Origin of the sequence: Nocardiopsis sp. EMB25 (genome assembly GCF_026797795.1) — a bacterium.
GTDB lineage: Bacteria > Actinomycetota > Actinomycetes > Streptosporangiales > Streptosporangiaceae > Nocardiopsis > Nocardiopsis lucentensis.
Map to the genome: position 1 here is coordinate 3,855,552 of NZ_JAMTDN010000001.1, position 115,343 is coordinate 3,970,894.

Consider the following 115,343-nt stretch of genomic DNA (forward strand, 5'->3'; position numbering starts at 1 on the left):
GAACTGGAGGTCGTGGACGTGGTGGACCACGCTGACCACCCTGGTGCGGCGGCGCAGGACGAGGCGGGAGAGGAAGGGGATGCCGTTCATGCAGTCGAAGGCGAGGTGGTACTCGCGCCGCCACAGGGCCAGCCAGGCCATGACGCGCGGGTAGACGGTGAAACGGCCGCCCATCCGGCGGATGACGATGCCGTCGCGGGTCTCCACGCGCGCCTGGTGGGGTTCGCGGCTGGTGAGGAAGGTGACGATGGCGCCGCGTTCGGCCAGGTGGCGGCTGATCCGCCAGGCGTACTCCTCCGCGCCGCCCGCGGTGGACTGCCACGGGTCGCGCCAGTTGACCATCACCAGCCGCACGCCGTCCAGACGCGGACCGAGGTCGGCCTCCGTGGGAGCCTCCGTCGGGGCGGGGTCGGCCGGGGTGCGGGCGCGGCCCCCCGCGGTGACGTCGGCCTCCTGGTCGGGGGTGGGGAGGATCGGCTTGGGCACGCCGGGTCCGACCCTGTGGTGGACCTTCTCGATGACCACACGCTCTCCTTCCGCGCGGTGTCCGGCTGGAACCCGCATCGATCACGTTCCGTGTCGAATCGAGCCCAAGGAGCGATCACGGGAGGCAAGCGCGGAGCGCACGCCGAGCAAGCCCGTCGACCGGACGTCTGGTGGGGCGGCCGGGCGCGTCCCGGCCGTGGAGGGTGGAGGGCGGGACACCCCGCGTTGAACGGGGCGCCCCGGTCCTCTCCGACGGCGACGGTCTAGCGGTCGCCGTAGTTGTAGAGGGTTTCGTTCACCGGTTCCGCGGTCGCGGTCGACTCGGTGGTGAGGTTGGTGGCCACCGCGGTGACCCCTCCCGCCAGAGCCGCGCCGATCACGCAGGCGGCGATTACCTTGATCACTTGGGGATCTCCTTCCGCGCGTCCGGCCTCGCTCTGAAACCGAAACGCTGGAGAACGAGACTAGAACCTGATCTAGCTACAGACCAGACGATTGCCCCAACTGTAACTAACCCCCCGGTAACTTCCAACCCCGTTCCGCTAGCTTTATCCGCCTTTACGTGCTGATCGTCCACGCGAAAAAGGGACATGTCGGGTCCTTCGACCACGGCGGACACCCCGGGAGCACGCAACAAGAACTCGTTATCAATCGGCGCGGAGGCCACCACGTACCGCACGCCGAGACCTCCGAGGAGCCCGGTCAACTCCTCCGGGTCGCCGATCCCCGGCAGCCCCGTGGCCGGGTCCATGTCCAAGGCCCGACCGACCTCACGCGCACGGGTGTCCTCTCCCGTGACCACGACCGTCCCGCCGTCCGGGGTCCCGATCCGCAGGTCGTCGTTCCACAGGGTGCGCCGGTCGAAGAGCTTGGTCGCCGGGTCGAGCACGACCACCGGCTCCCCCGACCAGTCCAGCCCCCGGTAGGCGCTCCAGGGCAGGACGAGGACCGCCCCCGGCCGGTCGTCGGCGGCCACCGCGTCCCGGGCCTCGATCCACGCCCGGGGGTAGTCCACGGGGACCAGCCGGCCCCCCGCTCCCCACACCAGACCCGGCAGGACCACGAGTGGCAGGAACGCCGCGAACACCGCCGCCCCCAGCCGCCACGCGGCCCGCGCCCCGGACCGGGGACGCGCGAGCCAGCCCACGGCGGCCCCCAGGCCCAGGGCCTGGACCAGCGCGAGCGGGGCGACGTAGAGCTGACCGTCCCGCAGCGGCCCGAAGCCCGGCCAGAACCCGATCAGCCAGGACAGCGCCGCCCGCCCCGCTTCGGTGGCCCCGAGCAGCGCGATCCCGAAACCCACTCCGGCCGCCACCGACAACCCGAACCCGAACTCCGGTCGCTCCCGGCGCAGCCACCACACCCACCCCGCGAGCGCCACCAGGCACAGCACCAGCCGCAGGGTCGCCGTCACCGGTTCCCCGTAGCCCGCCGGAACGGCCCCGGAGTTCCACACACCACCCAGGAGGAACAGGGAGCCCAGCACACCGAACGGGGTGTCCGGGCGCGCGGCGAAGGCCGCCACCCCCGCCGGGTCGGTCCTCGTGCCGCCGGCCAGGGACGGCAACAGCCACGGCAGCGACACCAGGAGCAGGGCCGAGAGCAAAAGGAGCGGACCGGTCACCGCCGCGCGCCCACGCGGGAACAGCGCCACGGGGCCGGCGGTGAGCGCGGTCAGCACCACGGAGGAGAACCCGCCCACCGCGGCGGGCACGAGGGCGCGGACGAGCCCCGCGAACCCCGCGGCCGTCCCTGTCGACCCCAGACGGACCACGGCGCCCACCACCCACGGCAGTCCCGCGTAACCCAGGAGCATCGCCCACTGGCCGAGCAGCAATCGCTCAGCGACGAACGGGTTCCACACGTAGGCGATCCCGGCGGCCACCGCGGCCACGCGCCCGGCTCCGCTCCCCGGACGCGGCAGCAGCCGGGCCGCGCCCGCGCCGCCCACGGTGAACACGCACAGCAGCGCCGCCGCCTGTACCAGGTCCCCGGGGACGAGCGCGGACAGCGCCGCCACCACGGCGTCGCTGGGGATCGCGCGGGGGAAGCCGTCGGCTCCGCGCAGAACCGTCGCCAGGGACGGCTCCGGAACGAACACCATGTCGTACCGGAGCACATAGCCGCGTCCCAGGGCCGGCCCCAGGGCCAGGACACCGGCGAGGAGGCCCACCGCCCACGGCAGCGCCCGGTCGAGTCGGCGCACCGGCCTCACCCGTCCCCCAGGAGGGCGGAGGCGGAGTACCCGCCCTCCACGTAGTCGCGGTGGGCGCGGACCACGACCTCGTACGGGCCGCTCACGGTCGCCTCCCAACGGGGCTCCGACCCCGTCGGCCCCTGGGGGTGCCATCCCTCGCCGCTGCCCGGTCCCCTGTCGTCGACCGGCCCGCACTCCGCCCCTTCAGGCGGGCGCGGGGCGGTCGGCCCCGGGGTCGGCGTGGGCGTCGGCGGTGGGGGTGGCTCAGGGGACGGCGGGTTCGGGGGAGGTTCGGGGGAGGGCGGGGGCGGCGGAGGCGGGGGCGGAGCGGGGGACGGCCCGGCCGGCGACGGGTCCTCGTCCGGTGACCTCCGGGGTTCGTCGTCCCCGTGGCCGGGGGACGGCCCCCCGTCACGCGTGTCCGCGGGTGCCCGGGAGTCGTCGCTCGGCGAGCACGCCAGCGCGCGCAGCCACACCTCGTAGTGCGTGGCCCCCTCGACCGCGTCCCACAGCACCGTCGCGCCGCCGTCGACCACGCGCACACCGGTGGGGGCGGGGGGCGGGTCGGGGTCCCAGACCAAGCTCAGCGGCGCGGAACGCTCCCCCTCGTCCCGGCCCTTGTACTGGCGCACGACGAACTCGTACCGGGCCCCGCTCAGCAGTGCCCCGACCAGCACCGACCGACGGTCGCCGTCCGCCTCCACATCGGTGGGCAGCACCACCGCCTCGTCGGGGTCCGGTCCCAGCCTGCGCTGGACCACCCGGTAGTCGGTCGCGCCGGGAACCGCGTCCCAGCTCAGGACCAGGCCGTCCGCCGATTCCTCGGCGTCGGGTTCGGGGGCGGCGCGCGGACCGGTGGCCACGGTCGGCAGGGGGCGCGGGAAGTCCCGGCCCACCCCGAGCGGTTCGGCGAGCGCGTCGGCGAAGGCCGCGGCGATCCGCAGTTCGCCGCGGGCGTTGGGGTGCGTCTCGTCCCAGTTGTCGCGGGAGGGCACGTAGTCGGCGGCGACCCGGGCCACGACCACGGGAGAGGTCTGCGAGGTCAACTGCTCGGCGAGGTCGACCACGCCCATGTTGAACCGGCGGATCTCCTCGTTGATCCGCGCGTCGTCCCCGGTGCCCTCGACCGGGGGAAGCTCCCCGATGACGAACCGCACCTCCGCGAGCGCCACGCGGACGGTCGAGACGGTCTCGCCGACCCCCGCCAGGGCGTGGTCGGCCCCTCCCCCGGCCAGGATGTCCTCCAGCCCGGCCAGGAGCAGCAGGTACTGGGGTTCGTGTTCGGCCGCCACCAGGGCGACGTCGTCGGCGAGGTCGCGGGCGGTGGTCCCCCAGCGGGCGGCGTGGTCGGTGTCGAAGTCGGCGTCGGCGTAGGCGTGGTCGAACTCGCCCTCCGCGAGGCCGTACACGTCGTCGTAGGGTCCGACGAAGTCAGCGTCGACACCGGACTCGCCCAGGTGGCGCCACAGACGGTAGCGCCACGTGTAGTCGCCGCTGCTGCCCTGGGTCAGGGAGCCGCCCACCACCATGAGCCGGAGCCGGCCGTCCGGCGGCCCGGGGACGTCCACGGCCCCCTCCCGACCGCCCTGGACGGCACTGGTTCCGCCGGAGCCGGTCTGGACGAGCAGGAGGGTGACCGCCATCGCGGAGAGCATGATGCCGAGCAGCCCGAGGGGGCCGGGTTCGAACCGCGTGGGTCCGGTGCGCCGCCGCGCGGAGAGAAAACGGTCGAATCGATACAAGACCGCCGCGGCGCGGTCGGCCAGGGCCCGCCACCGGTCCGCGGCGCCGCTCCGGGCCGGCTCGGGGCCCGCGCCGCCCTCCGCGGCGGCGTCGGCGTCGCCCCCGGTCTCGGAAACGTCCTTCTCGGGCTCGTCTGGGTCCTGCACCGTGCCCCATTCCTCGGTGTGACGTCGCGCGGGCGGACCCGGAACCGGTTCTCACCCGTCACGGACGGTTCCCCCGTTCACGGCCGATCACACGAGGGCAGGGGGCTCACCAACAGGGTAGTACGACGGGCCCGAGCGGTACCGCGTGGCCGAGCCACCGTGACGAGCAGACTAGAACTTGTTATACATTGCAGACCGGTCCGCACCGCCGTCCCGACCGAAGGGATCCACCGTGATCGGACTCCTGGTCGCGCTGACCTCCGCCATGGTCTACACCGTCGGCCTCACCGTCGAACAGCGCGCCCTGCACGGGTCGGAGTCGATCTCCGTCCACCGACCGCTCCACCTGGCGCGGATCCTGCTGGGCAACCCGCGCTGGGTGCTCGGCTGCGCGTTCGCCGCCCTGGGCAGCGTCGGCCTCATCGTCTCCCTGGGCCTGGCCCCGGTGTCGGTCGCCCAGCCCGCCTTCGCGGCGGGCGTGGCGGCCACGCTCCTCGTCGCGACCCTGGTCATGGGCGAACGCGTCACCTGCGGCGAGTACGTGGCGCTCGGCCTCATGCCGGTGGCCCTCGGCCTGCTCACCCTGTCCACCACCGACGGCGGCGAGACGGGGACCTCCGCGAACACCCCCGTCCTGGTCACCGTCAGCCTGGTGACGGTGGTCGCCTGTGTGGCGGTGATGGGCGCCGCCGGGCGCGGGGGCCGGTACGTGTCGGCCGCCGCGATGGGCGCGGCGGCGGGACTGGCCCAGGGCAGCGCCGGGCTCCAGGGCAAGGGGCTCGGCGGACTGCTGGCGGAGCACGGGGTGGCCGCGGCCGTCCTGCCCGCGCTGACCTCGCCCTACCCGTATCTGTACGCGCTGGGCTGGGCGGTGGGGATCGTGCTGTTCCAGACGTCGTTGCAGCGCTCGCGCGCCTCGATCACCGCCCCGGTGTCGAACGTGGTGGGCAACGTGTTCATGGTGGTGGCCGGAACCATCCTGTTCGGCGAGAGCCTGCCCGAGGACCCGGTCCTGTTCGCCCTGCGCGTCGGCGGGTTCGCGCTGACCCTGGTCGTGGTGGTCCTGGTACGCGGGAACGTGGCCAGCGCCGAGGCCGACACCAGCCGCCGCCGGGCCGCCGCGGTGGACGGCGCCCGCTGAGGGGCGGTGGCGGGCGACGGACGGGCCGAAGCGCAGCGAAGGCCCAGGGAAAACACCGTTCGGGCGCCGGCAGGGTTCTGCAAGACGAGGCAAGCCGCGAGCGAGGAACGAGCGACAGGCGAAGACGAGGATGAAGAATCCCTGCCTCGAGGGCGCACGAACCCCGGCCGAAGCGCAGCGGAGGCCCAGGGAAAACACCGCCGGGCCGCGCCCCCGCGCGGCCCGGAACCCGTGATCAGGCCGTGACGGCCACGGCCTCGCGCAGACCGGGGGCGGCGACGTCGGCCCACGCGCGCACCACGCCGCCGGGCCGGTCGGTCTCGTCCGTGGACAGGACCAGGCCGGGCTCGGCCACCCAGGCGCCCAGGTCGGCGAGGAGGATGCGCAGGTCCTCCTCGATCCCACGGCTGTTGCGCAGGTCCTCCACGACCGCCAGCGGCACCGCGACGGTGTGGCCCAGCCCCAGTTCGGGCAGGCGGTCCAGGAAGACCTTGAGCAGGCCGGTGTAGGTGCCGTGCACCTGCGGGGAGGCGACGAGCAGCACGTCGCTCTCACGCACCCGCTCCAGGGCGGCGTCGACCGAGGACGCGGACTCGGTGAGCAGGTCGGGCCCGATCTCCGCCAGGTCGACGACGGCGGGCTGGGCGTCGACCCCCACGCGGGCGGCGATCTCGGCGGCCGCGTCCAGGGCGGCGGCGCGGACGGAGGAACGGGTCTGCGGGGCGGCGACGAGCACGGTGAAGCGGGTCATGCGGAACTCCTGGGTTCGGTCAGAGCCAGCCGGGATCGACCGGAGGAAGCGTCAGAGGCGGTGTTCGTTGGGTGACACCGGAGGAGACGTCGTTCCCCTACCGACACCAGGCGCGGACGCCGTCGTCCGGGACTCGGTGTGCGGGCCTGGCAGGGGTGCTCGTCGGGCCGGGAAGCGGCCCAGAACCCAGTGACTGGGAGAGCTGAGTGTCCGGTGTCTGCGAGGGCACGGAGGGCACGGGGTACACCCGTGGCGCGGGGCGCGCGGGCCCCGCAAGGCGCTAGCTACGACAGAGCGCGCTCGCCTGCTGTCGGAGATCGACGTGCAGGCGCTGGACAAGCAGCTCACCGGCGGACATGCCCCCATGATGCGGCTCGCCGACCGCTATCGTCAATGCGTGTCGTCCCCCCGGTCACGGCCGGACCATCCCGGGAACCGGCGTCCACGTCGTGGACAAATCGTCCCACGGGTCAGGATTTCCCAGCTCCGCAGGGGGTCCCGCACCCTGGGAACAAAGGTCGGACCCCGCGCCCGGACCCGCCGGAACCCCGGTGTAATTTGCGACACACAGGCCGCACCCCGCCCTTCCCGAGACCCAGAGAGAGCCCGAACATGGTGCACACTCCCGTCACGCTCACCCACGCCCGGGTCGTCACACCCAACGGTGTCCACGACGGCTGGCTGCGGGTCGAGGACGGCCGCGTCGCCGAACTCGGCGCCGGCGCGCCGCCTCCCGGCCGGACCCACGACGTCGGCGGGGGCTGGGTGGTCCCGGGCCTGGTCGACACGCACATCCACGGCGGAGCCGGGCACGCCTTCCCCGACGCCGATCCGGAGGGCGCGCGCGAGATCGTCGCGTTCAACCGGGCGCGCGGCGTGACGTCGTTGGTGGGCGGGCTGGTCGCGGCCTCTCCGGAGGACACCGTCCGGCAGGTGTCGGCGCTGGCCGAGCTGTGCGAGGAGGGGGAACTGGCGGGGATCTACCTGGAGGGGCCGTTCATCGCGCGTTCCAGGTGCGGGGCGCACGACCCCGAGCTGCTGCGCGACCCGGACACCGCCGAGTTCGACCGCTGGCTCCGGGCCGGACGGGGCCATGTCCGCATGATCACGGTCGCCCCCGAACTGCCGGGCGCGCTGGATCTGATCCGCGCCGCCGCGTCCTCCGGCGTGGTGGCCGCGGTGGGACACACCGAGGCCTCCTACGAGCAGACCCTCGCCGCCTTCGACGCGGGCGCCACCGTCGCCACCCACCTGTACAACGCGATGCGTCCGCTGAACCACCGCGACCCGGGGCCGATCGCCGCGGCCCTGCGCGACGAGCGGGTGACGGTCGAACTCATCACGGACAACGTGCACGTCCATCCGGGCGCCGCGCGGCTGGTGTTCGCCTCGGCCGGCGCCGAGCGGGTGTCGCTGGTGACGGACGCGATGTCGGCGACCGGTCTGGGCGACGGTGAGTACACCCTGGGCGAGCTGCGCGTCCGGGTCAGCGGGGGCGAGGCCCGGCTGGTGGAGACCGGCGCGATCGCCTCCAGCACGATCGTGCTCCCCCAGGCGGTGCGCAACACGGTGTCCGACATCGGGGTGGACGTGCCCGAGGCGGTGCGGTCGGCCTCCTCGGTTCCCGCCGCGGCGCTGGGACTGGAGGGCACGGGCCGGATCTCCGTCGGCGCCCGCGCCGACCTCGTGGTCCTGTCCGAGGACCTCTCCGTCGAGCGAGTCATGCACCGGGGCGGGTGGACGGCCGACGGCGTGTCGTAGGTGCGGTACGTACTAGTAACTTTACTCTGAGCGACAATGGGTCAGGGCATCGAGGAGCAACGCTCGACACGAAAGGATCCGCTATGGCCCAGTCGAGACGGGCACACGACCAAGAAGCGTCCCACGTGCCCGCCGAGGAACGCGAACACCTGGAGAAACTCGCCGCGGAGCTGTCGCGCTACGACGTCACCACCGACGTGGCCGACGACCCCTCACCCAGGCTGAGGGTCGGCAATCCCGCGTCGGCCCACGCGGTGGAGGACGTGGTCTGCGAGCGCCGGGAGCACGGACACGCGTTCCTGGCGTCGTTCGGGGTGTACCTGGGCAGCAGCGGGAGCCTGGGCGTCACGGCGCACAAGGTCGCCTGGCTGGTGGGGGCCACCGAGGCCTGAGCCACCGGACGGACGGGGGGCGGTACCGGCCGGTACCGCCCCCCGTCCGTGTCCCCATGAGCCGTTCCGAGCCGGGAACGCTTCGGCGGGCGCCGAAACGTCCCCACCCTAGGATCGCGGCATGACCCCACCACTCCACGTCCGCGACCACGCGGGGATACGCGCGATCCTGGACGATCCGCGCTTCGCCGTGCCGCCGCCCCCCGAGGGCGGGAGCCCCCTGGACTGGCTGCGGCGGACCACCGTCCGGTTCTGCGAGGGAACCGACCACGACCGCCGCCGCGCGGTCGCCGAGGATCTGCTCCGCGGACTCGACCCCTCCCTCCTACGCGAGCGGGCCGCCGTCAGGACCCGCGAGGTATCCGCCGAGGCGGCGCCGTTCGTCCCCGTCGAGGTCCTCGCCCTCCACCTGGGCGTCTCCCCGGGCGCCCTCGCCCGGGTCGTCCCGGCCACGCGCGCGGTGGCCGCCGCCTACCAGCCCGGCGCCCCCGCCGAACACCTGGCTCCGGCCGACGAGGGCGTGCGGACCCTGGTCGGTCTGCTGCCCGACGGCGGACCCGAGGAGGCCGCGCAGCGCATCGCCCTCCTGACACAGTCCTGCGACAGCACCGCCGGGCTGATCCGCGGCGCCCTCGCCGTGGTCGACGAGTTCGGCCTCTCCATTCCCGGTGACCTGGGGGCTGAGGACCTCGTGGCCGAGGCCCTGCGCCTGACGTCCCCGGTCCGGGAGACGCGCCGCCGAGCCCTGGACGGTGCCGTCCTCGCCGGTCGCCCCGTGCCGCCCGGCACCGACCTCGTGCTCGACTTCGCCGCCGCCAACCGAGACCCGCGCGTCTTCCCCGACCCCGACCGCCCCGTTCCGGGACGTCCGGTGTCCGGACACCTCACCTTCGGGCACGGACGTCGGCCCTGCCCCGGCTCCGCCCACGCCCTGGCGCTGGCCCGCGGCGTGCTCGACGTCCTCCTGGCGGAGGGGGCCCGGTGAACGCCCACGAGGAGTTCCGCGACCTGCACCGCGTCGGCGCGCCCCTGGTGCTGCCCAACGCCTGGGACCACGCCTCGGCCGCCGCGTTGGTCGGCGCCGGGTTCCGCGCGGTCGGGACGACCAGCCTCGGCGTCGCGTCGGCGGCCGGGAAAGCCGACGCGGCGGGCACCGCCCGCGCGGAGACGGTCGCGCTCGCCCGCGGCCTGGCCCGACTGGACGCCCTGGTCAGCGTGGACATCGAGGGCGGGTTCGGCGACGATCCCGAACAGGTCGCCGGGCTCGCGCGCGAACTGGCGGAGACGGGTGTCGTCGGGATCAACATCGAGGACGGCCTACCGGACGGAACCCTCACCGACCCGGAACACCAGTCCGCGGTGATCCGCGCGGTGAAGCGGGCGGCGCCCGAACTGTTCGTCAACGCCCGGACGGACACCCACTGGCTGCCGGGGCCCGTGGGGGAGACGGCCGACCGGGTGGCCGCGTACCAGGAGGCCGGGGCGGACGGGGTGTTCGTCCCCGGCCTGCGCGACCCGGAGCGGATCTGCGCCCTCGTCGACGCGTTGGAGGCGCCGCTCAACATCCTGTACTCCCCCGACGGCCCCTCCCTGCTCGAACTCACCGAACTGGGCGTGCGCCGCGTCAGCTGCGGGTCGCTGCTGTTCCGGGCGGCCCTCCAGGCGACGGTCGCGGCGGCGACCGCCGTCCGGGAGGATCTGCCGCCCCCCGACGAGCTGCCCACCTACGCCGAGGCCGACGCCCTCGCCCGCGCCTACACGGGTTCCTGAGCGCCCCGGCGGGCCCGCGGTGCGGCACGATGGTGGTCGTGAGAGGGACGGCCTGTCGGGCGCGCGCCTGGACGGCGCGCACGGTGACCGTGGATCGGTCGCCGTGAACGGACATCCCGGAACGCCCGCGGGACGTCCCACCCGAGGAAGAAGCCCCGCGAGGACCGCATTCGCGGCAGGCGCCCACGCCAACGCCCCCACGCAGGAGTCTCCATGGCATCCCCCGGCCCCGCCGCTCCGTCGAAGAAACCGGTTCCCCGCGACAGCGGGCCGGTGCTCATCCGCCAGGTACGCCAGACGGCACTGCCCGTCGCCGCGGCGGTCGCCGTGGGGATCGGCTCCGCCGCCGCGACGACCGGTGTGCTGGCACACCAGGACCGGCCCCGGGAGATATCCGGGACGTCGGCCGCCATCAGCTACCGCAAGCCCGGGTCGACCGCGCGGGACTGGGTGACCTACGCCGACCACGTCATCCTGGCCCGGGTCGTGAGCGAGAGGACGGTCCCGCCCCCGCACGAGGATCCCGAACCCGGTGTGGGCGTCGGCCGGAACGTGACCCTGGACGTGCGGCGGGTGCTGTGGTCGGCCGACGACCCGCCCCGCCCGGTGCCCGAGATCTTCGAGTACTCCACCTGGGGATACACCCTCACCGGAGGTCTGGAGAACCACAGGCCCTCGGGGGTCGGGGACCAGCCGCGGCTGGAGGCCGGACACCAGTACGTCATGGCGATCGACTGGGAGGATGAGCGGTGTTCTCCCGGGGACGAGCGCCAGCCGGGAATGTGGATGGGGTTGGACAACAACTCCGCGGTCCCCGCGGACGACGGTGTCGTGGGCAACGGCGAGCTCGGTGGCCGGGTGACGGACGCGCGGGAGCGCGGCCGTTCCCCCCGGTTCGCGGACGAGGGACCCAACCCGACGGTCCAGGGGCGGATGATGGGCGAGGACGTGGACGCCCTGGCCCGGGAGTTGGCGGCCACCGCACCCGACCCCGCACCGGGCGACCACGACCTGGACCCGGCCCCCTGCGACTGACGGCTGGCCGACCCGCGCTGGACGGAGACGTCCGGGTCCCTGTGCACGGGAAGCCGCCTCGGGGCCTCTGCCGTCACCGGCCGCACCGATGAGGACACAGGTCCAAGCGTCATCGGCCTCCAGTGAAACCCCTGCTCACCCTCCGACCCCGCGCTCTAATAGAAGTTCCATTAGACTAGGGTCATGACTACTACGACAGACCCCACCCCCGGCGAGGGCCCGACCGTCACCAAGTCCGTGTCGCTGCACGAGGGGACCGTGGGCGCGGTCCTCCACAGAGTCAAGAACCCACGTGGCTTCTCCGCCTACGTGGAGAAAGCCGTACAGCGGCAGATCGAACAGGACATGCTCGGTGAACTGGTGGCCGCGCACGAGGCCGAACACGGGCCGTTGGATCCCGCACGGGTCACAGAAGCAGAAGAGGAGCTGATGGCCGCGCTCCACGGGGACCGCACGGGAGATTCCGAGTGAGCGGGACACTGGTCCTGGACTCCCAGGCCCTGTCTCTGTTCCTCCGGGGGGATGCCCGTACGGCCGAACGCGTCAAGGCCGCCCACAACAAGGGGGTCCGTGTGGTGGTCTCCGCCATCACCACCGTGGAGGCGGAGCCGACCGGCGTCCACCCCGCCCGCATGGACTGGGTGCTGTCCCGCCTGATCGTCTTGGACGTGACCCGGGACATCGCCCGGTCAGCCCAGAGGGTGCTGAGAGACGCGGGAATCACGGGTGGCCACATCCACGCCTTGGACGCCGTGGTCGTGGCGACCGCGTTGTCCGTAACCGGCCCTGTCGCCGTGGCGACCTCCGACCCCGACGACATCACGAAGCTGGCAGGCGGCCGCGTGGGAGTGATCCACGTCTGACCACCCCCGGAAACACGACGAGACGACCCCGCGAGCAAGCGCAGCTTGCGAACAGGGTCGCCTCGAAGACGAGTGGAGGTGGCGGGAATTGAACCCGCGTCCTTCAGTACCGAGCCAGGGCTTCTCCGGGTGCAGTCTGTGCTGCCGTTCTACTCGGCCCCAGCGCTTACACAGACACATCGCTGACGAGCCCAGCCACGAAGATGTCCCATCCGGGCCCCGTGGCCTGATCCGGACGGTAAGTCATCTAGCTGATGCCGGTACCTGGGCCGATGACGAGCTCAGACCGACAGAGTCACTATCGCTTAGGCAGCGAGAGCGAACTCGGAGTGCTTCTTATTGGCACTTGAATTTAAGCGAATGCAGGATTTACGAGGTCACAAACGCAACCCTCGACCCGCTTCCCCTGGAACGACTACCAAAGTCGAAACCGATCACCCCCTGTGGAATTGTCAAAGCCCCCCGTCGCCGGGCGGCCGACACGCGAGCGACGCGCGCTCGACGTGCATCACTCTACCGATACAACGCCGTGGGCACCAAGTGGATTCCCGGGAGCCGCCCCGGACAGGGAGAAACCCCCGCGGGCGCGGACGCAAGACGGGTCTACGCTGCCCGCGGGGGCGGTCGGCAGGGTCGGGCCGACCTTGGGAACCGACAGAGCCTCCCCCGAGATGAGGTCCTGTCTCCACTGGGCCGCTACCCCCTGTCGCGGCCCCAGTCATAGGGGAAGACGCGAACGACCCTCCGGGGGGTTGCCCGGAGGGTCGTTCGGATGCGAAGCCGCTCAGAAGCCCGGCTGGCCCGTGGTGTCCCCGGCCGTTCCCGAGGCGGTCCCGGTCGGATCGGTCGCGCCGTCGCCGGTCGTACCGGGGATGCCGGTCCCCTCACCCGTGGCACCGGTTCCGTCACCGGTCACACCCGTACCGCCCGCGCCCTCCGTCGGGGTCGGGGTCACCGGCTCGGGCGCACCGTTGGCCAGGTAGTCGAGGAAGGACACCGTCGAGTTCATCGCGTGGTGTGTCAGCAGCGTCACCTGCGGGTCCACCTCGGCCAGCACCGCGAAGGCCACGTCACCCTGGTAGCCGACGAACCAGTGCAGCGCCGTCCCGTCCTGCTCAGTGCGGGTGGCCTGCCCGTAGACCTCCTCGCCATACAGGTTCAGGCTCGGCATCCGGGTGGCGACCGCCTGGCGCATCCCCTCCCGGACCACCTCCAGGTCGGCCTCGTCCAGCTCCGAGGGCGCCACCGCCGCGGGGCCCTCCTCGCGGACCAGGCTCGGCGCGTGCCACGTCCCGTCGGCGACGGCCGCGGCGGCGAGTGCCATGGACAGCGGGCTCACCCGCACCCCCTGCTCGCCGTTCATCGCCTGGGCGACGTCGGCCGCGCCGTCACCGATGCTCACCTCGCCGGGGTTGCCGGGCAGCGGCAGCTGCCAGTCGGCGCCCAGGCCCAGCCGGCCGGCGGTCGCGGTGAGCGCCTCCGCCCCGACCTGGTCGCCGAGCTCCGCGAATCCGACGGTGCAGTGCCCCGCCAGGTTGGTGGCCAGGGTCGGGGTCACCGGTGCGACGCTCCCGGAGGGATTGGTGAAGGTCTGCCCGCCGACCTCGGCCTGGAAGCCGCACGGCATCTGCTCGCCCGGAGCGACCGCGCCCGACTCCAACGCCGCCAGCGACGAGACGATGGTGAACACACCGCCCGGGACGTAGGAGCCGGTGAGGGCGCCGTCGTCGGTGGTCCCGCCGTTCGCGCTCGCCGCGGCCAGGACGTCACCGCTGGCGACGTCGACGGCGACCAGGTAGCCGTTCCCGGGCATACCGGACAGAGCGGCCTCGGCGGAGCGCTGCACGGCCGCGTCCAGCGTGGTCCCGATACCGCCGCTGCGGTCACCCTCCCAGGACTCCAGGACGTCGGTGACCTCGCCGTCGGCGTCCAGGGAGACCACCTGGGTGGTGGCCGAACCCGCCAACTCGTTCTGGAAGATGTTCTGCAGGCCGTTCAGCCCGACGGTGTCACCGGCCTGGTAGGGCCCCGCGACGCGTGACGAGACCCGGTGCTCCGCCGTCCCGGCGACCTCGCCCAGCACGGCGGGGGCCACGGACGGCGTCAGGTTGATCTCGACCGCTTCGGCCCCCGCGCCGGGGATCGACCCCACCCGGCCGAGCAGTGCCTGGTCCACGTTGGCGTCGCGCATCAGCACGAGCGGCTGGAACTGCTCGGGCGGAGCGGAGCGCACGCGGTCGAGCAGCGGCTCCGACTCCTCGTCGAGGAGCTCGGCGAGTTCGGTGACGCCCGCCTCGACGTCGTCCATCCGCCCCGGGTACACCCCGAAGGCGGTCACGCTCTCACCGGCGACCAGGGGTTGACCCTCGCGGTCGAGGATCTGACCGCGCGCCTGGATCTCGTAGCTGACCGCGAGCCGCTCCCCGTCCTCCAGTTCGGGGTGGACCACGCTGGGCGACCAGGTGATCCGCCACCCGTCCGGGCCCCACTCCAGCGGCATCCGGCCGGTGTAGTTCCAGGTCGGGTCGCCGATGCCGAGGTCGGCGGTCACGTCGAACTCGGCGGTCGCGGAGTCGCCGTCGCGGTCGATCTGCCCCAGTCCGAACCGCAGGTTCGCCAGGTCCAGCTGATCGTGGACGTCGGCCAGGGCGCTCGCCACCTCACCGGTGTCTCCGGTGGTGAACGCGGCGGCCTGCTCGTGGTCCCCGTTCTGCCAGGCCAGCAGGAAGGAGCGAACGGCCACCTCAGGACTGGGGTTGGGCGTGCACGCGGCCAAGGTGAGGGCCATGGCCACGCCGCTTCCGGCGGCCGCGAATCGGCCGAGGAGACGGGGGGACACCGTGTGTGTTCCTTTCGGGCGCCTCATCGACGGCGGCGAAGCGCGCGTTCCATGTCCCGCTTGGCTTCGCGCTCGGCGATGGCGTGGCGCTTGTCGTACTGACGCTTACCGCGCGCCAGGGCGATCTCGATCTTGGCCCGGCCGTCGCTGAAGTACAGGGACAGCGGCACCAGGGTGTATCCGGGCTCCCGGGTCTTCCCGATGAGCCGGGAGATCTGCGCGCGGTGCAGGAGTAGCTTACGGGATCGGCGGGCGGCGTGGTTGGTCCAGGTCCCCTGGGAGTACTCCGGGATGTGGACGTTCTCCAGCCACACCTCCCCGTCGTGGATGTGGGCGAAGCCGTCGACGAGCGACGCCCGCCCCTCCCGGAGCGACTTGACCTCGGTCCCGGTCAGGACCAGGCCCGCCTCGTAGGTCTCGTCGATGTGGTAGTCGTGCCGGGCACGCCGATTCTGCGCGATGGGTTTGCGACCGGTCTCCCGTGCCACAGTGGTTTCCCTTCCATACGGTCGGGGGCACACGGCCCCCTGCTCCCCCGCGTGCCCCCTTCCGACGACCGTCGGATCAGATCTTCAGGTAGCGGCGCAGGGTGAGGAACGAGGTGATGGTGCACAGCAGCACACCGAGGATGATCGACACGCCGATGACGGCGAGCAGCGCGCTCGTGTCCACGGCCACGTCGAACTGGAACCACTCCTCGATCCGGCTGAGCAGCGTGAACCGGGTGGCCACGATGAACCCGGAGGCGATCAGACCACCGATGAAACCGGCGATCGCGCCCTCCAGGAGGAACGGGAGCTGGATGTAGAAGTTCGACGCGCCGACCAGGCGCATGATGCCGGTCTCCCGGCGGCGGCTGTAGGCCGACAGGCGGATGGTGTTGCCGATCAGCAGCGCGGCCGCGGCCAGCTGCACGCCCGCGACCACCAGGGCCGCCCACTTGAGGCCGTCGAGCAGGCCGAAGAAGTCCTCGAGCACGCTCTGGTCGTTGGAGACGCTGTCCACGCCCGGAGCCCCGGAGACCGCGTCACGCACCGTGTTGTAGTGCGACGGGTCGGTGAGCTGCACCCGGAAGTTGTCCGGGATGTCGCCCTCCTGCGCCGCGTTGGCGAGCGCCTCGTTCGTGGAGCCGATGCGCTTCTGGAAGTCCTCCCACGCCTCGGCGGCGGACATGTACTCGACGTCATCGACCTGGGACATGCCCTCGAGCTTGCTCTGGAGTTCGGCGCGCTGCTCCTCCGTGGCGGCGCCGTTCTCCTTGCACGCCTCGGCCGGGGAGATGTCGTTGCACATGTAGACGGTCAGCGTGATCCGACTGTCCCAGAAGTTGCGCATCTCCGACACCTGCTGGTTGACCAGCAGACCGCCACCGAACAGGGCGAGGGAGATGGCCACCGTGGTGATGACGGCGACCGTCATCGTCAGGTTTCGGCGCAGGCCGATCCAGGTCTCGGAGAGAACGAATTGTGCTCGCATGATCTGTTACAGGTCCATCCTTGGAAGCTTCGCCGCGCCGGTGTCCTCGCAGCGGTGGTCGGCGACCCGGCGCCGCGGGCGCGCCAGAGGTCAGTACGCCTGGCCGTAGACGCCGCGTGTCTGGTCACGCACCACGAGGCCCTCTTCCAGCTCGATCACGCGCTTGCGCATCGAGTCGACGATGGCGGCGTCGTGCGTCGCCATCACGACGGTGGTGCCCGTGCGGTTGATTCGGTCGAGCACCTTCATGATGCCGATCGAGGTCGCGGGGTCGATGTTTCCGGTGGGCTCGTCGGCCAGCAGGATCTGCGGGCGGTTGACGAACGCGCGCGCGATCGCGACACGCTGCTGCTCACCACCGGAGAGCTCACCGGGCATGCGTCCGGCCTTGCCCTCCAGGCCGACGAGTTCGACGACCTCGGGCACGACCTTGCGGATGAACCGCCGGGGCTTACCGATGACCTCCAGCGCGAAGGCGACGTTCTCGAAGACGTTCTTGTTCGGCAGCAGGCGGAAGTCCTGGAAGACGCAGCCGATACGCCGGCGCAGGTGCGGCACCTTCCAGTTGGACAGGCGCGCGAGGTCCTTGCCGGCGACGTGGACGCGCCCCTTGTCGGGCTTCTCCTCCTTCAGCACCAGCCGGAGGAAGGTCGACTTACCCGAGCCCGAGGGGCCGACGAGGAAGACGAACTCGCCCTTGTCTACGTCAATGGAAACGCCGTCGAGCGCGGGGCGCTTCTGGGTCGGATAGACCTTGGTGACGTTGTCGAAGTGGATCACAGGCGCATCACAAGGGTCTCGAAGGTATGGGCACCCGCACCGAAGCACGGCTTCCCGCGGGATCGTACCGGCCGCATGGCCAACCGACAGTGTATGGGGGCACGCCACCCGGATTGTCCCGATCGTGGCACACCATCCAGATCATGGCACCGTCGTGCGATGGCCACGAGCATATCGGAGGCGTCAACCGATGATAACGTTCATATATAGCCTTTTCGGTAAAAGTGCGGAGTCGCCCTCATCACCATTGGGACACGGATCACTCCGGCACCACGGGCACCCGTACCGCACCGCCGTCCCGGTGGTACCCGCGTTCCAGGACGACCGAACCCCGCGCGTGCCCCCGCCCGGAGGCGGGGACACTTCGAGGGTCAGCCCTGGCCGTCGTTCCGTTCCCGGCTGCGCATCCAGCGGATCTCCGCGTCGATGAAGTCGTCGATGTCGCCGTCCAGGACACCCGACGTGTTGCCGGTCTCCGCGCCGGTCCGCACGTCCTTCACGCTCTGGTAGGGGTGCAGGACGTAGTTGCGCATCTGGGTGCCCCAGCTGCTCGTCGACTCACCGCGGATCTCGTCCAGGGCGGCCTGCTCCTCCTCCCTCTTGCGCGCCAGCAGCTTCGCCTGGAGCATCGACATCGCGGTCGCCTTGTTCTGCAACTGCGAACGCTCGTTCTGGCAGGACACGACGATGCCGGTCGGCATGTGGGTGATCCGCACCGCGGAGTCGGTGGTGTTGACTCCCTGACCGCCCGGGCCACTGGAGCGGTACACGTCCACACGCAGCTCGGACTCGTCGATGTCGATGTGGTCGCTCTGCTCCACCACCGGGACGACGTCCACGCCGGCGAACGAGGTCTGCCGACGGTTCTGGTTGTCGAAGGGCGAGATGCGCACGAGGCGGTGCGTGCCGTGCTCACCGCGCAGGGTGCCGTAGGCGAACGGCGCCCGGACCGCGAAGGACGTGGACTTGATACCCGCCTCCTCCGCGTAGGAGGTCTCGAAGATCTCCGTGGAGTAGCCGTGCCGCTCGGCCCACCGCAGGTACATGCGCTGGAGCATCTGCGCCCAGTCGGCGGCGTCCACGCCACCGGCCTGGGAGTTGATCGTCACCAGGGCCTCGTGCTCGTCGTGCGGGCCGTTGAGGAGGGTGCGCACCTCCAGCTCGCCGATCTCCTTGCGCAGCTGTTCCAGCTCCGTGTCGGCCTCGACCCGGGTGTCGGCGTCCTCCTCCGCGGCGGCGAGCTCGTAGAGCACGCCGAGGTCGTCGAGGCGCTGCCCGATCGAACCGAGCTTGTTGACCGTGGACTCCAGACCGGAGAGCCGCCGCGTCACCTTCTGCGCGTTCTCCTGGTCGGCCCACAGTTCGGGGTCGGCGGACTGTTCACGCAGCTCGGCGATCTCGGTCCGCATCGCGTCGACGTCCACCACGGCGGTGACACTCGCGAGGGTCGCCGCGAGCTCCTTGATTTTCTCTGCTGGGTCCAGTTCTGCCACGCCCCCAGTCTAGGGCGTATACGGCGAGCGCTGCCCCTGGGCGTATACGGCGGGCACCGCCCCCAGGACGTACGCGGCGGACACCGCCCGTGGCGGGGAGAGACCGCCGGTGTCAGCCGCCGACCGGCCCCGGGCGGAGCAGGAGCAGGGCGATGTCATCGCTGTGGGGATCGGTGGCCCGGCCGTGCCGGATGAGGACGTCGGCGAGGGTGTCCATCGGCTGGTGCCCGGCTCGCGCGAGGTGTTCGGCGAGGTCGGTGATGGCGTCGCCGAGATCGGCGCCCGGGGCCTCGACGAGGCCGTCGGTGTACAGGGCGAGCACGGCGCCGGGCAGGATGGGGATCTCGGTGGCCTCGTAGTCGGCGGCCGGGTCGACGCCGAGCAGGAGCCCGTGCGGCGGATCGAGGACTTCGGCGCGGCCGTCGGGGTGGCGCAGCAGCGGGGGAAGGTGCCCCGCGGAGGCCAGGTGGGCGCGGTGGCGCGCAAGGTCGATGTGGACGTAGAGGCAGCTGGTGAACAGGCCCGGGTCGAGGTCGGTGAGCAGGCGGTTGATCCGGGTGAGGACCTCCCCGGGAGGCGCTCCCGCGGTGGCGTGGACGGCGGTGCGGACCTGCCCCATGAGCGCGGCGGCCCGTACGTTGTGGCCTTGGACGTCGCCGATCGCGGCGGCGACGGTGGTGTCGTCGAGGCGGATGACGTCGTAGAAGTCACCGCCGATGTCCATGCCGTGGGTGGCGGCCAGGTAGCGCGCGGCCGCCTCCAGCCCGGGCACGTCGGGGAGGGCGGCCGGGAGCAGCCCGGTCTGCAGGCCGTGGGCGAGCTGGTGTTTGGCGTCGTACAGACGGGCGCGATCCAGGGCTTGGGCGATCAGCCCGGCGAAGGAGGTCAGGGCGGCGCGGTCGTCCGGCGTGAAGGGGCGGGGCTCGTCATAGGAGACCACGCAGCAGCCGACCGGGCGCCCGGAGACGATCAGCGGCAGGAAGGCCCAGGACGCCCTTCCGGTCAACCGCGGGATGTCGGGGTTGAGCCGCGCCATCTCACCGGGGGAGGCGAAGAAGAGGGGCATCCCCCTGATCAGGGCGCGCACGGCGGGGGATGTCTCGTCCCGGAAGGGGGGAAGGTCGAGGCGGTCGATGACCTCGGGCCGGTAACCGCGGTGGCCGACGACACGGAGCCGGTCGCCCTCGGCCACGGCCACGACGAAACCCTGGGCGCCGAAGGCGGACATGACCTGGTCGGCGGCCAACTCGACCACGTCCCGCACGCTGACGGCCTCGGTGAGCGTGGCGGCCAGGTGCATCAGGTCGTACAGCGACCCCGCCCTCGCCGACGCGGCGTGGCCCTCCCCGTGCTCCGATCCCAGGATGGCCCCCGGGACGGTGCCGTCAGCGGGGGTGATGAGGACGCTGATACCGGAGGCGTCCGGGTAGAGCCGGAAGTCCAACCGCCGGTCCGGTGGGCACAGGGCGGTGAAGGACGTGGGGCGGCGGCTGATCACCGCGGCCCGGTAGCGGTCCTCCACGGCCGGGTCGTCCAGCCACGGCAGCGCCTCCCAGGGCAGTGCTCCGAGCAGGTTCGGGACGCTGCTCCCGACCAGGTCGGCCGCGGTGGCGTCGATGAAGGTGATCCGACCTTCCAGGTCCAGCGCGCAACAGCCCTCCGGGAGGCGGCCGGCGAAGTCCACCGCGGCCAGCGCCTCGACCAGCGCGGGCCTGCGCGGACGCGGCGGGGACCACAGGTGCGGCTCGCCTCCGGCCAGTACGGGGTGCCCGTCCTCGGCGGCGTTCTGGAGGACCGCGCCCATGCGGTCGCAGGTGCTCTCGACCGTCTCACGCTCGTACGCGCTCAGCTGCGGCTGGTGCGAGCCGGGCCACAGAAGGACCACGCTGCCCCACACCGTGGTGCTGGTCGTGATCGGCGCGGCGGCCAGCGCGAGGTGATAGGGCAGGACGAACGCGAGCCGCGGGTAGCGGAAGGACAGCTCGGCGTGGCTGCCGACCCACACCAGGCGCCGCTCGCGCACGGCCTCGGCCGCGGGGATCGGATCCACCAGCGACACGCGCGCCCACGGCGCGGCGACCTGGCGGGACCCCCCGGACAGCGCGACCAACCGCAGTATCCGATCGCCCGGCGCCCACAGGTACACCGAACCCACCGAGGCACCGGTCTCCCGCACGACCCGGGACAGGGCGCGGTCCAGCAGCTTAGGTCCGGATTCCGTGCCAGGATCGGAGCCGTCGGTCTCCCGCACGCTCTCACCCTCTCCCGTGCGCCCCGTAGGAGAATCCCCCTCCGCGCCCCACCCGCCTCGGTCGGAGTCGAACGGCACCGCCCGCCCGCGTTCCGGACGGCGATGCCGCCGGTGACGGGCTGGCCGATCCGGTGGTGGTGTCGCACCGGATCCGCGGAAGCGCCCATATGAACACGATACGCCCAGGTGACCGACGGGGCGCGTGGTCGACACCACGCACCCCGTCCTCGTGTTCCGTTGCCCGGAGCGGTCACCCCGCCGGAGCGGGGCGAGGGCCCGAGGCGGGATCTCCTAGTCCACCAGGGAACGGATGGAGCGCAGGGCCACCGACAGCGTCGGCAGGTCGAAGCGCTCGCTCTCCTGGATCTCGGAGAGGGTGATCCCCGACCGCTCCACGCTGTCACGGTTCTGTTCGGACCAGGCGTCGAGCAGTTCGGCCGTCGAGTCCGTGTCGGCCGCCTCCAGCACGCGCCCGGTGAGGTCGGCGTGCGCGGAGTACAGGTCGTCGCGGAGCGCGGAACGCGCCATCGTCGCCCACCGGTCGTCGCGCGGCAGGTCGATGATCCGCTCACGCCACCAGCTGATGTTGAGCCGGTCGGCGAGCTCGAAGTACAGCTCGGCGACCTTCTCCACCGGGCGGCCGGTGCGGTGCGCGATCTCCACCAGGTCGAGGGTGGAGTAGGCGGGCACCATCACGGCGACCCGCTCGGCCAGTTCGGCGGGCACGCCCATCGACACGTACCGGTCGCGGCGCTCGACGTAGGCCTCCCGGTCGCGCCCCTTGACCAGGTCGACCAGGCGCGGCAGGACCTCGCCCACCCCGTCGGCGAAGTAGCCGATCTCGCTTCGGATGTCGAAGGGGAAGCTGCGGTGGCGCAGCAGCCACCGGGCGGAGCGCTCGGCGAGCTTGCGGGTCTCCAGCAGCAGTGCCAGCTGGCTGTCCACCGAGATCACGTGGTCCAGTTCCTCGACCTCGCCCCAGTACTTGCGCAGCTGGAGCACCTCCTGGACGACCAGGTAGGCGCGGGCGATGTCGGCGGCGCTGGAGCCGAGCTCCTCGTTGAGCCGGAAGGCGGAGGTCACCCCGGAGCGGTTGACCATCTGGTTGACCACCTGGTTGACGATGATCTCCCGGCGCAGCGGGTGCGAGGCCACGCTCGGGGCGAAGCGCTCCGAGCGCAGCGGCGTCGGGAAGTAGTCGGTCAGGGTGTCGGCCAGGTAGGGGTCGTCGGCCAGGTCCGACCGGCCGATCTGCTCCTTGAGGTCGATCTTGGTGTAGGACAGCAGGGTCGCGAACTCGGGGCTGGTCAGCCCCTTGCCCGCAGTGCGCCGCTCGGCGATGACCTTGTCGGAGGGCAGGTCCTCCAGCTTGCGCTTGAGGAGCTTGGTGCGCTCCATGTGGCGCATGTAGCGGCCGTGGACGTGCAGCATCTGCGTGTCCTGCTTGCGCGCGGCGGCGAGCACGGTGTTCTGCGCGTAGTTGTTGTCCAGGACCAGCGAGGCGACCTCGTCGGTCATGTCGATGAACAGCTGGTCGCGGTCGGCCTTGGACAGTTCGCCCGCCCGCACCTCGCGGTCGAGCATGATCTTGATGTTCACCTCGTGGTCGGAGGTGTCCACGCCCGCCGAGTTGTCGATGGAGTCGGTGTTGATCCGACCGCCCTCGCGGGCGTACTCGATCCGGGCCGGCTGGGTCAGGCCGAGGTTGCCGCCCTCGCCGACCACCTTCACGCGCAGCTGGTCGGCGTTGACGCGTACCTGGTCGTTGGCCTTGTCGCCCGCGTCGGCGTGCGCCTCGGTGCTCGCCTTGACGTAGGTGCCGATGCCGCCGTTCCACAGCAGGTCGACGGGGGCGGTGAGCACGTACCGGATCAGCTCGTCCGGGGTGACCGCCTCGACCTCCGGGTCGATGCCCAGGACCGCCTTGACCTGCGGCGTGAGCGGTACCGACTTGGCCGAGCGCGGGAACACGCCACCGCCCTCGGAGATGAGGTCGGAGTCGTACTCGGCCCAGGTGCTGCGCGGCAGCTCGAACATGCGCCTGCGCTCGGCCCAGGAGGCGGCCGGGTCGGGGTCGGGGTCCAGGAAGACGTGGCGGTGGTCGAAGGCGGCGACCAGCCTGATCTGCTTGGACAGCAGCATCCCGTTGCCGAACACGTCACCGGACATGTCGCCGATGCCGACGACGGTGAACGGCTCCTCCTGGACGTTCACGCCCATCTCGCGGAAGTGGTAGGCCACCGACTCCCACGCGCCGCGGGCGGTGATGCCCATCGCCTTGTGGTCGTAGCCGACCGAACCGCCGGAGGCGAAGGCGTCGCCGAGCCAGAAGTCCCGTCCCAGGGAGATCTCGTTGGCGATGTCGGAGAAGGTCGCGGTGCCCTTGTCGGCGGCGACCACCAGGTAGGAGTCGTCGCCGTCGTGCAGGACGGTGCGCTCGGGGTGGACCACCTCGCCGTCGACCAGGTTGTCGGTGACGTCGAGCAGGCCGCTGATGAACTGCTTGTAGCAGGAGACGACCTCGGCCATCACCTGGTCGCGGGTGCCGTCCTTGGGCAGGCGCTTGCAGACGAATCCGCCCTTGGCGCCGCTGGGGACGATCACCGAGTTCTTCACCATCTGGGCCTTGACCAGGCCGAGGATCTCGGTGCGGAAGTCCTCGAAGCGGTCCGACCACCGCAGGCCGCCGCGGGCGACCGAGCCGAAGCGCAGGTGCACGCCCTCGACCCGCGGCGAGTACACGTACATCTCGAACCGGGGCCGCGGGTGCGGCAGGTCCGGGATCTCCTGCGGGTTGAGCTTGAGCACCAGGTACGGGTGGCCCTGGTAGTGGTTGGTGCGCAGGGTGGCGTTGATCGCCGCCGTGAACGACCGCAGGATCCGGTCGTGGTCCAGGCTGGCGACCGCCTCCAGTTCGCCCTCGATCTTGCGGAGCAGGGCGTCGGAGCGCTCGTCGCGCCCGGCGTCGGACTGGTCGGGGTCGAAGCGGGCCTCGAACAGCTCCACCAGCAGGTTGGCGATGGAGACGTTGGCGGCGAGCACGTCGGCGATGAAGTCCGGCGTGAACGTGGCGCCCGTCTGGCGCAGGTACTTGGCGTAGGCCCGCAGCACCATGAGCTGGCGCCAGTCGAGCCCGGCCCGCGCCACGAGGGCGTTGAACCGGTCGGACTCGCCGAGGTCGCGCCAGGAGGCGTCGAAGGCGTCCTCGAACAGCTCCTTGAGCCGTGAGGAGGCCAGGTCCGTCGAGGGAATGGGGCCGAGGCCGAAGTCGTAGATCCACACCCGGCCGACGTCCTTGACCGTGATGTCGTAGGGCCACTCGTCGACGACCTCGACGCCCAGGTTCTCCAGGACCGGCAGGACGCGGCTCAGCGAGATGGGCTCACCGATCCGGTAGAGGCGGAACCGCCAGTCGTCGGCGTCCGGGTCGGGCCGGTAGAGCTCGACGCTGAACTCGCCCGCCCGCTGGTCGGGGTCGGTCCGGCCGAACAGCTCCTCCAGCTCGCCGACGTCGGTGGCCGCGACCTCCGGCGCGTTGTCGACGCGGTAGGCCTCGTTCATGCCGCTCGCGTAGCGGTCCTTGAGCTCCGTGGCCAGGGTGGGGCCGAACCGCGCGGTGAGGGCGGTGTCGAAGTCGGTCTCCCAGGAGCGGGCGGCCTGGCGGACGCGCTCCTCCAGGGCGACCTGGTCGATGTCGGCGAGGGTCTGCCCGTGCTGGGCCCTCGCCACCAGGTACAGGCGGGCGAGCGGGGCCGCCCCGACCATGACGTTGTGGTCCATCGTCGCGCCCTCGAACGCCTCGGCGAGGGCGCTTTGGATGTCCAGGCGCACGCGGGTGCTGTACTCGTCGCGCGGCATGTACACGAAGCAGGACATGTACCGGCCGCCGTAGGGGTCGCGGCGCATGAACAGCTTGGTGCCGCGCCGGTCGCGCAGGCGCAGGACACCGCGGACGATGTTGTACAGCTCGTTGACGGGGATCTGGAGGAGTTCCTCGCGCGGGAAGGTCTCCAGCAGCTCGATGAGGTCCCTGCCGTCGTAGCTGTCGGCCTCGAACCCGGCCAGCGCGAGCACCTCGGCCTGCTTGCGGCGCATGATCGGGATCTGCGTGATGCTCGCGGTGTTGGCCTGCGGCGTGAACAGGCCGAGGAAGCGCCGCTCACCGACGATGTTGCCCTGGGCGTCGAACTTCTTGACGCCGATGTAGTCGAGGTACTTGGGCCGGTAGACGGTGGCGCGGGAGTTGGCCTTGGTCAGGACCAGGACGTAGGGCTCGCGGGCCTTGGCGCGGATCTCCGGGGGCAGGGCGGCGAAGCTGGTCGAGGCCGGGGAGTCCATGCGCAGGATGCCGAGCCCGGATCCGGGTTCGGGGCGCAGGGCGTCGTCGCCGTTCTCGTCGGTGACCAGCGCGTACTCGCGGTAGCCCATGAAGGTGAAGTGGCGGCCGGCCGCCCAGCGCAGGAAGTCGACGCTCTCGCCGATCTCGCGGGGGTCCACGCCACCGGCGGCGAGGCGGTCGGGGTAGGCCGCGAGCTCGTCGGCGATCCGGATCGCCCGGTCGCTCATCTTGGCGGAGTCCTCGTTCACGTACCGGACGTCGTTGAGGACGCTCTCGACGCGGTCGGTGATCTCCTTGATGCGCTCGGGGTCGGTCTGCCGGTCGATCTCGATGTGCATCCACGACTCGTCCGTGGGCAGCAGGCCCTCGCCGCCGATCTCCGGGTCGACCTCGCGCAGGACGCCCTCCAGGTCGCGGCCGACGGTCATCTGGGGGTGGATGATCAGGCGGGCGCCGGCACCGAGCTCGTTGAGCGCCATGGTGACGGAGGAGACGAGGAAGGGGGCGTTGTCGGTGACGATCTCCAGGACACTGGTCTGCTGCTCCCAGCCGTCGTGTTCGACGGTGGGGGTGAACACGCGGACCTTGGCGCGGCCGGGCACCCGTTCGAGGCCGAACTCACGGTGCGAGGCGGCGATGCCGCAGATCTGCTCGGGGGAGCGGCCGACGAGCTCCTCGGGGTCCGTGTGGCGGTAGTAGAGGGGGAGGAAGCGGCGGACGGCCTCATCAGGGCTCAACCGGGGCCCTGGGGACCACCGGGAGGCCGCGTCGGTGAGCAGCTTCTGGAGGAAGACGTCGGATTGCCCGGACATATGGCTCTCTCACTCCTTTGTGAGCAACGTCGTGGAGCAGCGGAGGAACACCCGGTCATATGACCTGTGAACTTCCGTGCCGTGTTGTGAGGATCTGTGAACCCCTCTGGCCGCGAGGGACGCACGTGGACGGTGATTGGGTGTGTACCTGTGCGCACAGGCGAAGGTCGGCGAGGTCTCGGGACGCCGTTGTCCCGTCCCCACCCGCAGACCAGGCTACTGGTTTTCGCCACTGAGAACAGGACCAACACCGTTACGCGGTGATTACGTACTGTTAGAACCGGATTGCGGGGGTCCGTCACCCCGCGAACGCCCCCGTTCGGCGGCCTCCTGTGAGGGCGTGTGAGAGGCGTCAGGAGGTGGTCGCCTGGTGGACCGCGGTCATCACCGCGCGCGGGTCGGTCAGGTCCTCCAGGACCGCCGTCGCCCCGGCGTCGCGCAGCTGGCCCTCGGTGGCGGACCCGGTGAGGACGGCGACGGGGGTGGCACCGCCGATCACCGCCGCGCGCACGTCGGGCACGGAGCTGGTGACCAGGACCGTTTCGCTCTCGGCGTAGGTGTGGCCGCCCTCGCCCGCCGCGTGCAGCCGGATCGACTGGATGAGGCTGGACTTGGGGTAGTTGACCGATCCGAACCCGCCCACGGCCAGGTCCAGGTAGGAGTCCAGGCCGAACGCCGCGAGCTTGGCCGTGGCGGTCGCGCGGGTGCTGCCGCTGACCACGGTCTGGACGGTGTCGGGCATCCCCGCCACCGCCGCCAGCGAGGCCGTCGCGCCGGGCATGACGCGGCCCTTGGCGGGGAGTTCGTCCGCGCGCCGGACGAAGGCCGCCTCCAGGGCGGTCAGAAAGCGTTCGAGGGTGGCGTTGTCGGGCTCGACGTCGGTGTCGTTGCGGGCGCAGAACTCGAAGAACATCTCCGAGTCCGTGCGCCCCTCGGCGGAGGTCAGGTAGACGAGGGGGTCACCGGTGACCTCCTCGAAGGCCTCCGCGTGGGCGGCCCTCATCACGCGGCCCGCGTCGAGGAGGGTGAGGTCGACGTTCCATAGCACCAGGCGGCTGATGGCGGACTCCTCGGGGATCGGGGGCGGGGGACGCACCCATCTTGCCGTATGGGCGGATCGGGGCGGTAACGGGCCCGAGACCGAGCCGTGGCCCCGCCGTGTCCGTGTCCGGGTCGGTCACGTCCGCGCCCGGGGTCGGCGCGCGCTGTTATCTTGTCGAGCGCGAATCCGGCGATCCACCCCTTTCCGGGCATGGCCGCCGGGTCACGAACGCGGTGAGGAACGGGGACAAGGCGCGCATCGCGCCCGGCGGCATCGTGATCACCGGCTCCGGCACGGGCAGGGGACCACGCCCACGTCATCGGGCCGAGACCGCGGGGAGGGAGGAGAAGTGACCCGCGAGGCCCAATCACCTCGCGGGGGTTCAGCCTCCGATGTGCTTCTTCCAGGGGCCGTCGGCGACGAGCCAGTGCGGGACGATCCGGATCGGGAAGGGCAGCTCGGTCTCGAAGACGTCCTCTCCGTAGACCTGGGTGATGTCCCGGTACTGGCCGTTCTCCAGGCGCATCTCACTGATGCCGACCTTGTCCGGGTGCGGGTTGACGATCCAGTAGGACTCGATCCCGAAGGCGGCGTACTCGGCGCGCTTGGTGTTGCTGTCGCGGAGCACGCTCTCGGGGGAGAGGATCTCCACGGCCAGCAGCGGCGGTTTGGTCAGATAAGGGCGTTCGGCGGCGTCGGCCCGGATGACCGCCAGGTCCGGGATTCGGTGATGGGTCCGGTCCGCGTTGAAGTTGATACCCGGACCGGTGAGCACGGTGAACTCGTCGGGTGCTTCCGCGATGAGATGGTAGGTCAGGCGGGAGTCCACGGACGTGTGGTCGAAGACGGGGGCCGGAGACACGTCAAGCCTCCCGTCGACCAACTCGTAGCGCCGCCCGTCGTCCGGCATGCGCGCCAGATCGTCGACGGTCAGGGGCCGGTCGGGTGCTTCCGTGTCCCGGATACTCATGACAGACATACTGCCTCCTCGACTCCATGAGAGCCAGTATCCAGAGCGATCCCCTGGTTACCGACGGGTTTCCCGAAGAACCCGCGTTGGAGAGGTCACCAGTCGGGCGAAGGACACCCACTCGGCGGCCTCGACAGGGAGAAAGCCCAGTTCGGGGTGCTTGGAGTCGCGGATGGCCGCACCGGTGGGCAGGTCGGCGACCTCCACGCAGTTCTCTCCGCCAGTGGAGTAGGAGGACTTACGGAACTCCAGCAACATGGTCAGGCTCGCTTGTCGTGCTCGGCGGCGATGGAACTGATGAGGTCGATCGACCCCTGCGGATCCAGCGCCAGGTTCTGGACGGCGTCGAAGATCAGCGCGTGCTGATCAAAGTAGTCTTCGTCCTCAACGTACAGCGCCTCAACCACAGTGGGGATCGAGACGATCCCCGGCTCAGGCCGGGGGAAGTCGAACAGAGTGAACGCTCCATCGATCGCAGGATGAGCACCAACCTCATCTGGAAGCACCAGAACCGTCACCTTGTAGTGAGCAGCCATGCCGACGAGGAAGCGAAGCTGCTCCGCCATGACAACGTGAGAACCCACAACCTTACGCAGAGCAGGCTCATCAACCACGGCAGTCAGATATGGGCCTCTGGGCTTATCCAGCACAGCGCGACGCGCCATGCGTGACTCCACTTTGCGCTCGATCTGCTCTTGAGGCACCACCTGACTAGCTTTCACCACAGCCGCCGCGTAGGCAGGGGTCTGGAGCAGACCAGGAACCACAACTGCCTCGTAGGACCTGATTCGAACAGCCTCAGCTTCCAGGTCAGGCAACGAACCGGGAAAGAGGTCAGCGTATTCATGCCAATCGCTGCGCCCGCGAGCCGTCTCGGCCAGACTGAGAAGGTGCTCCCGCTCCTCCCCCACGACCTCGTAGATCTCCAGCAGAGTTTCGATCTCTTCCCGCTTCGGGAACTTCCACTCGTTGCGCTCGATGCGGGTGAGTCTTGCGCCCGAGGTCCAACCCATGCGCTTGGCGACCTCCGCGGACGTCAATGCGGACTTCTCGCGCAGTCGCCTCAGGGCTGCGGACAGCCGACGACGACGCACACCCGGCGCCCCACTCGCAGTCACACGGACCCCCACTCTCCACTCGGATCTGCTCCCTGATCGTAGACCCCACGCCATGAGAAAAATCCTTGCGGACAAGAATTAAGCCTTGAGATCCTTGCGCGCAAGGATCATCCTGGACTCAGTCGCACACCCCTACCGGGTGGCACCTCCTCTGAGTTAGGAGCTGACTCCATGGCGTCAACGAACGTGCCCAGCGTCGAGCTGTACACCGAAGTGGTCCAGGTGATCCGGGGAGGTGAGCCCGACGACGACGGCATCTCCCTCGCGGGCCGCATCTCTCCCCTCACGCCCACCTACAACACCCACACCTGCGCGTGTTCCTGCATGCCCCTCCCCCACAGCCTGTGGGAGTACCTGGAGCGGCTGAACCCCTACGCCGACGACAGTGACGTCTGGCTGCGGGTCCTCTGCGAGGGCGACGACGGCACGGACCTCCCCGAGGGCGCCACGCTCATCGGCTCCCGGCGGGTGAGCTACCACGTCAGGTGAACAGGCATCCGTGCCGTTGGGCGACGCCACCCTCGTACCGTGGCGCCGCCCATCAGCACGGCCGCCATCAGGCGACAGGTCGAACCGACACGCGGCGGGTGGTCGCTCTCCTTCGGACGTTCTGTCCCCATGCGGTTGTACGGTGCCACCGGTCGCGAAACGTGATCGGAGATCCCCGGAGGAGGGTGCATGTCGCAGCTGTTGAGGGTCCACTGCTTCTGCGTGTCGCGGGACGGGTTCGGCTCCGGTGAGGGGCAGAGCCCGGAACGGCCCTTCGGGCACGCCGACCCCACCGCCCTGTTCTCCTGGGCGGGCGCCACCGCCAGCTGGCCGAACCGCACCGACCTCGGCGGTTCGCGCGGGCTGGACGACTACATGACCCGCGAGTTCGCCCGCGACATCGGCGCGGAGATCATGGGGCGCAACAAGTTCGGCCCCCAGCGCGGCCCCTGGAAGGACCACGAGTGGAAGGGGTGGTGGGGCGACGAACCGCCGTTCCACACGCCGGTCTTCGTGCTCACCCACCACGTACGCCCCTCCTTCGCCCTGTCCGACACCATCTTCCACTTCCTCGACGCGACACCGGCCGAGGCGCTGGAGCGCGCGAAGGAGGCGGCCGGGGGCAAGGACGTGCGGCTGGGCGGCGGGACCACCACCATCCGCGAGTTCCTCGAGGCCGACCTGGTCGACACGTTGCACGTGGCCGTCGCACCCGTCGACTTCGGCGGGGGTGAACGGCTGTGGGAGAGCCCCGAGGAGCTGGACGACCGCTTCCACCACGAGGCGGTGCCGAGCCCCAGCGGGGTCACCCACCACCTGTTCTGGCGGCGCTGACCCCTGGCCCGCGCCGAACCGTCATGCCGGGCGGCACAGAGTTTTCGTTTTTTTCGAATATGGTAACCTTGTGTCATGGCAACGACACTGCGTGAACGAACGATCCTTCCGCCTGACGACAGATCGGCACTGACCGCGCTCGCCCGTGGCCTGACCGACGAACAGTGTCCGCAGGCACGCCTGGTCGGCCCGGAGGGTTCTGAGATAGAACTCCCCGAGGAGCTCTACGCCGTCCTGCGCGACGTCGTGGCCGCGCTCTCCCAAGGGATGGCGATCTCCATCGCTCCCCACAACACCATGCTGACCACGCAGGAGGCGGCCGACCTCCTCTGTATCTCCCGCCCCACTCTGGTCAGACTTCTGGGCGACGGCGAGATTCCCTTCAGCATGCGCGGGCGGCACCGCCGTGTCCTCCTCCGCGACATCCTCGACTACCAGGAACGCACCAGGCGGGAGCGCGAGCAGGTTCTGGACCAGATGGCCGCCGAAGCCGAGGACATGGGCCTGTACGAGGCGACCGAAACCCCAGAGAACACCAGGTGAGAGCAGACACCAGTGGCCTTCCCCGCCTTCCTCGACACGTGTGCGCTCTATCCCGCCTACCTGTGCGACACGCTCCTACGCCTCGCCGTCGCGGGCGCCTACCGGCCACTGTGGTCAGCCGATGTCCTTGACGAGCTCAGGCGCAACGTGATCCGACGCGGTATCGGTGCCGACAGGGCGGAGCGCAGGATCTCACAGATGGACCGCGCCTTCCCCGACGCCCGTGTTCGCGGCTACGAGGCGCTGATCGACGGCATGGAGAACGACCCGAAGGACCGGCATGTCCTCGCGGCGGCCGTGCGCGCCAACGCCGAGGTCATCGTCACCTTCAACACCAAGGACTTCCCGATTGCGGCGCTCAAGCCCTACGACGTCCTCGCCGTGCACCCGGACGACTTCCTTCTCGACCAACTCGACCTGTACCCGGGCCTGACTCTCGGGGTTCTGGAGAAACAGGCCGCCTCCTACCGCAGGGAACCGACCACCGTACCCGGTGTACTCGCGCTTCTGGAACGGACCGGCGTCCCGCGGTTCGGCGCCGAGGTCCGGCGGCACCTGCGCTGACGCCACCTGCCTTGCCCTGACGTCGGCGTCAAGGTCTACCGTCATTGGCATGCGCATCGGTGAACTCGCGGAACGGGCCGGGGTCAGCACCCGGACCCTGCGGTACTACGAATCCCTCGGGCTGCTGCCCGAGCATCGTGCGGCCAACGGGTACCGCGTGTACGGCGACGACGACCTGCGGCTGGTGGAGCAGATCCGCCTGCTCCAGGACTTCGGGTTCGGGTTGGAGGAGACCCGGCCCTTCGTCGAGTGCCTCCGGTCGGGCCACCCGACCGGGGACTCCTGCCCCGCCTCGATCAACGTCTACCGCGACAAGCTCGCGGAGCTCGACGCGCTGATCGACCGACTGCGAACGGTGCGCGACCAGGTGGGCGCGCAGCTGGCCGAAGCCGAGGCACGACTGCCCGAGGCGCCCGAGCCGCTGTGCCAGATGGAGGGACCCCGACCATGACGACGACACGCGTGACCGAGACCGCCGAGGAGACCTTCGCCGAGGACGTGCTGCGGTCGGATCTGCCGGTGCTGGCGGTGTTCACCGCGAAGCACTGCGCTCCGTGCCGCCAGCTGGCCCCCGTCCTGGAGTCACTCGCCGGGGACCTGCCCGACCGGCTCAGGGTCGTCCGGATCGACGTGAACGCCAACCCCGGCCTGACCCGCGACCAGGAGGTGATGGGCACACCGACCATGCTCCTCTTCCGCGGGGGCGAGCCGGTGCGCAAGATGGTCGGCGCGCTCCCCAAGCGCCGGATCCTCCAGGAGATCGAGCGGCTGTCCTGAACGGCCCGACCGTGCGGCGCTACGCGCCGTCCTCCTCGACGAGGTAGCGCAGCTCCTGGACGGCGAACCACATCAGCTCGTGGTCCTCGGCCGCGTCGGAGGCCGGGTCGGCCGCCGCCTTGGCCACGTCCTCCACCGCGCCCGCGTCGTCCACGTGCGCCGACGCCAGCTTCTTGTAGGGCACGGAACCGGTGACCCGTACGCGGATCACCCCGGGACCCGCCGCGCCCACACGCTCGACCACGTGGTCGGGCATGGTCGCGGCCAGCACCACCCGGCGGCGGGGCGCGTCGGGGTCGGCCGCCAACAGGGTCAGCGACTCGTCGGCGGCCGCGTACATGGCGTCGTACTCGGCCTCCTCCGCGTCGACCCCGGAGTCGGGGTCGGCCGCGAAGGCGGTCAGCGGGTCACCGTCCACCCGCCCCTCCTCGAGGACCTTGGCGAGGGCGGGGACGGTGCTGGGCAGGAAGACGTACATCGGCTCTCCGGGATGGTGTGCGGTCCCCTTGAGTCTGCCAAGGAACCGGTGGTGGACGCGCCACCGCCCCGCCGGCCGGGGTGGCCGGTCAGGCCGCGCGGGAGTCCCGCGCGTCCGGGGTGTTCGAGGGATCGGAGCCGTTCGGGGGGCCGTGCGTGGTGTCGGGTGCCAGGAGGCGGTCCAGTTCGCTCCGGGTCGTGGCCGCGTCGGTGTGCAGGATCCCGGTCATGCCGAGCTCCTCGGCGGTGTCGATGTTGTGCGGCAGGTCGTCGATGAACACGCAGTCCTGCGGCCGCAGGCCGAGCCGTTCGCAGGTGTGCAGGTAGATCCGGGGTTCGGGCTTGCGCATCCCCACCTCGCCGGAGATGACGATCTCGTCGAAGGTGGAGTCGAAGTGCTCGCGGGGGTAGCCGTTGCCCCAGGAGTTGGACAGCAGCGCGGTGCCCACGCCGGTGCGGCGGACGGCGCGCAGCGTCTCGTACATCTCGTGCACCGGCTCGAACCGGGCGAACATCCGGTGGATGAGGCCCTCGGCGACCACCGGGCCGCCGTCGGTGAGCTTGAGCAACTCGGCCAGGTCACGCTCGAAGCGGGCGGTGTCGATCTCACCGCGCTCCAGCGCGTGGACCGGGTTGTTCCCGTCCAGACTGCCGTCGAAATAGGGGCGCATGACCCTCTGGTAGTGGGCGTGGTCGATGCGCTCGTCGTGGAGCCAGGCACCGATCGAGTCGAGCAGCGGCGTGGTGAGCACTCCGCCCCAGTCCGAGATGACGCCTCGGCGGGTGCCGTTCATCCGATCCCCTCCATCCGTGTCGCGGATCCGACCCGGCCGGTCCTCGGAGGGGGCCCGAGTGTCCGGGCGGGGATGCGTTCTTCCCGTTCCGGACACGTTTCAACCACTTCCGGCGATCAAGAAGGGGGCGGACGGGTCAGAAGGTGAGCCCGGTCCCCGCCTCCACACCGGCCCCGGGGATGTCCACGGGGAGCTTCCCGGAGGGCTCCACCTCGCCCGCGATGACCCGTGCGGCGGCGGTCCTGGACACGTCCACCGACGAGTAGACCGCCAGGTAGGCATCGACCTCGGGGAAGACCTCCAGGTCGTAGGGGCCGCCCTGCGCGACCACGACCACGGGTGTCCCCTGGGCGAGCGCGAACTCGACCGGCGTGCGCTGGGCCGCCGACCTCCTGGCGCCGTCGGTGCCCACGACGACCACGTCGGCGCCGGAGTCGACCACCTCCAGTCCGGCGTCGGCGAGCGTGACCGCGATACGGTCGGCTCCCTCCCCGCGCACGCTCACGCGCGTGCCCTCCGCCAGGGGCAGCAGGTCGTCCTCGTTCCGGACCAGGGTCACCGACGCGTCGGCCACCCGCTGGGCGGCCTCTGCGTGTGCGGGGTCGGTCACGGCCGCCGCGGCGGCGTCGGGGTCGACGGGCTCGGGCGGGGCCTCGGTCAGGATGCCGCGCTTCTCCTTGAGGGTGAGCACGCGCAGGACGGAGGCGTCGATCCGCTCCTCGGTCAGCCGCCCCCCGTCGACGGCCGCGCGCAGGGCGGCGACCGCCGCCGCGGGGTCGGGCGGCATGAGCAGCTGGTCGACCCCGGCCTCGACGGCACGGACGGCGACCTCGCCGTCGGAGTGGGTCTGGCGCACGCCCTCCATGTTGAGCGCGTCGGTGGTGACCACCCCGTCGAAGCCCAGTTCGTCGCGCAGGACACCGTCGATGAGCGCGGGAGAGAGCGTGGCGGGTTCGGGGTCGCGCGAACCGTCCAGCCCCGGCATGAGGACGTGGGCGGTCATGACGGCGTCCACCCCGGCCGCCACGGCGGCGCGGAACGGGGGCAGGTGCTCGGCCTCCCACGTCTGGCGCGGCAGGTCGATGACCGGGAGCCCGGTGTGGCTGTCCACGTCGGTGTCGCCGTGGCCGGGGAAGTGCTTGACGACCGGGACGACCCCCGCCCCGGCGTAGGCGTCGGCCTCGGCGACGACCATCTCGGCGACCAGGTCGGGGTCGGAGCCGAAGGAGCGGACGCCGATGACCGGGTTGTCGGGATTGGTGTTGACGTCGGCGACCGGCGCGTAGTCGAGGTTGATCCCGAGCGCGGTGAGCTCGGCGGCGGTGGTGCTGGCGAGCAGCTCGGCCATCGCGGGGTCCCCGGTGGCGCCGACGGCCATGGCGTCCGGGAAGCGGGTGCCCACGGGCAGCCGGGCGACCATGCCCTGTTCCTGGTCGACGCCGACGAACAGGGGGACGCCGGCGCCCTGGCCCGCCGCCAGGCCCTGGAGTCCGGCGGACATCTCGGCGATCTGCGGGGCGTCGGTCAGGTTGGCGTCGAAGTAGATGAGTCCGCCGGGTCGGTACGCCTCGATCTGGGCGGCGTTCTCCGCGGCGGTGGTGCCCTGCGCGGTCAGGACGAGGAGCTGCCCGATCTTGGTGTCGAGGTCCATCTCCTCCAGCACGCGCGGGGCGAGGACCGGCTCGAAGGGCTCCGAGCCCTGGTTGGGCCGCGGTTCGTCGGTCTGGGGCGAGGACCCCACCTCCCCCGTGGTGCAGGCGGACGCGATCAGTGCCAGGCCCACGCAGACCGGGGCCAGGGCGCGTGGAACGGACAGTCTCATGGCGGGTCCCGTCTCCGGCGAAAGGGTGCGGCTCGCCGGAGACTACCGCCTCGGCGTGCCCGGGTGGATCCGCCCCCGCCGGACGGGGCCGAATCCACCCGGGCACGTTCGGGGTTCACCCCCAGGTGAAGAGCGGCTGTCCGTGGTCCACCGCTCCGTCCGCCGGCTCGGTGAGCGCGTCGGCGGCGGCGTCCAGGGCGACCACGGGCACGACCGGGGACTTGCCCAGCGCCGCGACCCCGCTCGGGGACCACCGCACCACCGGGGTGCCCGCGGCCACCTCGTCGCCCTGCTCGACGAGGAGGGAGAACCCCTCCCCCGCCAGGTCGACGGTGTCGATGCCCAGGTGCACCAGGACCCCCCGGGTCTGGTCCGGGGCCATCACGACGAACGCGTGGGGGTGGAGCTTGGCCACCGTTCCGGCGATGGGCGAGCGCGCCTCCTGGAGGTCACCCGCGCCGCCCTGCTCCGAGTCGGGGTGGACGGCCAGACCCGGGCCGACCATGCTCTGGGAGAAGACCGGGTCGGGAACCGTGTCGAGGGGGCGCGCCGTGCCCGGTACGGGGGCCAGGACGCGGAGTGCGTGGTCCGACATGTGGGGGGAAACCTTCCTCGTGGGGGGGTGGTCAGTCGAGCAGGTCCTGGATGTCGTCGGTGAGGGTGTCGGCCTCCGGGCCGACGACCACCTGGACGATGGTGCCCGAGCTCATGACCCCGTGGGCGCCCGCGGCCTTCAGCGCGGCCTCGTTCACCAGTCCGGGGTCCTTGACCTCGGTGCGCAGGCGGGTGATGCACGCCTCGATGTCCTCGATGTTGGCCGCGCCGCCGAGCCCGGCCACGATCGCGGTCGCCTTGTCCGCCATGGGTCCTCCGTTACGTGTACAGACGGGGAGCTCCCCCGTGGGTTGAGGTGAGCTTAGAGGTCTCCGGTCCCGCCGCACCAGGGTTTCCGGACGACTGGTCTGGACCGGGGGCGCGATTCGGGGTCAGGAGGTCTGGGTGACCTTGTTCAGGCCGCGCGGGACGTCGGGGTTGTAGCCCAGGCGGCGGGCGAGGCGCTCGGTGAGCAGCTGCGCCGGGACGATGAGGTTCATCGGGGCGACCCACTCGGGCACGTTCGGGACGGGCACGGACAGGTCGCTGGCCGCGGCGAGGGCGTCACCGCCGCCGAAGCCGAAGACCGGGGCTCCGGCGGAGCGGACGCGGTCGGCCAGGGCCACCGTGCCCTGAAGCGTGGGGCCGGAGGGGGCGGCGACCAGCAGCGCGGGGGTGCGCGGGTCGACGACCGCGATGGGGCCGTGCTGGAGGTCGGCGTAGGACAGGCCCATGGCGTGCAGGTAGCAGGCCTCCTTGAGCTTGAGCGCGGCCTCCAGGGCGGTGGAGAAGGCCATGCCGCGGCCGGAGATGACGGCGCCCTGGACGGCGACCATGCGCTCGACGATCTCCTCCAGCGCGTCGGTGGGCGCGGCGAGGGTCTCCTCGATGCCCTCGGAGACGCGCTCCAGGTCGCCAGCGTCCAGGTCGGCCCCCAGACCGAGGGCGAGGACGGCGAGGGCGGCCAGCTGGGTGTTGTAGGTCTTCGTGGCGGGTACGGCGACCTCGCTCCCCGCCCGGGTGACCAGGGCGACGTCGGACTCGGCCGCGAGCGGGGAGTCGGCCCCGTTGGTGACGCCGACGGTCCGGGCGCCGCAGTCGGCGGCCCAGCGCATGGTCTCGACGATCTCCTCGGTCTTGCCGGACTGGGAGATGGCGACGGCGAGGACGTCGGAGAGGTCGATCTTGGCGCCGTAGGCGGTGGCGATGGAGGGCGAGCCCAGGGTGGCCAGGCGGCCGGTGTGGGCCTGGAGCAGGTAGCTGCCGTAGACCGCGGCGTTGTCGGAGGAACCGCGCGCGATGAAGAGCACGTGCTTGGTGGAGCGCCCCAGGGCCTCGATCTCCGGGCGCAGCGGGAGCAGCTCCGCGAACGTGCGGCGGAGGGCCTCGGGCTGTTCGGCGATCTCGGAGCGCATGACGCTCGTCGTGGTGGTCATGGAGAACCTTCCCTGGGGTGCGGGCCGCCGTGCGCGGAATGTATTGACACGCGGTCGGAGCTGTGGTCTAGTCCGGACTATACCAGTCTTACCCCGATTCTCCCGGGGACGGGTCGGTCACACCGGCCAGGGTGCCCGGGTGCGTCTCGCGCTAGGGTCGTACGCCGACCTCACCCGCCGAACGAGAAGGCCGTCCGCCCATGTCGATCGACCCCAGCAACCCGCTTCCCAAGTACAGCCAACTCCGTGACCTGCTCCTGGACTGGATCACGGAGTCCGGACTGGGTGTGGACGACATGATCCCGTCCGAGCGCGAACTGAGCACCGCCTACCAGCTCTCGCGCATGACCGTGCGCCAGACCATCGACCTGCTCGTGTCCGAGGGCCGTCTGTACCGGGTCCCCGGCAAGGGCACCTTCATCGCCCGACCCAAGATCGAGATGTCCCTCGTCCTGGCCTCCTTCAGCGAGGACATGCGCGCCCGCGGGTACGAGCCCGGAGCCCGGGAGCTGATCCGCCAGGTCATCCCGGCCAGCGGCCACACCGCGCGCATGCTCGACATCGCGCCCGGCACCCTGGTCCACCACATCGAGCGGATGCGCACCGCCGACGACGAGCCCATGGCGGTCGAGCGCTCCAACATCCCGGCGGCGATGGTGCCGGGGCTGGAGGACTTCGACCTGGCCGAGCGCTCCCTGTACGAGGTGCTGGAGAACGAGTACGACATCCTCCTGGACTCCGGTGAGCAGACGATCGAGGCGGGAATCTGCGACTCCGCGGACTCCCGGCTGCTCGGTCTGCCCGCCGGCAGCCCGGTGCTGGTCATGCAGCGCCGGAGCTTCGCGAAGGGACAGTGCGTGGAGTTGGCGCTGTCCACCTACCGCGCCGACCGCTACCAGCTGCACTCGCGGCTGGACCCCCGTCGGCACGGCGACTGAGCAGGGGGTGTGCGGTGGGCACCGCCCGTCGTGACGGGTGGGTGTCGGCCGCACTCCCTCAACATCGCGCCCGGAGGGCGCAGTCCGAGAAAGGCCCCCCATGAGTCCGGACCAATCCCCCGCCACGACCGAACGGTCGACGCCGCAACGGTCGTCCAGTTCCCTGGCGGTGCTGCAACGCCTGGGCCGCAGCATGATGATGCCCATCGCGGTCCTGCCCGCCGCCGCCCTCCTCCTGCGCCTCGGGCAACCCGACCTCCTGGGTGCCGACGGTGTCGCCAGCTGGCCCGGAATGAGCTGGATGGAGACCGTCGCCGGCGTGATCGGCCAGGCGGGCAACGCCCTGTTCGAGGCGATGCCGCTGCTCTTCGCGGTCGGTGTGGCGATCGGGTTCGCCAAGCGCGCGGACGGCTCGACCGCGCTGGCCGCCCTGGTCGGCTACCTGGTGTTCGACCGCGTCACCAAACTGCTCTTCTTCGAGCAGGGCGGAGAGATCGGTGAACGGGTCACACTGGTGGTGGACTCCGCGTCCATCGTCAACTGGGGGGTGAAGAACCCCAGCGACGTCCTCGGCGGCATCGTCATCGGTATCGTCACGGCGGTGCTCTGGCAGCGCTACCACCGGATCAAGCTGCCCACATGGCTGGGCTTCTTCGGCGGCCGCCGCTTCGTGCCGATCCTCATGGCGGCGGTCGCCACCCTGATCGCCGTGGTCTTCGGACTCGTCTGGCCCACGGTCGGCGGCTGGATCAACGACCTGGGCGCGTGGATCATCGGCGCCGGGTCGGTCGGTGCGGGCATCTACGGCGTGATCAACCGCCTTCTGCTGCCCCTGGGCCTGCACCACATCGTCAACTCGGTCGTGTGGTTCGTGTTCGGCGAGTACACCGATCCGGAGACCGGCACCGTGTACCTGGGCGAGATCAACCGCTACCTGGCGGGTGACCCGAGCGCGGGCGGCTTCCTGTCGGGCTTCTTCCCCGTCCTGATGTTCGGTCTGCCCGGTGCGGCGCTGGCGATCTGGCGCTGCGCCCACCCGTCCCAGCGCGCGAACATCGGCAGCCTCATGATCGCCGCCGCGCTGACCGCGTTCGTCACGGGTATCACCGAGCCGATCGAGTACGCGTTCATCTTCGCCGCCCCGGTGCTGTTCGCGGTGCACATCGTGCTGACCGGCGTCGCGATGGCCGTGCTCAACGCCATCGACGCCCACCTGGGCTTCGGCTTCTCGGCGGGGGCGATCGACCTGCTCATCAACGCGACGAAGTCGAACACGACGGGGCTCGTGTGGATCCTGGCGATGGGCGTCGCCTACTTCTTCCTCTACTACTTCGTGTTCATGTTCCTCATCAAAAAGATGAACCTGCCCACGCCGGGCCGCGAGCCCGCCGAGGACGACGGGACGGCCGCGGCCGCCTCCGGGACCGGCGGGAGCTCCGGGACCGGCGGAGGCGATACGGCGAAGGACGGGGACCGCACCGGCTGAGCCGTGCGCGGCGGAGAACGGCGGTGAGGAATTCGGCGGAGCCGGGTCGCCTCACCGCCGTCCGCTCCGAATGAGGGGGGAAGACGAAGCCCTCTCGAAAGGCGGAGCGATGAACGCACGGACTCCGAAGGCGGGGCGGTGGCGCCGTCCCCTGGTGCTGTGGCCGGTGGCCGGTCTCGTCCTGGTCCTGGTGGCGGCCGGCCTGTGGGCCTTCCAGCCCTGGCGGCTGTTCACCACGCGCACGGTCGAGGAGCCGCCGCCGGCCGCGGCCTCGGCCCCGAGCGCCCCCGACGGCGAGGGCCGGGCAAACGGCGAGGACGGCGAGGACCGGGACGGCGGCGAGGCGGGCGGGGAGACCGAGCCGGTGGTCCTGGCCGGAGGCGAGTTCATCACCCAGGAGCACGACACCTCCGGCACGGTCACCGTCCTGGAGCTGCCCGACGGGTCACGGCACGTCCGCCTGGAGGACCTCGCCACGAGCGACGGCCCCGACCTCCATGTCTGGATCACCGATCAGGAGGCGGGCGGCGACTGGTCCAAGTACCGCGACGGCCGCTACGTCGCCCTCGGCGAGCTGAAGGGAACCCACGGGTCGGCCAACTACGAGATCCCGGCCGACGCCGACATCTCCGGTATGACGAGCGTGGTCATCTGGTGCGACCGGTTCTCGGTCGCCTTCGGCTCGGCTCCGGTCGACCTCTAGGGCATCGGACGGCCAGAACACCGGAACGCGTGTGGGCGCGGCTCCGAGGGGGCGCGCCCACACGCGTTCAGCGGCTACCGGCCGCGCCTACATGGCGGCCGGAGCCCCGTGGCACTTCTTGAACTTCTTGCCCGAGCCGCAGGGGCAGGGAGAGTTGCGAGCGGTACCGGCGTACTCGTCGGTGGACTCGCTGTGCTGCTCGACGGAGCCGTCCTCGCTCGGAGCCGAGTACTGGAGCTGGTCGGGCCGGCCCCCGTCGAAACCGGGAACCACGACGTCCTCCGCCGGCTCGGCCTCCTCGCTGGGGGCCTCGGCCTCGGCGGCCTCCTCCTCGTCGACGACGGTCGCGACGGCGCTCGCTCCGGAGGCCCCGCCGACGGTCGCGGCGGTCTTGGCCGCGGCGGAGGCGGTGAGGGTCGGCTCCTCCTTCTTGCGGACCTGGACCTCCAGGTTGAACATGTAGCCGACGGACTCCTCCTTGATGGCCTCCAGCATCTGCTGGAACATGTCGAAGCCCTCGCGCTGGAACTCGATCAGCGGGTTGCGCTGAGCCATCGCGCGCAGGCCGATGCCCTCCTGGAGGTAGTCCATCTCGTAGAGGTGCTCACGCCACTTGCGGTCCATCACCTGGAGGATGACCCGGCGCTCGACCTCGCGCATGGCCTCCTCGCCCAGCTCGGCCTCACGGGCGTCGTAGGCCTCCTTGGCGTCCTCCACGATCCGGTCGGCGATGAGCTCGCCGGTCAGGGTCGAGGCGTCGCCGTGGTCGTCGAGGAACTCGTCGACGGTGAAGCTGACCGGGTAGATCTGCCGGAAGGCCCGCCAGAGGCGGTCGAGGTCCCAGTCGCTGGCGTCGCCGTCGGAGGTCTCGGCGATGACGTAGCCGCGGAGCACGTCCTCCAGCATCTCGACGACCTGGTCGCGCAGGTCCTGGCCCTCCAGCACCTTGCGGCGCTCGGCGTAGATGACCTTGCGCTGCCGGTTGAGGACCTCGTCGTACTTGAGGACGTTCTTGCGGATCTCGAAGTTCTGGGTCTCGACCTGTCCCTGGGCGGAGGCGATCGCCTTGCTGACCATGCCCGACTCGATCGGCTGGTCGTCCGGGATGTTCAGCTGGTTCATGAGGACCTCCAGGCGGCTGCTGTTGAACAGCCGCAGGAGGTCGTCCTGGAGGGAGAGGTAGAAGCGGGAGATGCCCGGGTCGCCCTGACGGCCCGAACGTCCGCGCAGCTGGTTGTCGATGCGCCGGGACTCGTGCCGCTCGGTGCCGAGCACGTACAGCCCGCCCACGTCGACGACCTTCTCGTGCTCCTCCTCGTACTCCTTCTTGGCCTTCTCCAGCGCCTCCGGCCAGGCCTCCTCGTACTCCTCCGGGGTCTCCAGCGGGCTCAGGCCGCGGTTCTGGAGCTCCTCGTCGGCGAGGAAGTCGGGGTTCCCCCCGAGCATGATGTCGGTACCGCGACCGGCCATGTTGGTGGCGACCGTGACGGAGCCGAGCTTGCCCGCGCGGGCGATGATCGCGGCCTCACGGGCGTGGTTCTTGGCGTTGAGGACCTCGTGCGGCACGCCCTCGCGCTTGAGCATGCGGGACAGCAGCTCGGACTTCTCGACGCTGGTGGTACCGACGAGCACGGGCTGACCGGCCTCGTGGCGCTCGGCGATGTCCTCGGCGACCGCCTGGAACTTGGCGTCCTCGTGCTTGTAGACGACGTCCTTGACGTCCTCGCGGATCATCGGCTTGTTGGTGGGGATCGGCACCACGCCGACGTCGTAGGTCTGGCTGAACTCCGCCGCCTCGGTCTGGGCGGTACCGGTCATGCCGGACAGCTTCTCGTAGAGGCGGAAGTAGTTCTGGAGGGTGACCTTGGCCAGGGTCTGGTTCTCGTCCTTGATCTTGACGCGTTCCTTGGCCTCGATGGCCTGGTGCATACCCTCGTTGTAGCGGCGGCCCGCCAGGACACGGCCGGTGAACTCGTCGACGATGAGGACCTCACCGTCCTTGACGATGTACTCCTTGTCCTTGCGGTAGAGCTCCTTGGCCTTGAGGGAGTTGTTGAGGAAGCTGATGAGGGGCGTGTTGACGGCCTCGTAGAGGTTGTCGATGCCCAGCCAGTCCTCGACCTTGGCCACACCGGACTCGGTGATGCCGACCGTGCGCTTCTTCTCGTCGACCTCGTAGTCCTCGTCGCGCTTCAGACGGGGAGCGATCTTGGCGAACTCGCCGTACCAGCGGGAGTTCTGCTCGGAGGGTCCGCTGATGATCAGCGGGGTGCGCGCCTCGTCGATGAGGATGGAGTCGACCTCGTCGACGATGGCGAAGAAGTGCTCGCGCTGGACCGTGTCGTCCAGGGACAGCGCCATGTTGTCGCGCAGGTAGTCGAAACCGAACTCGTTGTTCGTTCCGTAGGTGATGTCGGCCTGATAGGCCTTGCGCCGGTCGGAGGGGCGCATCTGCGGGCTGACCACACCGACTTCCAGGCCCAGGAAGTGGTAGATACGGCCCATGGTCTGGGCGTCGCGGCGGGCGAGGTAGTCGTTGGTCGTGATGACGTGGACGCCCTTGCCCGCGAGGGCGTTGAGGTAGACCGCGAGGGTGCTGGTGAGGGTCTTGCCCTCACCGGTCTTCATCTCGGCGATGTTGCCGAGGTGCAGTGCCGCGCCGCCCATGATCTGGACGTCGTAGGGCCGCTGGCCGAGGGTGCGCTTGGCGGCCTCGCGGACGGTGGCGAAGGCCTCCGGCAGGAGGTCGTCCAGCGACTCGCCGTCCTCGTACCGCTCCTTGTACTCCTTGGTGAGGTCCCGCAGCTCCTCGTCCGACAGGTCGACGTAGTCCTCCTCGAGGGAGTTGACCTGGTCCTTGAGCTTGGTGAGCCGGCGCAGGGTCTTTCCCTCACCCGCGCGCAGGAGCTTACTGAGTATCCCTGGCACTTCCTATGCGCTCCTCGCAGATCGCGGTTGGCTCCACACGTGTGGAGAGTCAGACCTGGGCCCGCGGACCGCTGCCGCGCGACCGCGGTGGACGCCGGGGGTCCCTGGGCCCTCGGGGCTCCATCCTAGAGGACCACGGCCGCGAGGCCCGCACCCTCGGAACGGCTACACTCCGGCCGCACCCGAACACCGGCCGAAACCGGCCCGGCACGTCCCTTTTCCTTCCCTCCTACGAACGTGTGTAACGGGTTCGGATGTTCCCCGGCTTTTCGTGGTGTTTGCGCGGCTCCTGGTACCGCAGTGGGTAATGGATTCATATGAGGCCGCGCTGGTGACCCCGCTCCCGTGGTGCCATTGAGCGCGGCGCGCCGGAGGTGGATGGCGATGCGAGAGAGCCAGAGGAAGAGGAAGAGGGAGACGGAGACGGTCGAGGGCGCCCCGGCCCCACGCACTCCGTTCGAGTTGATCGAACGCGCGCTGTGGCAGCCGGGTTCGAGATCCCCCGGCCCCTCCTTGGATTCCGACCCGGGCTCGCGGTGGGAGCGCCACCGGCCGAAGGACGAGGAGGGGTTCGGGCACATCCGGGGGTTCCAGAGGCAGGGGGGCAACCTCGCGCCGACCCCTCGCCACCGGGGAAGCGCGCCCTCGTGGATCGCGGTCGGCCTGGCGTTCGTCGGCTTCGCCCTGGGCGGACTCGCCGTGGTGCTCGGCGGGACGATATGGCTCCTGATCGTGGGCGGACTCCTGATGGTGGCCGCCGCGGTGGTGGCCGCCGCGTGCGACATGCTGGCCGACGTGGTGCTCGACCCGCCGAGATTCGAGTCGGAGGAACCGCACACCACCCCGCTGCACCAGATCAAGCGCGAGCAGACGCGCCGAGGCGGCTGATCCGTCCCGGCGCCGGGCCGTGCCGATCGCGCGCACGGCCCGGCGCGTGTCCGGGGAGCGCCCGGAACGCGGTGACGGAGGTGGGGGAAACACCGAGGACCCGCCCCGAGCCTCGGGGCGGGTCCTCTCATGGGGTCCGTGGGTCGGGCGCCTCTGTCGAAGACGGAACGACCCCTGGAGGGCGGGGCCGCCCGCGTACGGGCGGAACGGGGCGGCCTCCCGTCGCTCAGTCCACGAGCCGGAGGACCCCGTAGTTGAAACCTCTGCGACGGTAGACGACGCTCGGCGCGTCCTTCACCTCGTCGTGGAAGAGGTAGAAGTCGTGTCCGACGAGTTCCATTTCCATCAGCGCCTGGTCGATGCTCATCGGCTTGGCCCGGTGGAACTTCTCCCGCACGATGACGGGAACGTCCCCCTGGGTGTCGAGTTCGACGAACTCGTCGGTGAACCGCTCGTTGACCTTGGCTCCGTCGATCTCCTCCTCACCGCTGCGCTGGGCGGGGGGCGCCTGTTCCGCGGTGGTGGTCTCGGTGACCAGGTCTCCGGCGAGATCCGCCGTGGCGGCGGCGACGGAGACCGGGGTGTGGTTGCCGCGGTGGACCTTGCGGCGGTCGGCGGCCTTGCGGAGACGGGCCTCGATCTTGTCGATCGCGAGGTCGAGAGCCCCGTGCCGGTCGGAGGCCGCGGCCTCGCTGCGGATGACCGGGCCGTTGGAGTGGATGGTCAGTTCAACCCGCTCGCGAACGTCCGCGAGCTTGGGGTTGCGCTCCGAGGACACCTCCACATCGACGCTCATGCCCTTCCGCTCCCACTTGGAGAGCCGTTCGAGCTTGTCCTCGACGTGCTGTCGGAACCTCTCGCTCACACTGGTGCGTCGACCCTTGACGATGATGTCCATAGGACCCCCTTCATCGCGTGGCCGCCGTGAAGGCGACGGCCAGGCTGGTTCTGCTCCCTTCCGCCTTGGGGGACGGAAGAGTGTCGCGCTAGCCCCCTTCCGCTGGTGGCCCCGTCCCATCGGGGCCACGGCTCGGTTGGAAGTGCGTATACCCACCAGAAGCACGGTCATCACGCGCACCAGGGCGCGAATGCCCGGGACCCCTGAGGAGGAGGAACGAACAACCACCGGATTCGTGACGAATCGGCCGCCGCCGAGGGGATCGACGGGCCGGAGAGGAGAGGGGCGAGCGCGTGGGACACGTCCTCGGGGCACGGGGACCGGACCCCGGGACGACGTGCTCCCGCGGGGTTCACCACCGAGGGCGAACCCCGCGCAAGGGCATGCCACCCGTCCGGCCGACCTGGTCTTCGTCCCCACATCCGCCTGCTGAGAGTGTCGCCGCTCTTATCCGCGACTACTGCTCTTCTCCCTGTCATGAGGGACATCGGGACCCTCCGCGGGGCAGGGCTTACCTCTAAGGCGCACCGTGATCGGTCGACGAAAAGTCGCCTTACGTGGGCCGTTTCGCCTGCGCCTGGCATCGGCTTGCCGGAACCGCTTCCCGGTCTCCCCGGGAGCTCGGTCATTCCGGCGCAACCACGGACCCGGACGGGTGCCATACCTGGACCGTAACCTGTCCGGACGCGTCTGTCAGGTAGCCGGGGCCTCCCCGGGCCCTCCGCGACCCCGCCAAACCCCTGCACAGGCGGGCTTTTCACCCGTTCACGAGAGCTTCGTAAAACCTTCACCGCAGGCCAGCCGACCATCGGCCCCGGCCGACCGACACCCCGGCCGGGCGGCACCGGCCCAACCGTCGGGTGTCCTGCCCGCCGTGGGTCGCCCCGCGGACACCGCGCTCATCCGCGTCGCCCCCGGACGTCAAGCGGCCCAGACCGGAGACGTCCACGCGGCCGCCGCGACACCCGTCCCCGCACCACCGGTCCAGCGACTGCTCATCGGGGCTGGCCGGAAACGCTGACGAACGCGTCAGGGAACCCGTTCGGCCAGGACCACGGCTCCCACCACCGGCACACCCGCGCACCGCAGCGCACGCGCGGCCTCGGCAACCGTCGCCCCCGTGGTCAGCACGTCGTCCACCACCACCGCCCGGTGCCCCGCCAGCGCACCGGTCCCCACGTCACCCAGGCCGACGGAGCCGGTGACCGCGGTGAAGACGCCCACCCTGTTGACCAGGCGCTCGGCACGTCCCAGGCCGACCTGGGGACGGGCCCGGCGGCGGTACCGCAGGAGCGGAGCCACGCGTCCCACGTGGCCGGAGCGGTCCAGGCACGCGTCCGCCAGGCGGGCGACCGGGCCGCCCCGGTGCCACGGCGGCCCCCGCCCGGGGATCGGAACCAGCAGGGTGTCCGGGCCGGCCCACCCCGTCGCCGCGTAGACGGCCGCCAGTCGACCGCCGAGCGGCCCGGTCAGGGCGTCGGCCCCGCCCTCCTTGTAGGCGAGCAGGACCCGCCGGTCGTACCCGGCGTAGGGGCCCGCGGCCCAGACCGGAGGGCACCCGGGCCTGGGCGCGCATCGCCGGGGGCGCCGGTCGAGCAGGGCCAGGCAGTCGCCGCACAGCGGCCCGGACGCCACCGCGCAGGCGACACAGGGCTGGGGCAGCAGCAGGTCCAGCAACGCGGCGAACAGTCGTGCCCACGCGTGCCGGAGCCAGCCGACGAAGTCGTCCATACCTCAAGGATCCGCGGGCCGAGGCGGGCCCGCCAGACCGAATCCGCACCTGTGGACAACCGGCGGCGAACCACGTCAGCCGGGGTAGACCGGCGAGGCGCCCTCCACCACGTTCTCCCAGTTCACCCGGTCGTTGGAGAGCCACACGTTGCCGTCCTCGCCACCCGCGATCAACGGCTGCCCCGGGGCGCCCGACACGGTCGTCATCCCCGCGACGGGAGCGCCCGCGCTGGCCGGAGGCGTACCGCCGTCCAGGGAGACCAGGAAGGCCTGGCTGGTGCCGCCCTCCCGGCTGCCCAGGGCGACCAACTGGTCACCGGAGCGCCACGCGATGTCCGTGACGTCGGCGAGGTCCCCGGCCAGCATGATGAAGTCACCGACGGACACGCGTCCGTCCTCGTCCACCACGACGCGGCCGACCTCCAGCGCGCGCTCGCCGTCGACCTCGGTCACCACCGCGGCGCGGGTCCCGTCACGGGAGATGCGGAACTCCACCACCGAGCGGTCGTCCAGTTCGGAGACGTCGACCCCCACGACCTCGTCGCCGTCGCGCAGCATCCACAGCGCCGTCGCGCCGGGTTCGGGCGGCGCCTGGGCGGTCAGGCCGTCGGCGGGGGGATCCGACCCGGGGTCCTCCGGCCCGTTTGGGGACTCGTCGGCGCCCTCGCCCGTGCCGCCGTCCTCGGCCCCGTCCTCGGCGGCGGGCTCCTCCACCTCCTCGACCACCCACAGGTTCCTGTCCACGTCCCAGGACACCCCGGTGAAGACCCCGTCCGACAGGACCTCCTGGACCCCGGCGTCCGCGCTGGTGAAACTCGTGACGACCTCGCCGCCGCCCACGGTGATCCCCGCGACCGTGCTCTCCTGCATCGACACCGCGAAACGCTCCAGTGGAACCTCACCCGCTCCGAGGGGGCCGGGGACCCGCTCGGCGTCGCTGGGCGCGTCCGGAGCCAGCTCGGAGGCCGACCACAGCTGCCCCTCCTGCGTGTAGTAGGCGCGCATCCCGCTCGTGGCGGCGCCGGGGCTCACCCTGGCCCAGTAGTCGCTGCCCGGGCGCGGCCGCTCGGCCCGCTCGCCGTCGGCCCCCGGAAAGGCGACCTCGGAGCCGTTCACCACCAGGGTGAACTCCTCGACCCCCGGAACCTGGCGCAGCGTCCACGCGATCTGGGCGCCCAGGAGGAACTCGAACTCGTCCGTCTCCGGCACACCGTTGACGCGGATCTCGGCGTGTTCCTCGTCCACCTCGGTGGTCGCGCCCTGAAGCAGGGCCGAGTTCACGGCGGGCGCCAGCCAGTCGGTGGGGCCGCCGACGAGCCTGCGCAGCAAGCGATCGGCCATCTCGTCGGTGGGACGTACCGGGAGGTAGACCGGGTCCGGCACCAGGGCGGTGCCCTCCCGGTTGTAGTAGTACAGGTTGAACGAGCGGTGGGTGCGCTCCACGTCGAGCTGGCTGAGGATCAGCTCGTCGGGCAGTTCGCTCACGCGCCACTCGCCGTCGGGGTCGCCGTTCTCCCGAACGAGGGTGAAGACGAAGTCCTCGAGCCGACTCGAATCGCTGGGGACGTACTTGCCGGTCTCGTCGATGGTGGCCACCAGGGTGGTACTCATCCGCACGTTGGTGGTGAGCCCGTCGGAGCTGGCCTCGGGGACGAGGGCCACCGACTCGGCTCCCCCCACCACCTGGACACTGCCGCTGGGAGACCACGTCCGGGCGGTCTCCTCGACCATGTAGCTGCGGGCGGCCCCGTGGTCCTCCTCGAAGCTGCCCATGTCCCTGAGGAACCCCCGGACCAGGGCCTCCGGGCTCATGCCCGGCTGGGGTCCGGCGGGCAGGAGGCGCACGTACGCCCCGCCTCCGCCAGAGGGGCCGCCACCGTCGCCCGGGATGACGGGGCCGGTCATGGGAACCGTCGCGCAGGCGGTCATCGCCGCGCACGTGAGGGTCGCGGCCAGCGCGGCCCGCACCCCCCGGGAGATCCGGTCCGGTCCGATCACCGCGCGTCCTCCTCGCCCCGTTCGGTGTCCTCTTCCGGTTGGTCGGTCCGGTCCGCGCGCTCCGACCGCTCGGCCGCGCCCCCGGCGTCCCTGTCTCCGTAGGAGGAGAAGTTACGCCCCAGCGCGATCTCCGGGGGCACCAGGGGGAGCGGGGATCCGCGCAGCTCGGTGCCGGACTTGCGCGGCAGCGACAGGCGGAACTGCGAGCCCTGGCCCGGCATGCCCCACGCCTGGAGCCAGCCGCCGTGCAGCTGGGCGTCCTCCTTGGCGATGGCCAGGCCGAGACCGGTCCCGCCCGTGGTGCGCACCCGCGCCGGGTCGGCCCGCCAGAAGCGGTCGAAGCACAGGTGCTCCTCCCCCTCCTTGAGCCCGACTCCGTAGTCGCGGACGGCCACGGCCACCGAGTCGCGGTCTCCCGCCGCGGCCACCACGACGTCGCGCCCCTCGCTGTGCTCGATCGCGTTGACGACGAGGTTGCGCAGGATGCGGTTGATCCGGCGGGTGTCGAACTCGGCCACGCAGGGTTCGGCGGGAAGACGCAGGACGACCTTGATCCCCCGCCGCTCGGCGATCTGCTCGGCGTCGCCGACGGCCTTCATGACGGCGTCGCGGATGTCCACCGACTCGATACCGAGGGTCGCCGCCCCGGCGTCGTGCCGGCTGATCTCCAGCAGGTCGGCCAGGAGCTCCTCGAACCGCTCCACCTGGCTCTGGAGCAACTCCACGGACCTGCGCTGGGTGGGTTCGAACTCCTCGCGGTCGTCGAACAGGAGATCGCCCGCCATCTTGATGGTGGTCAGCGGGGTGCGCAGCTCGTGGGAGACGTCGGAGACGAACTGGCGCTGGAGCTTGGACAGCTCCTCCAGCTCCTGGATCTTCTCCTGGAGGTTGCCCGCCATGTCGTTGAAGGACACGGCCAGCCGCGCGAGGTCGTCCTCTCCCTGCACGGTCATGCGCTCGGTGAGGTCCCCCGTGGCCAGCCGCTCGGCCGAGCGCGCGGCGGAGCGGACCGGGCTCACCACCTGACGGGTGACGACGAAGGCGATCAGCCCCAGGAGGACCACCAGCAGCACACCCACCAGGGCGACGGTGCGCTGGACCAGGTCGAGGATCTCCTGCTCGTGCTGGAGCGGGAACACGTAGTAGAGCTCGTAGGCGTAGGTCAGCTGGGCCCCGACCACGAGCGCGGGCTCGGTGACGCCGTCATGGGTGATGCTCGTGTACGTGTGGTACTGCTGGTCGGGAGTCTCGGACTGGCGGACCTCGTTGATCAGCCGTTGCGGGACGGCCTCCTCCAGCCCCTCCGGGAACGTGTCGTCGTCGCCGGTGGCGTAGCCGTTGTCACCGCCCACCGACGGCAGGATCAGCACGCCGTAGAGGCCGGTGTCGCCCCTGCGGTTGGTCAGCTCGCTGGTGATGTTGGTCAGGAGCCGGTCGCGGTCGGCGACGGCGACCTCGTTCTCCCGCAGCTCCTCGATCGCGTAGGTGAGCCCCGCCCGGTGGTCGTTGACCGAGGTGTCGATCTTGGCTTCCAGGAGGCCGCCGCGCACCTGGCTGACCAGGACGTAGCCCAGCCCGATCATCACGACCAGGGACAGCACCAGGGTCGTGGAGATGACGCGCAGGTGCAGGGAGCGGCGCCAGTTGGTCTGCACACCGCGTACCAGCGCCCTCGCCGCCCGTTGGGCGAAGGCGTAGGCCCGTGTCAGACCGGTACTCGTGTCGCGCGCCTTGTCTGCGGGTGCCCCTGGGGCCGGGGCCGCCCGGTCCTCGCCGGGGTCGGCCTCCCGGTCCTCCTCGGGTGCGGCTGACGTCATGGGTGATGGGTCCGGATCAGGCGGTACCGGCCTTGTAGCCGACACCGCGGACGGTCACGACGACCTCGGGGTGCTCGGGGTCCTTCTCGATCTTGGCGCGCAGGCGCTGCACGTGAACGTTGACCAGGCGGGTGTCGGCCGCGTGGCGGTAGCCCCAGACCTGCTCCAGCAGCACCTCGCGGGTGAACACCTGGCGCGGCTTGCGGGCGAGTGCGACCAACAGGTCGAACTCCAGCGGCGTGAGGCTGATCTGCTCACCGTCGCGGCGCACGGCGTGCCCGGCGACGTCGATGGTGATGTCCCCGATCTGGAGGACCTCGGGGGCGGGCTCCTCGGTCCGGCGCAGGCGCACGCGGACGCGGGCCACGAGCTCCTTGGGCTTGAAGGGCTTGACGATGTAGTCGTCGGCGCCCGACTCCAGGCCGAGGACGACGTCGATGGTGTCGCTCTTGGCCGTGAGCATGACGATCGGGACGTTGGACTCGGAGCGGATCTGGCGGCACACGTCGATACCGTCGGCCCCGGGCAGCATCAGGTCCAGGAGCACCAGGTCGGGCTTGGTCTCGCGGAAGGCCTCCAGGGCCTTGTCCCCGTCATGGACGAACGACGGCTCGAACCCCTCACCCCGCAGCACGATGCCGAGCATCTCGGCGAGGGCGAGGTCGTCGTCGACAACCAGTACACGTCCCTTCATAGGTGCGTCCGGCGCCGGGCTCGGAACCTCCTCGCGGGCGGTCCTCGCGGCGCCTACTCCTCTCTCCTGGAACACTCGAGCGGCGGATGTGGGCGGTGCCCGTGTTCCCCGTGTACGGGGAAGGACGTCCCCCTACGTGGGGAACCGCGGTCGTCCCCCCAACCTTGCCACCTTCGGGCAACGTTGGGAGAGTGGTCGACGTTTTTCGACCCCTCGGGGCCAGTTTCGGTCACCGGCGGCGGCGACCCGGCTGAGCTGCGCCGGGAACGCTGACCTCTGAACCGGCTGGTAACAGAAAGCATACAAAAGGAATGAAGTGCCTAGGTTGGGCTCCGAACTGCCACGGGGCCGCCTAAGTGCGGTGCGACCGGCCGGTAGGTTGGGAAGAAGAGCACGGATCGCACAGGATTCGGCTCACGCAGCGTAACCGAACTTCACGGAGGGCGTGGCCAGATGAGCCAGGAGGACGAGCACCGCGACTCTCCGGGGACCGCCCCGGAGGGACCGGAACGCGAGCGGCCCTCCGGTTCCGGAGCGCCCGCGGGATCCGGAACGCCCGACGGGGGCGGCGGCTGGTCGGCCCCCGGCCAGGGCCCGGCGCCGGGCGTCCCGGGCGGCGTGTCCGGTGGCGCGGAGTCCCCCGGCGTCGCCGGACCCACCGCTCCCCCCGGGCGGGACACCGAACCCGTCCGGCCCGCCCAGTACGGCTGGCCGGACGCCCAGCCCGGTCCGGCGGCGGGCTACGGCCCTCCCGCCGCGGCACCGGGTTACGCGCCGCCGGGGACGCCGCCCGGCTACGGCCCGCAGGGAACACCACCCGGTTACGGTCCTCAAGGAGCGCCCCCCGGCTACGGCCCGCAGGGCCACGGGTATCCCGGCCGTCCGACCGCGCCCAAGCCCGGCGTCGTGCCGTTGCGCCCGATGACCGTCGGCGACCTGTTCAACGGCGCGTTCGCCCTGATCCGGAACAACCCGAAGACCACCGCCGGGTTGGCGATGATCGTCGTCGCGGTCACCAGCGTCATCAGCGCCGTCGGCTTCGGCGGGACGATGCGCGACTACGGCGTCTTCTTCGACCAGGCGCTCAACGACCCGGCCTCCCTCGACCCCGCGGAACCCATCCCGGTGTCCACGTGGTCGATCATCACCACCTACGGCGGGGCCCTCCTCTCCCAGGCCGGGTACATCCTGGTCACCGGCCTGCTCACCGCCGTCGTGGGTCTCGCGGTCCTGGGCCGCAGGCTCACCCCGGGTGAGGCGTGGGCGGCCATCCGCGACCGCCTCTGGACCATCGTGGGTCTGGCCCTGATCCAGTTGCTCATCTACTTCGGCCTGACCCTCGCCACGGCCCTCGTGGGCATCGTCGGCGTGGGCGTCGGAGCCGCCCTACTCGTGTCCGGGGCCGTCGAGGCCGGGATCGCCGTGATCGTCCTGGCGCTGGTCGCCGTGGCCGCGTGCGTCTGCGTGTTCCTGTGGATCGTGGTCCGCATCCACTTCGCCATGCCGGTCGTCGTGCTGGAGCGGGTCGGCGTGTTCGCCTCCCTGGCCCGGTCCTGGCGCCTGACCCGGGGCAGCTGGTGGCGCGTCTTCGGGATCATCCTCCTGACGATGCTCCTCGTCGGCCTGATCGGCGGCCTTCTCACCACCCCGTTCACCATGGGCTCCCTGGCGCTCGTGTTCCTCTTCCCGGTCGAGGCGTGGATGCCGGTCGCCTCGGGCGCGCTCATCTACGTCGGCGAGGTCCTGATCAACGCGTTCACCACCCCGTTCGTCGTGGGCGTGGCCACCCTGCTCTACATCGACCTGCGGATGCGGCGCGAGGGCCTGGACCTGCGTCTGCACGAGGCCGCACGCGCGGGACACCAGGTCGGCCCTGAGGTCTACCTGCCGGAGTGGCGCGGGTGAGTGCCGTGGTCCCGGCGGAGGTGACCCGGGAGGAGGGGCGTCGGCGCGCGGTCGAGGAGCTGTCCGACCCGCTGTACGGAGAGCGGGCGCCCACGCTCCTCGACCGGATCCAGGAGTGGATCCTCGACCTCCTGGGCGGGGCGGCCGCGGCGGGCTCGGGCGTCATCGGCGGCTGGGTCGTGCTCGGCCCCCTGCTGATCCTTCTCGCCGGTCTGCTCGTGTGGCTGATCATCTACCTGCGGCCGTCGGCGAGCCGCCGGCGCGGCGCCGCCGTCCACGAGGAGGCTCCGCTGTCCGTCGCCGATCACCGGGCCGCCGCCGAGCGGCACGAGGCCGCCGGTGAGTTCGCCGCCGCGGTGACCGAGCGGATGCGCGCCATCAGCGTCGCGCTGGAGGACCGGGCCGTGATCACGCCCCGCGTCGGACGGACCGCCACCGAGTTGGCCGCGGAGGCCTCGGCGGTCCTGTCTGGCGAGTCGGACGGCCTGGCCGAGGGGGCGCGGATCTTCAACGACGTGGCCTACGGCGACCGCCCCGCCACCGCCGACGCCGCCCGGGTCCTGCGCGAGCTGGACGCGCGACTGGAGTCGGCCCGTCCCGCCCAGGCCGGGGAGGAGGCCCGGTGACCGCCCCCGCCCGGACCGCGCCCCCCACGCCCCCGGCCCCCCGCCCGGAGTCCGCCGAACCGGGCGGCGGCGGGATCGCCCGGCTGTGGCGCTCGGTCCGCACACCGCTCATCCTCCTCACCACGTTCGTCGTCGTCGCGGTCCTGCTCTCGCTCGGCGCCGAGCGGTTCCCCGAGGGGTACCTGGAACCGGGGAGCGTCTCCCCCGACGGGACGCGGGCCCTGGTACGTCTTCTGGGGGAGGACGGCGAGGTCCGGATCGCGCGTTCCTCGGCCGACGCGGCGGACGCCGTGTCCGGTGCCGGTGACGACGTCGTCCTACTGGTCTCGCTGGACCACCGGCTGCTGCCCGAGGAGCTGGACCGGCTCGCGGGCCTGGACGTGGACACCGTGTTGGTCCAGCCGTCGCTGTCCGCACTGTCGGAGTTCGCTCCGGGGGTGGACGTCACGGGCCGGATCGACGACGGTGCGGCGCTGGCCCCGGCATGCGACCTGCCCGGCGCCGTCGCGGCGGGCGAGGCCGGTGTCGGCGGCGAGCTGTACACCGCCCCCCGGAGCACCGAGGCCGTGGGCTGCTACCCGTCGGCGGCGGGCGACGCGCTGCTCCAGGTGACCGAGGACGGGACGACGACCACGGTGCTGGGCACGGGCCTGCCCCTGACCAACGGGGCGCTCGCCGGTCACGGGAACGCGGCTCTGGCGCTCAACCTGTTGGCCGCGGACGAGGTCGTGTGGCTGCGACCGGACACCCCCCGGGTGGGCGGCGACTCCAGCCTGTGGGAACTGCTCCCGTCGGGGGTGCGGTGGTCGGTGGTGCCGCTGGTCGTGGCGCTGGGGCTGCTCGCCGTGTGGCGCGGACGCCGGATGGGCGCGCTCGTGCCCGAAGCGCTGCCGGTCGTCGTGCGTGCCGCGGAGACCACCGAGGGCCGCGCCGGGCTGTACCAGTCCCGCCGTGCACGGGGTCGCGCGGCCGACGCGCTGCGTCGGGGGTTCCGGGAGCGGGCGGTGCCCAAGCTCGGGCTCGACCCGGACGCCTCCCCGGAGGCCGTCGTGGCGGCCGTGGCCGCACGGACCGGCGACGACCCCGCACGACTGCGCGCCGTGGTCTACGGCGATCGGCCCGACCCGTTCACCGCCGATGACCCGTCGTTGGTCCGGCTCGCCGACGAACTGGACGAACGCACCCGGAAGCTGCGGTGACCCGGGCAGAACGGGCCCCGCGACAGACCATCGAGGAATCGAGAGAGGTAGACGGCGTGAGCGCCTTCACATCCGAGGCACTGCCCTCCGCCGACGAGGCGAGAGCGGCCCTGACCGCCCTGCGCCGGGAGGTCGGCAAGGCGGTCGTGGGCCAGGACGAGACGGTGACCGCTCTGGTCGTGGCCCTGCTGTGCCGGGGCCACGTCCTGATGGAGGGTGTGCCGGGCGTGGCCAAGACACTGCTGGTGCGCACCGTGTCGGCCGCCCTGTCCCTGGACCACAAGCGGGTGCAGTTCACCCCGGACCTGATGCCGGGGGACGTGACGGGTTCGCTCGTCTACGACCAGCACACGGCCAAGTTCGAGTTCATGAGGGGCCCGGTCTTCACCAACCTGCTGCTGGCCGACGAGATCAACCGGACCCCGCCCAAGACGCAGGCGTCGCTGCTGGAGGCGATGGAGGAACGGCAGGTGACGGTCGAGGGCGACCCGGTGGCGCTGCCGGAGCCGTTCATGGTCGCCGCGACGCAGAACCCGGTGGAGTACGAGGGCACCTACCCGCTGCCCGAGGCCCAGCTGGACCGGTTCCTGTTGAAGGTGACGATCCCGCTGCCAGAGCGCGCGGCCGAGGTCGAGATGCTGGGCCGCCACGCGGCCGGTTTCGATCCGGGCGACCTGACCGCCGCCGGGGTGACTCCGGTCGCCGGGGCCGCCGAGCTGCGCGCCGCCCGGTTGGCGGTGGAACGGGTCCGGGTGGCGCCCGAGGTTCTGGGTTACATCGTGGACCTGTGCCGGGCGACCCGCCAGTCGCCCTCGCTCCAGCTCGGGGCGTCCCCGCGCGGGGCGACGGCGCTGCTGCGGACCAGCCGCGCGTGGGCATGGCTGACGGGACGCGACTACGTGACCCCGGACGACGTGAAGGCGCTGGCCAAGGGCACTCTGCGACACCGGATCTCGCTGCGCCCGGAAGCCGAGCTGGAGGGCGCGACGACCGACGGGATCCTGGACGGTGTGCTCGCCTCCGTCCCGGTGCCGCGCTGATGGCGGTCACCGGACGGGCGGTCGTCCTCGCGGCCCTCACGGTGGCCGCGGTGGCGATCTCGGGGGTCATGGGCGCCTGGGTGACCGCGATCGCGCTGGGCGTGCTGATCGCGCTCCTCGTGGCGGACGTGGCCCTGGCGGCGAGCCCGAAGGCGATGCGCCTGTCCCGGGAGGGGGACACGACTCTGCGGTTGGGTGACTCGGCGACGGTGTACCTGACGCTGACCAACCCGACCCGGCGCGGATTGCGCGGGAGGGTGCGCGACGCCTGGCCGCCGAGCGCGAACGCGGGTCCGCGGACCATGCCGGTGCGGGTGGACGCGGGTGAGCGACGACGTCTGACGACCACGCTGACCCCGACCCGACGCGGCGACGCCCGCGCGGCCGGGGTGACCGTGCGCAGCATCGGTCCGATGGGACTGGCGGGCCGCCAGCGGACGCTGTCGGCGGAGTGGACGGTGCGGACGCTGCCGCCGTTCCACAGCCGCCGCCACCTGCCGGGGAAGCTGTCGCGACTGAGGGAGCTGGAGGGCCAGCACACCGCGATGGTGCGCGGCCAGGGAAGCGAGTTCGACTCCCTGCGCGACTACGTCCCCGGCGACGACGTGCGGTCGATCGACTGGCGGGCGACCGCGCGGGGCGACGGGGTGGTGGTGCGCACGTGGCGGCCCGAACGGGACCGGCGCATCCTCATCGTGCTCGACACCGGGCGGACGTCCGCGGGAAGGGTCGGTGACACCCCGCGCCTGGACCACTCGATGGACGCGGCGCTGTTGCTGGCGGCGCTGGCGGGCAAGGCCGGCGACCGGGTGGACTTCCTGGCCTACGACCGGAGGGTCCGCGCACAGGTGCGGTCGTCGGGCAAGGGCAGCCAGGTGGGGCGGATCGTGGAGGCCATGGCGCCGCTGGAGGCGGAGCTGCTGGAGTCGGACCCGGCGGGGATGGTGTCGACCGTCCTGGGGACGCAGGGAAGGACGCGGCGGCTGGTGGTGCTGCTGACGGACCTGAACGCGGCGGCCCTGGAGGAGGGACTGCTGCCGAAGCTGGGCGCGTTGACGTCGCGCCACCTGGTGATGGTCGCGGCGGTCACGGATCCGGCCGTGGGCGCGATGGCGGCCGAACGCGGCAGCGCGGACGCGCTGTACCGGGCGGCCGCGGCGGAGCGGACGCTGGGCGAGCGGCGGCGGGTCACGGCGGAGCTGCGCCGGATGGGCGTGGAGGTGGTCGACGCCGACCCGGAGCACATCGCCCCGGCGCTCGCGGACGCCTACATCAACCTCAAGGCCCAGGGGCGGTTGTGACACCTACCGGAGGCCCAGGATGAGACGGCGGGCGTGGTCCCGTTCGTCCAGTTCATCCGGCTCCAGGCGCCCGGCGGAGTCGCCCGGTCGAAGCTGGCGGTCGACCGCACGCATCTGGTCGACGAGAACCGATCATCGCCATACAAGCATGGCAATACCAAAGGTCGTACGACGTTGGTGGGTCGAAGAGCCCTGAGGTGAATCGAGTCGGCTCCCGCCCCGGGTGACGTCGCGGGCACTATGGGGGGCATGGCTCCTCCCCCCGACGCGCACGAGAACTCCGCCCACGGGACCGTGTCCGGCCAACTGGTGCAGGCCAAGGACATCCATGGCGACGTGACGATCAACGTCTCGTCCGTTCCGGCGGCTCCGGCGTCGGACGTGTCCCTGGACCCGCCGCGCCTGGCGACCGCCGTACGCGGTCGTGACGACCTGTTGACCGTACTCGGCGACGCGATGCGGGCGGGTGCCGCCGTCCCCCACGTCCTCACGGGTCCCGGGGGTTTCGGGAAGACCACCGTGGCCGCCGCGCTCGCCGAGCGGGCGCGTTCCGACGGGTGGACGGTCTTCTGGATCCGGCCCGGCAGCGTCACGGCCAGCATGCTGGAGGCCGCCGTCGAGGTGGGCGGTTCCCGCGAGGAGGCCGAGCGTCTCCGAGGCACCCGGCACCAGGCGGCACGGTGGGTGTGGCGCCACCTGGATGAGGCGCCCCGGCCGTGGCTGTTGGTCATCGACAACGCGGACCGGCCGGAGGAGCTGGATCCCGACAACCGCGTCGGTGACCAGTTGGGGTGGATGCGCGCCAGTCCGGGCGGCTTCGTCCTCGTGACGAGCCGGATCGACGATCCCGCGCTGTGGGCCCCGGCCGAGGTGCACCGCGTGGGTGAGCTGGACGCCCGCTCCGCCACCAGGGCGCTCGCCGACCACGCGGGACTTCCCAGCCTTCCCGGAGCCGACGTGTTGGCCGAACGCCTGGGCGGCGTGCCGCTTGCTCTTCACCTCGCCGGACGCATCCTGGCCACGCACCGGGTGCTGTTCCCCGACTCGAACGCCCTGTTGGATCGCCTGGCCTCGGGCATCGAGTCCCTTGACGATCTCGCCGCGCCCTTCGTGGTGGGGACCGACGCGGACAGGAAACTGCTGTCCGGTGTCTGGGAACTGTCACTGCGACTGGTCGCGGAAAGGGACGCGTACGCGGCCCCGCTGCTGCGTCTGCTCGCTGTCCTGGGGCCCGAAGGAAAGGACATCCCACTTCGCCGACTCCCCATCTCCGAACTGCGGGAGGGGCCGTTCGACGGCATGGACGAGGCCGCGACGGCCCGGGCGGTCAACGCCCTCGTCGTCCACGGGCTGGTCAGCGTCACCACGCACCAGAACGAAACGTCACTCCGTCTTCATCCGCTTGTCTCCGAGACAGTACGCACGGCGCTGACCGAGGACGATGTCCCGCTGTTGGACGAGGCGGAACACCTGTTGGAGTGGCAGCGCGATCGTGACCTGGACATGGAGTCCGCGGCTCTGTTCATGATCACGATGTCGCGCATCCGGCTCCATTCGCAGGACAAACGCAGCATCGGGAACAGCGCTTTGAAGCTCATCGGGGCCATCGAACAGGTCCATCTTCAGGCGCTCCGCACACTGGTGTCGGTCGCCAGAACCCTCCTCCGGCTCGGGAGCACGTCAGAGGCGGAGGAGGTACTGATCGGGTGTGTCGACGCGGGCACGAAGTCGTTCGGTGCGCACGATGCGACGGTGATGTCCGCCAGGCACTTCCTGGCGGAGTCCCGGCTGTACCAGGACCGGTTGGATGACGCGGAGGAGGCCTTCCGCGCCGTGCACGCGGACCGCGCGCGGGTGTTCGGCGGCGAGCATCCGGACACTCTGGACAGCCTCTACCAGCTCGGCCTGACAGCGCTCAGAAGGGAACGCTGGGACGAGGCCACGGAGATCCTGGGTTCCGTGCGGGAGAAGCGGGCCCGGACCTCTGATGAGGAGGACCCACTGGCCCTCCTCGCCGCGCAGAACATGGCGTACGTGACCATGCGTCGGGGGGACCCCGCCGCGGCGGAGCCCGAGTTCCGGCACGTCCACACGACCCGGAAGCGTGACCTGGGCCCCGACCACCACATGACCGCTGACGCCGCCTACTACGTGGCGCTGGCACGCCTGGAGATGGGTGACGCCGAGAACGCACTCACCTGGTTCACCGAGGTCCTGCGCGTCTGGAACGCACAACTGAGTCAGGATCACCCACAGGTGGCCATGGTCGAGCGATCCATCGCCGAGGCGGAGAGGGCCGTCGCCCGCCGACCCGAGGCCCCGTGATGCCTGGGTTCGCTTCCGCGAACCGCGCACACCAGGGCCACCCACTCCGCAGTCGCGATGCCGACATCACGACCTTCCGGGTGCTCGGAGTCCCTGACCCGGACACCGATCCGCGTAAGTGCGACCTCCACACAACAGGTCACGGCGGCGCTGTAGGAACTCTTGAACCAACGGGGGGTCTGTTCGTCCATGCGGCCGATGCTGCCAGAGCGAACCCCCGAGCGCCGGGTTTTCCGCCGAGTCAGGCCACCGGCACGGCCTGCGGGGCGTTCTCCAGATCCCCGGTCTCGCCCTTGTCGTGCGCCCACTTCCCCAGCGTGTACACGTAGGCCAGGAAGAGCGCCTCGGCGAGCACGCCGATGCCGACCCGCAGCCACACGGTCTCCACCCACCCGGTCACGAAGCCCTCGATGAGCCCGGAGACGAACAGCACCGCCACGAGTCCCAGCACCACCGCGACGGCCGCCCGCCCCTCCTCGCCCAGCGCCCGCAGCCGAGTCCGGTGGCCCGGCGCGATGATCGTCCACCCGAGCTTGAGGCCCACGCCGCCCGCCACGAACACCGCCGTCAGCTCCAGCAGCCCGTGCGGCAGGATCAGCCCGAAGAACACGTCCGCCCGGTCGTTGGCGATCATCATCGCCGCGACCTGGCCCACCCCCACCGCGTTGACCACCAGCACGTACAGGGTCCACAACCCCAGGAACACCCCGCCGATGACCGCCTGCGCCGCGACCCACGCGTTGTTCGTCCACACCCGCGCGGCGAACGACCCGGACGGGTTCTCCACGTAGTAGTTGGCGAAGTCGTGCTCGACGTACCTCGCCATGTCCTCCGGCGAACCGATCGCGTACAGCGCCTCCGGCGTGTTCACCAGCCACGCGGCCATCACCGTGGACACCAGCACCGTTCCCGCGGTCACCGCGATCCACCACCACCGCAGCCGGTACAGCACGGCGGGGAACACGCGGGTGAAGAACCCGGCCACGTCCCGCCAGGCGGAGGCGTGCGAGCCGGTCACCGCCGAGCGCGCGCGGGCCACCAGTGCCGACAGCCGTCCCACCAGCACCGGGTCCTGCCCGGAGGAGCGCACCACCGACAGGTGCGTGGAGACCTTCTGGTAGAGGTCGACCAGCTCGTCGATCTCCTCGCCGGACAGCTGTCGGCGCCTGCCCACCAGGCGTTCCAGGCGCTCCCACTCCTTGGCGTGCGCCGCCGCGAACACGTCGATATCCACGTGTGAGACCCTACTCGGTCGTTCCGTCCGTTCCGTTCCCCGGCCGCCGGAGCCCACCGGCGCGGGTGACGGTAGTGTCGGAGGACAAGGTTCGCACTTCGAGGGAGCGTGTGAGGTGTCCCATCCCGGCGGCGAGGCCCGCGAGGACGTGTCCGTCACGACTCCGCTGGTCACGGGCGACGCGGTGGTGCTCGACCTGCGCCCGGCGGGCTTCGCGACCCGCGCCGCGGCACTCGCGCTGGACATCGTCCTCCAGCTCTTCCTCCTGGCCGTCCTGGCCGTGGCCGCGACCTGGATCAGCACGGGCGTCGACCCCGCCGCCACGACGGCGTTCTTCACCGCCGCGCTCGTCCTCATCATCGTCGGCTACCCGGCGGCCTTCGAGACCGTCTCCCGCGGCCGCTCCCTCGGCAAGCTGGCGATGGGGCTGCGCGTGGTCGGCACCGACGGCTCCCCCGTCCGGTTCCGCCAGGCCCTGGCCCGCGCGCTGACCGGGTTCCTGGAGATCTGGCTGACGACCGGCGTCATCGCCCTGTTCACGTCGATGGTCAACCGCGACGGCCGACGCGTGGGCGACTTCCTCGCGGGGACGATGGTCGTCGAGGAGCGCACCGGGCGCCGCCACCAGGAGTTCATCCCGATGCCCCCGCACCTGGCCGCCTGGGCCGCGAACGCCGAGTTGTCCCGGCTCTCGCCGGAGACCGCGGCCTCCGCCCGCCAGTACGTCCTGCGCTACGGGGAGTTGGCCGAGCACACCCGACACGAGATGGGTGTCCGCCTGGCCGACGCGGTGTCCGCGCAGATCAGCCCACCTCCGCCGCCGGGAACCGCCCCGCCGCACTTCCTGGCCGCGGTGCTCGCCGAACGCCGCCGCAGACACGAGGAGGCCGCGTGGCGTGACGGAGCCACCGGCCCCCGCGCGACCGGCTGACCCGGTCAGGGGCGCCAGGAGCGCAGATAGGCGTCCTGGTCCGGGGTGAGCGTGTCGATACCGACCCCCAGCTCCGCCAGTTCGAGCCTGGCCACCTCGGTGTCGGTCTCCTCCGGCACCTCCGCCACGCCGGGTTCCAGGTCCGCGTGGTTGCGCGCCAGCCACTCCGTGGTCAGCGCCTGCACGGCGAAGGACATGTCCATGACGGCGGCCGGGTGCCCCTCCGCCGCCCCCAGGTTGACCAGTCGGCCCTCGGCGAGCAGCAGCACGCGGCGGCCGTCACCGAACACGTACTCGTCCGCCTGCTCACGCACCCCGTGGTTCACCTCGACCGCCATCCGGTCCAACGCCACCAGATCGATCTCCAGGTCGAAGTGGCCCGAGTTGGCCAGGATCGCCCCGTCGCGCATCCGCTCCAGGTGCTCGGCCCGGACGACGTCCCGGTTGCCGGTCACGGTGACGAACACGTCCCCGAGCGGTGCCGCCTCGTCCATCGTGGTGACCGTGTACCCCTGCATGACCGCGTCCAGGGCCTTGACCGGGTCGACCTCGGTGACCACCACGCGGGCGCCCATGCCCCGAGCGCGTTCGGCGAGGCCGCGACCGCAGTAGCCGAACCCGGCCACGACGACGGTCCGGCCGGCGAGCATCGCGTTCGTGGCCCGCAGGATGCCGTCTATCGTCGACTGTCCCGTGCCGTACCGGTTGTCGAACATGCGCTTGGTGGCGGTGTCGTTGACCGCGACCATCGGCAGCCGCAGCTCGCCCGCCGCGCTCATCCGACGCAGCCGGATCACCCCGGTCGTGGTCTGCTCGCAGCCGCCCAGCACCCCCTCCATGAGGTCGGGGCGGACCGCGTGCACCGTGTTCACGAGGTCGCAGCCGTCGTCGAGAAGCAGGTGGGGCCTCGCCTCCAGGACCGTGACGAGGTTACGGTCGTAGGCCTCCTGGTCCATCCCCGCCCATGCGTGGACCGCCACGCCGTACTCGGTGACCAGGGCGGCGGCGGTGTCGTCCTGGGTGGACAGGGGGTTGGAGGCGGCCAGCCAGACCTCGGCGCCGCCCGCGCGCAGCACGCGCAGCAGGTTCGCCGTCTCCGCGGTCACGTGCAGGCACGCGGCGACGCGCAGACCGTCGAGGGGCCGGTCCCGGGTGAACCGCTCGCGCACGCTGCGCAGCACGGGCATCGAGCGTTCCGCCCAGTCCACCCTGCGCACCCCGGCGGCGGCGAGGCCGAGGTCCGCCACCTCGTGCGAGGGGATAGTGCTCACTGCGTCACTCTCTCGTGGGCCGGGGCCGGGGAGCACCGCCCCCGGCCCGGCGCGCACCACTAGTACCGGTAGTGCTCGGGCTTGTAGGGGCCCTCGACGTCCACACCGATGTAGGCGGCCTGCTCCTTGGTGAGCGTGGTCAGCTTGACGCCCAGAGCGTCCAGGTGCAGACGCGCGACCTTCTCGTCGAGGATCTTCGGCAGCGTGTACACGTTGGTCGGGTACTCGTCCTGCTTGGTGAACAGCTCGATCTGCGCGATGACCTGGTTGGTGAAGCTGTTGGACATCACGAAGCTCGGGTGCCCGGTGGCGTTGCCCAGGTTGAGCAGACGCCCCTCGGAGAGCACGAGGACGGACGTACCGTCGCTGAAGGTCCACTCGTGGACCTGTGGCTTGATCTCCTTCTTCGAGACCCCGGGGACCTTGGCCAGCCCGGCCATGTCGATCTCGTTGTCGAAGTGCCCGACGTTGCCGATGATCGCCTGGTGCTTCATGCGGGTGATCTGGTCGGCCATGATCACGTTGAAGTTGCCGGTGGTGGTGATGAAGATGTCACCGGTCTCCAGGACGTCGTCCAGGGTGCTGACCTGGAAACCGTCCATGGCGGCCTGGAGGGCGTTGATCGGGTCGATCTCGGTCACGATGACGCGGGCGCCCTGGCCGCGCAGGGCCTCGGCGGACCCCTTGCCGACATCGCCGTAGCCGCACACGACGGCCACCTTGCCGCCGATGAGGACGTCGGTGGCGCGCATGATGCCGTCGGGCAGCGAGTGGCGAATGCCGTACTTGTTGTCGAACTTGCTCTTGGTGACCGAGTCGTTGACGTTGATCGCGGGGAAGGCGAGGCTGCCGTCGCGCTGCATCTCGTAGAGACGGTGCACGCCGGTCGTGGTCTCCTCGGTGACGCCCTTGATGCCCGCGGAGATCTTCGTCCACTTCTGCGAGTCCTTGGCCAGGCTCTCCCGCAGGAGGCGCAGGACGACGCCGAACTCCTCGCTGTCGGCGGTGTCCGGGTCGGGAACGGCGCCGGCGCGCTCGTAGTCGACGCCCTTGTGGACGAGCATGGTGGCGTCACCGCCGTCGTCGAGGATCATGTTGGGACCCTCGGCGCCCGGCCAGGTCAGCGCCTGCTCGGTGCACCACCAGTACTCCTCCAGCGTCTCGCCCTTCCAGGCGAACACCGGGACGCCCCTGGGGTCGTCGACGGTGCCGTCGGGGCCCACGACCACGGCGGCCGCCGCGTGGTCCTGGGTGGAGAAGATGTTGCAGCTGACCCAGCGCACCTCGGCGCCCAGGGCGACCAGGGTCTCGATGAGCACGGCGGTCTGCACGGTCATGTGCAGGGAGCCCATGATCCGGGCGCCCCGCAGGGGCTTGCTGTCGCCGTACTCCGCGCGAGTGGCCATGAGGCCGGGCATCTCGTGCTCGGCGAGCCGGATCTCGTCACGGCCGAACTCGGCCAGGGAAAGATCGGCGACCTTGAAGTCGAAAGCCATGCGTTCCTCACTCGTGATCGTGGTGGCGCCCCTGATTCTAGGCACCCTCACGCGCGCATGGAGTAATTATGACAATCGTTTGTCAGATTCGCTTCGACTCGCGTGGAAAGTGGGTTAGGCTCGCGTCCATGGCCGCCCTCGACGACGCCTCGCCCGTATCCGACCGGCTCTCCACCCCGGGCGGGCCCGTGCCGATCTCGACCGCCGCCGACCAGGTGGGCACGACCGCGCGCATGCTGCGCTACCGCGAGGGCCTGGGGCTGCTTCCCCGCACACAGGAGCGGCCCACCGGGCGTGGCCATCGCCACCGCCGGTTCACCGAGGAGGACCTGCGCACGATCGCGGTCGGCCTGGAGATGGAGCGCGAGTTCGACATCCCGCCCGCAGCCCTGGCGTTCGCGCTGCGCGTGTTGGCCGAACCCGAGGTCCTGGCGCGGGTACGACAGCACGGGGAGCGGCTCGGCAGGCTCACCGCCGCCCCGGCACGGGCGATGGACTTCGAGAAGGAGAAGGCGATGCGGCTGCTCCACCACCGCCGCCCCTGAACCGACGACGCTCACGGCCACCGTGGGTTGACACGTGTGCGCGGCCGGTCACGGCCACACGACCGGCCTCCCGACAGGTTTTGGGACCGAGTCCGCGGGCTACGGATCCACACGTGGATACCCTTAGCAGCGGCGTGGCCCTGAACCGCCTCCCCGGCCATGTGCGCGACGAGCTCACCGACGTGGATCGCCTCCGGTCGATCTGGGCCCGGCACCGCCAAGGCCAGCCCCGGGACGCGCGTGCGGCCGCGCGTCGCGCCCTGATCCGACGCCGCGTTCTGGACCTGGGCGGAGCACCGGCCCTGGAGGACCTGGTGGTGTCCACCTCCGAGGAGGGGATGTCCGGACAGGCGGTCTCCGTCGACTACGTACGGGAGCTGGCCCGACGCGCCGCCGACCTGCCGACCGACTGCGCCTCCCGCTCCCCCGCCCGCCCCCTCAAGGACGAGGAGGCCCGCCGACTGGCCGACGCCGCCGCCCTGCCCGCCCATCCCGTGGTCCGAGCCGCGTACACCTTCGCCGAGTGTGTCGCGGTCCTGCGCGGACTCGACTGCGCGCAGGACGGATCCGACAGCGGCGCCGGGGCCGCGGCGCCGACCACCGCGGGAACCGGCGAGGACCCGCCGTGGGCTCTGCCGTGGATCCTCGCGTCCCTGGTACTCCAGCGTTCCGACTACCCGCCCCTGCCGCCGGGCCCGGGCGCCTCCCCGCCGCCGTCCGACGGCCGGGAGCCCGGCGATCGGCTCGCCGCGCTGGTCCACTACTTCGCGCGCCTGGTCACCGGGACCCTGCGCGACGAGCTGTGCTGGGCGCCCGCGAGCGTTCCGCCCCCGCGGGTGCACATCCCCCCGCTGGCGTCGGTGACGTGTCGGCGGATCCAGGAGTACGTGCGATCGCGTCGGGCGTCACTGGGCCTCATTCTCCAGGCCCTGGACCCGGAGGCCCGGACGGTGGTGCGCTCGGGCGGGTTCGACGACACCCGGGAGGAGTCCTCGGACACGGCCCCCGTACCCGCCTCCCGGACGGTCCTCACACCCGGTGCCGCGCACTGGTGGACGGCTCTGGACCTGGTGGTCGGCGAAGCGTCGCTGACGCTGTTCGTGGTCGTGCAGGAGGTCGGCCGCCCCCACACCGGCGTCCTGGCCGTGACCGCCGACGCGCGGCTCACCACTCCGGACGGGGTACGCGACGCGCTGGACATCTCCGGGGCGGACAGCGTCACCGTGATGCCGACCGACTGCGTCGACGATCGCTGGCCGCAGGTCCGCGACCTGGTGGATGAGGCGGTTTCCCGGGCGATGAACGCGCTCACCCAGGTCTGACCGCGACCGGAGACGTCCGTTGAGGGTGGTCGGGGCGTGCGGGGAGGACGAGAATCCCCGGCCGCGTGGGCGCCCGAAGACGGTCCGGGGCGAAACGGCGGGACCACGACGAACACCGCCTACTGACTGACCGCCAGCAGTACCAGGACGAGGATCAGGATCACGATGGTGATGAGCACGGCCGGGATCACCCAGCTCTGCTGAAGCACCGAGTCCTGTTCCACCGGGCGCGGCATCGGCTGGCGCGCGCCGGGGCGGGCGTAGGTCTGGTTCGGGTTGCCGCCCGCCGCCATCGGAGCGCCCCCGGGCGGCATCGGCCGCTGCTGGTGCGGCGGGTAGGCCCCGGGCATCCCCGGCCGAGGGTTCGTGGAACCGGGGTGGACCCCGAAGGGCGGCGGGGTGTTGCTCATGGGCTGGCCCATGGGGCGCGGGTTCGATGTACCCGGGTTCTGGCCCATGCGCGGGTCGGACACGTGCGGCGGGTAGCCCCCGAAGCCCTGCTGGGGCCCCGAGGGCGGCGGCGCCTGGTGACCCATCGGCGGGACCTGCCCGCCGGTGAACGCACCCCCGGCCTGGGCGACCTGTTCGCCCCGCTGGAGCGCGTCGTCGGTGGAGTGGGCGCCCTCGTCCCCTTCATGGCCCAGCAGGCGCATGAGCAGGGTCTGCGCGCTGGGGCGCCGGTCGGGGTTCTTGTCCAGGCAGGACTCGACGATCGGCCGCAGCGCCTCGTCCATCCCGTCCAGTTCGGGCGGCGCACTGACCACACGGTGCACGACCGCCGGAACGGTGTCCGCGCCGAACGGGGCGTGTCCGGTGGAGGCGAAGGCGATCACGCAGCCCCAGGCGAAGATGTCGCACTTGTCGGTGACCCCGCGCCCCTCGATCTGCTCGGGCGCCATGTAGGAGGGCGTCCCCACGATCGAGTTGGTCATGGTGGCCGTGCCGTCGTCCATGCGCGCGATGCCGAAGTCGATCACCCGCGGGCCGTCCTGTCCCAGCAGCACGTTGCCCGGCTTGAAGTCGCGGTGGACGATGCCCGCCCGGTGGATGGCCACCAGGGCGGTGGCCGTGGAGACGGCGAGCCTCTGAAGCTTGGAGCCCCGCAGCGGTGCGCCCTTGGCCACGGTGTCCTGGAGGTCCTTGCCCTGCACGAACTCGCTGACCACGTAGGGCGGGTCCTCGTCGAGCTGGGCGTCGAGGATCGCGGCCGTGCAGAACGACGCGACCTTCTGCGCGGCCCGGACCTCCTTGGCGAACCTCCTGCGCAGCTCGCCGTCTCCCGACCACTGGTCGTTGAGGACCTTGACCGCGACCTGGTCGCCTTCGGTGTCCTCAGCGAGGTAGACCACGCCCTGCCCGCCCTTGCCCAGGCGACCGGTCACTCGGTACGCGCCGAACGCTGCGGGGTCGCTCGGCTGTAGCGGTTCGGGACCGGGCATCAGTGTCCTCCAGGGCTTTCGTGCGGGGCGCGCACCAACAGGGTACGGGGCGAACGGCGGGACCGCGCCTCGGACGATCACGCCCGAACTGCGCCTCTCACCTCACGCCGTAGCCGTTTGGACTACCGAAGTGGCCAGAACGTTCCATCCGACCTCAATCGATTTTTCGCGCCTCGTCGACGAGCAGCACCGGGATGCCGTCCCGGATCGGGTAGGCCAGACCGCTCTCGTCGCAGACCAGTTCGTCGGTCTCGGGGTCGTGGCGGAGCGGGGCCTGGCTCTGCGGGCAGGCCAGGATGTCCAGCAGCCACCCGTCGATCTTCGTGCTCATGTTCTCGTTCCTCGTGTGCTCGTGGGTGTGCCTGTGGCGCCTCGGCGCCGTGGGCACGTCCGCGCCGTGCGGACTGCCTGTGCCCGGCGCGGACTCTCCCCACCAGAATGCCTGGTCAGGCTCGGACGATGCTCAGGACCTCGTCGCGCAGCTTCGCCACGGTTTCCTCGTCGGACGCCTCCACGTTGAGCCGCAGGAGCGGTTCGGTGTTGGAGGCGCGCAGGTTGAACCATGATCCGTCCGGCAGGTGGACGGTCAGGCCGTCGAGTTCGTCGACGGTGACGCCGTCCCTGACGTCGAAGGCCGCGCGGACCGCCGCCATCCGGGAGGGCGCGTCGGCCACCGTGGAGTTGACCTCCCCGGACGCCGCGTAGCGCGAGTACTCCTCGGTGATCCGGGAGAGCGGACGGTCGTCCGAGCCCAGGACCCGCAGGACGTGCATCGCCGCGAGCATACCCGTGTCGGCCCGCCAGAAGTCCCGGAAGTAGTAGTGGGCGGAGTGCTCGCCGCCGAAGATCGCGCCGGTCTCGGCCATGGTGGCCTTGATGAAGGAGTGGCCGACTCGGGTGCGGACGGGGACGCCGCCTCGCTCGCGGACGATCTCGGGCACGGCGGTGGAGGTGATGAGGTTGTGGATGATCGTGGCGCCCGGTTCGCGCCGCAGTTCCTGGGCGGCGACCAGGGCGGTGACCGCCGACGGCGGGACGGGTTCGCCGCGCTCGTCGACCACGAAGCAGCGGTCGGCGTCGCCGTCGAAGGCCAGGCCGATGTCGGCGCCGGTCTCACGCACCCTGGCCTGGAGATCGACCAGGTTGGCGGGGTCCAGCGGGTTGGCGGGGTGGTTGGGGAAGGTGCCGTCCAACTCGAAGTACAGGGGCACGACCTCCAGCGGCAGCCCCTGTTCCAGGACCGCCGGGACCGTGTACCCGCCCATGCCGTTGCCCGCGTCGACGACCACCTTCAGCGGTCGGATGCCGGACAGGTCGACCAGGTCGCGCAGGTAGGCGGCGTATCCCGGCAGCAGGTCACGCTCGGTGACGGCGCCCTTCGGCCCGGCGTTTTCCGGGACCCCGGCCTCGGCCAGCCGGCGGATCTCGTCGAGACCGGTCTCGCCGCTGATCGGCGCCGCCCCGGCCCGGCACATCTTGATGCCGTTGTACTCGGCCGGGTTGTGACTGGCGGTGAACATGGCGCCGGGCAGGTCGAGGTGGCCGGAGCCGTAGTAGAGGAGGTCGGTCGAGCCGAGCCCGGCGAACACGACGTCGATGCCCTGGGAGGTGACGCCGTCGGCGAAGGCCGTGGCCAGGTCGGGTGAGGAGGGGCGCATGTCGTGCGCGACCACGACGGCCGGGCCACCGACCACGCGGGCGAAGGCGGCGCCGATCGCCCGTGCGATATCGGCATTGAAGGTGTCCGGAATCACACCGCGTACGTCGTATGCCTTGAAGATGCTTCGGAGGTCAACCACGTCTTCTCCGGCCGGTCGGTCCTGCTCCTGGTTCGGTGTCGCGCAGGGCCCTGGGGTCCGCGCCGTACAAACGTAGCAAGGGGCCGCGGACGGCCGGCGACACCCGGGGGTGAAGGGAGCTTGGACGGAGGGTGACGGTGGTAGGGGCCCCGCCGCTCCGGCACCGCCCCGGTGGGCTCAGCCCCGGTCGCGGGGCTCGTGGTCGCCTCGGCCCGGGTCGGACCGGACCACGCGTAGGTGGCCGCGGCGCAGGGTCTCGGCTCCCTCGCCGACGGCGTCATCCGTGGGGACCGCGGGCGAGGGCGGGCGCGCCGCCTCACGTACGGCGTCCGCGAGGGCCTCCAGGTCGTCGCTGCCGGGTCCGCCGCCCGACGTCTCGACCGGAAGCCGCACGACCTCCCAGCCGCGGGGGGCCGTCAGCCGGTCGGCGTGGACGGCGCACAGGTCGTAGCAGTGCGGTTCCACGTAGGCGGCGAGAGGGCCCAGCACGGCGGTGGAGTCGGCGTACACGTACGTGAGCGTGAAGACGGCGGGCTGCCTGCACGCGGTACGGGAGCAGCGTCGAACATGGCTCACAGCGTTTGACTGTATGCCTTTACCGAGGGACACGCCAGCATCGTCCCACGACGGCCGTCCCCGCGTGCCCCGCGCGGCCGTGTTCCGGGGAATCGGGGCTACGCGCGGGGCGGTTGATGGCTTAGTCTCGAAGTGTGCGACGAGTGCGCCTTTCCAGTGGCCAACCAGACCGAGTGCGGCGCCGGGACCGCCGCGGCCGAGGCATCCGCGGTCCTCTCGTGCCCTCCGACCTGCCGGTTTACCGCAGCCGAGCGCAGGCCTTCGACGACCTTGTGTTGGACGCCGTCGAACGCCTGGAGCGCCTGTGGGCGCGTGAACTGGCGAACGTGGACTTCCTCGTCGAGGACGTCCCCCCGATCGCGCCCCGTGACCCTCTGGTGGAGTCGATCCCCTTCTCCCGCCTGGAGAACGATCCGGACGGCAGAGCCCGCATCGTGGTCTACCGCCGTCCCGTGGAGATCCGGACCAAGGATCCGGAGGAGATGGCCCTGCTGGTCCACGAGGCGGTCGTCGAGGAGGTCGCCAACCTGCTGGGCGTGGAACCGGAGTCCGTCGACCCCGAGGCGTGAGCCCCGGGGCGCCCGAACCGGGTGAGTGCCGCGCCGGAGGCGTCGGTTGAGGGTGCCCGCCCCACCGCGAAGCGGCCCCCGGGCGGTGGCGGGCGACGAAGAGGGAGGTTCCGCGGCCGAAGGCCGTCCGTTGAGGGTGGTGGAGGGCGACGGGCGGGCCGAAGCGCAGCGGAGGCCCAAGGCAGACACAGTTCGGGCGCCGACAGGGTTCTGCAAGACGAGGCAAGCCGCGAGCGAGGAACGAGCGACAGGCGCGGCCGAGGATGAAGAACCCCTGTCTCCGGGGCGCCCGAACCCGGGCCGAAGCGAAGCGGAGGCCCAAGGCAGACACGGCTACGGCACGACGCCCACCATCGATCCGCGCGCGATCGGCAGCCGCACCTCCACCGGCGCCGGGGGCACCGGGAGGACGCTCCACCCGTCCTCGGTGCTGAGGATCCGCGCCGCGTGCACCGGTCCGGAGCCCTCCAACAGCTCCAGCCGGACCGTGTTCCCCTCGTCCGACGGCAGATCCCACTCGGCTCCGGATACGAGCGTGGCCCCGGCGGCCAGGTCGACGCGGGAGGCGTCGCCCTGGGTCCCGTCGGCGCCCACCGGCGTCACCACCAGGTGCGCGTCCCCTTCGAGAGCGGTCACGACCAGCTCCGCGTCCACGCCGTCGGGGACGAACGGCAGGACCGCGGTGGTGTCCAGGGGATGGGAGAGCGGGTCCACCGCGGCCGGGTAGGCGGTGTCGTCGTCCTCGGCGAGGGCTCCCGCCACCACGGGCACGTCGGCCTCCACGACGACCGTGCCGGAACGCCCGGCCAGTGCCGCCTCCAGGGTGACCCAGGCGGAGCCGGAGGGCGGGACGTCGAGGATCAGCTCCTCCTCGTCGCCGTCGACCGGAAGGACGCGCACCCGGGCCTCGGCGAGGTCGCCCCCCGGAGAGGTGACGAAAAGCCGTCGCGTGCCCTCGCCCTCGGGCAGTCCGGGGATCACGTGCCGTTCGGCGGGCCCCCGGGTGGGGGGAACCCAGGAGACGGCGCCGGAGGAGTGTTCCGAGAGCAGGGACGCCGCCACGCGGCCGGTGCTGGTGCGCACGTGGACGCCGAGTGAGGCGGACTGCTGGATCAGTTCGGTCAGTTCGAACTCGATGGACTCCCCGGCCGGCACGGAGATCCCCCGGCTCTCGTCCGAGAAGGACAGGCCGTCCGTCGTGTACACGTCCACGCTGGCGGTCGCCGCGGTCCTGGAGGGGTTGGCCAGGTGGACGGTGAGCGTCTCGGTCTCCACCGGGTCGCCCTCGTCGTCCTCGTCGATCACGTGCCCCCGCCCGTCGCTGCCGACTCCGGCGTTCCCGCTGCCGCCGGGCAGGGCGAACCAGGTGCTCGTCGAGGGCTGGGCGCAGCGGACCTCGGTCATCCCGGCCCCGGTCACCGTGGTCTGCGCCGCGTCGAGCCCGGAGGCGAGGCTGCCCTCGGCGCGCAGGACGGTGGGGCCGTCGACCCCCTCGGTCTCGGCCAGCCAGACGTTGCCGGGCTCGGTGAGGTCCTCGCCGACGTCGGCCCACAGCCTGCCCGCGTCGTCGCGGCCCACCCTCGGGGCGTAGGCGGCGACGGTGCTCTGGGCCCCCTCGTGGGGCGCCGGGCACACCCTCGCGGTGAGGTCGGGGCGAACCGTGCCGGGTTGGGTGGCTCCGAGCGGGTCGCTCACGGGCACGAGCGTGCCACCGAACAACGCGGCCAGCGCCAGGGCGACCACGCCGAACAGCGCGAACCGGTTCTCCACGATCAGCCGCATCTAACCCTCCCTCTGGACGGCCGTGACCCGACCGGCGCGTCGGCGTCCGCCCCTGCGGGAGCGGCGCCCCGTCCGACGTGGTCGTCGCGGCCGTGGTGCGGCGGCGGACTCGATCAACCGCGTCTCCTCCTCGGTCCGGGCACCGGGCGCCGCCAGGACGGCCGCCACCAGCAGCAGCGTGCCCTGGGTGACCAGCCACGCGGTGTGGACGGGGTCGGAGTACCACACGCGCAGCTCACCGCCGCCTGGGGGCAGCTCCCACGCCTGGAGACCGTTCTCGGTCCCGACCGGGACGAGGTCGGTCCCGTCGTGCGTGGCCCGCCATCCGTGGTCGGCGGACTCGGCCAGGAGGAGCCGCCGCCCGGAGTCACCCGCGGGGAGGTCGGCGTCGACGTCCAGCGCCCGGGTCTCGCCGTCCTCGGCGACGACGCGCAGGGCCCCGGTGGGCTCTCCCACGCGCCAGAGGCCGTAGCGGTCGGACAGCGACACACGGAGCAGACCGGGTGTGCCGTCCAGGGTGGTGACCATCGAGGCGTCGTGGGCGTCGCCGATCTCCGGGCGCGGGTAGAGCACGTACTGGACCCCGTAATCGGTCAGGTAGTGCAGGTGTTCCCCACCCTGACCGCCGACGAGCTCGGCGACCGCCCGGTCCATGAACTCCCTCGCCTCCTCGGTGGGGACCACACCCTCCTGCCCGATCCTGGGCGCCTCTCCGCGCAGGACGGTGTAGTCGACGCCGTCCTCCCCCGGTGTGACGACCAGGGTGCGGGGTCGTGTCCCATCCTGGTCGACGACCTCCAGCGCGCGGGACACCACCATGTCCGCGCGGCTGGTGAGCGGCCCGTCCACGCCCGTCCACATCCACAGCGCCGCGGCGGAGAGCGGCGTGGCCAGCGCGAGAACCGCCACGGCCACCGCGAACACGCGCCGGAGCCCGCCCAGGCGGATCATGGGGCCGAGCGACCGCCCGGCGGTCGCGGCCGACAGCAGGACGGCGAGGGCGGCGAAGGACAGGGCCGCGCCGGGCCAGATCGGGGAGGGGGGTCCGCCGGAGTGCGGCTCGATCACCAGTCGGCTGGTCGCCACGGCCACGAGCAGCCCGAACAGGGCCAGTGACCAGCCCGCCGCGACGACCATCCGGTCGCGCAGCAGCAGGAGCGAGCACAGGGCCGCGGCCGCGAAACCCGCGGTGACCCACATCGGCGGGGTGCCGGACCCGGCGGGGGAGAACAGGAGCAGTTCCCCGGCGGTGGCCGCTTCCGTCGGCGGGTGCAACCCCGCCTCCAGGAGCCACAGCGTGGGGTGGCGGAGGAGTTCGAGCGACCACGGGAGCAGCAGCACGACGGGTACGGCCAGGCTCAGCGCGACGCTCACGTACAGCCGCCGCCCCAGGTACCCGAAGGCCGCCGCGACCAGGACCCCGGTGACCAGCGACAGCACCCACACCATCGGAACGAACGCGGTGGCCGCGGCCAGGACCAGGCCGAGCCCCCAGGCGGCGCGACGGGACGGTCTGGGGGGCAGCGACACCAGTCGGACCGCCAGCAGTCCCATGACCGGAAGCAGGATGTGGACCAGAGCCGTGCCCAAGCGCCCCTGGGCGATCGCTCCGGTCGCCACGGGCAGCAACGCGTAGACGGCGGCGGCCCACAGGCGTACCGGACGCGGTTCCACGACCTCGCGGGCGAGCAGGAACGCCGTGAGCCCCGCCAGCGGGACGCAGCCGAGGAGGATCACGGAGACGGCGACCCAGGGCTGGCCCAGGGTGAGCGTGGACAGCAGGGCGAGCAGGCCGACGTAGGGCGGGACCGGGGTGTTCGAGCCGAGCCCGTGGTCGGGCCATCCGGTCAGGTAGAGGGACCACAGGTCGCCCGCCGTGCCCGCGACCGGTGGCAGCGCGCCGCCCGCGAGGAGGTCACCGAAGAGCAGGGAGCGCTCAGCGATGAGCGCCACGACGGCCAGCCCCAGGAGCAGCAGCGTGCCCGGCCGGAGGATGACGCGGCGCAGGAAGCTGGTCTGGTCGGCGAGCGCCGCCTCCTCGTCGTCGGGGCTCGGCGGGGCGGTGACCGCCTGGTGGCGTCCGGGTGTGTTGAGGACGGGCTCTCCGGACAGGACGCCGGTGACGGCGTCCGCGAACTGGCGCAGGGCCACCCCCCGGGCCAGGAAGGGGCGGATCGCGCTGTAGGTGCGGCGGCGGTCGCGGCGGCGCCGGAAGCGCGCCCGGGCCAGGCGGAGCGGGCGCAGGTACACGAGCGTGATGGCCGCGGCCTCGTCCAGGGCGTTGCCGGGCTGCTTGATCAGCAGGTACATCATCACGCGCAGCAGGGAGGCCAGGGAGTTGCGCACGAGCGCGGCCACCATGCCGCCGGCGGGCAGGTTGGCCAGGAGCACGAACACGGCGTGCCTGCGGTCGACACGGCGCGGGTGGTTGCGGGTGGCGGTGATCCGACGGCGTCGGCGGGCCGAGGCCTCGGCGTGGTAGGCCACCGCGTCCGTGACCAGGACCGCGCGGAGCCCGGCGCCGCCCACGCGCCAGCAGAAGTCGATGTCGTCGCGGAACAGGGGGAGCGCGGGGTCGAACCCGCCGAGCCGGTCCCACACGTCGCGCCGGACGAGCATGCCCGCGCTGGACACCGCGAGGACCTGACGAGTGCCGTCGTGCTGGCCGTGATCGAACTCCCGCTGCTCGAGGCCGGTCTCGCGGCGGCCCGCGCCGTCGATGGTGGCGCCCACCTCGACCAGGCGGCGGCGGTCGAACCAGTCGCGGAGTTTGGGGCCGAGTACGGCGGCGCGCGGGTCCTGGTCGGCGGCGACCAGCAGCCGTTCGAGGGCGTCGCGCTCGGGGGTGAGGTCATCGTGGATGAGCCAGATCCACTCGACGGCGTCGTCGGCGACGCCCTTGACGGGGGTGGTGGAGCGCGGCAGGTCGAGGGCGCGGCGGACGGAGTCGCCGTATCCGGTGGTCGCCGGAAGAGCGAGGACCGCGTCGTCGGGCAGGTACTCGGCGAGGAGGTCGGCGCTGCCGTCGGCGCTGCCGGTGTCGGCGGCCACGACGCGCTGGACGGGCCGGGACTGGCCGCGAACGGCCGCGAGGGTCTCCGGCAGCCAACGCGCGCCGTCGTGGGAGACGATGACCGCGGTGACGACGTGTCTGGCGGGATCGTGGTCAAGCACGGCTGTGGTGTGTTCTCTTCCGGGAGAGGGGTGGGCCCCGGGGACGGGTGGTGGGGCGGTGCCCCGACCTTCGGGCGCGTGGAGGCGCCAGGCGCCCGTCGGCCTCGCCCGGGGTCCGGTTCGGCACGGTTGGCCCGACGTGGTCGGTCCGGCACGGTGGGCGCGGGTCATCACGATACGCCACCCCGATGCGTCGTGGGGCTGTTCGCCCAGGACACCCAGACGGCACCGTATCAGTGCATTCACGACTCGACGGATGTGTGCCGCAATCCTCACCAAAGTCCCAAACGGCATGGAACATGAAAAAGGCGCACCCGGACTCGCGGTCCGGATGCGCCTCGCGCGTGTGCCCTAGAGCATCTCCGCCAGGAAATCGAAATCCCCTCCGGCGGCTTTCTTCAGCCTTCGGCGCTCACGCTCGGAGAGTCCCCCCCAGATGCCGAAGCGCTCGTCGTGCTCCAGCGCGTATTCCAGGCACTCCGCACGTACCTCGCACGACTGGCAGACCTTCTTCGCCTCGCGGGTCGAGCCGCCCTTCTCGGGGAAGAACGCCTCCGGGTCGGTCTGCGCGCACAGGGCACGTTCCTGCCAGCCCAGATCCTCGTCCGAGCCGTGCGCCAGCGGGATCACCTCGCTCATGCGCACCTCCTGTTGCCCCCCATAGATGTCCCGGCCCTTTTCGTCCCCCAGGCCGGGTGGAATCCCACCTTGAAATTACACGCGGGGCCGTGACCAGGAGTCAAGCGCCCTACGTGGTAATCCACTGAATATCATGTAACGAACCGCCAACGACGATCGTGCCATGTCCGTTCTGTGAATTACCACGCAATTCACGGCCTTCCCAGGCGGAGGGAGGCGCGGACGCGCCAAGGGCGATCAGCGCTTGTCCTCCCCGCCGTACCAGCCCTGCTGCCCCCCGCTGTTGCCCTGTCCCTGCTGGTCAGAGCCGTATCCGGAGCCCGCTTCGTACTGGCTTCCGTACGACGCGGGCGCCTGCCCGGAGGCGTCCGTACCAGCCTGCTCGCCGGAGTTAAAGAAAGGGTCAACTCCACTGTCGGACGGTGTGTCCGGCGCCTGCTGGGCCTGCTGCCCCTGGTCCGCTCCCTGGTACCACCCGTACTGGATGGCGTCCTGGGCGGCCTGCTCACCCGAGGCGGCGGACTGCTCGGTCCCCTGCTGGGCGTCGTAGGACTGCGGCGCGTACTGCGCGGGGTCGTAGGCCTGGCCGGAGGCGTCCTGCTGTCCGTACTGCTGGCCGTACTGCTGGCCGTACTGCTGGCCGTACTGGGACGGGTCGTAGGCCTGCTGGGCCCCGGTGCCGTAGGCGTAGGGCTGCTGCTGGGCCGAGGCGTCGCCGTACTGCTGCCCGTAGGCCTGCTGCGCGGAGGGGTCGTAGGCCTGCTGGCCACCCGTGCCGTACGCGGCCTGCTGAGCGTCATAGGCCTGCTGCTGAGCGGCGGCGTCGTAGGCCTGCTGGGCCCCGGTGCCGTAGGCGTAGGGCTGCTGCTGGGCCGAGGCGTCGCCGTACTGCTGCCCGTAGGCCTGCTGCGCGGAGGGGTCGTAGGCCTGCTGGCCACCCGTGCCGTACGCGGCCTGCTGAGCGTCATAGGGCTGCTGCTGAGCGGCGGCGTCGTAGGCCTGGCCGTCCTGGCCGTACTGGGAGTAGGCCTGCTGCTGACCGGAGGCGCCCTGCGCGGCGTCCGCCGGCTGCGCGTACGCCTGACCGTAGGCCTGCTGCTGACCGGACGCGGTCTGGGCCGGGTCCTGGGCGTAGACCTGGCCCGACGAGGTCTGCGCCGGGTCGGCGGCGGGGTAGCCCGGCTGGCCGTAGGCCTGCTGGCCGAAGCCGTACGGCTGCTGCGGGTCGTACTGGGCCTGCGGGGTCGCGCGCGGCACCAGCGTCGGGTCGTTGAAGACCTTGAGGAGGACGAAGCCGAGCAGACCGAGCACCCCGCCCTGGGCGATCGTCGTGAAGAAGCTCGCGAAGCCGAGGCCGACGTTGTCGGGGACGATGAACCCGGTGATGAGGGAGATCAGGGCGAACAGCAACCCGACGCCGACCATGATCATCGCGGTGACGACGACGGGAGCGGCCGATGGACGCGTACGCTCGCTGGTCACGACCAGGGCGACGGCGGCGGCCAGGAGCACCACGTGCCACAGCCCGAAGAAGCTGGAGGCGGCGGACTCCACTCCGACGGCGAATCCTCCGGTGTAGTCACTGGCCCACACGATCAGGCGGATCAGGCCAGCCAACAGGGTCGCGCCCACGGCCCCGAGGAGGACCCAGGCCCCCAGCGGGCGCAGGCGATCGAGTGTTTCGTTGTTCAAGAGAGGTTCCCCTCCGCTGGTTCCTCACCGTCGAGACGGGGGAAGCTTGGCATATCGTCGGGCTGTCAGGTGTATCGGCCGCGCCCCGACGGGGAATGGGAACATCGGACACAGCCGACCGGTGAGACGGCGCGCACCGCCCCGGGGTTCGGAGACTCCCCGCACGGGTACGGTCACGCCGGGGTCGCGGCCCACGGCGGGGCAGACGACTCATACACGCCCCCAGCCTGCCAGACTTGGACGCATGCGGATAGTCGTACCGGCCGGCGGTATCGGTGGTGCACGGTTCCTTCGCGGCCTGAAGGCGGCGCTCGGGATCGACGCTCCCACCTCCGGAAACCAGACCACAGACAGCACCATCACCGTCATCGGCAACACCGGGGACGACATCACCCTGTTCGGGCTCCGGATCTGTCCGGATCTGGACACTGTGATGTACACCCTGGGCGGGGGCATCAACGAGGAACAGGGCTGGGGCAGGGCCGAGGAGTCCTTCACCGTCAAGGAGGAGCTCGCCGCCTACGGCATGCGCCCCACCTGGTTCGGGCTGGGCGACCGGGACACCGCCACCCACATCGTCCGCGCGCAGATGCTCGCGGCGGGGTACCCGCTCTCGGCGGTGACCGAGGCGCTGTGCGACCGTTGGAAGCCCGGCGTGCGCCTGCTGCCCATGACCGACGACCAGGTGGAGACGCACGTGGTCGTCGAGGACGAGGAGGGCCGCCGCGCCATCCACTTCCAGGAGTGGTGGATCCGGCACCGCGCCGCGCTGCCCGCCGAACAGATCATCAGCATGGGCGCCGAGTCGGCCAAGCCGGCTCCGGGCGTCCTGGGCGCCATCGCCGAGGCGGACGCCGTGATCCTTCCGCCGTCCAACCCCGTGGTCAGCGTGGGGTCCGTCCTGGGAGTCCCCGGTATCCGCGAGGCCCTGCTCGACAAGACCGTGGTCGGTGTCTCGCCGATCATCGGCGGCGCGCCGGTGCGCGGGATGGCCGACGCCTGCCTCGCCGCCATCGGGGTGGAGACGAGCGCCGCCGCCGTCGCCGAGCACCTGGGCTCCGACCTGCTCGACGGCTGGCTGGTGGACGAGGCCGACGAGGCCGCGTGCCAGGGCGTCGAGGGGATCGAGGTGCGCTCGCGTCCGCTGTACATGAGCGACCCCGCCGCCACCGAGGCGATCGCCCGCGCGGCGGTGGACCTGGCGGTCGAACTGTCGGGGGGACGCGCGTGACCGACGACATACGCGTGCGCGGGCTGCCCGGCGTCCCCGAGGTGCGGCCGGGCGACGATCTCGCGGCCCTGGTCGCCGACGCCGTGGCCGCCTCCGGTGTCCCTCTGGTGGACGGCGACGTCCTCGTGGTCACCTCCAAGATCGTCAGCAAGGCCGAGGGCCGTGCCCGGCGGATGGACCGGGAGGAGGCGATCGACGCCGAGACGGTGCGCGTGGTCGCCCGCGCGGGCCGCACCCGGATCACGCAGACGCGCCGTGGTCTGGTGATGGCGGCCGCCGGGGTGGACGCCTCCAACGTCGAGCCCGGTACCGTGCTCCTGCTCCCGGAGGACCCGGACGCCTCCGCCCGCGCCCTGCGCGCGGGGCTGCGCGAACGTCTGGGGGTGGAGGTGGCCGTGGTCGTCTCCGACACCTTCGGCCGCCCCTGGCGCGTCGGCCAGACCGACGTGGCCATCGGCGCGGCGGGGCTGACGGTACTCCAGGACCTGCGCGGCGCCACCGACACGCACGGCAACGTCATGGAGGCGACCGTGAACGCGGTCGCCGACGAGATCGCGGGCGCCGGCGAGCTGGTGAAGGGCAAGGCCAGCGGTGTGCCCGTCGCCGTGGTCAGCGGCCTGGGCGCCCTGGTCACCGAGGAGGACGGCCGCGGCGCGGTCGAACTCGTGCGCTCGGCCGACGCCGACCTGTTCCGCTACGGGTCGCGCGACGTCGTACCCGCCCGGAGGACGGTCCGCGCGTTCACCGACGACCCCGTGGACCCGGCGGCCGTGCGGCGCGCGGTCGGCGCGGCGGTGACGGCCCCCGCGCCGCACCACACCACCCCGTGGCGGTACGTGCTCGTGGAGTCCGAGCGCACGCGCAAGCGGCTGCTGGACGCCATGTTGGACGCGTGGGTGGCCGACCTGCGGGGTGACGGGTTCTCCGAGGAGGCGATCGCCCGCCGGACGCGCCGCGGCGACGTCCTGCGCGGCGCTCCGTACCTCGTGGTGCCGTTCCTGGTCGCCGACGGCGCGCACCCGTACCCGGACCGGCGCCGGGCGGACGCCGAGCGGTCGATGTTCCTGGTGGCGATGGGCGCCGGGGTGCAGAGTCTGCTGGTCGGGCTGGCCATGGAGGGACTGGGGTCGGCCTGGATCTCCTCGACGATGTTCTGCCCGGACGTCGTGCGCGAGGTGCTGGACGTGCCCGAGGAGTGGCAGCCGATGGGGGCGGTGGCCGTGGGACACGCGGCCGAGCCGCCGGGGGAGCGTCCGCCACGCGATCCGGAGGACTTCGTGACCGTGCGGTGACGCCGATGATGACGGACGGCCAGTGCCCCTCCCCGGGGCGCTGGCCGCTTTTCGTGTGCTCAGTGGCCTCGATGACCCCTTGAACCTCGGGAGTCACACACGGCACGGGGTCACATCATGTCTCCGAAAAATCGCAAACTTTCCTTACGGTTTTCGTTGACGCGCCAGTCAAGCAACTCTAAGGTTTCTTAACAATTAAGGCAGCAGAGCCGGTTCGTCGCCCCGCTCGACGAAAGGAGCACCCCCCATGCTCGACCACCTCCGCGAACGACGCCGCCGAAGGAGCACCCCCTCACGGGCCAAAGCGGCCCTGACCGGCGCCTTCGCCGTCGTCGCCTCGGCGCTCATCGCCGGTGGCGCCGGCCAGTTCGCCCTGGCCGCCAACGAGGCCGAGACCGTGTCCGACACCAGCTCGGCGCAGCAGACGCAGCAGTGGCTCACCGGCTACTGGCACAACTTCGACAACGGCTCCACGGTTCTGACCCTCGCCGACGTCCCGTCCGAGTACAACCTGGTGGCGGTCGCCTTCGCCGACAACCACCCCTCGCTCGACGGCGGCATCACGTTCAACCTCGCCAGCAGCGAGCTCAACGGCTACACCGAGGCCCAGTTCCGCTCCGACATCGCCGCCGTCCAGGCCGAGGGCCGCAAGGTCATCCTGTCCGTCGGCGGGCAGCTCGGGAACGTGAGCGTCACCAACCCCACCCAGGCGCAGAACTTCGCCGACACGGCGTACGCGCTGATGCGGGACTACGGGTTCGACGGCATCGACATCGACCTCGAGCACGGGATCAACGCCCAGTACATGGAGTCCGCGCTGCGCGACCTCAGGACGAGCGCCGGGCCGGACCTGATCATCACGATGGCGCCGCAGACCATCGACTTCCAAGCGCCCAGCCAGCAGTACTACCAGCTGGCGTCGAACATCTCCGACATCCTCACCATCGTGAACATGCAGTACTACAACTCCGGCACGATGGCGGGGTGCGACGGCCAGATCTACAGCCAGGGAACGGTCGACTTCGTCGCCGCCCAGGCCTGCATCCAGCTGGAGATGGGCCTGTCCCCGAGCCAGGTCGGCCTGGGCATCCCGGCCGTCCCCTCGGCCGCGGGCGGCGGGTACATGCCCACGAGCAGCGTCATCGCCGCGCTCGACTGCCTGGAGGCCGGGACCAGCTGCGGGCAGTACTCGCCCACCACGCCGTACGGCCCCATCGGCGGCGTGATGACCTGGTCGATCAACTGGGACGCGACCAACGGCTACCAGTTCGCCCGCGACATCTCCGCGCGCCTGGGCAACGGTCCGACGACCCCGCCGACCGACGGCCCCACGGACGGACCCACCGACGGCCCCACGGACGGACCCACCGACCCGCCGGTGGACTGCACCGCTCCGGCCTGGTCCGCCGACACCGTCTACACCGGCGGTGACACCGTCTCCCACCAGGGCACCGTCTACCGCGCCAAGTGGTGGACGCGGGGCGAGGAGCCCGGCACCACCGGCCAGTGGGGTGTCTGGGAGACCGTCGGAGCCTGCTAGCAACCGCCCACCGTCCACGACGTCCCCGGACCCCGCGCGGGGCTACTCCCGGCCCCGCTTCCACCCCCTCCCGGGTGGGCCGTCACCCCACTCCCCTCGCGTGACGGCCCACCCCACCCCCACCCGCTCCCCACGGCCGACGCCTCCGGGACACCCCCTCACCGACCGCCGCGAGGCCCCCGGCCCCCACCGCCGTCTCCGGCCCACCCCCACCTCCTCCGTCACCACGACCCCATCCCCGGCCTCCGGTCGCGGGCGGGGCCCGTGGTGTGCCCAGAAACCGATTCCAGAAAGGGTCCCCCATGCCCTCCCCTTCCTCCCCGCGACGGGGAAGACCCGCCCGATGGGCACGTGCCCTCGGAGCCGCGGCCGCCGGGTTGTGCGTCTCGGCGAGCATGCTCTTCACGGCGCCGACCGCGAACGCCGCCGTCCAGGCCCCCCAGGCACCGCAGCAGGCCCCGGCGGCACCCGCCGCCAACGCCGACTGCCGGCCCGACGGCCTCCACCCGACCCCCGGGGTCGACGTCCCGTACTGCGACGTGTACGACGCCGACGGGCGCGAGATCCTCCCCAACAACCTCGACCGCCGGGTGATCGGCTACTTCACCAGCTGGCGCAACGGTTCCAACGGCCAACCGACCTACCTGGTCGACGACATCCCCTGGGACCGGATCTCGCACATCAACTACGCCTTCGGACACGTCGACGGGAACAACCGCCTGTCCGTGGGCCCGGACTCACCAGACAACCCGGCCACGGGCATGACCTGGGACGAACCCGGCCTGGAGCCCGACCCCGAGTTCTCCTACAACGGCCACTTCAACCAGCTCAACAAGTTCAAGAAGGACAACCCGGGCGTCAAGACCCTGGTCGCCGTCGGCGGCTGGGCCGAGACCGGCGGCTACTTCGGACCCGACGGCGAGCGCGTGGCCTCGGGCGGCTTCTACTCGATGACCACCACCGAGACCGGTGTCAACCACCAGGGCATCGAGACCTTCGCCGACTCGGCGGTCGAGTTCGTCCGCCAGTACGGGTTCGACGGCCTCGACATCGACTACGAGTACGCCACGTCCAACAACGGCGCGGGCAACCCCGACGACTTCTGGATCTCCGACGCGCGCCGGGGGCTGCTCTGGGAGGGCTACGAGGAGCTGATGCGCGTCCTGCGCGAGAAGCTCGACCAGGCCTCCGCCCAGGACGGCACGTACTACCAGCTGACCGCCGCGGTCCCCTCCTCCGGCTGGCTGCTGCGCGGCCAAGAGGTGCACCAGGTCGTGCAGTACCTGGACTTCGTCAACATGATGACCTACGACCTGCACGGCACGTGGAACCACTTCGTGGGCCACAACGGCGCGCTCTACGACAGCGGCCAGGATCCCGAGCTGGCCGACGTCTACAACGCCTACGACGGGATCGGCTACCTCAACGCCGACTGGGCGCACCACTACTTCCGCGGCGCCATGCAGGCCGGGCGGATCAACCTCGGCGTGCCCTTCTACACCAGGGGTTGGAAGGACGTCCAGGGCGGCACCAACGGCCTCTGGGGCACCTCCGCGCTCCCCGACCAGACCCAGTGCCAGCCCGGCACCGGTATCTCCGTGCCCTGTGGCGACGGCGCGGACGGCATCGACAACCTGTGGCACGACAGCGACCCCGTGACCGGGAACGCCATCGCGGCCGGGGCGAACCCGATCTGGCACGTGCTGAACCTGGAGAACGGGGTCGTCGGCGACTACGTGGCCGACTACGGGGTCACCGACGGGCTCGAGGGCACCTACACGCGCCACTGGGACGACGTGGCCAAGAGCGAGTGGTGGTGGAACTCCACCACGAACACGTTCCTGTCGGGTGACGCGGACCAGGCCATCACCGCCAAGGCGGACTACGTCGCGGGTACCGGGCTGGGCGGCGTGATGATCTGGGAGATGGCCGGCGACTACGCCTACAACGACGCCAAGGGCCAGTACGAGATGGGCGACACGCTCATCACCAACCTCCACCAGACGCTCAGCAACGCGGGCCCCTACGGCGCCGCCAAGGCGGAGACCGCCGCCCCCGCGGAGGTCCTCGACGTCGACGTCGACTTCCACGGGTTCGCGCTGGGCGACAACAACTACCCGATCACCCCCGACGTGACCATCACGAACAACTCGGCCGGAGAGATCCCCGGCGGTTCGACGATCACGTTCGACTACGGCACCTCGGCACCGGCCAACATGAGCGACCAGTCCGGCATGGGCCTGACCCACGTGCAGAACGGGCACGACCGGGGCGACAACGTCGGCGGCCTGGACGGCGACTTCCACCGGGTGGAGCTGACCGTTCCGAGCTGGCAGAGCATCCCCGCCGGGGGTTCGCTGGACTTCGTGCTCAGCTACCGGCTCCCGATCGCGCAGCCGTCGAACTTCCGCGTCACCGTCGGAACCAACGAGTACGCCATCACCTACGACAACCCCCGCGAGGGCACGCTGGTCGACGCGCCCGCGGGCGGCGGTGACGGCGGCGGCGACGGCGGCGGGGGCAACCCCGACGACTGCGCCGCTCCGGCCTGGGCGCCCGGGACCTACACCCAGGGCGACACCGTGACCCACAACGGCGCGGCCTACCGGGCCAAGTGGTGGACCCAGGCCGAGCCGGGCACCACCGGCGAGTGGGGCGCCTGGGAGTCCCTCGGCACCTGCTGACCCCGCCCCGCGCGAAGGGGGCGCGACGCCGTTTCCGGTGTCGCGCCCCCTTTCGCCGCTCAGACCCGTACGATCCGCAGCGTCGGATCGAGCTTGCCGATGTCGTCGGGGTCGGACGTGAGAACCGTCGCGTTCAGCTCCGCGGCCAGCAGGGCCACGTGACCGTCGACCACATCGCTCGTACCGCTACGAGCGAGCAGGGCCCCGACCCGGCGCGCGCTCCCAGGGTCCAACGGGTGCGCGAGAACGCCCTTGAACTTCAGGAGCTTGGCGATGACCTGTTGACGGGGGTCGCCCCGCCACACCTGGGCCAGCACCCCAGCCGACACGTGTGCGACGGCACTCGCCTCATACAGGAGTTCCTGAACCTGATAGGCCCGAGGATCCCTTCGTTCGAGGGCGATGAGGAATCCCGAGTCGAGGACGACCTGTTTCATGCCGAGAACCCTAGGCGGCGGCGTGGGAGTTGTCCTCGAAACCGGGGAACTCGTCCGCCCCGTCCAACCCCAGAGCCTCCCTGGCCCACTGCCTGTCCTCGGCCGAAACCTCTCCGACCTCGGCTTTCAGCTCATCGAGCGTCGCCCTGATGGCCACCCAGTCCGGCGCGTTCTCCGCGAGTTCCGTGAAGTACGCGGAGACCGAACCGGCCTGCCCGGAATCCACCGCACGCTGGGCCTTGGCCACGATCTCCTCCGGCACGCTGATGGTGACGCGCTTGTTCGTCATACTCGAATCATACTCTGCTCATACTCCTGTGTCCCGGAGTCGACGGAGGAGGTCACACGAGCGGCAGGGTGGAGCGCCGGACGCTGGGGGCGACCCCGTCGCTGGCCTCCGCCGCCCGGCGCCGCTCCTCGTCGACCCGCCCGTACAGCGTCGTGCGCTGGCGGAGCGGACGTCCTGTCGGCGCGACCAGGGCACGGATGTCGCTGATCGTCTTGTACGACCCCTGCCCCGACCCCGCCATCCGGCTGATCGTCTCCTCCATGAGCGTTCCGCCCACGTCGTTGACCCCGCCCGCCAGCAGCTGGCGGCACGTGTCCTCGGCGAGCTTCACCCACGAGCACTGGACGTTGTCGATGCTCCCGTGCAGCAGCAGCCGGGCCAGGGCGTGCACCGCCCGGTTCTCCCGCACCGTCGGGCCCGTCCGGGCCAGCCCCGCGAGGTAGATGGGGGCGTTGGTGTGCACGAACGGCAGCGGCACGAACTCGGTGAACCCCGGACGCCCGTTGCGTTCCAGGGAGCGCTCCTGGAGCGAGCGCAGCAGTTTGAGGTGGGCGACCCAGTGGTGCGGGGAGTCCACGTGCCCGTACATCATCGTGGAGGTCGTGGGGATGCCCAGGTCGTGCGCGGTCGTGATCACCTCGATCCACTCGCGCGCGGGCAGCTTGCCCTTGGTGAGGATCCAGCGGACCTCGTCGTCGAGGATCTCCGCGGCCGTCCCCGGGATCGACCCGAGACCCGCCTCGCGCGCCCGCGTGAGCCACTCGCGGATCGGCAGGTCGGTGCGGGCCGCCCCGTTGACCACCTCCATCGGGCTGAACGCGTGGACGTGCATGCCGGGCACCCGCTCGCGCACGGCCGCCGCGATGTCGAAGTAGGCGGTGCCGGGCAGATCCGGGTGGATCCCGCCCTGCATGCACACCTCGGTGGCCCCCGCGTTCCACGCCTCCTCGGCCCGGTCGGCGACCTGGTCGAGGGAGAGCGTGTAGGCGTCGGCGTCGGTGCGGCGCTGGGCGAAGGCGCAGAACCGGCAGCCGGTGTAGCAGACGTTGGTGAAGTTGATGTTCCTGGTGACCACGAAGGTGACGTCGTCGCCGACGGTGTCGCGGCGGACCCGGTCCGCCAAGTCCGTCAGCGCCTCCAGTTCGGGCCCGTCGGCGTGCAGCAGGGCGAGCGCCTCGCCGTCGGAGAGCCCGGCGGGGTCGGTCTCGGCGCTGCGCAGCGCGGCGGCGATCTCGGGGTCGAACCTGCGGGGCACGGCCCCCTCCCGGTCCACCCCCGACCTGAGCTCGTCCCAGGCGCCGTACACCGAGTCGAAGTCACCGCGCCGGTCCTCGGTCCGGCCCGCCTCGTCGATCCCGGTGTGCAGGTCGGTGCGCCCCGAGGAGACCAGCACGGCCTCGGGTTCCTGCCACGGGCGGCCCACGACCGGCGCGTCCTCGGCCGCCAGGCCGGTCTCGGGGTCGGCGAGCGCCGCGACGTGCCCGGCCACCCGCGGGTCCAGCCAGGGCTCGCCCATGCGGACGTACTCCGGGTAGACCGTCAGCCGCTCGCGCAGGGTGAAGCCCAGGTCGGCGGTGCGCGCGGCCAGGTCGTCGATCTGCGGCCACGGCCGCTCGGGGTTGACGTGGTCCGGGGTGAGCGGGGAGACCCCGCCCCAGTCGTCGATGCCCGCGCGGACCATGAGCGCGTACTCGTCCACGCCCCCGCGTTCGGCGCCGATGAGGTTGGGCGGCGCCTGCACGTGCGCCCTCGGCCCCATGACCAGGCGGGTGACCGCGATCGCGGCGGCCATCTCCTCGCGCTCGGCGTCGGGACGGTGCATCATCGCGGTGTCCGGCTTGGCGCGGAAGTTCTGGACGATGACCTCCTGGATCCCGCCGTAGCGGCGGGCGGCGGCGCGCATCGCGAAGACCGACTCGGCGCGTTCGCGGACGGTCTCGCCGATCCCCAGCAGGATGCCGGTGGTGAACGGCACGCTGGAACGGCCCGCGTCCTCCAGGACCCGCAGCCGGACGGCCGGGTCCTTGTCGGGGCTGCCGTAGTGCGCCTGCCCCCGCTCCGTGAACAGCCGCGTGGAGGTGGTCTCCAGCATCATGCCCATGGACGGTGCGACCGGTTTGAGCCGCTGGAAGTCCGACCAGGTGAGCACCCCCGGGTTGAGGTGCGGCAGCAGGCCGGTCTCCTCCAGCACCATGACGGCCATGGCCCGGACGTAGGAGAGGGTGTCGTCGTACCCGTGGGCGTCGAGCCAGTCGGCCGCCGCCGTCCAGCGGTCCTCGGGGCGGTCGCCGAGGGTGAACAGGGCCTCCTTGCACCCCAGGGCCGCGCCCCTGCGGGCGATCTCCAGGACCTCGTCCGGGGACAGGAAGGGCGACTCCAGGCGCCCGGGCACGGTCGCGAACGTGCAGTAGTGGCAGCGGTCCCGGCACAGGCGGGTGAGGGGGACGAAGACCTTGCGGCTGTAGGTGATGGTCCCGGGGCGCCCGGCCGCCTCCAGGCCCGCGTCGCGGACCCGCCCGGCGTGGTCGAGGAGGGTCTCCAGGTCGTCGCCCCGGGCGTGCAGGAGGACCTCGGCCTCGGTGACGTCGAGGGTCTTGCCGTCGCGTGCGCGGGCCAGCGCCCGGCGCATCGCGGAAGGGGTCGGGAAGGGGTCGTTCGCACCACTCATGACCGCACCCTACGACGCGGTAGGGGAGGGCGGTACGCCCGCACCACCCGTCTGGGATCATCGGTGGACCGGCCGGGAGGAGGGAGGGCACGTGCTGACTCGGCTTCGCCGTAACCCGTGGATGCGGCTCGCGCTGCTGCTCGTGCTCCTGGTGTGCGCGGGCCTGGCGGTGCGCACGCACTGGGAACAGGCGCGCGAGGCCGCCGTGGCCCTGCCCCTGTGGGTGCTTCCGGTGGCGGTGCTGGCCGCTATGGCGGGGCTGACCGCGCAGATGATGGCCTGGCGGGCGCTGCTCGCCGGACTCGGGTCGCCGTTGCCACGCGGAGTGGCGGCGCGGGTGATGTTCGTGGGCCAGCTCGGCAAGTACCTGCCCGGGTCGGTGTGGGCGTTCGTCGCCCAGGTGGAGCTGGGCAGGGACTGGAGGGTGCCGCGGGTACGCGGCGCGGCCGCGACCCTGCTCGCGGTCGGGGTGACGGTCGCGGTGAGCCTGTCCGTCGCGGCGGTCGCTCTGCCGCTGTCATCCGTTGGGGCGGCCTCGCGGTGGTGGTGGGCGCTGGCCCTGGCGCCGCTGCTGTTGGCGGCCCTGCACCCGCGGGTGGTGGGCTGGGGAGTGCGGCTCGCGGCCCGGCCGTTCACGCGGTTCCGGGAGGTCGCCGAGGCGGGTCCGCTCCGGCTCCCCGGTCGCGCGATGGCGACCGCCGTCGCGTGGACCCTGGCGGCCTGGGTACCGCTGGGCGCGCACGTGTGGGTGCTGACGTGGGCGGTGGGCGGTGACCCGGTCCGGTCGTTCGGTCCCGCGGTGGGCGCCTACGCGCTGGCGTGGACGCTGGGGCTGCTGGTGGTGTTCGCGCCCGCGGGCCTGGGGGTGCGCGAAGCGGTGCTGGTCGTGGCGCTCGCACCGGTCGTGGACGCGGGGGCGGCGCTGGTGGTCGCGGTCCTGTCCCGCCTGGTCATGACGGTCGCGGACGTGGCCTGGGCCGGACTGTCCCTCCCGCTGTCCAGGACCGCCCGTTCGGCGTCGGCGAGGACGCGGGACGGATCGCCGTCAGCGTGAACCCTTTTCCGGGGATCGGGCTAAGAGGGATGTAAGCACCCCCAACCGATGGGACCCGCCCCATGTCCCTAGTCGATTCCGGGACCGGCCGCGCCGAGGACGCCGACCAGGCATCCGACGCGGCCGTGATCCGGCGGTCACTCACCGATTCGGCGCACTTCAGCGCCATCTTCCGGAGACACGCGCCCGCACTGCACCGCTACGTGGCCCGAAGGCTCGGTCAGGCGGACGCCGACGACATCGTCTCCGAGACCTTTCGCACGGCGTTCCTCACACGCCACCGCTACGACCCCGCCCGCCCGGACGCCCGCCCGTGGCTGTGGCGGATCGCGACCAACCTGGTGCGCCGCCAGCACAGGAGCGAAACCCGCCACTACCGGGCGCTGGCCAGGACCGGGGTGGACCCGGTTCTGGAGAACCACGCTGACCGGGTGAGCGAGCGGGTCGACGCCCAGAGCGTGTCGGCACTGCTCGCCGCTCCCCTGGCGCGGCTCTCCAAGGGCGACCGGGACGTGCTGCTGCTCGTCGCCTGGGGCGACCTCACCTACGAGGAGGTCGCCTCGGTCCTGGGGATCCCGGTCGGCACCGTCCGGTCCCGTCTGCACCGGGCCCGCAAGCGCGTGCGCGCCGCCCTCCCCGAGAACCCGTTCCCCGCGAAGGAGACCGACCAGTGAACGAGATGGACCACCTTCGCCGCATGCGCGAGAGCGTTCCCGAACCGACCTCCGACTCCCTGAACGCCCGCCTGGCCTGGCGGCCCGGACACCCGAACGCGGCCGCGACGACGGTCCGGAGGCTCGGGGGCCGGCACGTGCCGGGGCGCGTCCCGCCAGCCGTCTCCGGGGCCGCCGTCCTGGTGGCCGGCGCCGTGTTCGCCTTCCTGGTCCTGGGACCGCCCGGGTTCATGCGACCGGACTCGGTCGTGCTGACCCCGGCCGCCCCGTCGGAGGGGACCGGAGGCGAGGAGCCCGCCAACGACGGCAGCGCCGCGGAGGCCATGGCCCCCGCCGTCGAGGCCGCCCGGTCCCGACCGGCCGACGGTGCCGTCTGGTACGCGGAGACCGTCTCGGCCCGGGCCTGGGGGGTGGGCCCCGAGGGTGACAGGTACGGGGTGTACGACATCCGCGAGACCCGGCACTGGACGAACGTCGAGACCGATCTGCACACCTTCCAGCACACCTCGACGGACTGGGCCCTGGTCACCGACCGCGGCCGGGAGGCGTGGGAGCGCGACGGCGCCCCCACGTTCTGGCCGGCGGAGACCACGCGGCTGGAGATCCCCAACGACATGGTGCTCGGAGAGCCGTACACCCCCAGCGAACCCGGCTATTTCTTCGGCGAGTCCCCGCTGGGCCCGCGGGAGCTCCAGGAACTGCCCTCGGACCCCGAACGGCTGCGGGAGATGCTGCGGCCCGAGGGGGAGGAGGAGCAGCTGGACGAAGGGGACACGGCGGAGGCGGGCTTCCACACCGTGCCCAAGCCGTCGGTCGCGACCGTCCGGGCCGTCCTGGACCTCCCCCTCCCTCCGGAGGTCAGGGCGGGCGTCTACGAGGTCCTGGCGGGGCTGCCCGACGTCCGCGCGGCCGAGGGGGTCACCGAGGACCGGTCCGGACGGCCCGCCGTGGGAGTCGCCTACGACGTCGAGGGGCTGATCGACGGACGGTACGAGGAACGGCTCCTCTTCGACCCCGAGACGGGCCTGCCCCTGGCCTCCGAACGCGTGGTGGTCCAGGCCCCGGAGTGGGCGGCCGACTGGGTGGAGCCCGGTGACGTCGTCGAGTACACGCTCCACGAGACCTTCGAGTGGACCGACGCGTGGCCCGACGTGGAGGTACCCGAGTTCGTCGTGGACGAGTAGGGCCCCTGACCGCGCGGCCAGGTCCGCCACGCCCCCCGGGACGCACAGCCGCCGACACCGCGCGCGGTCCACGGCTGTCCCCCGGGCGGTGACGGCGGGAGCCCCGCGTGCGATCAGGGTCGGCCGATGCGAGCGTGTTCGCTTAGTTCCAGGTCGATGAAGGCGTCGATCATCTCGGTGTAGACGCGCTCGACCACCTCGGGCGCGACGCCCTCGGTCACCGCGAGTTCCCGAAGGCGCGTCATCATCGCCGCTCTGCGGTCCGGCGCGCGCACGGCGTCCCCGTCGCCCTTGTACGCCGCCGCCTGCTTGACCAGAACCTGCCGGGCGGCGAGCAGTCGCACGATCCGCCCGTCGATGGCGTCGATCTGCGAGCGGACCTCCGATAGTGACATGCCGCGACCCTACAGCACCCGGTTCGGTGGCTCTCCTCGCTCCCGGGGTGTCGGGGGAACAGACGGCGCCACGTGGCGGCGAGGGCGCGCCGTGCCCGCTCAGGCCGTCAGCAGCCGCCCGGTGTAGGCCCGCCAGTAGGGCTCGGCGTCCACCGGGCGGACCCCGGCGCGCAGCCGTTCGGGCTCCCCCGGGGCGTAGAACTCCTTCAGTGCGCGGGCCAGGTCCCCGACGTCGTCCGGGGCGCACAGCAGGCCGTCGACCCCCTCGCGCACGTGGTCCGCGAGCGTCCCGGCCCGGGTCGCCACCACCGGCGCGCCGTGCTCGTGGGCGAGCCAGACGTTCTGCGTGGCGGTGGCCGTCCGGTACGGCAGGACGACGGCGTCGGCATCGGCGAACAGCCCCGGCAGGTCCGCGGCGGGCACGTACCCCTCACGGAACCGGACCCGGTCGGCGACCCCCAGCTCCGCGGCCAGCTCCGCCAGCTCGCCGGAACCGCCCCAGAACTCGCCCGCCACCGTGAGCGCGACGTCCTCGGGAGCCCCCGCCGCGAGCGCCCTCAGGAGCACGTCCACGCCCTTGTAAGGGCGGACGATGCCCAGGAACAGCAGGTGCCGCCGCTCCCCCGGCGCGGCCGGGAGCGGGCCGCCCGTCTCCGGCAGGTGCGGGGGCATGTGCGCCACCACGGGCCGGGGCCTTCCCGCTCCCCGCAGTCCCTCGGCGAGGAGGGCCTGGTCGGGTGAGTGGGTGACGACGGCGTCGACGCGGCGCAGCAGGGCGCGGGTCAGGGACACGTCCACGGCCCGGCGCTCGTGCGGCAGCACGTTGTGGCACAGCGCCACCACCCGCGTGTCCGCGCGCCGGGAGCGCACGCCCGCGAGGACCCCCAGGTAGGCGGGGACCTGCACCGGGGAGAACAGGGTCAGCACCACGAGGTCGGCCGTACCCGCCAGGCGGCGTCCGGTCCGCCACCAGCCGTCCGGCCGGTACCAGGCCAGGTCGTGACGGGTGTCGGGGTAGGGCTCGCCCTCCGGGTCGGTGATGGTCTGCCGTCCCGGGTAGAGCGCCGCCGGGTACTGCGCCCGCCACGACTCGACCGCCGTCGGGTGGCCGAGCGCGCGCAGCCGGTGCGCCAGTTCGGTGGTGTGCCGAGCGCCGCCGCCCTTGTAGGGGTGGGCGGGCCCCACGAGGGCGACCCGGGCCGGTTCGGCGCTCACGCGCCCTCCCGTGAGCGGACGATGAGGTCGGCCAGGAGCCCGATCGCCGCGAGGATCAACCCCGTCATGAGGATCATGACCGTGTTGTTGGCGATGTAGAAGAGATCCCGCACCTGGTCGAACACGAACTTGGCGGCACCGACCCCGAGCAGCGTCAGCGCGAGCGGCATGAGCACCTTGAGCGGGTTGAAGTACATGACCATCCGCAGCACCTGGAGGATGTAGCGGTAGGCGTCCTTGACGAAGTGGAACTTCGACGTGCCCGCCCGCGTGGCGTACTCGACCGGCACGTACCGGATGGGGTGCTGGTTGGACAGGAAGGCCAGGGTGATCGTCGTGACGCAGGAGAACCCGGGCGGCAGCAGCCGCAGGTAGGGGCGGGCGACGTCGCGCCGGAACACGCGCAGACCGGAGTTGAGGTCGGGGATGCGGGTGCCCGTGAGGCCCTCGGCGATCTTGCGGATAACCCACTTGGCCGGGACGCGCAGGGCCTTGTGCGAGCCCATCTCCTGGGTGCGCGCGCCCACCACCTGGTCGATCTCGGGATCCTGGTCGAGCATCGCGACCAACTCGGGGATCCGTTCGTTGGGGTAGCTCATGTCCGCGTCGGTCCACACCACGAACTCGCCGCGCGCCCGCTGACTGCCGATCCGGCGCACCGTCCCGGACCCGCCGTTGTGGCCGAAGGCGATCACGCGCAGCCGTGGGTGGAGAGCCTCGGCGTCGCGCAGCCGGGCGAGGGTGTCGTCGGTGGAGGCGTCGTCCACGGCCAGCAGTTCGTATCCGTACCCGGAGGCGTCCATGGCCGAGCAGATCCGCTTGACCTCGTCGAGGACGTGGTCCTGCTCGTTGTAGCACGGGAGCACGACGGTGACCCGTACGGGCGCCTCGTCCGTGTTCGGGTCCTGGATGTGGTCGGGTGTGTGGCTCATGCGTCCGTCTCAGCGGTGTGGTTGGGGCCGGGTCGATCAGTCTGTGGCCGGAATGACGGCCACCCAGACGCTTCCTCGGAAGGTCCAGTGGCCGGTGGGCGGTTCCATGAGGGTACTGGGGTCCATGTCGGCGACCACGTGGAAGGGTCGTACGGGTGTGACCGCGCCGCCGGTCAGCTCCATGAGCGGGGCTGACTCGGGCGCCGCGAGCACGGCGGTACGGCCCCGTTCGTGGATCTGACCGACGACCCGCGCCACGTCCCCGGGCGTGGGCTCGTCCATCGCCGCCGTCGGCAGCCCGCACACGTTGCGCAGCAGCGGCAGGTAGTTGCCCGCCATTCCGCCGTCGACCACGACGACCGACCCGTCGTCGGGTAGGTGCGCGCAGAGGTTCTCCGTGGCGGCGACCGTGCCCACGTCCTGCCGGTAACCCATGATGCCGCCCGCCGCGGTGGCGGCGGTCGGCACGATCATGGCCACTGAGGCGCCCGCGGCGACCACGGTCGGAAGGGAGCGTATGAGCGGCCCGCTGCCGTCGAGCCGGACAGCGCGGTCGCAGTAGCGCGTGAGCCAGGCCAGGAACCAGACGGCGAACAGGATGAACGCCGGGATGACCAGGGCGATCAGCCGTCTGCTCGCCCACGGGTGGTCGGGGGTGATGGCGGGGCGCAGGAGGGTGGTGCCCACCGTCCACACCAACAGCATGGCGGGCAGGACCCACTGGGGTTCGCGGCGCGCCGTGACGCGGCGCAGGACCAGGGCGAGGCCGAGTGCGGCGAACAGGACGGTGCCCAGGCCCACGTACCAGCCGACCCAGTAGAGGCTGAGGTCGTAGTAGGTGCGGCTGCCCTCGATCGGCAGCCCCTCGCGTTCCTGGACGGCGGCGACCCAGTGGTCGGTGAAGTCGCTGCCGTGGCCGTAGTCGGGCCACAGCAGGGGACGGATCGCGAAGCCGACCATCGCGATCAGGGCGAGGACGGCCATGGCGGTCGGCAGCCAGCGGACCCGTTCCACGCGGGGGACGCCGTACCGCCACAGGGCGGCGGTGGCGACGACGGTGACCACGATGACGACGGCGGTGATCACCAGGAGCGGGTTGAGCGAGTCGGACAGGTAGTCCAGATAGGGACGGGACAGGCCGTAACCGGCGTACAGCCCCATCCCCGCGCCGACGAGGAGTCCGCCCAGCAGCGGCAGTGCCTGCCCCCGGCGGGCGAGCAGCAGCAGCCCGACGAAGCCGAGGACGGGCAGCAGGTCGCGCAGGACGTCGATCCGCACCACCAGTCCCAGGCCGAACGACAGTCCGGCCGCCGCGGCCAGGGTGTGCTGGGCGGACCAGCGATCACGCAGGAAGGAGCGTCGGGAAAGGGCGTCGTAGGCGAGGACCAGCCCGCCGAGCAGGAGGATCTGGGTGGCGGGTTCGCTGTAGGTGAACCGGCTGACCCACTGCTGGGGCAGACACACGGCCAGGACGACGGCGGCCAGCGGGGCCCATCGGGCGCCGACCAGGCGGGCGGTGAGCCCGGCGAGCGTCAGCACGCCCAGCGCGCCCAGGACGGGGGTGGTCACCAGCATGCCGGTGAGGCCGCCCAGCCAGTACCCGATCGAGGTCAGCAGGGGCGCACCGGCCATGAACTGCGGCCAGATGGCGTCGCCGCGCTGGTACTGGGCGAGGCTCTGGTAGCTGAGCGAGGGGTCGTCCCCGGCGATGAGGTCGGTGCGCAGGGGGATCGGCAGGGATCCGTTCTCCGCGATCCACACCGTGTACATGGCGTAGGAGGCCGGGTCGCGTCGGATGACCAGCGCCTCGGCGTGGTAGGCGATCTGCACGGCGGCGAAGGCCACGGCTATCAGCAGCACGAGGACGACCGGCCACCAGGGCACGTCCTCCTCCGGGTCCGGAATGAGCCGGGGCACCAGGGCACAGGCCGTGACCACCACGGGGACACCGACGACGATCCCGGCCAGCGGCGTGAACAGGCCGAGCGCCAGGAGGGGGAAGGCCACCAGGAGCCAGGCCGAGACGGCGATGGCGGGGAGCGCGGTGACACGGGCGAGGATCCGTCCGGGAGGCAAGCGCATGGAGACACTCTGGCACCTCGGGCGACATGGCGCACACATCGAGGTGGTCGGTGGTCCGGCCCCCAGGGGAATGTCCGACGGCGGCCGACGCCCGCCCGCCGCGCTCGGCGGGCGGGGACAGGGGACGGTGTGGGCCCGGAGCGGGGTCCCTTCACCTGGTGAGAACGCCGCGAGAGTCGTGCTGGGGCGTCGCGCGGCGGAGCACGTGTCCGTGGGACACCGTCAGGGGGTCCACGGGACACCCCCTAGAGTGGCGGCATGTCCGAGACTCCAGCACAGCTGTGGCGTGACCTCGTCGCCACCGCCCCCGCTCACCCGTTCGTGACCTCCTACGACGCGTCGGGAGGCAGGGTCGAGCTCTCCCCGGCCACCCTCGACAACTGGGTGTCCAAGACCGCGAACATGATGGTGGACGGGTTCGGGACACAGCCGGACGACCGGGTGGCGGTCGCGCTGCCCCTGCACTGGCAGTCCATCGTCTGGCTCCTGTCCTCCTGGTCGGTCGGAGCCGTGGCGGTGCCCGTCGACGGCGACGCCTTCCCCGACGGGGCGCAGATCGCGGTGGCCGACGCCGACCGGCTGGGGGCGGCGCTCGACAGCGGAGCCGAGGAGGTCGTGGGCGCGTCCCTGCACCCGCTCGGACTGCCCCTGAGGGACCTTCCACCGATGGTGCTCGACTACACCACCGAGGCCCGGGGACACGGTGACCACTTCTCCCCCTACGTGCTCGACTCCGGGGCTCCCGCGTACGCGAGCGGGCGCGCGTGGACCGGCGCGGAGCTGGTCGCCGCCGCACGGGAGCGCGCCGAGCGGTGGGCGCTCACGGGCGGGGACCGCGTGGGGATCGTGATCGGCCCCGCCACGCCGCTGTCCGTGCTCGGCGACGACGCCTCGGTCCTCCTGGCCGCGGTGGTCGCGGGCACTGCGCTCGTGCTCCTCGAGGGCGGCCCCGAGGACGCGACCGACCTGCGCTCACGCCTGAAGATGGAAGGCGCCACCGCCGTCCTGGACCTGGCGGACAGTGGTGTGGCGGCCGACGGCGGCTTCCGCGCGCTGGGCTGACCCGTCCTTCCCGGATCGGCGCGTCGGGCGCTCCCCGGCGCCCTCTCGGGCCTCGCCCGCCCTTCGTGCCTCACGGGCCTCGCGCTCCCGCTCGGCCCGGTAGAGGTCGGCGGCCTGGGCGTGGATGTCGGGGTGCATGACGTCCTCCTCGGGGGTCCGGTGGGTCGGGACCGTGTGCCCCGACCAGCACCAGGCTTCCGCTAAGGAGGGCGCCCCCACCATGGGAGAACCTCCCTATTTCCGCTGGGCGGCCGCGCCTCAGACCACGCGCCCCGCGCCTTAGTGCCCGATCGGGCGCTAAGGCGCGGGACTGCTCCTAGCCCTCGCGGTAGAAGGCGTCCGCCACCACGCGCTCCCGCCGCTCCTCGTCGTAGGTGTACACCTCACGGCCCTCGACGAACACGCGCAGGGCACGGCTCATGACGTCCAGGGGGTCGCCCGACCACACCACCACGTCGCCGTCCAGACCGGGCCGCAGCGCGCCCACCCGGTCGTCGATCCCCATGATCTCGGCGGGGTTGAGGGTGATCGCGCGGATCGCGGTGTCGCGGTCCAGGCCCTCCTTCACGCACAGGGTCGCCTGGTGCACGAGGAACTCGATCGGGACGACCGGGTGGTCGGTGGTCAGCGCGACCTTCACACCCGCCCGGTCGAGGATGCCCGGGTTGGCCAGCGTCTTGTTCTTCACCTCGACCTTGGACCGGCTCGTCATCAGCGGACCCGTGATCACGGGGACGCCGCGCGCGGCGATCTCGTCGGCGAGCAGGTGGCCCTCGGTGCAGTGGTTGATGATCAGGCGGTACCCGAACTCGTCGGCCAGGCGCATCGCCGTGTGCATGTCGTCGGCGCGGTGGACGTGCTGGCACCACGGGAGCTCACCGTCCAAGACGCTGACCAGCACCTCCATGGCGTTGTCCCGGTCGAAGGGGGTGCCCTCGGCAGCCGCGTGGTCGCGCTTGGCCTTGTAGTCCTGCGCCTTGGTGAACGCGTCGCGGATGACCGCCGCCACGCCCTGCCGCGTCGAGGGCAGCTGCTTCTTCTCTCCGTACACGCGCTTGGGGTTCTCGCCCAGGGCGCTCTTGACGCTGGTCGGCTGCCTGATCAGCCGGTCCTCCATGCTGCGTCCCCAGCACTTGACGGCCACCGTCTGGCCGCCGATGGGGTTGCCGGAACCGGGCTTGACGACGGAGCTGGTCACACCGCCGGACAGGGCGTCGACGAAGCCCAGGTCGGCGGGGTTGATGGCGTCCAGGGCACGCATGCGCGCGCCGTTGGGGTCGGTCATCTCGTTGGTGTCGTCGCCCGCCCAGCCGACGCCCTCCTCGTCGATGCCGATGTGGCCGTGCGCCTCGACGAAGCCGGGCAGCACCCACTTTCCGGAGGCGTCGACGACCGTGGCCCCCTCGGGAACGGTGACGTCGGCGTCCGGGCCGACCGCGGTGATGACGCCGTCGGAGATGAGGACCGTGCCGCCGTCGACGGGGTCTCCGTCGACGGGCACGACGTACCCGGAAGTGATCGCGATATCCATGGCGGGCAACCTAGCCCATCATCGGGTGTTCCCCCAAGGGCCGGTCGCGTCCGGATTCACCGTCCGGGTCACCGCGCGGTCAGGAGCTCCGAGTCCGGCGCCAGTTCGACGGCGACGCCCTCGATGGCGTCGCGCACCATCGTGCACCGCCCGACCTGCTCACTCTCAGCCGTGAGGTCTCCCCCCTGCGCGGCGAACGCGTAGACCATGCTGGGCCGGTCCTCGAACTCCATCAGGCGGAAGGCTCCCCCCAGTCCCGGGTGGTGCGGGGTCTGCTCGGGGATCACGCCCATGGTGACGATGCCCGCCGCGATGAGGTCGGCCAGGAAGCCGCGCTGGGCGTTGATGACGGCCGCGCCGCCCTGGGGGCGGGTCAGGGCGATCTCGTTGAGCACCACCCGCAGCCGGGGGCCGTCCGGTCCGGTCATCGCCGCGCGGTGGGCCATCTCCTCGTCCACCATGGCCTCGACCTGGTCCGCGCCGAGGCCGGGGTGGGCGGGCCCCAGGATGGCCCGGGAGTACTCCCGGGTACGCAGGAACGTGGGCACCGCCATGGGTTGGTGCTCCCAGAGCCGCGCCGCGTGCGTGCCGAGCTCCCGCATGTCCCCGAACTCGTTGGGGAAGGCCTCGGCCTGGAGGGTGACCGCCCACGCGTCGACCAGCTGGTGGTCGGCGCCCAGCGCGGTGTCCACCCGTTCGACCAGTGTCCGGGCCGGTCGGCAGTGCGCGTCCTCCACCTCGCGGAGCTTGTCGTCGGTCACCCCGACGGTCCTGGCCAGCTCGGCGCGTGAGAGCCCTTTGTCGGACCTGGCGCGCAGTATCCGCGCGCCGAAGGGGAGCCACATCGCAGACGGCAACGCAGTGTTCACTCCCGAATCCTCTCCCGTCGCCGGTCGGGGCGGGCCGTGTCCCTCGGGTCGACCCCGCCCCCTTCATCCGACCATCTCCCGTGGCGGTGCGGCTGGTCAAGCGACGGGGCGGGTGCGGCGATCCGTGATAAGTCAGTACAAGCACCGACAATGCCGTCCCATGACCGGACGCGTTCGAAGTATCATCCCCGAACCCCTCTGACCTGCGCGGCTCCCGTCGGGTGATCGGCGTGCCCCGGGGTGGGGAAGCCCCTCCTCCCCCAGTACTCTGAGTGCCGCCCAGTCGCGAACCACACCTCGGAAGTGAACCGATGAAGCGCTTGACCCTGCCGGCGACCGTCGTGCTGTCCTCCACCCTCCTGCTCGCCACGACCGCGTGCCAGGACGACACGGAGGTGTCGGACGTGGAGGGCGCGGTGCTGAACACCAGTGAGGGCGACATCACGGTGGAGCTCTTCCCGGAGGACGCTCCCCTGGCCGTCGCCAACTTCGTCGACCTCGCCGAGGGCGAGGGCGTGCCCAACCCGGTGACCGGGGACGCGGCCTTCTACGACGGGACCGTCTTCCACCGGGTGATCGAGGGGTTCATGGTCCAGGGCGGCGACCCCGAGGGGACCGGACGCGGCGGCCCCGGGTACACGTTCGAGGACGAGTTCGACTCCGGCCGCACCTTCGACGAGCCGGGTGTGCTCGCCATGGCCAACTCGGGCCCGGACACCAACGGGTCGCAGTTCTTCATCACGGTGGCGCCGACCACGCACCTGAACGGCGGCCACACGATCTTCGGCCAGGTGGCCGACGACGAGTCCTACGCGGTCGTGGAGGCGATCTCCCAGGTGCGGACCGACCAGAACGACCGTCCGGTGGAGGACGTCGTGCTGGAGTCCGTCACGATCCAGCGCGCGGGGGACTAGCCGGCGCCTCTCCAGAACCTAGCGCCGCCGCTTGGCCCGGGCCGCGCGGGCCCGCTCGACGGCGGGCCCGATCGCCCCCGCCAGCGCCGCGACGTCCTCCGGGGCGGAGGTGCGGCCCAGGGACAGCCGCAGACTGCTCAGCGCGGTGTCCGGGTCGGCCCCCATCGACAGGAGTACGTGGCTGGGCTGGGCGACCCCCGCCGAACACGCGGAACCGGTCGAGCAGGAGATGCCCCGCGCGTCGAGCAGCATGAGCAGCGCGTCCCCCTCGCAGCCGGGGAAGGACAGGTGGGAGATCCCGGGCAGCCTCCCGTCGGGGTCGCCGTTGACGACGACGTCGGGAACCTCCGCCCGCACGCGCTCCTCCAGGTCGTCCCGGAGCGAGGCCAGGTGCTTGGCGTGCTCCTCGCGCTCGGCCACGGCGAGGTCAACGGCGGTGGCCAGCCCGCGCAGCAGGGGCGTGGACAGGCTGCCCGAGCGGATGTCGCGCTCCTGGCCGCCGCCGTGCAGGACGGGAACCGGGGCCAGGCCCCGTCCGACGACCAGGGCGCCCGCCCCGACCGGGCCGCCGAGTTTGTGGCCGCTCACCGTCAGGGCGCTGACTCCGCTGGTGGCGAAATCCACCGGCTCCGCTCCGACCGCCTGGACGGCGTCCGTGTGGAAGGGGACCCCGTGTTCGGCGGCCACGGCCGCCAGCTCGGCCACCGGTTGCACGGTGCCGACCTCGTTGTTGGCCCACATGACCGAGACCAGGGCGACCGAACCGGGATCACGCTCGATCGCGTCCCTCAGCGCCCGGGGGTCGACGCGCCCCGCGCCGTCGACGGGGAGCGCCTCGAAGACCGCCCCCTGGTGGTCGGCCATCCAGTGCGCCGGGTCGAGGACCGCGTGGTGTTCGACCGCGCTGACCAGGATCCGCCGCCGGGCCTGATCCTCCGCGTTCCGGGACCAGTACAGTCCCTTGACCGCGATGTTGTCGGACTCGGTACCGCCCCCGGTGAAGACCACCTCGTGCGGCGTGCAGCCGAGGGCGCCCGCGAGCCGTTCCCGCGCCTCCTCCACCGTGCGGCGCGCGGCGCGGCCGTGGCCGTGCAGCGACGAGGGGTTGCCGAGGGAACCGAGCTCCTCCGTGAGGTCGGCGATGACCTCCGGGCGGACGTCGGTCGTGGCTGCGTGATCCAGATACACCATGGCGCTCCCAGAATACGCCCGCCACCGCCGTCCACGCCCTCGGTCCCGATAACCTTGAGTCATGCCTGACTCCTCGCAGCCCACCGGCCACCACTGGCACGCTCCCACGGCCCAGCGGCCGGTGAGCGCGCGACTGTCCCTGCCCGGTTCCAAGTCCGTGACCAACCGGGCGCTCGTGCTGGCGGCGCTGTCGGAGACGCCGTGCGTCGTGCGCCGCCCGCTCGCCAGCCGCGACAGTGAACTCATGATCGGCGCGCTCCGCGCCCTGGGCGTGGGCGTCACCCAGGACGGCGAGGACCTCGTCGTCACCCCCGCCGCGCTGCGCGGCCCGGCGTCCGTCGACGTCGGCAACGCCGGAACGGTCATGCGCTTCGTTCCGCCGCTCGCCGCCCTCGCCGACGGCGACGTCCACTTCGACGGGGACCCCCGCGCCCGTGAACGGCCCGTCGACGAACTCCTGAACGCCCTGCGCGCCCTCGGCGCGGACATCGACGACGGCGGGCGCGGCGCCCTGCCCATGACCATCCACGGCACCGGCGCGGTGCCCGGCGGCGAGGTCGTCCTGGACGCCTCCGGATCGTCCCAGTTCGTCTCGGCGCTGCTGCTCAGCGGCGCCAGGTTCGCCCAGGGCGTCCACGTGCGCCACCAGGGGCCGCCCGTGCCCTCCCAGCCGCACCTGGACATGACGGTGGAGATGCTCCGCGCCGTCGGGGTGTCCGTGTCCACCGGGGAGAACTCCTGGAGGGTGGAGCCGGGGCCGGTCAAGGCCACCGAGATCACCGTCGAGCCCGACCTGTCCAACGCCGCGCCGTTCCTGGCCGCCGCCCTGGTCAGCGGTGGCGAGGTGACCATCCAGGGGTGGCCCGAGCACACCACCCAGCCCGGCGACGAACTGCGCTCCCTCTTCACCCGCATGGGCGGTGAGGTGTCCCGCTCCGGCGGCGACCTCACCCTGCGCGGCACCGGTCAGGTCAACGGCATCACCGCCGACCTGCGTGACGTCGGCGAGCTCACCCCGACCATCGCCGCCGTGGCGGCCCTGGCGGACACGCCCTCCCGGCTCACCGGGATCGCGCACCTGCGCCGTCACGAGACCGACCGCATCGCCGCGCTCGCCGCCGAGATCAACCACCTGGGCGGTGACGTGGAGGAGCTGTCCGACGGCCTGGTCATCCGCCCGCGACCGCTCCACGGCGGCGTGTTCCACTCCTACGACGACCACCGGATGGCCACGTCCGGCGCGGTGATCGGCCTGTCGGTGCCCGGGGTGGAGGTGGAGAACATCGCCACCACGCGCAAGACACTGCCCGACTTCCCCGGCCTCTGGGCGGAGGCTCTGGCATGAGCCGCACGCGGGGCGGGGGACGCCACCTGGACGAGGACGACATCCGCGTACGCGCCCGGGGCGGCTCCCGACCCCGCACCCGCAAGCGCCCCAAGCACGAGAACGCGGTGGAGGGCCTGGTCACCGCCGTGGACCGGGGCCGCTACCGGTGCCTGGTGAACGACGTCCCGGTCGTGGCCATGAAGGCCCGTGAACTGGGCCGGGGCTCCATCGTCGTCGGCGACCGCGTCGACGTCGTGGGGGATCTGTCCGGGAAGCCCGACACCCTCGCCCGTGTCGTGCGGGTCCGCGACCGCCGCTCCATCCTGCGCCGCACCGCCGACGACACCGACCCCGTCGAGCGGGTGATCGTCGCCAACGCCGACCAGCTGGCCATCGTGTGCGCGCTCGCCGACCCCGCGCCCCAGCCCCGTTTCGTCGACCGGTGCCTGGTGGCGGCCTACGACGCCGGGCTCGAACCGCTCCTGTGCCTGACCAAGGCGGACCTCGCCGACCCCGACGACCTGGTCCGGGTCTACGAGCCCCTGGGACTGCCCTACGAGGTGCTGAGCCCCGAGGGGGACCTCACCCGGCTCAGATCCCGCCTGGCCGACCGGACCAGTGTGTTCGTGGGTTCGTCCGGTGTGGGCAAGTCGACTCTGGTCAACCGGCTGATCCCCGGAACCGACCGGGCCGTGGGCCACGTGAACGCCGTGACCGGCCGGGGCCGCCACACCTCGACCTCCGCCGTCGCGCTGCCCTTCGAGGGCGGCTGGCTGATCGACACCCCCGGGGTGCGCAGTTTCGGGTTGGCGCACATCGAGCCCGAGGACATCGTGGCGGGCTTCGCCGACATCGACGAGGTCGCCCACGCGTGCCCCACGGACTGCACGCACCAGGAGGACGTCGAGGGCTGCGCCGTCGCCGCCGCGCTCACCGAGGGGACCCTCGACCCCGACCGCGTGGGGTCGCTGCGCCGCCTGCTCGCCAGCCGGGAGGGCGCCCTCGACGAGGAACCCGGGGCGTAGCACCCGACCGCGCCAGGGCGCTTCCCCCGTCCAGGGACGGATTCCCCGGCTCACCGAAATCCGTTGATCACTCTCGGTAGTCTCCCGTCACGCCCGGAAAAGACGGGGAAGGACGAGCATGATCACTCGAATGACGCGTGAGTTTCCGCTGATGGCCGGCGGATGGACCTGCGTGTATTGCGACTGGCCCAATCGGCCTGGAGCGTCGGTGCGCGAAAACCCCTTCCACTGCGGGGCCCGGACAGATAGAAGATTTCGGTCAGAAATAAACCGGGTATTTGCTCTGTCCCGCCCCTGGGAAGGTGTGGCGATACCCCGGACCATGTGCCCGTTTTCTGGTGACATGACCGGGGTACCGCGAGAGAGGTTCACTCGATTCCGCCGTAGAGCACAGGAAGCCTGCCTAAAGTGGAAACTCCCCTCCTGAGGCGGTGCGTTCCCCACCGCCGGGCCACATGGACGGAGGCGGGGACGTGGAACCTCTCGTCTGTCACGCGCAAGGAAGGCCGTCGTCGTGAGTCCGCACCCCCCGAGCCCCCCAGCCCTGATCCGGACCCCGGAGGAATCCCTCGCCCCCTCCCGCCCCATCCGCGTCCTCGTCGTCGACGACCACGCCCTGTTTCGACGCGGCCTGGTGTCGGTCCTGGACGAGGAGGAGGACATCGACGTGGTCAGCGAGGCGGGTGACGGCGAAGAGGCGGTGCGCCTGGCCGCCGAGCACCGCCCCGACGTCGTCATCATGGACGTGCGCATGCCACAGGCATCCGGCATCGACGCCTGCTCACGTATCCGTGAGGCCCTGCCACAGGCGAAATTCATCATGCTCACGATGAGCGACGAGGAGGTCGATCTCTTCGACGCGCTCAAGGCCGGCGCCACCGGGTACCTGCGCAAGGAGATCTCGGTGACCGAGATCCCCCGGGCGGTGCGCGGTATCGCCGTGGGGCAGTCCTTCGTCGACCAGGCGATGGCCACCAAACTCATCGGTGAGTTCGCCGAACTGGCCAAACAGGGAGGCTCCCCGCGCGGGTCGGCCCCGGCACTGCCGCAGCTCACCCCGAGGGAGACCGAGGTGCTCAAGCTGCTGGCGCACTCGCTCAACAACCGGGAGATCGGCGAGCGGCTGTTCATCACGGAGAACACCGTGAAGAACCACGTGCGCAACATCCTGGAGAAACTCCAGGTGCACTCGCGCACCGAGGCCGCCATCTACGCCGTGCGCGCCGAGTACGTGCATCCGGGAACGTAGGCACGGCGAACGCGCCCCGCTCACCGTGGTGGCGGCGGGGAGCATTTCCGCGAAACCCACGAGTGGCGGAGCGAATTCGCCCGCGCATACCTGGGACGGGGGCATTGGGAAAGGCCGGGTCGAGGGCCGGGGGACACCCTCCTCCGACCCGACCGCACCCCTACAGGTCCACCGTCCCCCCGCAGCGCCAGTACCGCGACCGGTCGCGCTCCATGAACCCCTCGTCCACCAGGCTGTGCCGCAGCACCGCCAGGTCCGCGCTGAACCGCACCAGCACCGCGTTCACCTCGGCCTCGGTGTAGCGGACACCCGGCTCGAAGGTCCGCGCCACCTGGTCGAACAGCACCAACCGCTCGGCGCGGCGCACCGGAAGCACGGTGATGCGGCCGTGCGGCATGTACTTCCTCAGCACCTTCCGCCGCTCCCGCTCCGACAGCGGCTCCTCCCACACCGGAGGCACCCCCTCTCAGCGTCCGCGCGACAGCATCCCGTGCACGACGCGCTCGACCCGTTCCGCCGCCCGCTCCGGGTCGATCGGCTGCAACGCGTAGGAGACCGTCAGCCGCACCGCGACGTCCGCGACCGACTCCGCCAGCGGCGCGTCCACCCACGGGCAGCGCTCCCCCACCCGCCACGCGATCCGCTCCCCCAACACGTCCAGCAACGGCGCCGACCTCGTCGTGAGCACCGGCAGCAGCTCCCGGTCACCGGTCACCACCGCCCGCAGCAGCGGGTTGTCGCGCGCGTTGAGCAGTATCAGCCGCGTCGCCCGGCTCACCGCGTGCGCCGGGTCGTGCTCCTCGGTCTCCAGGAGCCGCACCACCGTGTCCAGCAGGGCGTTGACCTCGCGCACCACGATCGCCTGGAGCAGCCCCTCCTTGCTGCCGAACACGTTGTACAGGGTCTGCCTGGACACCTTCGCCGCCGACGCGATGTCGGCCATCCGCTGTCCCTGCCAGGCCCCGGCCACGATCTCGGCGTAGGCGGCGTCCATCAACCGCTCCCGCGCCGACGTCCCCTCGGCGTGCCTGCGTCCGCTCGCGGTCTCCATCCCCCCATCCTCCCACCGAACGGCCCTGGAACCCCGTCCCCCCGAATCTTCTGCAGTCCCTGATGTGACTAACACTCTGGTCACGCGGGGGTGCCCCCATCGCCATGAACGCCCCGGTCCCGGTAGCGTTACCGGCCATGGCGTCCTTTGACGATGATCTGCGGCTGGCCCACGTGCTCGCCGACGCTGCCGACGACCTCGCGCTCAAGCGGTTCCGCGCGCTCGATCTGGTGGTCGACACCAAACCGGACCTGACCCCGGTGACCGAGTCCGACCGTCTGGTCGAGGAGACCCTGCGTGGTGTGCTCTCGCGCGCACGCCCCCGCGACGCGGTCGTGGGCGAGGAATACGGCAAGACCGGCAACAGCAACCGTGTGTGGGTCATCGACCCCATCGACGGGACGAAGAACTACGTCCGCGGCGTCCCCGTCTGGGCGACCCTCGTCGCGCTCCTGGAGGGCGACCGGCCCGTCGTCGGCCTCGTGTCCGCCCCGGCCCTGCACCGCCGCTGGTGGGCCTCCAAGGGCGGCGGCACCTGGACGGGACGCGGTCTGGCGAAGGCCACCCGCTGCCACGTGTCCAAGGTGTCAGAGCTCGCCGACGCCTCGTTCAGCTACTCCTCGCTCAGCGGTTGGGAGGAGCGCGGCCTGCTCGACTCCTTCCTCGGTCTGACCCGCTCGGTCTGGCGCACGCGCGCCTACGGGGACTTCTGGTCCCATGTGATGGTCGCCGAGGGTGTGGTGGACGTGGCGGCCGAGCCCGAGCTGTCGCTGTGGGACGCCGCGCCGCTGCCGATCATCCTGGAGGAGGCCGGCGGGCGCGCGACCAATCTGCGCGGTGAGGGCTTCGAGGACGGCGGCCCGCTGGTGTGCAGCAACGGCCTGCTCCACGACTCCGCGCTGACCTGGCTCAACGGCGGCCCCACACCCGTCCGGTAGCGGCCCCGGCCGCACCCGGGCGGGGCGGCCGTCCCGGCCAGCGTTCGTCACATTCCACACGCATCCCATAACCCCAGGTAGTAGCCTGCCGGATGTGCTGACCACGACACCCCTCCGGGCCGCGCTCCGCCGCGCCGCCGCCCTCCTCACCACCACCGCGGCCGCCACCGCCGCCGTCGCCTGCGGTGCCGGGCACGGGCACACCCCCGAGGAACTCGACGCGATGATCGCCGACCGCGTGCGCGACTCCGCCTCGTCCGAGCCCTCGGCCCTCCCCGACACCGTGTTCGACCCCGACACCTACATGTGCTCTCCGGCCGTCGACTCCCCCACCACGGACACCTGGCGGACCGAGACACCGCGTTCGGCCGTCTCCCCCGGCGCACCGGCCCGGTTGGGTGTGCTGGCCGGTGAGGACACCGAGGTCACCAGGGTGACCGTGGCCGTCCTCTCCCCGGACGGGTCCTCGTCCTCCGCCGACGTCGTCCTCTCCCCGGGGGCCTGGTCCCACGTCGACTACCCCGAGGACTTCACGGCCACCGCCACCACCGACGAACCCGACCCCGCCATCGGCTCCGAGGAGGGCCGCACCGACGGTGTCCATACCGTTATCTGGAGCGACGGCGACTCAGGGACCCCCCTGACCTGTGACGGCTTCTCCGTCGGCTGACCTCCCGGAGCGCGTCGGCCCCTCCCCGGCCACAAACCCGGTCCCGCCGTGAACCGAAATTCCTTTTCCCCTCGTTGGGTGTCGTGAAACCACCCGATTCACGCGGGCCCGGCCGCTCCTCTGCGGTGCCGGGCCCCACACACGGGAAGGGACCGAATGCTACGTTCCCTCACGGCCGGGATCGTGCTCGCCTTCGCCGGCTCCCGGGCCAACATCGCCCGGACCATCCTGTCCTGCGCCGGTGTCGTCGTCGGTATCGGCGCGCTGATCCTCGTGGTCATGGGCAGCGACTTCGGGCAGCGGTACGCCGTCGCCTACAGCGAGATCCAGGGCGGACTCCCCGCCACCCTGCAAGTCAGCGTCAGCGGTGAGATCAGCGACCGCGACGCCCTGGAGGAGGACCTGTACCGCGCGGGCGGCGAACAGGTCTCCCTCTACCAGACGCCGGGGGACCTCATCCGGATCCGTTCCGGCGACACGGCCGCGCCGGACGTGGAGTTCCGCGGCGTCGACGCCGAACTCGGCGACATCCGCCGCCTCGACATGGCCCAGGGCCGCTGGTTCTCCGAGGAGGACACCGAGTCGCTGGCCCCGGTCCTGGTGATCAACCAGTCCCTGGCCGACGTCCTGCCGGACCTGGCGCGGGTGCAGATCGGCCAGGACCGGTGGGTGGAGGCGCGCGTCGTCGGCGTCATCGCCGACTCCAACATGGACTTCAGCTGGCAGACCGCCTACCTGCTGCGCTCCCCCGCCAGCGAGGAGATACTCTTCTCGGCGCCGGGGTCCGAGGCCCCCGCGGAGGAGTTCGGGTTCCCCATGGGCGAGAACACCTACGTCGTCCGTGTGGACCCGGAGCACCCGGGCACGGCGGACTACGGCGGGGCGTTCGCGCAGACCCTGGCCTCCGCCGGTTGGCGCTGGGGGGTCACCGACCCCGAAGCCATCTGGAGCTACCGCGCGGACAGCGCCGACATGCTGGAGGAACCCCTGCGGTACATGACCTGGGGTCTCCTCGGCATCGCCTTCATCACCCTCGGCACCGGCCTGCTCGGCGTGCTCAACGTCGGTCTGGTCACCGTGCGCGAGCGCCGCCGCGAGCTGGCCACCTACCGCGCTCTGGGGGCCACCCGGTTCACGCTCTTCGTGGCCGTGGTGATGGAGGCCGTGGTCGTGTCGGTCGTGGCGGGGGCCATCGCCCTCGCCGGGTGCTGGGCGCTGGGGTCCCTGGCTTCGGTGGTCGTCACCGAGCTCGACCTCGTGCCGCCCGGCGTCGACGTGCGCGTTCCGGCCGACGGCGTGCTCCTCGGACTGGGCAGCGCCGCCGGTGTCGGACTGTTGGCCGGGATCATCCCCGCGGCCCGGGCGCTGCGTGCGTCCGTCGTCGCCGGACTCCGCGAGTAGGAGACTCACGATGAGCAAGAAGAAGTGGATCATCGCCGGCACCGGACTCGTGCTCCTCGCGGGGCTCGGCGGCGGTACCTACGTCATGCTGCCGCGGGTGCTCGGCGGGGGCGGCCCGGAAGTTCCCATGGAACAGGCCGCCCTGGAGACGAGCGCGCCGTTCACGGTGGAGCTGGGCTCGATCAGCTCGGTGATGGTGTTGGACGCCACCGTCCGGGCCGCACCCGGGGAGGACGTCACGGCGCGCAACGGCGGCACCGTCACCCGCGTCTGGGTGAGTGACGGGGCTCCGGTCGAGAACGGCGCGCCGATCGTGACCCTGTCCGCTCCGGACGCCGGGGCCGCCGGGGGCGAGGAGGGCGCCGAGGCCCCCGCCACCCGCGAGGTCACGCTCTACGCGCCCCGCGTGGGTGACGTGACGGGGCTCGGCGACCTGCGCGACGGTGACGTCGTCGAGCCGGGGGCGGTCCTGGCGACGGTCGCCCCGGACGAGTTCCAGGCCGTGGCGACCATTCCGTCGAACGACCTGTACCGCTTCGGCGGCGAGCCCCGCGACATCGAGCTGAGCATCGACCAGGGCCCCGCGCCCACCGCGTGCGAGTTCGTCTCCCTGGGCCCGGCCGAACAGGGGGGCGGAGGCAACGCCCCCGAGGACGGTGGAGGTGTCGAGGGCGGTGGCGGTGGCGGCACCGAACTGGTCTGCCGGGTCCCCGCCGACGTCGAGGCCTTCGAAGGTGTGACGGGGAAGCTGTCGGTCTCCGTGGAGGACGTCTCCAACGTCCTCGCCGTCCCCGTGACCGCCGTACGCGGCAACGCCGACGAGGGCGAGGTCATGGTCGTTGCCGAGGACGGCTCCCAGGAGATGCGCGAGGTCGCCCTGGGTGTGTCCGACGGCTCCATGGTGGAGGTCACCGAGGGCCTCAGCGTCGGTGAGCGGATCATGGACCCGGTTCCGCTCGACCCCCGCTTCGACGTTCCCGGCGGCGCCGACGAGGAGTTCTCCGAGGAGGACTACCTCATCATGGAGGGCGAGTAGATGGCGGTCGGCACACCCCCGCCGGGGGCCGCGCGGTCCCCGGACGACACCTCTCCCCTCCTCAGGGTGGAGGGTATGACCAGGCACTTCATGGTGTCGGGCACCCGGATCGACGTGCTGCACGACTGCACGTTCCAGGTGGCGCGTGGCGAGGTCGTGGCGATCGTCGGCCAGTCGGGGTCGGGGAAGTCCACCCTGCTCAACCTGCTCGGCCTGCTGGACCGGCCGAGCGGCGGCACGTACGTCTTCGACGACGTCGACACCACCCGCCTGGGCGAGGGGCGCCGGTCCCGCCTGCGCGGCGAGGGCATCGGCTTCGTCTTCCAGCAATTCCACTTGCTGGAGCGGCGCAGCGCACTGGCCAACGTGGGCGTGCCGATGGTGCTGGGCGGGGTACCCGTGCTCCGCCGCCGCACCCGTGCCCGCGAACTGCTGGAGTCCGTCGGCCTGGGGCATCGCCTCAGCTCGCAGCCGCACCAGCTCTCCGGCGGTGAGCAACAGCGTGTGGCGCTGGCGCGGGCGCTGAGCCGGGAACCCGCGCTCATCCTCGCGGACGAGCCCACGGGCGCCCTGGACGCCGCGAGCAGCCGCATGATCATGGACCAGCTGCTGGCCCAGGCCGAACTGCGCGGCGCGGCCGTAGTCGTGGTGACGCACGATCCCAAGGTCGCCGAGCGGGCCGGCCGCGTGGTGGAGCTCGTCGAGGGCCGCACGCGCTGACCCTCATCCCGTCCCACACGTCGGGCCGCGCTCTCATGCGAAGAGCGCGGCCCGACGTGTGGTTCGGCCGCGGACGGAAAACGTCCGCGGGTCCTTCCCGGTGCTCCTCGCCGTGAGACTCCACTCGGGTTTTCCCATAAAAGCGAGGGGCCGACGTGGAAGGAATCTTTGTCTCCGACCACTCCGGCCTTCACCGCGGGGCCGGGGATCATTCCTCGGAAGAAGCAAAAGACCGGCATGGAGGGAAACTTGGTTTCCGACCATGCCGGTCCTCATTGGTAGCGGGGACAGGATTTGAACCTGCGACCTCTGGGTTATGAGCCCAGCGAGCTACCGAACTGCTCCACCCCGCGTCGTTGATCCCTATTTTAGGGCCTTTCGCCCTGGGTGGCAAACCAGTTTTTCCTGAGAAGAACCGGATGGGATCCACCCCGGTCGGGCCGTTCGACCTGACCTTCGTCAATCGTACCAGGGCTCGCACCCCGCGACGACCGCCGCCAACTCCCACCCTCACGAAACGGATTCCGCGCCCCGCCGGAACGGGGAACCGGGTGAAAAGCACCGGACCCGGAATTTCTTCCGGGTCCGGTATCAGTAGCGGGGACAGGATTTGAACCTGCGACCTCTGGGTTATGAGCCCAGCGAGCTACCGAACTGCTCCACCCCGCGTCGTTGTGTTCTCAACAGTAGCGTGTCCGGGCCGTGAACCCAAATCGACGCCACGAGACGTGGAGCACGCCGCCCTCGGGGAGCGGCCCCACGCGAACGGGGCGGGGCCCGCGGGCCCCGCCCCGTCACCGGTCACCCGAAGCCGGAGACCGCGGCGACTACTCGTTCAGCGCCTCCTCGATCGCCTCCAGGGCCTCCCGGAGGTCCTCGTTGGCCTGGTCCTGGTTCTCCTGCGCCTCCTCCCAGGCCTCGACGGCCTCGTTCAGCGCGTCGGTGAGCGCCTCGTTGCCGGAGGGCTCCTCGGCCGGCTCGTCCGCGTCGCCCTCGGCGGGCTCCTCGTCCTCGGCGGGCGCCTCCGGGTCGGGCAGCGGGGCCTCACCCTCACCGAAGAGGTTGTTCAGCGCTTCCTGGAGGTTGCTGCCGATCGCGACGTCCTCACCGAAGCCGACCATCACCTGCTGGAGCAGTGGGAAGGAGGCCGCGCCGCCGCCACCAGCCTGGACGTAGAGCGGCTCGACGTACAGCAGGCCGTCGCCGAACGGCAGGGTCAGCAGGTTGCCCCGCGTCACCTCGGCGTTGGACTGCTCCAGCGGCAGCAGGACCTCGCGGACCGCCGCGTCGGAGTCGAAGGCGTTCTGCATCTGGCCGGGGCCGAAGTTGACCGTGCTGCGCGGCAGCTCCAGCAGTTGCAGCTGGCCGTAGTCCTCCGAGTTCGGGTCGCTGTTGACCGCCATGAACGCCGCGAGGTTCTCCCGGTTGCGCGGGACGAACGTCGTGGTCAGAGAGAAGCTGGCCTCGTCCGCCCCCGGGTAGTTGATGGTCTGCCGGTAGGGCGGCATCGGGTCGTCGTCCCCGGTGGTCGGGTCCGCGGGGACCGTCCAGAAGTCCTGACCGCCGTAGAAGGCCTCGGCGTTGGTCACGTGGTACTCACGCATGATCTCGCGCTGCACCTTGAACAGGTCGTCCGGGTAGCGGACGTGGTCGAGCAGCTCCTCGCTCATCTCCGACCGGGGCGTCACGATGCCGGGGAAGGCGCTCATCCACGTCTGCAGGACCGGGTCCTCCTCGTCCCAGGCGTACAGCGTGACGGTGCCGTCGTAGGCGTCGACCGTCGCCTTGACCGAGTTGCGGATGTAGTTGACCTCGTTGCCGGGAAGGGCTCCGACCTGCTGTGCCGTGCCGTTCGTGAAGGTGTCGGTGACCGCCTGGTTGAAGTCGATCGGGTTGGCGTACGGGTAGCCGTTGGACGTGGTGTAGGCGTCCACGATCCACTGGACCCGGCCGTCCACCACCGCCGGGTAGGGGCTGCTGTCCACGGTCAGGAACGGGGCGACCCGCTCCACGCGCTCCAGCGGGTCGCGCTCGTAGATGATGCGCGAGTCGCTGGTGATGGCGCTGTTGAGCAGGATGTTCGGTTCCTGGTACTTGATCGCGTACAGGACCCGGTCGAAGAAGGTGCTCAGCTGGACGCCGCCGTCGCCCTCGTAACGGTTGTAGGCCTGGGATCCGCCGTCCTCGGCGCCCTCGTCACCGCCGTTCCCGTCGGCCTCGCCGCCGTCGGTCCCCTCCTGGGCGCCCTCCTCGGAGCCGCCCTCGGTGTCGGAGTCGGACGGGGCGCGGGCCTCGTCCGGCTCGGGGCTGGCGGTCGGCTCCTGGGCGTCCTCCAGGGTCGGGACGTCCTCGGTCTCCTCCTCGGGGTCGAGGGGGAAGTCGTACTCGCGCTCGGCCTGGACGATGACGTACTCCGCGCCCTCGCGGCCGTAGTAGATCCGCGGCTCGTACTCGCCGGTGACCTCGCTCAGCTCACCCCGGGGCGGGATGTTGTACTCCGTGAAGACCGGGCGGCCCTCGGGGTCGATCAGGTTGCCCGCGGCGGCGACCATGCCGTAGCCGTGCGTGTAGATCAGGTGCCGGTTGAGCCAGTTGTCCTGGTCGGAGGGCGGTCCCTCCAGCTCGCGGACGGCGACGATGGTGTCGATCAGGTTGCCCTCGGGGTCCGGGTACCGGTCGACCTCCAGCACGTCCGGGAACTCGTAGAAGCCGCGGACCTGCTGCATCTGCTGGAAGGTCTGCGAGATCACGGACGGGTCGGCCAGACGGACGCTCGGGATCGTGTCGGCCTCGGCCGCCAGCTCCTGCGGCGTCAGCTCTGTCGTGGCGTCGTAGTCCGTCACCTCGGCGTCGGCGATGCCGTAGGCCTCACGCGTGGACTGGATGTTGCGCTCGATGTACGGCTCTTCCAGGCGCTGCTCGTTCGGGCTGACCTGGAAGCGCTGGACGATCTCGGGGTAGGCGACGCCGACCAGCACCGCGGACAGGACCAGCAGACCGAGGCTGGCCATGGGGACCATGGTGTTCTTGAAGTAGATGTTGGCGAAGAAGAGCACGGCGCAGATGACGGAGATGACCGTGAGGATCATCAGGGCCGTCTTGACCGCGTTCACGTCCGTGTAGGACGCGCCGAAGGTGTACCCGCGGTCGGAGAAGACCAGGCCGTAGCGGTCCAGCCAGTACGACCCGGCGCGCAGCAGCACGAAGACGCCCAGGAGCACCGACAGGTGCACCCGGGCGGCGGGGGTGGCGCGCTGGCCGCTGTCGTTCTGGAGGCGCACGCCCCCGTACAGGTAGTGGACGATGACCGCGGCGATGAACGCCAGGATGACCGCCGCGTACACGTAGCCGAGCAGCGTCCGCAGGAACGGGTAGACGAACGCGAAGAACTGGATGTCGATGCCGAACTCGGGGTCGGCGACGCCGAAGTCGGTCGCGTGCACGAACTGGAGGTAGGACCGCCAGTCACCGCTGGCCGCGGCTCCGGCCAGGAGGGCGAGGGCGCCGACCGCGATCCAGAAGAACAGCTTGCGGTGCGGGTCGATCGACTGCCGGTAGCGGTCGAGTCCCTGCTGCTCCAGGCTCATGGGGCGTACGCCGGGCCGGGAGCGGTAGGCGAAGAAGATGCTGGCGCCGACGATGACGGCCATGACCAACGCGGAGACGGCGAACAGCAGTACGCGCGTCCACAGTTCGGTCAGGAACACCGTCGTGTACCCGACGGAGCTGAACCACTTGAAATCGGTCCAGAAGTTCGCGGCGAGCGCCAGGCCCGCGATGATGACGACCACGGTCGCCGCGACAGGCGCGAGCAACCTTGATCGGCGAGGCATACGCGCAGGTGGTGCGCCGGGCGATCGGAAGCTCACGCCTCCCCCTCGTTCTGGCTTGGTAGATGCGTTCGGTGCGCGTGTGGCGCCTTATTACTGAGAACTTATGCGGAGGCCGCCGGGTTCCCGAAATCCCCCTGATCGGGTGACGAGCGAGCATCGTTGGGGTAT

Annotated in this window: 98 protein-coding genes, 2 tRNA genes and 1 other RNA gene (1 of these 101 only partly in view); 45 read left to right on the plus strand and 56 right to left on the minus strand. The window is 71.5% G+C overall.

The features are described from left to right. The 4 genes from KIK06_RS16645 to KIK06_RS16660 all read right to left on the minus strand — a co-directional run. On the minus strand, nucleotides 1–525 hold the 5' end (the start) of the coding sequence (locus KIK06_RS16645) for a glycosyltransferase family 4 protein (RefSeq protein ID WP_017596777.1). It extends 825 nt beyond the left edge of the window; the window shows 525 of its 1,350 coding nt (coding positions 1–525); its start codon is at nucleotides 523–525; the stop codon falls past the left edge of the window. 224 nt (nucleotides 526–749) lie between these two features. Beyond that, nucleotides 750–890 (minus strand): hypothetical protein, encoded by a 141-nt coding sequence (locus tag KIK06_RS16650; RefSeq protein WP_017596778.1) that lies wholly within the window; start codon nucleotides 888–890, stop codon nucleotides 750–752. Further along, nucleotides 887–2,692 carry a hypothetical protein gene (locus KIK06_RS16655; RefSeq protein ID WP_268643926.1) on the minus strand — a complete coding sequence of 602 codons (1,806 nt, stop codon included), beginning with the start codon at nucleotides 2,690–2,692 and terminating at the stop codon, nucleotides 887–889. The genes KIK06_RS16650 and KIK06_RS16655 overlap by 4 nt, the downstream gene beginning before the upstream one ends. Before the next feature lie 5 nt (nucleotides 2,693–2,697). After that, nucleotides 2,698–4,338 (minus strand): GDSL family lipase, encoded by a 1,641-nt coding sequence (locus KIK06_RS16660; RefSeq protein WP_268646033.1) that lies wholly within the window; start codon nucleotides 4,336–4,338, stop codon nucleotides 2,698–2,700. Between the two features lie 466 nt (nucleotides 4,339–4,804). Between KIK06_RS16660 and KIK06_RS16665 the strand changes: the two genes are divergently transcribed. Beyond that, the gene (locus KIK06_RS16665) at nucleotides 4,805–5,713 is read left to right on the plus strand and encodes a hypothetical protein (protein ID WP_268643927.1); all 909 of its coding nucleotides are present in this window, start codon (nucleotides 4,805–4,807) and stop codon (nucleotides 5,711–5,713) included. 235 nt (nucleotides 5,714–5,948) lie between these two features. Here the strand turns inward: KIK06_RS16665 and KIK06_RS16670 are convergent, their stop codons facing one another. Then, nucleotides 5,949–6,464: an NADPH-dependent FMN reductase gene (locus KIK06_RS16670; protein WP_017596783.1), complete on the minus strand. Its 516-nt coding sequence runs from the start codon at nucleotides 6,462–6,464 to the stop codon at nucleotides 5,949–5,951. A gap of 612 nt (nucleotides 6,465–7,076) precedes the next feature. On the opposite strand from KIK06_RS16670, the gene nagA reads away from it, so the two are divergent. From nagA to KIK06_RS16705, 7 genes are all read left to right on the plus strand, one after another. After that, nucleotides 7,077–8,225 (plus strand): N-acetylglucosamine-6-phosphate deacetylase, encoded by a 1,149-nt coding sequence (gene nagA / locus KIK06_RS16675; RefSeq protein WP_268643928.1) that lies wholly within the window; start codon nucleotides 7,077–7,079, stop codon nucleotides 8,223–8,225. Nucleotides 8,226–8,308: 83 nt separating this feature from the next. After that, entirely contained in the window at nucleotides 8,309–8,617 is a 309-nt protein-coding gene (locus KIK06_RS16680; RefSeq protein WP_268643930.1) for a hypothetical protein, read from the plus strand. A gap of 121 nt (nucleotides 8,618–8,738) precedes the next feature. After that, entirely contained in the window at nucleotides 8,739–9,602 is an 864-nt protein-coding gene (locus tag KIK06_RS16685) for a cytochrome P450 (RefSeq protein WP_268643931.1), read from the plus strand. Beyond that, nucleotides 9,599–10,387 carry an isocitrate lyase/PEP mutase family protein gene (locus tag KIK06_RS16690; RefSeq protein ID WP_268643932.1) on the plus strand — a complete coding sequence of 263 codons (789 nt, stop codon included), beginning with the start codon at nucleotides 9,599–9,601 and terminating at the stop codon, nucleotides 10,385–10,387. Before KIK06_RS16685 ends, KIK06_RS16690 begins: the two co-directional genes overlap by 4 nt. 213 nt (nucleotides 10,388–10,600) lie before the next feature. Beyond that, nucleotides 10,601–11,422, plus strand: a complete 822-nt coding sequence (locus KIK06_RS16695; protein WP_268643933.1) for a hypothetical protein — start codon at nucleotides 10,601–10,603, stop codon at nucleotides 11,420–11,422. Between the two features lie 183 nt (nucleotides 11,423–11,605). Beyond that, nucleotides 11,606–11,893, plus strand: a complete 288-nt coding sequence (locus KIK06_RS16700; RefSeq protein ID WP_268643935.1) for a hypothetical protein — start codon at nucleotides 11,606–11,608, stop codon at nucleotides 11,891–11,893. Next, entirely contained in the window at nucleotides 11,890–12,285 is a 396-nt protein-coding gene (locus KIK06_RS16705; protein WP_268643936.1) for a type II toxin-antitoxin system VapC family toxin, read from the plus strand. The genes KIK06_RS16700 and KIK06_RS16705 overlap by 4 nt, the downstream gene beginning before the upstream one ends. Before the next feature lie 70 nt (nucleotides 12,286–12,355). Here the strand turns inward: KIK06_RS16705 and ssrA are convergent. The 12 genes from ssrA to KIK06_RS16765 all read right to left on the minus strand — a co-directional run bounded on the left by ssrA (nucleotide 12,356) and on the right by KIK06_RS16765 (nucleotide 29,405). Beyond that, nucleotides 12,356–12,727, minus strand: a transfer-messenger RNA (tmRNA) gene (gene ssrA / locus KIK06_RS16710). A 342-nt stretch (nucleotides 12,728–13,069) separates the two neighbouring features. Next, a complete protein-coding gene (locus tag KIK06_RS16715) occupies nucleotides 13,070–15,124 on the minus strand; it encodes a penicillin-binding transpeptidase domain-containing protein (RefSeq protein WP_268643938.1) in 2,055 nt (684 codons plus the stop codon). A gap of 23 nt (nucleotides 15,125–15,147) precedes the next feature. Further along, nucleotides 15,148–15,612 (minus strand): SsrA-binding protein SmpB, encoded by a 465-nt coding sequence (gene smpB, locus KIK06_RS16720; protein ID WP_017596792.1) that lies wholly within the window; start codon nucleotides 15,610–15,612, stop codon nucleotides 15,148–15,150. A 76-nt stretch (nucleotides 15,613–15,688) separates the two neighbouring features. Beyond that, the gene (ftsX, locus tag KIK06_RS16725; RefSeq protein WP_268643941.1) at nucleotides 15,689–16,600 is read right to left on the minus strand and encodes a permease-like cell division protein FtsX; all 912 of its coding nucleotides are present in this window, start codon (nucleotides 16,598–16,600) and stop codon (nucleotides 15,689–15,691) included. 90 nt (nucleotides 16,601–16,690) lie between these two features. Continuing rightward, complete coding sequence (gene ftsE / locus KIK06_RS16730) at nucleotides 16,691–17,380, minus strand: cell division ATP-binding protein FtsE (protein WP_017596794.1); 690 nt, start codon at nucleotides 17,378–17,380, stop codon at nucleotides 16,691–16,693. Nucleotides 17,381–17,751: 371 nt separating this feature from the next. Continuing rightward, entirely contained in the window at nucleotides 17,752–18,873 is a 1,122-nt protein-coding gene (gene prfB, locus KIK06_RS16735; RefSeq protein ID WP_026127270.1) for a peptide chain release factor 2, read from the minus strand. 112 nt (nucleotides 18,874–18,985) lie between these two features. Then, a complete protein-coding gene (locus tag KIK06_RS16740) occupies nucleotides 18,986–21,124 on the minus strand; it encodes a SpoIIE family protein phosphatase (protein WP_268643944.1) in 2,139 nt (712 codons plus the stop codon). A 291-nt stretch (nucleotides 21,125–21,415) separates the two neighbouring features. Continuing rightward, the gene (locus KIK06_RS16745) at nucleotides 21,416–26,275 is read right to left on the minus strand and encodes an NAD-glutamate dehydrogenase (protein ID WP_017596797.1); all 4,860 of its coding nucleotides are present in this window, start codon (nucleotides 26,273–26,275) and stop codon (nucleotides 21,416–21,418) included. A gap of 352 nt (nucleotides 26,276–26,627) precedes the next feature. Continuing rightward, on the minus strand, nucleotides 26,628–27,323 hold the full coding sequence (locus KIK06_RS16750; protein WP_026127271.1) for an HAD family hydrolase: 696 nt from the start codon (nucleotides 27,321–27,323) through the stop codon (nucleotides 26,628–26,630). 376 nt (nucleotides 27,324–27,699) lie between these two features. Next, on the minus strand, nucleotides 27,700–28,287 hold the full coding sequence (locus KIK06_RS16755; protein WP_268646035.1) for a Uma2 family endonuclease: 588 nt from the start codon (nucleotides 28,285–28,287) through the stop codon (nucleotides 27,700–27,702). Nucleotides 28,288–28,344: 57 nt separating this feature from the next. After that, nucleotides 28,345–28,545, minus strand: a complete 201-nt coding sequence (locus KIK06_RS16760; protein WP_268643946.1) for a DUF397 domain-containing protein — start codon at nucleotides 28,543–28,545, stop codon at nucleotides 28,345–28,347. A gap of 2 nt (nucleotides 28,546–28,547) precedes the next feature. Continuing rightward, entirely contained in the window at nucleotides 28,548–29,405 is an 858-nt protein-coding gene (locus KIK06_RS16765; RefSeq protein WP_327084647.1) for a helix-turn-helix domain-containing protein, read from the minus strand. A 171-nt stretch (nucleotides 29,406–29,576) separates the two neighbouring features. On the opposite strand from KIK06_RS16765, the gene KIK06_RS16770 reads away from it, so the two are divergent. From KIK06_RS16770 to KIK06_RS16795, 6 genes are all read left to right on the plus strand, one after another. Next, entirely contained in the window at nucleotides 29,577–29,894 is a 318-nt protein-coding gene (locus KIK06_RS16770; protein ID WP_268643947.1) for a hypothetical protein, read from the plus strand. A 189-nt stretch (nucleotides 29,895–30,083) separates the two neighbouring features. After that, entirely contained in the window at nucleotides 30,084–30,728 is a 645-nt protein-coding gene (locus KIK06_RS16775; protein WP_268643948.1) for a dihydrofolate reductase family protein, read from the plus strand. A gap of 75 nt (nucleotides 30,729–30,803) precedes the next feature. Continuing rightward, on the plus strand, nucleotides 30,804–31,271 hold the full coding sequence (locus KIK06_RS16780; RefSeq protein ID WP_268643949.1) for a helix-turn-helix domain-containing protein: 468 nt from the start codon (nucleotides 30,804–30,806) through the stop codon (nucleotides 31,269–31,271). A 12-nt stretch (nucleotides 31,272–31,283) separates the two neighbouring features. Beyond that, complete coding sequence (locus KIK06_RS16785; RefSeq protein WP_268643950.1) at nucleotides 31,284–31,835, plus strand: PIN domain-containing protein; 552 nt, start codon at nucleotides 31,284–31,286, stop codon at nucleotides 31,833–31,835. 49 nt (nucleotides 31,836–31,884) lie between these two features. Then, complete coding sequence (locus tag KIK06_RS16790; protein ID WP_268643952.1) at nucleotides 31,885–32,286, plus strand: MerR family transcriptional regulator; 402 nt, start codon at nucleotides 31,885–31,887, stop codon at nucleotides 32,284–32,286. After that, nucleotides 32,283–32,612 carry a thioredoxin family protein gene (locus KIK06_RS16795; RefSeq protein ID WP_268643953.1) on the plus strand — a complete coding sequence of 110 codons (330 nt, stop codon included), beginning with the start codon at nucleotides 32,283–32,285 and terminating at the stop codon, nucleotides 32,610–32,612. Before KIK06_RS16790 ends, KIK06_RS16795 begins: the two co-directional genes overlap by 4 nt. Nucleotides 32,613–32,631: 19 nt before the next feature. Here the strand turns inward: KIK06_RS16795 and KIK06_RS16800 are convergent, their stop codons facing one another. From KIK06_RS16800 to KIK06_RS16825, 6 genes are all read right to left on the minus strand, one after another. After that, nucleotides 32,632–33,090, minus strand: a complete 459-nt coding sequence (locus KIK06_RS16800; RefSeq protein WP_268643954.1) for a DUF6912 family protein — start codon at nucleotides 33,088–33,090, stop codon at nucleotides 32,632–32,634. Nucleotides 33,091–33,178: 88 nt separating this feature from the next. Beyond that, complete coding sequence (locus tag KIK06_RS16805) at nucleotides 33,179–33,883, minus strand: HAD family hydrolase (RefSeq protein WP_268643955.1); 705 nt, start codon at nucleotides 33,881–33,883, stop codon at nucleotides 33,179–33,181. Between the two features lie 136 nt (nucleotides 33,884–34,019). Further along, nucleotides 34,020–35,705 (minus strand): glycoside hydrolase family 3 protein, encoded by a 1,686-nt coding sequence (locus KIK06_RS16810; protein ID WP_268643956.1) that lies wholly within the window; start codon nucleotides 35,703–35,705, stop codon nucleotides 34,020–34,022. Nucleotides 35,706–35,820: 115 nt separating this feature from the next. Further along, a complete protein-coding gene (locus KIK06_RS16815) occupies nucleotides 35,821–36,300 on the minus strand; it encodes a PTS sugar transporter subunit IIA (protein ID WP_017596811.1) in 480 nt (159 codons plus the stop codon). Nucleotides 36,301–36,331: 31 nt separating this feature from the next. Further along, the gene (locus KIK06_RS16820) at nucleotides 36,332–36,568 is read right to left on the minus strand and encodes a glucose PTS transporter subunit EIIB (RefSeq protein ID WP_017596812.1); all 237 of its coding nucleotides are present in this window, start codon (nucleotides 36,566–36,568) and stop codon (nucleotides 36,332–36,334) included. A gap of 123 nt (nucleotides 36,569–36,691) precedes the next feature. Further along, on the minus strand, nucleotides 36,692–37,735 hold the full coding sequence (locus tag KIK06_RS16825; protein ID WP_017596813.1) for an SIS domain-containing protein: 1,044 nt from the start codon (nucleotides 37,733–37,735) through the stop codon (nucleotides 36,692–36,694). Nucleotides 37,736–37,935: 200 nt separating this feature from the next. On the opposite strand from KIK06_RS16825, the gene KIK06_RS16830 reads away from it, so the two are divergent. The 3 genes from KIK06_RS16830 to KIK06_RS16840 all read left to right on the plus strand — a co-directional run bounded on the left by KIK06_RS16830 (nucleotide 37,936) and on the right by KIK06_RS16840 (nucleotide 40,862). Next, nucleotides 37,936–38,673, plus strand: a complete 738-nt coding sequence (locus tag KIK06_RS16830) for a GntR family transcriptional regulator (protein ID WP_017596814.1) — start codon at nucleotides 37,936–37,938, stop codon at nucleotides 38,671–38,673. A gap of 100 nt (nucleotides 38,674–38,773) precedes the next feature. Next, nucleotides 38,774–40,159, plus strand: coding sequence for a PTS transporter subunit EIIC (locus tag KIK06_RS16835; RefSeq protein WP_268643958.1), 1,386 nt, complete (start codon nucleotides 38,774–38,776; stop codon nucleotides 40,157–40,159). 109 nt (nucleotides 40,160–40,268) lie between these two features. Further along, nucleotides 40,269–40,862 carry a DM13 domain-containing protein gene (locus KIK06_RS16840; RefSeq protein ID WP_017596817.1) on the plus strand — a complete coding sequence of 198 codons (594 nt, stop codon included), beginning with the start codon at nucleotides 40,269–40,271 and terminating at the stop codon, nucleotides 40,860–40,862. Nucleotides 40,863–40,949: 87 nt separating this feature from the next. On the opposite strand, the gene secA is transcribed toward KIK06_RS16840, so the two are convergent. Further along, nucleotides 40,950–43,790, minus strand: coding sequence for a preprotein translocase subunit SecA (secA, locus tag KIK06_RS16845; RefSeq protein WP_268643959.1), 2,841 nt, complete (start codon nucleotides 43,788–43,790; stop codon nucleotides 40,950–40,952). A 384-nt stretch (nucleotides 43,791–44,174) separates the two neighbouring features. On the opposite strand from secA, the gene KIK06_RS16850 reads away from it, so the two are divergent. Continuing rightward, nucleotides 44,175–44,678: a hypothetical protein gene (locus tag KIK06_RS16850; RefSeq protein WP_040687726.1), complete on the plus strand. Its 504-nt coding sequence runs from the start codon at nucleotides 44,175–44,177 to the stop codon at nucleotides 44,676–44,678. A 226-nt stretch (nucleotides 44,679–44,904) separates the two neighbouring features. Here KIK06_RS16850 and hpf read toward each other — a convergent pair whose 3' ends face one another. The 5 genes from hpf to mtrA form a co-directional block, all read right to left on the minus strand. Next, on the minus strand, nucleotides 44,905–45,576 hold the full coding sequence (gene hpf / locus KIK06_RS16855) for a ribosome hibernation-promoting factor, HPF/YfiA family (RefSeq protein WP_017596820.1): 672 nt from the start codon (nucleotides 45,574–45,576) through the stop codon (nucleotides 44,905–44,907). A gap of 1,029 nt (nucleotides 45,577–46,605) precedes the next feature. Continuing rightward, nucleotides 46,606–47,307, minus strand: coding sequence for a ComF family protein (locus tag KIK06_RS16860; protein WP_268643962.1), 702 nt, complete (start codon nucleotides 47,305–47,307; stop codon nucleotides 46,606–46,608). Nucleotides 47,308–47,382: 75 nt separating this feature from the next. Next, nucleotides 47,383–49,305 (minus strand): LpqB family beta-propeller domain-containing protein, encoded by a 1,923-nt coding sequence (locus tag KIK06_RS16865; RefSeq protein ID WP_017596822.1) that lies wholly within the window; start codon nucleotides 49,303–49,305, stop codon nucleotides 47,383–47,385. Further along, nucleotides 49,302–51,122, minus strand: coding sequence for an MtrAB system histidine kinase MtrB (gene mtrB / locus KIK06_RS16870; RefSeq protein ID WP_017596823.1), 1,821 nt, complete (start codon nucleotides 51,120–51,122; stop codon nucleotides 49,302–49,304). The genes KIK06_RS16865 and mtrB overlap by 4 nt, the downstream gene beginning before the upstream one ends. 16 nt (nucleotides 51,123–51,138) lie before the next feature. After that, nucleotides 51,139–51,816, minus strand: a complete 678-nt coding sequence (gene mtrA / locus KIK06_RS16875) for an MtrAB system response regulator MtrA (RefSeq protein ID WP_017596824.1) — start codon at nucleotides 51,814–51,816, stop codon at nucleotides 51,139–51,141. Nucleotides 51,817–52,269: 453 nt separating this feature from the next. Here mtrA and KIK06_RS16880 point away from each other — a divergent pair, with 453 nt between their 5' ends. The 6 genes from KIK06_RS16880 (at nucleotide 52,270) to KIK06_RS16905 (ending at nucleotide 60,212) form a co-directional block, all read left to right on the plus strand. Then, on the plus strand, nucleotides 52,270–53,721 hold the full coding sequence (locus KIK06_RS16880; protein ID WP_268643965.1) for a glycerophosphodiester phosphodiesterase: 1,452 nt from the start codon (nucleotides 52,270–52,272) through the stop codon (nucleotides 53,719–53,721). Beyond that, nucleotides 53,718–54,347 (plus strand): DUF4129 domain-containing protein, encoded by a 630-nt coding sequence (locus KIK06_RS16885; protein ID WP_268643966.1) that lies wholly within the window; start codon nucleotides 53,718–53,720, stop codon nucleotides 54,345–54,347. The genes KIK06_RS16880 and KIK06_RS16885 overlap by 4 nt, the downstream gene beginning before the upstream one ends. Then, entirely contained in the window at nucleotides 54,344–55,546 is a 1,203-nt protein-coding gene (locus KIK06_RS16890; RefSeq protein WP_017596828.1) for a DUF4350 domain-containing protein, read from the plus strand. The genes KIK06_RS16885 and KIK06_RS16890 overlap by 4 nt, the downstream gene beginning before the upstream one ends. Before the next feature lie 56 nt (nucleotides 55,547–55,602). Continuing rightward, on the plus strand, nucleotides 55,603–56,586 hold the full coding sequence (locus tag KIK06_RS16895; protein ID WP_017596829.1) for an AAA family ATPase: 984 nt from the start codon (nucleotides 55,603–55,605) through the stop codon (nucleotides 56,584–56,586). Then, a complete protein-coding gene (locus tag KIK06_RS16900) occupies nucleotides 56,586–57,887 on the plus strand; it encodes a DUF58 domain-containing protein (RefSeq protein WP_268643967.1) in 1,302 nt (433 codons plus the stop codon). Before KIK06_RS16895 ends, KIK06_RS16900 begins: the two co-directional genes overlap by 1 nt. Before the next feature lie 240 nt (nucleotides 57,888–58,127). Continuing rightward, the gene (locus tag KIK06_RS16905) at nucleotides 58,128–60,212 is read left to right on the plus strand and encodes a tetratricopeptide repeat protein (protein ID WP_442789775.1); all 2,085 of its coding nucleotides are present in this window, start codon (nucleotides 58,128–58,130) and stop codon (nucleotides 60,210–60,212) included. Here the strand turns inward: KIK06_RS16905 and KIK06_RS29395 are convergent. Together KIK06_RS29395 and KIK06_RS16910 are read right to left on the minus strand one after the other, a co-directional pair. Next, complete coding sequence (locus tag KIK06_RS29395) at nucleotides 60,134–60,403, minus strand: DUF397 domain-containing protein (RefSeq protein ID WP_442789776.1); 270 nt, start codon at nucleotides 60,401–60,403, stop codon at nucleotides 60,134–60,136. The genes KIK06_RS16905 and KIK06_RS29395 overlap by 79 nt on opposite strands. A 50-nt stretch (nucleotides 60,404–60,453) precedes the next feature. After that, nucleotides 60,454–61,446 carry a stage II sporulation protein M gene (locus tag KIK06_RS16910; RefSeq protein WP_268643969.1) on the minus strand — a complete coding sequence of 331 codons (993 nt, stop codon included), beginning with the start codon at nucleotides 61,444–61,446 and terminating at the stop codon, nucleotides 60,454–60,456. Nucleotides 61,447–61,561: 115 nt separating this feature from the next. Here KIK06_RS16910 and KIK06_RS16915 point away from each other — a divergent pair, with 115 nt between their 5' ends. After that, nucleotides 61,562–62,377, plus strand: a complete 816-nt coding sequence (locus KIK06_RS16915) for an RDD family protein (RefSeq protein WP_017596834.1) — start codon at nucleotides 61,562–61,564, stop codon at nucleotides 62,375–62,377. 5 nt (nucleotides 62,378–62,382) lie between these two features. Here the strand turns inward: KIK06_RS16915 and ahcY (KIK06_RS16920) are convergent, their stop codons facing one another. Beyond that, a complete protein-coding gene (gene ahcY, locus KIK06_RS16920; protein ID WP_268643970.1) occupies nucleotides 62,383–63,648 on the minus strand; it encodes an adenosylhomocysteinase in 1,266 nt (421 codons plus the stop codon). Nucleotides 63,649–63,707: 59 nt separating this feature from the next. Then, the gene (gene ahcY, locus KIK06_RS16925; protein ID WP_268643971.1) at nucleotides 63,708–65,144 is read right to left on the minus strand and encodes an adenosylhomocysteinase; all 1,437 of its coding nucleotides are present in this window, start codon (nucleotides 65,142–65,144) and stop codon (nucleotides 63,708–63,710) included. A 128-nt stretch (nucleotides 65,145–65,272) separates the two neighbouring features. Here ahcY (KIK06_RS16925) and KIK06_RS16930 point away from each other — a divergent pair, with 128 nt between their 5' ends. Continuing rightward, on the plus strand, nucleotides 65,273–65,689 hold the full coding sequence (locus KIK06_RS16930; RefSeq protein ID WP_017596836.1) for a MerR family transcriptional regulator: 417 nt from the start codon (nucleotides 65,273–65,275) through the stop codon (nucleotides 65,687–65,689). A 113-nt stretch (nucleotides 65,690–65,802) separates the two neighbouring features. Next, entirely contained in the window at nucleotides 65,803–67,011 is a 1,209-nt protein-coding gene (locus KIK06_RS16935) for a hypothetical protein (RefSeq protein WP_268643974.1), read from the plus strand. A 119-nt stretch (nucleotides 67,012–67,130) separates the two neighbouring features. On the opposite strand, the gene KIK06_RS16940 is transcribed toward KIK06_RS16935, so the two are convergent. From KIK06_RS16940 to KIK06_RS16955, 4 genes are all read right to left on the minus strand, one after another. Continuing rightward, the gene (locus tag KIK06_RS16940; protein WP_268643975.1) at nucleotides 67,131–68,450 is read right to left on the minus strand and encodes a serine/threonine-protein kinase; all 1,320 of its coding nucleotides are present in this window, start codon (nucleotides 68,448–68,450) and stop codon (nucleotides 67,131–67,133) included. A gap of 154 nt (nucleotides 68,451–68,604) precedes the next feature. Next, entirely contained in the window at nucleotides 68,605–68,781 is a 177-nt protein-coding gene (locus KIK06_RS16945; protein ID WP_017596839.1) for a Trm112 family protein, read from the minus strand. A 115-nt stretch (nucleotides 68,782–68,896) separates the two neighbouring features. Continuing rightward, a complete protein-coding gene (locus tag KIK06_RS16950) occupies nucleotides 68,897–70,249 on the minus strand; it encodes a phosphomannomutase/phosphoglucomutase (RefSeq protein ID WP_268643978.1) in 1,353 nt (450 codons plus the stop codon). A 177-nt stretch (nucleotides 70,250–70,426) separates the two neighbouring features. Next, nucleotides 70,427–70,825, minus strand: a complete 399-nt coding sequence (locus KIK06_RS16955; RefSeq protein WP_268643979.1) for a DUF3499 domain-containing protein — start codon at nucleotides 70,823–70,825, stop codon at nucleotides 70,427–70,429. A gap of 173 nt (nucleotides 70,826–70,998) precedes the next feature. Here KIK06_RS16955 and KIK06_RS16960 point away from each other — a divergent pair, with 173 nt between their 5' ends. Continuing rightward, nucleotides 70,999–71,394, plus strand: a complete 396-nt coding sequence (locus tag KIK06_RS16960) for a metallopeptidase family protein (RefSeq protein ID WP_017596842.1) — start codon at nucleotides 70,999–71,001, stop codon at nucleotides 71,392–71,394. Between the two features lie 333 nt (nucleotides 71,395–71,727). On the opposite strand, the gene KIK06_RS16965 is transcribed toward KIK06_RS16960, so the two are convergent. The 4 genes from KIK06_RS16965 to KIK06_RS16980 all read right to left on the minus strand — a co-directional run bounded on the left by KIK06_RS16965 (nucleotide 71,728) and on the right by KIK06_RS16980 (nucleotide 78,681). Beyond that, on the minus strand, nucleotides 71,728–73,176 hold the full coding sequence (locus KIK06_RS16965; RefSeq protein ID WP_268643981.1) for a DUF5719 family protein: 1,449 nt from the start codon (nucleotides 73,174–73,176) through the stop codon (nucleotides 71,728–71,730). After that, nucleotides 73,177–76,350, minus strand: coding sequence for a glycosyltransferase family 2 protein (locus KIK06_RS16970; RefSeq protein WP_268643982.1), 3,174 nt, complete (start codon nucleotides 76,348–76,350; stop codon nucleotides 73,177–73,179). It lies immediately after the preceding gene. 351 nt (nucleotides 76,351–76,701) lie between these two features. Next, nucleotides 76,702–76,989 carry a WhiB family transcriptional regulator gene (locus tag KIK06_RS16975; RefSeq protein WP_013154770.1) on the minus strand — a complete coding sequence of 96 codons (288 nt, stop codon included), beginning with the start codon at nucleotides 76,987–76,989 and terminating at the stop codon, nucleotides 76,702–76,704. Between the two features lie 237 nt (nucleotides 76,990–77,226). Then, entirely contained in the window at nucleotides 77,227–78,681 is a 1,455-nt protein-coding gene (locus KIK06_RS16980; protein ID WP_268643991.1) for a hypothetical protein, read from the minus strand. A gap of 244 nt (nucleotides 78,682–78,925) precedes the next feature. On the opposite strand from KIK06_RS16980, the gene cofD reads away from it, so the two are divergent. From cofD to KIK06_RS17000, 4 genes are all read left to right on the plus strand, one after another. Beyond that, nucleotides 78,926–79,912, plus strand: a complete 987-nt coding sequence (cofD, locus tag KIK06_RS16985) for a 2-phospho-L-lactate transferase (protein WP_268643992.1) — start codon at nucleotides 78,926–78,928, stop codon at nucleotides 79,910–79,912. After that, nucleotides 79,909–81,204 (plus strand): coenzyme F420-0:L-glutamate ligase, encoded by a 1,296-nt coding sequence (locus KIK06_RS16990; RefSeq protein WP_268643994.1) that lies wholly within the window; start codon nucleotides 79,909–79,911, stop codon nucleotides 81,202–81,204. The genes cofD and KIK06_RS16990 overlap by 4 nt, the downstream gene beginning before the upstream one ends. A gap of 247 nt (nucleotides 81,205–81,451) precedes the next feature. After that, on the plus strand, nucleotides 81,452–82,744 hold the full coding sequence (locus KIK06_RS16995; RefSeq protein WP_268643996.1) for a glycosyl hydrolase family 18 protein: 1,293 nt from the start codon (nucleotides 81,452–81,454) through the stop codon (nucleotides 82,742–82,744). A gap of 302 nt (nucleotides 82,745–83,046) precedes the next feature. Continuing rightward, nucleotides 83,047–85,428 carry a chitinase C-terminal domain-containing protein gene (locus KIK06_RS17000; protein ID WP_268643997.1) on the plus strand — a complete coding sequence of 794 codons (2,382 nt, stop codon included), beginning with the start codon at nucleotides 83,047–83,049 and terminating at the stop codon, nucleotides 85,426–85,428. Nucleotides 85,429–85,487: 59 nt separating this feature from the next. Here KIK06_RS17000 and KIK06_RS17005 read toward each other — a convergent pair whose 3' ends face one another. From KIK06_RS17005 to KIK06_RS17015, 3 genes are read right to left on the minus strand one after another with little or no spacing between them, the layout of a single operon-like run. Then, nucleotides 85,488–85,865: a PIN domain-containing protein gene (locus KIK06_RS17005; protein WP_017596849.1), complete on the minus strand. Its 378-nt coding sequence runs from the start codon at nucleotides 85,863–85,865 to the stop codon at nucleotides 85,488–85,490. Between the two features lie 10 nt (nucleotides 85,866–85,875). Further along, nucleotides 85,876–86,154 (minus strand): hypothetical protein, encoded by a 279-nt coding sequence (locus tag KIK06_RS17010; protein ID WP_268644000.1) that lies wholly within the window; start codon nucleotides 86,152–86,154, stop codon nucleotides 85,876–85,878. Nucleotides 86,155–86,206: 52 nt separating this feature from the next. Then, nucleotides 86,207–88,822 (minus strand): bifunctional FO biosynthesis protein CofGH, encoded by a 2,616-nt coding sequence (locus KIK06_RS17015; protein ID WP_268644002.1) that lies wholly within the window; start codon nucleotides 88,820–88,822, stop codon nucleotides 86,207–86,209. A gap of 91 nt (nucleotides 88,823–88,913) precedes the next feature. Between KIK06_RS17015 and KIK06_RS17020 the strand changes: the two genes are divergently transcribed. From KIK06_RS17020 to KIK06_RS17030, 3 genes are all read left to right on the plus strand, one after another. Continuing rightward, the gene (locus KIK06_RS17020; RefSeq protein WP_268644004.1) at nucleotides 88,914–89,876 is read left to right on the plus strand and encodes a lysylphosphatidylglycerol synthase domain-containing protein; all 963 of its coding nucleotides are present in this window, start codon (nucleotides 88,914–88,916) and stop codon (nucleotides 89,874–89,876) included. Nucleotides 89,877–89,938: 62 nt separating this feature from the next. Further along, nucleotides 89,939–90,550, plus strand: a complete 612-nt coding sequence (locus KIK06_RS17025) for an RNA polymerase sigma factor (protein ID WP_268644006.1) — start codon at nucleotides 89,939–89,941, stop codon at nucleotides 90,548–90,550. A 5-nt stretch (nucleotides 90,551–90,555) separates the two neighbouring features. Then, nucleotides 90,556–91,734 carry a CU044_5270 family protein gene (locus tag KIK06_RS17030; RefSeq protein WP_268646040.1) on the plus strand — a complete coding sequence of 393 codons (1,179 nt, stop codon included), beginning with the start codon at nucleotides 90,556–90,558 and terminating at the stop codon, nucleotides 91,732–91,734. 113 nt (nucleotides 91,735–91,847) lie between these two features. Here KIK06_RS17030 and KIK06_RS17035 read toward each other — a convergent pair whose 3' ends face one another. The 4 genes from KIK06_RS17035 to KIK06_RS17050 form a co-directional block, all read right to left on the minus strand. Next, on the minus strand, nucleotides 91,848–92,129 hold the full coding sequence (locus tag KIK06_RS17035) for a chorismate mutase (RefSeq protein ID WP_017596855.1): 282 nt from the start codon (nucleotides 92,127–92,129) through the stop codon (nucleotides 91,848–91,850). A gap of 99 nt (nucleotides 92,130–92,228) precedes the next feature. Then, a complete protein-coding gene (locus tag KIK06_RS17040; RefSeq protein WP_268644008.1) occupies nucleotides 92,229–93,344 on the minus strand; it encodes a glycosyltransferase family 4 protein in 1,116 nt (371 codons plus the stop codon). Next, nucleotides 93,341–94,276 carry a glycosyltransferase family 2 protein gene (locus KIK06_RS17045; RefSeq protein WP_268644009.1) on the minus strand — a complete coding sequence of 312 codons (936 nt, stop codon included), beginning with the start codon at nucleotides 94,274–94,276 and terminating at the stop codon, nucleotides 93,341–93,343. Before KIK06_RS17045 ends, KIK06_RS17040 begins: the two co-directional genes overlap by 4 nt. A 36-nt stretch (nucleotides 94,277–94,312) precedes the next feature. Beyond that, nucleotides 94,313–96,358, minus strand: a complete 2,046-nt coding sequence (locus KIK06_RS17050; protein WP_268644011.1) for a hypothetical protein — start codon at nucleotides 96,356–96,358, stop codon at nucleotides 94,313–94,315. Nucleotides 96,359–96,616: 258 nt separating this feature from the next. On the opposite strand from KIK06_RS17050, the gene KIK06_RS17055 reads away from it, so the two are divergent. Next, complete coding sequence (locus tag KIK06_RS17055; RefSeq protein WP_268644014.1) at nucleotides 96,617–97,420, plus strand: TIGR03089 family protein; 804 nt, start codon at nucleotides 96,617–96,619, stop codon at nucleotides 97,418–97,420. Between the two features lie 316 nt (nucleotides 97,421–97,736). On the opposite strand, the gene KIK06_RS17060 is transcribed toward KIK06_RS17055, so the two are convergent. Continuing rightward, complete coding sequence (locus tag KIK06_RS17060) at nucleotides 97,737–98,951, minus strand: amidohydrolase (RefSeq protein WP_017596864.1); 1,215 nt, start codon at nucleotides 98,949–98,951, stop codon at nucleotides 97,737–97,739. Between the two features lie 68 nt (nucleotides 98,952–99,019). Further along, nucleotides 99,020–99,820: a helix-turn-helix domain-containing protein gene (locus tag KIK06_RS17065; protein ID WP_026127281.1), complete on the minus strand. Its 801-nt coding sequence runs from the start codon at nucleotides 99,818–99,820 to the stop codon at nucleotides 99,020–99,022. 311 nt (nucleotides 99,821–100,131) lie between these two features. On the opposite strand from KIK06_RS17065, the gene KIK06_RS17070 reads away from it, so the two are divergent. Then, complete coding sequence (locus tag KIK06_RS17070; RefSeq protein WP_268644017.1) at nucleotides 100,132–100,734, plus strand: peptidylprolyl isomerase; 603 nt, start codon at nucleotides 100,132–100,134, stop codon at nucleotides 100,732–100,734. 18 nt (nucleotides 100,735–100,752) lie between these two features. On the opposite strand, the gene KIK06_RS17075 is transcribed toward KIK06_RS17070, so the two are convergent. After that, nucleotides 100,753–101,925: a cysteine desulfurase family protein gene (locus tag KIK06_RS17075; protein ID WP_268644019.1), complete on the minus strand. Its 1,173-nt coding sequence runs from the start codon at nucleotides 101,923–101,925 to the stop codon at nucleotides 100,753–100,755. Nucleotides 101,926–101,986: 61 nt separating this feature from the next. Between KIK06_RS17075 and aroA the strand changes: the two genes are divergently transcribed. The 3 genes from aroA (at nucleotide 101,987) to KIK06_RS17090 (ending at nucleotide 105,526) form a co-directional block, all read left to right on the plus strand. Then, complete coding sequence (gene aroA / locus KIK06_RS17080; protein WP_017596869.1) at nucleotides 101,987–103,270, plus strand: 3-phosphoshikimate 1-carboxyvinyltransferase; 1,284 nt, start codon at nucleotides 101,987–101,989, stop codon at nucleotides 103,268–103,270. Then, nucleotides 103,267–104,277: a ribosome small subunit-dependent GTPase A gene (gene rsgA / locus KIK06_RS17085; protein WP_268644022.1), complete on the plus strand. Its 1,011-nt coding sequence runs from the start codon at nucleotides 103,267–103,269 to the stop codon at nucleotides 104,275–104,277. The genes aroA and rsgA overlap by 4 nt, the downstream gene beginning before the upstream one ends. Before the next feature lie 514 nt (nucleotides 104,278–104,791). Further along, complete coding sequence (locus KIK06_RS17090; RefSeq protein WP_017596871.1) at nucleotides 104,792–105,526, plus strand: response regulator; 735 nt, start codon at nucleotides 104,792–104,794, stop codon at nucleotides 105,524–105,526. A 160-nt stretch (nucleotides 105,527–105,686) separates the two neighbouring features. On the opposite strand, the gene KIK06_RS17095 is transcribed toward KIK06_RS17090, so the two are convergent. Both KIK06_RS17095 and KIK06_RS17100 read right to left on the minus strand, forming a co-directional pair. After that, nucleotides 105,687–105,977 (minus strand): DUF2087 domain-containing protein, encoded by a 291-nt coding sequence (locus KIK06_RS17095; protein ID WP_051059087.1) that lies wholly within the window; start codon nucleotides 105,975–105,977, stop codon nucleotides 105,687–105,689. A 15-nt stretch (nucleotides 105,978–105,992) separates the two neighbouring features. Then, entirely contained in the window at nucleotides 105,993–106,577 is a 585-nt protein-coding gene (locus tag KIK06_RS17100) for a TetR family transcriptional regulator (protein ID WP_017596873.1), read from the minus strand. 137 nt (nucleotides 106,578–106,714) lie between these two features. Here KIK06_RS17100 and hisN point away from each other — a divergent pair, with 137 nt between their 5' ends. The 5 genes from hisN to KIK06_RS17125 all read left to right on the plus strand — a co-directional run bounded on the left by hisN (nucleotide 106,715) and on the right by KIK06_RS17125 (nucleotide 111,342). Then, entirely contained in the window at nucleotides 106,715–107,515 is an 801-nt protein-coding gene (gene hisN / locus KIK06_RS17105; protein ID WP_017596874.1) for a histidinol-phosphatase, read from the plus strand. A 94-nt stretch (nucleotides 107,516–107,609) separates the two neighbouring features. Next, entirely contained in the window at nucleotides 107,610–108,185 is a 576-nt protein-coding gene (locus KIK06_RS17110) for a hypothetical protein (RefSeq protein WP_268644026.1), read from the plus strand. A gap of 156 nt (nucleotides 108,186–108,341) precedes the next feature. After that, nucleotides 108,342–109,586: an ABC transporter permease gene (locus KIK06_RS17115; protein ID WP_268644029.1), complete on the plus strand. Its 1,245-nt coding sequence runs from the start codon at nucleotides 108,342–108,344 to the stop codon at nucleotides 109,584–109,586. Between the two features lie 10 nt (nucleotides 109,587–109,596). Continuing rightward, the gene (locus tag KIK06_RS17120; protein ID WP_017596877.1) at nucleotides 109,597–110,622 is read left to right on the plus strand and encodes an HlyD family efflux transporter periplasmic adaptor subunit; all 1,026 of its coding nucleotides are present in this window, start codon (nucleotides 109,597–109,599) and stop codon (nucleotides 110,620–110,622) included. Further along, complete coding sequence (locus KIK06_RS17125; RefSeq protein WP_268644030.1) at nucleotides 110,623–111,342, plus strand: ABC transporter ATP-binding protein; 720 nt, start codon at nucleotides 110,623–110,625, stop codon at nucleotides 111,340–111,342. A gap of 276 nt (nucleotides 111,343–111,618) precedes the next feature. Here KIK06_RS17125 and KIK06_RS17130 read toward each other — a convergent pair. The 3 genes from KIK06_RS17130 to KIK06_RS17140 form a co-directional block, all read right to left on the minus strand. After that, nucleotides 111,619–111,695: transfer RNA gene (locus KIK06_RS17130), tRNA-Met, on the minus strand. Nucleotides 111,696–111,937: 242 nt separating this feature from the next. Further along, nucleotides 111,938–112,011, minus strand: a tRNA-Met gene (locus KIK06_RS17135). 158 nt (nucleotides 112,012–112,169) lie between these two features. Beyond that, nucleotides 112,170–115,133: a UPF0182 family protein gene (locus KIK06_RS17140; protein WP_442789777.1), complete on the minus strand. Its 2,964-nt coding sequence runs from the start codon at nucleotides 115,131–115,133 to the stop codon at nucleotides 112,170–112,172. Nucleotides 115,134–115,343: the final 210 nt, after the last annotated feature.

Coding starts and splice junctions, on each gene's coding strand:
- KIK06_RS16660 (WP_268646033.1), bottom strand. CDS start 4,338: ATGCTCTCCGCGATGGCGGTCACCCTCCTGCTCGTCCAGACCGGCTCC.
- KIK06_RS16670 (WP_017596783.1), bottom strand. CDS start 6,464: ATGACCCGCTTCACCGTGCTCGTCGCCGCCCCGCAGACCCGTTCCTCC.
- nagA (WP_268643928.1), top strand. CDS start 7,077: ATGGTGCACACTCCCGTCACGCTCACCCACGCCCGGGTCGTCACACCC.
- KIK06_RS16680 (WP_268643930.1), top strand. CDS start 8,309: ATGGCCCAGTCGAGACGGGCACACGACCAAGAAGCGTCCCACGTGCCC.
- KIK06_RS16685 (WP_268643931.1), top strand. CDS start 8,739: ATGACCCCACCACTCCACGTCCGCGACCACGCGGGGATACGCGCGATC.
- KIK06_RS16695 (WP_268643933.1), top strand. CDS start 10,601: ATGGCATCCCCCGGCCCCGCCGCTCCGTCGAAGAAACCGGTTCCCCGC.
- KIK06_RS16700 (WP_268643935.1), top strand. CDS start 11,606: ATGACTACTACGACAGACCCCACCCCCGGCGAGGGCCCGACCGTCACC.
- ftsX (WP_268643941.1), bottom strand. CDS start 16,600: ATGCGAGCACAATTCGTTCTCTCCGAGACCTGGATCGGCCTGCGCCGA.
- KIK06_RS16745 (WP_017596797.1), bottom strand. CDS start 26,275: ATGTCCGGGCAATCCGACGTCTTCCTCCAGAAGCTGCTCACCGACGCG.
- KIK06_RS16755 (WP_268646035.1), bottom strand. CDS start 28,287: ATGAGTATCCGGGACACGGAAGCACCCGACCGGCCCCTGACCGTCGAC.
- KIK06_RS16760 (WP_268643946.1), bottom strand. CDS start 28,545: ATGTTGCTGGAGTTCCGTAAGTCCTCCTACTCCACTGGCGGAGAGAAC.
- KIK06_RS16770 (WP_268643947.1), top strand. CDS start 29,577: ATGGCGTCAACGAACGTGCCCAGCGTCGAGCTGTACACCGAAGTGGTC.
- KIK06_RS16775 (WP_268643948.1), top strand. CDS start 30,084: ATGTCGCAGCTGTTGAGGGTCCACTGCTTCTGCGTGTCGCGGGACGGG.
- KIK06_RS16780 (WP_268643949.1), top strand. CDS start 30,804: ATGGCAACGACACTGCGTGAACGAACGATCCTTCCGCCTGACGACAGA.
- KIK06_RS16790 (WP_268643952.1), top strand. CDS start 31,885: ATGCGCATCGGTGAACTCGCGGAACGGGCCGGGGTCAGCACCCGGACC.
- KIK06_RS16795 (WP_268643953.1), top strand. CDS start 32,283: ATGACGACGACACGCGTGACCGAGACCGCCGAGGAGACCTTCGCCGAG.
- KIK06_RS16800 (WP_268643954.1), bottom strand. CDS start 33,090: ATGTACGTCTTCCTGCCCAGCACCGTCCCCGCCCTCGCCAAGGTCCTC.
- KIK06_RS16805 (WP_268643955.1), bottom strand. CDS start 33,883: ATGAACGGCACCCGCCGAGGCGTCATCTCGGACTGGGGCGGAGTGCTC.
- KIK06_RS16810 (WP_268643956.1), bottom strand. CDS start 35,705: ATGAGACTGTCCGTTCCACGCGCCCTGGCCCCGGTCTGCGTGGGCCTG.
- KIK06_RS16815 (WP_017596811.1), bottom strand. CDS start 36,300: ATGTCGGACCACGCACTCCGCGTCCTGGCCCCCGTACCGGGCACGGCG.
- KIK06_RS16820 (WP_017596812.1), bottom strand. CDS start 36,568: ATGGCGGACAAGGCGACCGCGATCGTGGCCGGGCTCGGCGGCGCGGCC.
- KIK06_RS16825 (WP_017596813.1), bottom strand. CDS start 37,735: ATGACCACCACGACGAGCGTCATGCGCTCCGAGATCGCCGAACAGCCC.
- KIK06_RS16830 (WP_017596814.1), top strand. CDS start 37,936: ATGTCGATCGACCCCAGCAACCCGCTTCCCAAGTACAGCCAACTCCGT.
- KIK06_RS16835 (WP_268643958.1), top strand. CDS start 38,774: ATGAGTCCGGACCAATCCCCCGCCACGACCGAACGGTCGACGCCGCAA.
- KIK06_RS16840 (WP_017596817.1), top strand. CDS start 40,269: ATGAACGCACGGACTCCGAAGGCGGGGCGGTGGCGCCGTCCCCTGGTG.
- KIK06_RS16850 (WP_040687726.1), top strand. CDS start 44,175: ATGCGAGAGAGCCAGAGGAAGAGGAAGAGGGAGACGGAGACGGTCGAG.
- hpf (WP_017596820.1), bottom strand. CDS start 45,576: ATGGACATCATCGTCAAGGGTCGACGCACCAGTGTGAGCGAGAGGTTC.
- KIK06_RS16860 (WP_268643962.1), bottom strand. CDS start 47,307: ATGGACGACTTCGTCGGCTGGCTCCGGCACGCGTGGGCACGACTGTTC.
- mtrB (WP_017596823.1), bottom strand. CDS start 51,122: ATGACGTCAGCCGCACCCGAGGAGGACCGGGAGGCCGACCCCGGCGAG.
- mtrA (WP_017596824.1), bottom strand. CDS start 51,816: ATGAAGGGACGTGTACTGGTTGTCGACGACGACCTCGCCCTCGCCGAG.
- KIK06_RS16880 (WP_268643965.1), top strand. CDS start 52,270: ATGAGCCAGGAGGACGAGCACCGCGACTCTCCGGGGACCGCCCCGGAG.
- KIK06_RS16900 (WP_268643967.1), top strand. CDS start 56,586: ATGGCGGTCACCGGACGGGCGGTCGTCCTCGCGGCCCTCACGGTGGCC.
- KIK06_RS16905 (WP_442789775.1), top strand. CDS start 58,128: ATGGGGGGCATGGCTCCTCCCCCCGACGCGCACGAGAACTCCGCCCAC.
- KIK06_RS29395 (WP_442789776.1), bottom strand. CDS start 60,403: ATGGACGAACAGACCCCCCGTTGGTTCAAGAGTTCCTACAGCGCCGCC.
- ahcY (WP_268643971.1), bottom strand. CDS start 65,144: ATGGCTTTCGACTTCAAGGTCGCCGATCTTTCCCTGGCCGAGTTCGGC.
- KIK06_RS16930 (WP_017596836.1), top strand. CDS start 65,273: ATGGCCGCCCTCGACGACGCCTCGCCCGTATCCGACCGGCTCTCCACC.
- KIK06_RS16940 (WP_268643975.1), bottom strand. CDS start 68,450: ATGCCCGGTCCCGAACCGCTACAGCCGAGCGACCCCGCAGCGTTCGGC.
- KIK06_RS16945 (WP_017596839.1), bottom strand. CDS start 68,781: ATGAGCACGAAGATCGACGGGTGGCTGCTGGACATCCTGGCCTGCCCG.
- KIK06_RS16965 (WP_268643981.1), bottom strand. CDS start 73,176: ATGCGGCTGATCGTGGAGAACCGGTTCGCGCTGTTCGGCGTGGTCGCC.
- KIK06_RS16975 (WP_013154770.1), bottom strand. CDS start 76,989: ATGAGCGAGGTGATCCCGCTGGCGCACGGCTCGGACGAGGATCTGGGC.
- cofD (WP_268643992.1), top strand. CDS start 78,926: ATGCGGATAGTCGTACCGGCCGGCGGTATCGGTGGTGCACGGTTCCTT.
- KIK06_RS16995 (WP_268643996.1), top strand. CDS start 81,452: ATGCTCGACCACCTCCGCGAACGACGCCGCCGAAGGAGCACCCCCTCA.
- KIK06_RS17000 (WP_268643997.1), top strand. CDS start 83,047: ATGCCCTCCCCTTCCTCCCCGCGACGGGGAAGACCCGCCCGATGGGCA.
- KIK06_RS17005 (WP_017596849.1), bottom strand. CDS start 85,865: ATGAAACAGGTCGTCCTCGACTCGGGATTCCTCATCGCCCTCGAACGA.
- KIK06_RS17010 (WP_268644000.1), bottom strand. CDS start 86,154: ATGACGAACAAGCGCGTCACCATCAGCGTGCCGGAGGAGATCGTGGCC.
- KIK06_RS17015 (WP_268644002.1), bottom strand. CDS start 88,822: ATGAGTGGTGCGAACGACCCCTTCCCGACCCCTTCCGCGATGCGCCGG.
- KIK06_RS17025 (WP_268644006.1), top strand. CDS start 89,939: ATGTCCCTAGTCGATTCCGGGACCGGCCGCGCCGAGGACGCCGACCAG.
- KIK06_RS17030 (WP_268646040.1), top strand. CDS start 90,556: ATGGACCACCTTCGCCGCATGCGCGAGAGCGTTCCCGAACCGACCTCC.
- KIK06_RS17035 (WP_017596855.1), bottom strand. CDS start 92,129: ATGTCACTATCGGAGGTCCGCTCGCAGATCGACGCCATCGACGGGCGG.
- KIK06_RS17045 (WP_268644009.1), bottom strand. CDS start 94,276: ATGAGCCACACACCCGACCACATCCAGGACCCGAACACGGACGAGGCG.
- KIK06_RS17050 (WP_268644011.1), bottom strand. CDS start 96,358: ATGCGCTTGCCTCCCGGACGGATCCTCGCCCGTGTCACCGCGCTCCCC.
- KIK06_RS17055 (WP_268644014.1), top strand. CDS start 96,617: ATGTCCGAGACTCCAGCACAGCTGTGGCGTGACCTCGTCGCCACCGCC.
- KIK06_RS17060 (WP_017596864.1), bottom strand. CDS start 98,951: ATGGATATCGCGATCACTTCCGGGTACGTCGTGCCCGTCGACGGAGAC.
- KIK06_RS17070 (WP_268644017.1), top strand. CDS start 100,132: ATGAAGCGCTTGACCCTGCCGGCGACCGTCGTGCTGTCCTCCACCCTC.
- KIK06_RS17075 (WP_268644019.1), bottom strand. CDS start 101,925: ATGGTGTATCTGGATCACGCAGCCACGACCGACGTCCGCCCGGAGGTC.
- aroA (WP_017596869.1), top strand. CDS start 101,987: ATGCCTGACTCCTCGCAGCCCACCGGCCACCACTGGCACGCTCCCACG.
- rsgA (WP_268644022.1), top strand. CDS start 103,267: ATGAGCCGCACGCGGGGCGGGGGACGCCACCTGGACGAGGACGACATC.
- KIK06_RS17100 (WP_017596873.1), bottom strand. CDS start 106,577: ATGGAGACCGCGAGCGGACGCAGGCACGCCGAGGGGACGTCGGCGCGG.
- hisN (WP_017596874.1), top strand. CDS start 106,715: ATGGCGTCCTTTGACGATGATCTGCGGCTGGCCCACGTGCTCGCCGAC.
- KIK06_RS17115 (WP_268644029.1), top strand. CDS start 108,342: ATGCTACGTTCCCTCACGGCCGGGATCGTGCTCGCCTTCGCCGGCTCC.
- KIK06_RS17120 (WP_017596877.1), top strand. CDS start 109,597: ATGAGCAAGAAGAAGTGGATCATCGCCGGCACCGGACTCGTGCTCCTC.
- KIK06_RS17125 (WP_268644030.1), top strand. CDS start 110,623: ATGGCGGTCGGCACACCCCCGCCGGGGGCCGCGCGGTCCCCGGACGAC.